Annotated in this window: 98 protein-coding genes, 2 tRNA genes and 1 other RNA gene (1 of these 101 running past the window's edge); 73 read left to right on the plus strand and 28 right to left on the minus strand. The window is 72.9% G+C overall.

Features of this window, described 5'->3' with window-relative positions; translation table 11 throughout:
- The first annotated feature begins 154 nt into the window (after positions 1-154).
- Positions 155-871 (plus strand): transposase, encoded by a 717-nt coding sequence (locus ACFZB9_RS25780; RefSeq protein WP_391450876.1) that lies wholly within the window; start codon positions 155-157, stop codon positions 869-871.
- Between the two features lie 32 nt (positions 872-903).
- Here the strand turns inward: ACFZB9_RS25780 and ACFZB9_RS25785 are convergent, their stop codons facing one another.
- Genes ACFZB9_RS25785 through ACFZB9_RS25805 form a run of 5 tightly spaced genes read right to left on the minus strand, consistent with a single transcriptional unit; the run spans position 904 to position 6,405 of the window.
- Positions 904-2,214 (minus strand): DUF58 domain-containing protein, encoded by a 1,311-nt coding sequence (locus ACFZB9_RS25785; RefSeq protein ID WP_391450878.1) that lies wholly within the window; start codon positions 2,212-2,214, stop codon positions 904-906.
- A 43-nt stretch (positions 2,215-2,257) separates the two neighbouring features.
- Positions 2,258-3,244 carry an AAA family ATPase gene (locus ACFZB9_RS25790; protein WP_391450880.1) on the minus strand — a complete coding sequence of 329 codons (987 nt, stop codon included), beginning with the start codon at positions 3,242-3,244 and terminating at the stop codon, positions 2,258-2,260.
- Complete coding sequence (locus tag ACFZB9_RS25795) at positions 3,241-4,473, minus strand: DUF4350 domain-containing protein (RefSeq protein WP_391450882.1); 1,233 nt, start codon at positions 4,471-4,473, stop codon at positions 3,241-3,243. Before ACFZB9_RS25795 ends, ACFZB9_RS25790 begins: the two co-directional genes overlap by 4 nt.
- A complete protein-coding gene (locus ACFZB9_RS25800; protein ID WP_391450884.1) occupies positions 4,470-5,138 on the minus strand; it encodes a DUF4129 domain-containing protein in 669 nt (222 codons plus the stop codon). Before ACFZB9_RS25800 ends, ACFZB9_RS25795 begins: the two co-directional genes overlap by 4 nt.
- A gap of 4 nt (positions 5,139-5,142) precedes the next feature.
- Positions 5,143-6,405 (minus strand): hypothetical protein, encoded by a 1,263-nt coding sequence (locus tag ACFZB9_RS25805; protein WP_391450886.1) that lies wholly within the window; start codon positions 6,403-6,405, stop codon positions 5,143-5,145.
- Positions 6,406-6,645: 240 nt separating this feature from the next.
- On the opposite strand from ACFZB9_RS25805, the gene mtrA reads away from it, so the two are divergent.
- Genes mtrA through ACFZB9_RS25820 form a run of 3 tightly spaced genes read left to right on the plus strand, consistent with a single transcriptional unit; the run spans position 6,646 to position 11,321 of the window.
- Positions 6,646-7,323: an MtrAB system response regulator MtrA gene (gene mtrA, locus ACFZB9_RS25810; RefSeq protein ID WP_035848644.1), complete on the plus strand. Its 678-nt coding sequence runs from the start codon at positions 6,646-6,648 to the stop codon at positions 7,321-7,323.
- Between the two features lies 1 nt (position 7,324).
- On the plus strand, positions 7,325-9,454 hold the full coding sequence (gene mtrB, locus ACFZB9_RS25815) for an MtrAB system histidine kinase MtrB (RefSeq protein ID WP_391450889.1): 2,130 nt from the start codon (positions 7,325-7,327) through the stop codon (positions 9,452-9,454).
- Between the two features lie 22 nt (positions 9,455-9,476).
- The gene (locus tag ACFZB9_RS25820) at positions 9,477-11,321 is read left to right on the plus strand and encodes an LpqB family beta-propeller domain-containing protein (protein ID WP_391450891.1); all 1,845 of its coding nucleotides are present in this window, start codon (positions 9,477-9,479) and stop codon (positions 11,319-11,321) included.
- Here the strand turns inward: ACFZB9_RS25820 and ACFZB9_RS25825 are convergent.
- Positions 11,299-12,033: a ComF family protein gene (locus tag ACFZB9_RS25825; protein WP_391450893.1), complete on the minus strand. Its 735-nt coding sequence runs from the start codon at positions 12,031-12,033 to the stop codon at positions 11,299-11,301. The two genes, ACFZB9_RS25820 and ACFZB9_RS25825, sit on opposite strands and share 23 nt — an antisense overlap.
- Before the next feature lie 356 nt (positions 12,034-12,389).
- On the opposite strand from ACFZB9_RS25825, the gene hpf reads away from it, so the two are divergent.
- On the plus strand, positions 12,390-13,082 hold the full coding sequence (gene hpf / locus ACFZB9_RS25830; protein WP_391450895.1) for a ribosome hibernation-promoting factor, HPF/YfiA family: 693 nt from the start codon (positions 12,390-12,392) through the stop codon (positions 13,080-13,082).
- 182 nt (positions 13,083-13,264) lie between these two features.
- Positions 13,265-13,993 (plus strand): response regulator, encoded by a 729-nt coding sequence (locus ACFZB9_RS25835; RefSeq protein ID WP_391450897.1) that lies wholly within the window; start codon positions 13,265-13,267, stop codon positions 13,991-13,993.
- A gap of 50 nt (positions 13,994-14,043) precedes the next feature.
- On the opposite strand, the gene ACFZB9_RS25840 is transcribed toward ACFZB9_RS25835, so the two are convergent.
- Positions 14,044-15,246: a winged helix-turn-helix domain-containing protein gene (locus ACFZB9_RS25840; RefSeq protein ID WP_391450899.1), complete on the minus strand. Its 1,203-nt coding sequence runs from the start codon at positions 15,244-15,246 to the stop codon at positions 14,044-14,046.
- A complete protein-coding gene (locus ACFZB9_RS25845) occupies positions 15,243-15,410 on the minus strand; it encodes a hypothetical protein (RefSeq protein WP_391450901.1) in 168 nt (55 codons plus the stop codon). Before ACFZB9_RS25845 ends, ACFZB9_RS25840 begins: the two co-directional genes overlap by 4 nt.
- Before the next feature lie 234 nt (positions 15,411-15,644).
- On the opposite strand from ACFZB9_RS25845, the gene secA reads away from it, so the two are divergent.
- A complete protein-coding gene (gene secA, locus ACFZB9_RS25850; RefSeq protein ID WP_391450903.1) occupies positions 15,645-18,404 on the plus strand; it encodes a preprotein translocase subunit SecA in 2,760 nt (919 codons plus the stop codon).
- Between the two features lie 91 nt (positions 18,405-18,495).
- Here secA and ACFZB9_RS25855 read toward each other — a convergent pair whose 3' ends face one another.
- Positions 18,496-19,008, minus strand: coding sequence for an Rv3235 family protein (locus ACFZB9_RS25855; protein WP_391450906.1), 513 nt, complete (start codon positions 19,006-19,008; stop codon positions 18,496-18,498).
- A 304-nt stretch (positions 19,009-19,312) separates the two neighbouring features.
- On the opposite strand from ACFZB9_RS25855, the gene ACFZB9_RS25860 reads away from it, so the two are divergent.
- From ACFZB9_RS25860 to ACFZB9_RS25875, 4 genes are all read left to right on the plus strand, one after another.
- A complete protein-coding gene (locus tag ACFZB9_RS25860; RefSeq protein WP_391450908.1) occupies positions 19,313-19,822 on the plus strand; it encodes a DUF6912 family protein in 510 nt (169 codons plus the stop codon).
- Positions 19,823-19,890: 68 nt separating this feature from the next.
- On the plus strand, positions 19,891-20,547 hold the full coding sequence (locus ACFZB9_RS25865) for an HAD family hydrolase (RefSeq protein WP_391450910.1): 657 nt from the start codon (positions 19,891-19,893) through the stop codon (positions 20,545-20,547).
- Between the two features lie 104 nt (positions 20,548-20,651).
- On the plus strand, positions 20,652-22,277 hold the full coding sequence (pruA, locus tag ACFZB9_RS25870) for an L-glutamate gamma-semialdehyde dehydrogenase (protein ID WP_391451197.1): 1,626 nt from the start codon (positions 20,652-20,654) through the stop codon (positions 22,275-22,277).
- 285 nt (positions 22,278-22,562) lie between these two features.
- On the plus strand, positions 22,563-27,509 hold the full coding sequence (locus ACFZB9_RS25875) for an NAD-glutamate dehydrogenase (protein WP_391450912.1): 4,947 nt from the start codon (positions 22,563-22,565) through the stop codon (positions 27,507-27,509).
- Positions 27,510-27,627: 118 nt separating this feature from the next.
- On the opposite strand, the gene ACFZB9_RS25880 is transcribed toward ACFZB9_RS25875, so the two are convergent.
- Positions 27,628-30,384 (minus strand): FtsK/SpoIIIE domain-containing protein, encoded by a 2,757-nt coding sequence (locus ACFZB9_RS25880; protein ID WP_391450915.1) that lies wholly within the window; start codon positions 30,382-30,384, stop codon positions 27,628-27,630.
- Between the two features lie 331 nt (positions 30,385-30,715).
- Here ACFZB9_RS25880 and ACFZB9_RS25885 point away from each other — a divergent pair, with 331 nt between their 5' ends.
- The 3 genes from ACFZB9_RS25885 (at position 30,716) to prfB (ending at position 35,207) form a co-directional block, all read left to right on the plus strand.
- The gene (locus tag ACFZB9_RS25885; protein ID WP_391450917.1) at positions 30,716-32,611 is read left to right on the plus strand and encodes a protein kinase; all 1,896 of its coding nucleotides are present in this window, start codon (positions 30,716-30,718) and stop codon (positions 32,609-32,611) included.
- 168 nt (positions 32,612-32,779) lie between these two features.
- The gene (locus tag ACFZB9_RS25890; protein WP_391450919.1) at positions 32,780-34,081 is read left to right on the plus strand and encodes a serine/threonine-protein kinase; all 1,302 of its coding nucleotides are present in this window, start codon (positions 32,780-32,782) and stop codon (positions 34,079-34,081) included.
- 16 nt (positions 34,082-34,097) lie between these two features.
- Positions 34,098-35,207: a peptide chain release factor 2 gene (gene prfB / locus ACFZB9_RS25895; RefSeq protein ID WP_391450921.1), complete on the plus strand. Its 1,110-nt coding sequence runs from the start codon at positions 34,098-34,100 to the stop codon at positions 35,205-35,207.
- Between the two features lie 109 nt (positions 35,208-35,316).
- Here prfB and ACFZB9_RS25900 read toward each other — a convergent pair whose 3' ends face one another.
- The gene (locus ACFZB9_RS25900; protein ID WP_391450923.1) at positions 35,317-35,511 is read right to left on the minus strand and encodes a hypothetical protein; all 195 of its coding nucleotides are present in this window, start codon (positions 35,509-35,511) and stop codon (positions 35,317-35,319) included.
- Positions 35,512-36,012: 501 nt separating this feature from the next.
- On the opposite strand from ACFZB9_RS25900, the gene ftsE reads away from it, so the two are divergent.
- The 12 genes from ftsE (at position 36,013) to ACFZB9_RS25960 (ending at position 48,939) form a co-directional block, all read left to right on the plus strand.
- Complete coding sequence (gene ftsE / locus ACFZB9_RS25905; RefSeq protein WP_145905956.1) at positions 36,013-36,702, plus strand: cell division ATP-binding protein FtsE; 690 nt, start codon at positions 36,013-36,015, stop codon at positions 36,700-36,702.
- 56 nt (positions 36,703-36,758) lie between these two features.
- Entirely contained in the window at positions 36,759-37,670 is a 912-nt protein-coding gene (gene ftsX, locus ACFZB9_RS25910) for a permease-like cell division protein FtsX (RefSeq protein ID WP_391450926.1), read from the plus strand.
- A 24-nt stretch (positions 37,671-37,694) separates the two neighbouring features.
- Positions 37,695-38,858 carry a S41 family peptidase gene (locus ACFZB9_RS25915; RefSeq protein ID WP_391450928.1) on the plus strand — a complete coding sequence of 388 codons (1,164 nt, stop codon included), beginning with the start codon at positions 37,695-37,697 and terminating at the stop codon, positions 38,856-38,858.
- Positions 38,859-38,919: 61 nt separating this feature from the next.
- A complete protein-coding gene (smpB, locus tag ACFZB9_RS25920) occupies positions 38,920-39,396 on the plus strand; it encodes an SsrA-binding protein SmpB (RefSeq protein ID WP_327067167.1) in 477 nt (158 codons plus the stop codon).
- A 91-nt stretch (positions 39,397-39,487) separates the two neighbouring features.
- Complete coding sequence (locus tag ACFZB9_RS25925; protein WP_391450931.1) at positions 39,488-40,822, plus strand: alpha/beta hydrolase; 1,335 nt, start codon at positions 39,488-39,490, stop codon at positions 40,820-40,822.
- A gap of 108 nt (positions 40,823-40,930) precedes the next feature.
- Positions 40,931-41,302, plus strand: a transfer-messenger RNA (tmRNA) gene (gene ssrA, locus ACFZB9_RS25930).
- A gap of 10 nt (positions 41,303-41,312) precedes the next feature.
- Positions 41,313-43,850 (plus strand): HelD family protein, encoded by a 2,538-nt coding sequence (locus ACFZB9_RS25935; protein WP_391450933.1) that lies wholly within the window; start codon positions 41,313-41,315, stop codon positions 43,848-43,850.
- Between the two features lie 401 nt (positions 43,851-44,251).
- Positions 44,252-45,727, plus strand: coding sequence for an NAD-dependent malic enzyme (locus ACFZB9_RS25940; protein WP_391450935.1), 1,476 nt, complete (start codon positions 44,252-44,254; stop codon positions 45,725-45,727).
- A 503-nt stretch (positions 45,728-46,230) separates the two neighbouring features.
- Positions 46,231-46,512 (plus strand): HU family DNA-binding protein, encoded by a 282-nt coding sequence (locus ACFZB9_RS25945; protein ID WP_035848732.1) that lies wholly within the window; start codon positions 46,231-46,233, stop codon positions 46,510-46,512.
- 83 nt (positions 46,513-46,595) lie between these two features.
- On the plus strand, positions 46,596-47,279 hold the full coding sequence (locus ACFZB9_RS25950) for a winged helix-turn-helix domain-containing protein (protein ID WP_391450938.1): 684 nt from the start codon (positions 46,596-46,598) through the stop codon (positions 47,277-47,279).
- Positions 47,276-48,553 carry a sensor histidine kinase gene (locus tag ACFZB9_RS25955; RefSeq protein ID WP_391450940.1) on the plus strand — a complete coding sequence of 426 codons (1,278 nt, stop codon included), beginning with the start codon at positions 47,276-47,278 and terminating at the stop codon, positions 48,551-48,553. The genes ACFZB9_RS25950 and ACFZB9_RS25955 overlap by 4 nt, the downstream gene beginning before the upstream one ends.
- A 98-nt stretch (positions 48,554-48,651) precedes the next feature.
- On the plus strand, positions 48,652-48,939 hold the full coding sequence (locus ACFZB9_RS25960) for a hypothetical protein (RefSeq protein WP_391450942.1): 288 nt from the start codon (positions 48,652-48,654) through the stop codon (positions 48,937-48,939).
- Between the two features lie 146 nt (positions 48,940-49,085).
- Here ACFZB9_RS25960 and murA read toward each other — a convergent pair whose 3' ends face one another.
- Positions 49,086-50,432 carry a UDP-N-acetylglucosamine 1-carboxyvinyltransferase gene (gene murA / locus ACFZB9_RS25965; RefSeq protein WP_391450944.1) on the minus strand — a complete coding sequence of 449 codons (1,347 nt, stop codon included), beginning with the start codon at positions 50,430-50,432 and terminating at the stop codon, positions 49,086-49,088.
- A 254-nt stretch (positions 50,433-50,686) separates the two neighbouring features.
- On the opposite strand from murA, the gene ACFZB9_RS25970 reads away from it, so the two are divergent.
- The 6 genes from ACFZB9_RS25970 to ACFZB9_RS25995 all read left to right on the plus strand — a co-directional run bounded on the left by ACFZB9_RS25970 (position 50,687) and on the right by ACFZB9_RS25995 (position 58,178).
- The gene (locus tag ACFZB9_RS25970) at positions 50,687-51,256 is read left to right on the plus strand and encodes a YqgE/AlgH family protein (protein ID WP_391450947.1); all 570 of its coding nucleotides are present in this window, start codon (positions 50,687-50,689) and stop codon (positions 51,254-51,256) included.
- Positions 51,257-51,383: 127 nt separating this feature from the next.
- Complete coding sequence (locus ACFZB9_RS25975) at positions 51,384-51,662, plus strand: DUF3039 domain-containing protein (RefSeq protein WP_327067158.1); 279 nt, start codon at positions 51,384-51,386, stop codon at positions 51,660-51,662.
- An 83-nt stretch (positions 51,663-51,745) separates the two neighbouring features.
- Positions 51,746-53,362, plus strand: a complete 1,617-nt coding sequence (locus tag ACFZB9_RS25980; protein WP_391450949.1) for a beta-N-acetylhexosaminidase — start codon at positions 51,746-51,748, stop codon at positions 53,360-53,362.
- Between the two features lie 267 nt (positions 53,363-53,629).
- A complete protein-coding gene (locus ACFZB9_RS25985) occupies positions 53,630-54,511 on the plus strand; it encodes an FAD binding domain-containing protein (RefSeq protein ID WP_391451199.1) in 882 nt (293 codons plus the stop codon).
- Positions 54,508-55,818, plus strand: a complete 1,311-nt coding sequence (locus tag ACFZB9_RS25990) for a 2Fe-2S iron-sulfur cluster-binding protein (protein WP_391450951.1) — start codon at positions 54,508-54,510, stop codon at positions 55,816-55,818. Before ACFZB9_RS25985 ends, ACFZB9_RS25990 begins: the two co-directional genes overlap by 4 nt.
- Complete coding sequence (locus ACFZB9_RS25995) at positions 55,815-58,178, plus strand: xanthine dehydrogenase family protein molybdopterin-binding subunit (RefSeq protein WP_391450953.1); 2,364 nt, start codon at positions 55,815-55,817, stop codon at positions 58,176-58,178. Before ACFZB9_RS25990 ends, ACFZB9_RS25995 begins: the two co-directional genes overlap by 4 nt.
- Positions 58,179-58,329: 151 nt before the next feature.
- Here the strand turns inward: ACFZB9_RS25995 and ACFZB9_RS26000 are convergent.
- Positions 58,330-58,402: transfer RNA gene (locus ACFZB9_RS26000), tRNA-Cys, on the minus strand.
- A 270-nt stretch (positions 58,403-58,672) separates the two neighbouring features.
- Between ACFZB9_RS26000 and ACFZB9_RS26005 the strand changes: the two genes are divergently transcribed.
- The gene (locus tag ACFZB9_RS26005; protein ID WP_391450955.1) at positions 58,673-60,109 is read left to right on the plus strand and encodes an MFS transporter; all 1,437 of its coding nucleotides are present in this window, start codon (positions 58,673-58,675) and stop codon (positions 60,107-60,109) included.
- Between the two features lie 17 nt (positions 60,110-60,126).
- Here ACFZB9_RS26005 and ACFZB9_RS26010 read toward each other — a convergent pair whose 3' ends face one another.
- A complete protein-coding gene (locus ACFZB9_RS26010; protein ID WP_391450957.1) occupies positions 60,127-60,771 on the minus strand; it encodes a hypothetical protein in 645 nt (214 codons plus the stop codon).
- Between the two features lie 184 nt (positions 60,772-60,955).
- On the minus strand, positions 60,956-62,215 hold the full coding sequence (locus ACFZB9_RS26015) for a hypothetical protein (RefSeq protein WP_391450960.1): 1,260 nt from the start codon (positions 62,213-62,215) through the stop codon (positions 60,956-60,958).
- 259 nt (positions 62,216-62,474) lie between these two features.
- Between ACFZB9_RS26015 and ACFZB9_RS26020 the strand changes: the two genes are divergently transcribed.
- From ACFZB9_RS26020 to ACFZB9_RS26035, 4 genes are read left to right on the plus strand one after another with little or no spacing between them, the layout of a single operon-like run.
- Positions 62,475-65,096 (plus strand): phosphatidylglycerol lysyltransferase domain-containing protein, encoded by a 2,622-nt coding sequence (locus tag ACFZB9_RS26020; RefSeq protein ID WP_391450962.1) that lies wholly within the window; start codon positions 62,475-62,477, stop codon positions 65,094-65,096.
- A 26-nt stretch (positions 65,097-65,122) separates the two neighbouring features.
- Entirely contained in the window at positions 65,123-65,761 is a 639-nt protein-coding gene (locus ACFZB9_RS26025) for a class F sortase (protein WP_391450964.1), read from the plus strand.
- Complete coding sequence (locus tag ACFZB9_RS26030) at positions 65,758-67,080, plus strand: alpha/beta hydrolase (RefSeq protein ID WP_391450966.1); 1,323 nt, start codon at positions 65,758-65,760, stop codon at positions 67,078-67,080. Before ACFZB9_RS26025 ends, ACFZB9_RS26030 begins: the two co-directional genes overlap by 4 nt.
- Entirely contained in the window at positions 67,077-69,632 is a 2,556-nt protein-coding gene (locus ACFZB9_RS26035; protein WP_391450969.1) for a bifunctional lysylphosphatidylglycerol flippase/synthetase MprF, read from the plus strand. Before ACFZB9_RS26030 ends, ACFZB9_RS26035 begins: the two co-directional genes overlap by 4 nt.
- Positions 69,633-69,692: 60 nt before the next feature.
- Here the strand turns inward: ACFZB9_RS26035 and ACFZB9_RS26040 are convergent, their stop codons facing one another.
- On the minus strand, positions 69,693-70,124 hold the full coding sequence (locus ACFZB9_RS26040) for an SsgA family sporulation/cell division regulator (RefSeq protein ID WP_391450971.1): 432 nt from the start codon (positions 70,122-70,124) through the stop codon (positions 69,693-69,695).
- Positions 70,125-70,372: 248 nt separating this feature from the next.
- On the opposite strand from ACFZB9_RS26040, the gene ACFZB9_RS26045 reads away from it, so the two are divergent.
- The 3 genes from ACFZB9_RS26045 (at position 70,373) to ACFZB9_RS26055 (ending at position 74,126) form a co-directional block, all read left to right on the plus strand.
- A complete protein-coding gene (locus tag ACFZB9_RS26045) occupies positions 70,373-72,202 on the plus strand; it encodes a DEAD/DEAH box helicase (protein ID WP_391451201.1) in 1,830 nt (609 codons plus the stop codon).
- 388 nt (positions 72,203-72,590) lie between these two features.
- Complete coding sequence (locus tag ACFZB9_RS26050; protein WP_391450973.1) at positions 72,591-73,241, plus strand: IclR family transcriptional regulator; 651 nt, start codon at positions 72,591-72,593, stop codon at positions 73,239-73,241.
- A 72-nt stretch (positions 73,242-73,313) separates the two neighbouring features.
- Positions 73,314-74,126 carry a S16 family serine protease gene (locus tag ACFZB9_RS26055; RefSeq protein ID WP_391450975.1) on the plus strand — a complete coding sequence of 271 codons (813 nt, stop codon included), beginning with the start codon at positions 73,314-73,316 and terminating at the stop codon, positions 74,124-74,126.
- A 34-nt stretch (positions 74,127-74,160) separates the two neighbouring features.
- On the opposite strand, the gene ACFZB9_RS26060 is transcribed toward ACFZB9_RS26055, so the two are convergent.
- On the minus strand, positions 74,161-74,664 hold the full coding sequence (locus ACFZB9_RS26060) for an Lrp/AsnC family transcriptional regulator (RefSeq protein WP_391450977.1): 504 nt from the start codon (positions 74,662-74,664) through the stop codon (positions 74,161-74,163).
- 221 nt (positions 74,665-74,885) lie between these two features.
- Here ACFZB9_RS26060 and hppD point away from each other — a divergent pair, with 221 nt between their 5' ends.
- Positions 74,886-76,034, plus strand: coding sequence for a 4-hydroxyphenylpyruvate dioxygenase (gene hppD / locus ACFZB9_RS26065; protein WP_391450979.1), 1,149 nt, complete (start codon positions 74,886-74,888; stop codon positions 76,032-76,034).
- A gap of 148 nt (positions 76,035-76,182) precedes the next feature.
- Here hppD and ACFZB9_RS26070 read toward each other — a convergent pair whose 3' ends face one another.
- Entirely contained in the window at positions 76,183-77,004 is an 822-nt protein-coding gene (locus ACFZB9_RS26070) for a hypothetical protein (protein ID WP_391450981.1), read from the minus strand.
- Positions 77,005-77,098: 94 nt separating this feature from the next.
- Between ACFZB9_RS26070 and ACFZB9_RS26075 the strand changes: the two genes are divergently transcribed.
- The 3 genes from ACFZB9_RS26075 to ACFZB9_RS26085 all read left to right on the plus strand — a co-directional run bounded on the left by ACFZB9_RS26075 (position 77,099) and on the right by ACFZB9_RS26085 (position 80,954).
- Complete coding sequence (locus ACFZB9_RS26075; RefSeq protein ID WP_391450983.1) at positions 77,099-77,812, plus strand: response regulator transcription factor; 714 nt, start codon at positions 77,099-77,101, stop codon at positions 77,810-77,812.
- A gap of 86 nt (positions 77,813-77,898) precedes the next feature.
- Entirely contained in the window at positions 77,899-79,317 is a 1,419-nt protein-coding gene (locus ACFZB9_RS26080) for a histidine kinase dimerization/phospho-acceptor domain-containing protein (protein ID WP_391451203.1), read from the plus strand.
- Between the two features lie 194 nt (positions 79,318-79,511).
- Positions 79,512-80,954, plus strand: coding sequence for a glycosyltransferase 87 family protein (locus tag ACFZB9_RS26085; protein ID WP_391450985.1), 1,443 nt, complete (start codon positions 79,512-79,514; stop codon positions 80,952-80,954).
- Between the two features lie 47 nt (positions 80,955-81,001).
- Here ACFZB9_RS26085 and ACFZB9_RS26090 read toward each other — a convergent pair whose 3' ends face one another.
- Positions 81,002-81,445, minus strand: coding sequence for an SsgA family sporulation/cell division regulator (locus ACFZB9_RS26090; protein WP_391450987.1), 444 nt, complete (start codon positions 81,443-81,445; stop codon positions 81,002-81,004).
- Positions 81,446-81,795: 350 nt separating this feature from the next.
- Between ACFZB9_RS26090 and ACFZB9_RS26095 the strand changes: the two genes are divergently transcribed.
- From ACFZB9_RS26095 to ACFZB9_RS26130, 8 genes are all read left to right on the plus strand, one after another.
- On the plus strand, positions 81,796-83,091 hold the full coding sequence (locus ACFZB9_RS26095) for an RDD family protein (protein ID WP_391450989.1): 1,296 nt from the start codon (positions 81,796-81,798) through the stop codon (positions 83,089-83,091).
- A gap of 117 nt (positions 83,092-83,208) precedes the next feature.
- Positions 83,209-83,892, plus strand: coding sequence for an RDD family protein (locus tag ACFZB9_RS26100; RefSeq protein WP_391450991.1), 684 nt, complete (start codon positions 83,209-83,211; stop codon positions 83,890-83,892).
- A 145-nt stretch (positions 83,893-84,037) separates the two neighbouring features.
- Positions 84,038-84,727, plus strand: a complete 690-nt coding sequence (locus tag ACFZB9_RS26105; protein ID WP_391451205.1) for an endonuclease V — start codon at positions 84,038-84,040, stop codon at positions 84,725-84,727.
- Positions 84,728-84,849: 122 nt separating this feature from the next.
- A complete protein-coding gene (locus ACFZB9_RS26110; RefSeq protein WP_391450993.1) occupies positions 84,850-85,566 on the plus strand; it encodes a hypothetical protein in 717 nt (238 codons plus the stop codon).
- Between the two features lie 46 nt (positions 85,567-85,612).
- On the plus strand, positions 85,613-87,154 hold the full coding sequence (locus ACFZB9_RS26115; protein ID WP_391450995.1) for a hypothetical protein: 1,542 nt from the start codon (positions 85,613-85,615) through the stop codon (positions 87,152-87,154).
- A 71-nt stretch (positions 87,155-87,225) separates the two neighbouring features.
- On the plus strand, positions 87,226-88,497 hold the full coding sequence (locus tag ACFZB9_RS26120) for a S8 family serine peptidase (RefSeq protein WP_391450997.1): 1,272 nt from the start codon (positions 87,226-87,228) through the stop codon (positions 88,495-88,497).
- Positions 88,498-88,502: 5 nt separating this feature from the next.
- Entirely contained in the window at positions 88,503-88,982 is a 480-nt protein-coding gene (locus tag ACFZB9_RS26125; protein ID WP_391450999.1) for an HIT family protein, read from the plus strand.
- Positions 88,983-88,997: 15 nt separating this feature from the next.
- Positions 88,998-89,381: a glyoxalase gene (locus tag ACFZB9_RS26130; RefSeq protein ID WP_391451001.1), complete on the plus strand. Its 384-nt coding sequence runs from the start codon at positions 88,998-89,000 to the stop codon at positions 89,379-89,381.
- A 197-nt stretch (positions 89,382-89,578) separates the two neighbouring features.
- Here ACFZB9_RS26130 and ACFZB9_RS26135 read toward each other — a convergent pair whose 3' ends face one another.
- Both ACFZB9_RS26135 and ACFZB9_RS26140 read right to left on the minus strand, forming a co-directional pair.
- On the minus strand, positions 89,579-89,881 hold the full coding sequence (locus ACFZB9_RS26135; RefSeq protein WP_184937733.1) for a hypothetical protein: 303 nt from the start codon (positions 89,879-89,881) through the stop codon (positions 89,579-89,581).
- A 115-nt stretch (positions 89,882-89,996) separates the two neighbouring features.
- Complete coding sequence (locus tag ACFZB9_RS26140) at positions 89,997-90,482, minus strand: hypothetical protein (RefSeq protein ID WP_391451004.1); 486 nt, start codon at positions 90,480-90,482, stop codon at positions 89,997-89,999.
- A 310-nt stretch (positions 90,483-90,792) separates the two neighbouring features.
- Between ACFZB9_RS26140 and ACFZB9_RS26145 the strand changes: the two genes are divergently transcribed.
- On the plus strand, positions 90,793-91,926 hold the full coding sequence (locus tag ACFZB9_RS26145) for a hypothetical protein (protein WP_391451006.1): 1,134 nt from the start codon (positions 90,793-90,795) through the stop codon (positions 91,924-91,926).
- A gap of 22 nt (positions 91,927-91,948) precedes the next feature.
- Here ACFZB9_RS26145 and ACFZB9_RS26150 read toward each other — a convergent pair whose 3' ends face one another.
- Positions 91,949-92,536, minus strand: coding sequence for an isochorismatase family protein (locus ACFZB9_RS26150; protein WP_391451008.1), 588 nt, complete (start codon positions 92,534-92,536; stop codon positions 91,949-91,951).
- A 149-nt stretch (positions 92,537-92,685) separates the two neighbouring features.
- Entirely contained in the window at positions 92,686-94,041 is a 1,356-nt protein-coding gene (locus ACFZB9_RS26155; protein WP_391451011.1) for a nicotinate phosphoribosyltransferase, read from the minus strand.
- A 192-nt stretch (positions 94,042-94,233) separates the two neighbouring features.
- Between ACFZB9_RS26155 and clpS the strand changes: the two genes are divergently transcribed.
- The 6 genes from clpS to ACFZB9_RS26185 all read left to right on the plus strand — a co-directional run bounded on the left by clpS (position 94,234) and on the right by ACFZB9_RS26185 (position 97,266).
- Complete coding sequence (clpS, locus tag ACFZB9_RS26160; protein WP_327067128.1) at positions 94,234-94,527, plus strand: ATP-dependent Clp protease adapter ClpS; 294 nt, start codon at positions 94,234-94,236, stop codon at positions 94,525-94,527.
- A gap of 68 nt (positions 94,528-94,595) precedes the next feature.
- Entirely contained in the window at positions 94,596-95,180 is a 585-nt protein-coding gene (locus ACFZB9_RS26165; RefSeq protein ID WP_391451014.1) for a DUF2017 domain-containing protein, read from the plus strand.
- A 61-nt stretch (positions 95,181-95,241) separates the two neighbouring features.
- The gene (locus ACFZB9_RS26170; RefSeq protein WP_391451016.1) at positions 95,242-95,673 is read left to right on the plus strand and encodes a Mov34/MPN/PAD-1 family protein; all 432 of its coding nucleotides are present in this window, start codon (positions 95,242-95,244) and stop codon (positions 95,671-95,673) included.
- 122 nt (positions 95,674-95,795) lie between these two features.
- Complete coding sequence (locus tag ACFZB9_RS26175; protein WP_312897357.1) at positions 95,796-95,900, plus strand: putative leader peptide; 105 nt, start codon at positions 95,796-95,798, stop codon at positions 95,898-95,900.
- 119 nt (positions 95,901-96,019) lie between these two features.
- Positions 96,020-96,298 carry a MoaD/ThiS family protein gene (locus tag ACFZB9_RS26180; RefSeq protein ID WP_391451019.1) on the plus strand — a complete coding sequence of 93 codons (279 nt, stop codon included), beginning with the start codon at positions 96,020-96,022 and terminating at the stop codon, positions 96,296-96,298.
- A complete protein-coding gene (locus ACFZB9_RS26185) occupies positions 96,298-97,266 on the plus strand; it encodes a PLP-dependent cysteine synthase family protein (RefSeq protein WP_391451021.1) in 969 nt (322 codons plus the stop codon). The genes ACFZB9_RS26180 and ACFZB9_RS26185 overlap by 1 nt, the downstream gene beginning before the upstream one ends.
- Before the next feature lie 104 nt (positions 97,267-97,370).
- On the opposite strand, the gene ACFZB9_RS26190 is transcribed toward ACFZB9_RS26185, so the two are convergent.
- Complete coding sequence (locus ACFZB9_RS26190; RefSeq protein ID WP_391451023.1) at positions 97,371-97,928, minus strand: type II toxin-antitoxin system PemK/MazF family toxin; 558 nt, start codon at positions 97,926-97,928, stop codon at positions 97,371-97,373.
- 187 nt (positions 97,929-98,115) lie between these two features.
- Here ACFZB9_RS26190 and ACFZB9_RS26195 point away from each other — a divergent pair, with 187 nt between their 5' ends.
- The gene (locus tag ACFZB9_RS26195; RefSeq protein WP_391451025.1) at positions 98,116-98,316 is read left to right on the plus strand and encodes a MerR family transcriptional regulator; all 201 of its coding nucleotides are present in this window, start codon (positions 98,116-98,118) and stop codon (positions 98,314-98,316) included.
- 210 nt (positions 98,317-98,526) lie between these two features.
- Complete coding sequence (locus ACFZB9_RS26200; protein WP_391451027.1) at positions 98,527-99,273, plus strand: MBL fold metallo-hydrolase; 747 nt, start codon at positions 98,527-98,529, stop codon at positions 99,271-99,273.
- 77 nt (positions 99,274-99,350) lie between these two features.
- On the opposite strand, the gene ACFZB9_RS26205 is transcribed toward ACFZB9_RS26200, so the two are convergent.
- Together ACFZB9_RS26205 and ACFZB9_RS26210 are read right to left on the minus strand one after the other, a co-directional pair.
- Positions 99,351-100,619 (minus strand): PTS transporter subunit EIIC, encoded by a 1,269-nt coding sequence (locus ACFZB9_RS26205; protein WP_391451029.1) that lies wholly within the window; start codon positions 100,617-100,619, stop codon positions 99,351-99,353.
- A 254-nt stretch (positions 100,620-100,873) separates the two neighbouring features.
- A complete protein-coding gene (locus ACFZB9_RS26210) occupies positions 100,874-102,118 on the minus strand; it encodes a PTS transporter subunit EIIC (RefSeq protein WP_391451031.1) in 1,245 nt (414 codons plus the stop codon).
- Positions 102,119-102,491: 373 nt separating this feature from the next.
- On the opposite strand from ACFZB9_RS26210, the gene ACFZB9_RS26215 reads away from it, so the two are divergent.
- The 4 genes from ACFZB9_RS26215 to rdgB all read left to right on the plus strand — a co-directional run bounded on the left by ACFZB9_RS26215 (position 102,492) and on the right by rdgB (position 104,759).
- Positions 102,492-102,725 carry a glucose PTS transporter subunit EIIB gene (locus ACFZB9_RS26215; RefSeq protein WP_391451033.1) on the plus strand — a complete coding sequence of 78 codons (234 nt, stop codon included), beginning with the start codon at positions 102,492-102,494 and terminating at the stop codon, positions 102,723-102,725.
- A 103-nt stretch (positions 102,726-102,828) separates the two neighbouring features.
- Positions 102,829-103,554: a ribonuclease PH gene (gene rph, locus ACFZB9_RS26220; protein ID WP_391451035.1), complete on the plus strand. Its 726-nt coding sequence runs from the start codon at positions 102,829-102,831 to the stop codon at positions 103,552-103,554.
- A gap of 102 nt (positions 103,555-103,656) precedes the next feature.
- On the plus strand, positions 103,657-104,046 hold the full coding sequence (locus ACFZB9_RS26225; protein WP_391451037.1) for a hypothetical protein: 390 nt from the start codon (positions 103,657-103,659) through the stop codon (positions 104,044-104,046).
- A 101-nt stretch (positions 104,047-104,147) separates the two neighbouring features.
- Entirely contained in the window at positions 104,148-104,759 is a 612-nt protein-coding gene (gene rdgB, locus ACFZB9_RS26230; RefSeq protein ID WP_391451039.1) for an RdgB/HAM1 family non-canonical purine NTP pyrophosphatase, read from the plus strand.
- Between the two features lie 67 nt (positions 104,760-104,826).
- Here the strand turns inward: rdgB and ACFZB9_RS26235 are convergent.
- A tRNA-Leu gene (locus ACFZB9_RS26235) sits at positions 104,827-104,908 on the minus strand.
- Between the two features lie 471 nt (positions 104,909-105,379).
- Here ACFZB9_RS26235 and ACFZB9_RS26240 point away from each other — a divergent pair.
- A complete protein-coding gene (locus tag ACFZB9_RS26240) occupies positions 105,380-107,728 on the plus strand; it encodes a chitinase C-terminal domain-containing protein (RefSeq protein ID WP_391451207.1) in 2,349 nt (782 codons plus the stop codon).
- A gap of 123 nt (positions 107,729-107,851) precedes the next feature.
- Here the strand turns inward: ACFZB9_RS26240 and bcp are convergent, their stop codons facing one another.
- Complete coding sequence (gene bcp / locus ACFZB9_RS26245; protein ID WP_391451041.1) at positions 107,852-108,325, minus strand: thioredoxin-dependent thiol peroxidase; 474 nt, start codon at positions 108,323-108,325, stop codon at positions 107,852-107,854.
- Between the two features lie 123 nt (positions 108,326-108,448).
- Between bcp and ACFZB9_RS26250 the strand changes: the two genes are divergently transcribed.
- The 7 genes from ACFZB9_RS26250 to ACFZB9_RS26280 all read left to right on the plus strand — a co-directional run.
- Positions 108,449-108,820, plus strand: coding sequence for a DUF3618 domain-containing protein (locus ACFZB9_RS26250; RefSeq protein ID WP_391451043.1), 372 nt, complete (start codon positions 108,449-108,451; stop codon positions 108,818-108,820).
- Between the two features lie 181 nt (positions 108,821-109,001).
- The gene (locus ACFZB9_RS26255) at positions 109,002-109,304 is read left to right on the plus strand and encodes a co-chaperone GroES (RefSeq protein ID WP_327071563.1); all 303 of its coding nucleotides are present in this window, start codon (positions 109,002-109,004) and stop codon (positions 109,302-109,304) included.
- Positions 109,305-109,474: 170 nt separating this feature from the next.
- Positions 109,475-109,948, plus strand: coding sequence for a hypothetical protein (locus ACFZB9_RS26260; protein WP_391451045.1), 474 nt, complete (start codon positions 109,475-109,477; stop codon positions 109,946-109,948).
- A 275-nt stretch (positions 109,949-110,223) separates the two neighbouring features.
- Positions 110,224-111,048, plus strand: a complete 825-nt coding sequence (locus tag ACFZB9_RS26265) for an ABC transporter permease (protein WP_391451047.1) — start codon at positions 110,224-110,226, stop codon at positions 111,046-111,048.
- Entirely contained in the window at positions 111,041-111,868 is an 828-nt protein-coding gene (locus tag ACFZB9_RS26270) for an ABC transporter permease (RefSeq protein ID WP_391451049.1), read from the plus strand. Before ACFZB9_RS26265 ends, ACFZB9_RS26270 begins: the two co-directional genes overlap by 8 nt.
- Positions 111,869-111,906: 38 nt before the next feature.
- On the plus strand, positions 111,907-112,863 hold the full coding sequence (locus tag ACFZB9_RS26275) for an ATP-binding cassette domain-containing protein (protein ID WP_391451051.1): 957 nt from the start codon (positions 111,907-111,909) through the stop codon (positions 112,861-112,863).
- A 55-nt stretch (positions 112,864-112,918) separates the two neighbouring features.
- Positions 112,919-113,312 carry the 5' end (the start) of a hypothetical protein gene (locus tag ACFZB9_RS26280; protein WP_391451053.1) on the plus strand. Its footprint extends 941 nt past the window's final position, so 394 of the gene's 1,335 nt are visible here — the first part of the coding sequence; its start codon is at positions 112,919-112,921; its stop codon lies beyond the right edge, outside the window.

The raw sequence follows: 113,312 nt of genomic DNA on the forward strand, positions 1-113,312 counted from the left end.
GGAAGCTAAGCCTCATAGCGCCGATGGTACTGCAGGGGGGACCCTGTGGGAGAGTAGGACGCCGCCGAACAATTCTTCTAGAGAAGCCCCCTTCCTTCGGGAAGGGGGCTTCTCTGCGTTCGGGGCCGGTGATGCAGGCCATTACGATCGACGTATGGCACGTCCCGGCCCCAAGGCCCACCCCGAACCCACGCCGCGTCCCGAACCCTTCGGCCTGTCCACCGACCCCTTTGCGATGGAGACCTCGCACGAGGTGGCCGCAATGTATCTGGCGCCGCCCGAGCGGGTGCTGGTGCTGCGCGTCGACGCCGACACGATGCTCCGGCCCAAGCTCCGTGAGGAGTTGCGGGAGCGTCAGGACGACGCGCTGCCGGCGACCGTGCGGACCCTGCTCGACAGTCTCGACAGCACGACGGAGAAGGTGCTCGGCACGCTGCACCGGCGCCGGCGCGGTGTGGAGTTCCGCCGCTTCCTGTCGCAGCTGGAACGGGAGTTGCCGGAGAGCGGCGAGCTCCATCTGATCTGCGACAACTACTTCACCCACAAGTCGCCCACGGTGGTGAACTGGCTGCGGGCCCACCCGCGGGTGACGATGCACTTCGCCCCGAGCGAGGCGGCCTGGCTCGCGCATGTGGAGCGCTGGTTCGCCTACCAGGCGGCCCGGGAGGCGTTCCACGGTGACAAGTCGTCCGCGGCGGCCCTGTCGGAGGGGATCACGGCCTGGATGCCGGCGATCGGGAAGAACGAGATCAGCGAGAGCGCTGCTGGCGACGCCGACGACGCCGCCGCTGATGCGGACCCCGGTCTCCAGGAGGCCGAGGAGAGCGGGTCCGGCACCGCGCACGTGTGGATCAAGCCGCAGTACGGCTGAGCGGGACAGCGGGCAGCCGCCGCGGACGGTGGCTACAGGCGCCCGGCGGCCTTGAGTGCGAGGTAGGTGTCGGCGAGGGCCGGCGGCAGCGTGGCCGGCGGGTGGTCCAGGACAGTGGCGCCGTGCCGGGTGAGGCGGTCGGCGATGGCGCGGCGGTCGGCCCGGGTCTGCTCGGCCGCGGCCGCGCCGTAGACGGCGGAGAGCGTGCCCCGGCCCGCCGCCAGCTCGGCCAGCTGCGGATCGGCGACCGCGGCCACCACCACCTCGTGGCGCTTGGTGAGCTGGGGCAGCAGCGGCAGCAGGCCGTCCTCGGCGGGGCCCGCGTCCAGGCCGGTCAGCAGGACGATCAATGAGCGGCGGCCGGCGATGCGCAGCGCGGCCGCTGTCAGCGCCCGCAGATCCGTCTCGACCAGCGCGGGTTCCAGCAGGGCCATCGCGTGGGTGACCGCGGGCAGCACCTCGGTGGCCGAGCGGCCGAGGACCGAGCCGCGCGGGCGCAGGTCGTGCGCCAGCAGGTCGACCCGGTCGCCGGCCTTGGTGGCGAGCGCGGTGAGCAGCAGCGCGGCGTCCAGGGCGGCGTCCAGCCGGGGCGCGTCGCCGACCCGGCCGGCCGAGGTGCGTCCGGTGTCGAGCACGATCAGGATGTGCCGGTCGCGTTCGGGGCGCCAGGTTCGGACGGCGACGGTGTTGCGTCGCGCGCTGGCCCGCCAGTCGATCGAGCGCACGTCGTCGCCGGGCAGGTACTCGCGCAGGCTGTCGAACTCGGTGCCCTGGCCGCGGGTCAGCAGCGAGGTGCGGCCGTCGAGTTCACGCAGCCGGGCCAGCCGCGAGGGCAGGTGCTTGCGGCTGGTGAAGGGCGGCAGCGCGCGCAGCGTCCAGGGGACCTGGTGCGAGCCCTGCCGCCCGGCCAGGCCGAGCGGGCCGAGCGAACGGATCGTCACCCGGTGCGCGCGGTGGTCACCGCGCCGGGTGGGCTGCAGTGCGGTGCTGACCCGGCGCCGCTCGCCGGGCGGTACCAGCAGGGTGTGCCGGGAGGCGGTCAGCTCGGTGCCGGGCCGGAAGACGGAGGGTGCCCAGGCGTCGCGCAGCCGGCCCCGCAGCGGGCGGCGGGACGCATTGGCGACGGTCAGCGAGACCGTGGCCGGCTCGCCGAGCCGCACCGAGGCGTCGCCCTCGCGAGTCAGCCGCAGGGCGCGGACGGGAGCCGCGAGCAGCAGGTCGGCCAGTACACCGAGCAGCAGGACCCCGCCGACCGTCCCGATGCCCGTCCAGGAGGGCAGCAGGAGTCCCACGACCAGGCTGCCCAGGGCGGCGAGCAGGGCGGTACGGCCGGTGAGGGCCACAGTCGACTCCTAGGGGCAGCGGGGGATCAGCAGACGGCGGGGATCAGCGGGGCGCGGGCGTCTGGGCGAGTACGGCCTGGATCACCGAGTCGGCGGTGACGCCCTCCATCTCGGCCTCGGCGCGCAGCTGGACGCGGTGCCGAAGGGTGGGCAGGGCCAGTGCCTTCACGTCGTCGGGGGTGACGTAGTCGCGCCCGGCCAGCCAGGCCCAGGCCCGGGAGGCGGCGAGCAGCGCGGTGGCGCCGCGCGGGGAGACGCCGAGCGAGAGCGAGGGCGAGGTCCGGGTGGCTCGGCAGAGGTCGACGATGTAGGCGAGGACCTCGGGCGAGACGGTGAGCTTCGCGATCTCGGCTCGGGCGGCGGCCAGTTCGGCGGGGCCGGCCACCGGGCGCACGCCGGCGGCGTGCAGGTCGCGCGGGTTGAAGCCGGCAGCGTGCCGGCTCAGCACCTGGAACTCCTGGTCGCGGTCGGGCAGCGGCAGGATCAGCTTGAGCAGGAAGCGGTCCAGCTGGGCCTCGGGCAGCGGATAGGTGCCCTCGTACTCCAGCGGGTTCTGGGTCGCGGCGACCAGGAAGGGCACCGGCAGCGGGCGCGGCTGGCCGTCCACCGTGACCTGGTGCTCCTCCATCGCCTCCAGCAGCGAGGCCTGGGTCTTGGGCGGGGTGCGGTTGATCTCGTCGGCGAGCAGCAGGTTGGTGAAGACCGGGCCGGGCTGGAAGGAGAACTCCGCGGTGCGCGCGTCGTAGACCAGCGAGCCGGTGACGTCGCCGGGCATCAGGTCCGGGGTGAACTGGATCCGCTTGGTCTCCAGGTTGAGCGCGGTGGACAGGGCGCGGATCAGCAGCGTCTTGGCGACGCCCGGGACGCCTTCGAGCAGCACGTGGCCGCCGCAGAGCAGCGCGACCACCAGGCCCGTGACGGCGGGGTCCTGGCCGACCACGGCCTTGCCGATCTCGGCGCGCAGGGCGCCGAGCGCCTGCCGGGGGTCGGTCGCGGCGTCGGCCCGCTCGGGGGCGGTCTGGTCGGTCACGGGTGTCGTACCTGCCTTTCCAGGGCATCGAGGTCGTCCGCGAGCCGCAGCAGTGCGGCGTCGTCGGTGGGCGGCGGGCCGTAGAGCAGGCCGTGCAGCCCGCCCGGCTCGCGCGGGTCGCCCAACCGGTCGGCGAGTGCGGTGAGCAGTGCGGTGGGCGCGGGCTCCCCGGCCGCCAGTGGCACGCCCAGCACCGGGGCCAGCCGGTGCCGAGCGGCCCGGCGCAGCGCCTCGGCGGCCCGGCCGCGGGCCTTGGCGCGGTGGTAGAGCCGGGCCCGGCCCTCGGTGGTCTCGGCCGCCCTGACCACCACGGGCAGTTCCTCGCCGACCACCGGGCCGAGCCGGCGGGCCCGCCAGAGCGCGGCCAGCACGGTGGCGAGGGCCAGCTGCACACCGGCCCAGCGCCAGCCGTCCGGGATCAGGTCGGTGAGGCTCTTCTGCTGCTCGGCGGGCGGCAGCGCCTGGTAGTCGGGCAGGAACCAGGTGAGGTGCGGCTGGGCGCCGAGCAGGCCGAGCGCGAGCGCGGCATTGCCCTGGCGGGACAGGTGCTGGTTGGTCAGGAAGAGGCCGGAACCGAGCACGATCACCTCGGTGCCGCTGGCCGTGGTGGTGCGGGCCAGCGCCGGGTAGCCGTTGCGCGGGTAGCAGCCGGTGGCGGCGCCGTCGGTCCGGTAGAGCAGGCCGCCGAGTTCGGCGCTGCCGGCCTGGGCGGCCTCGGGCAGGGTGCACTGCTGGGCGGCGTTCGCGGAGCTGACGGAGAGCGGCAGCCCGGCGGTCTCGGCGACCCGCACGCCGGGGGCGAGCAGGCCGAGTGCGGTGCTGTCGGGGGAGATCAGCACCAGGCGGCGGTGGCCGGCGGCGGCCAGGGCGGTCAGCTGATCGTCCGTCAGCAGGTCGGGCAGCGGCAGCAGGACGGTGTCGTCCCGGGCGGGGGCAGCGAGTTGGCCGGGATCCGCGGTGGTGTCGACGGTGATGCCCTGGGCGCGCAGGAGTTGGGCGGTGGCCTTGGCGCCGTCGGGGTCGGCCGAGCGCGGGTCGAGCGAGGGGTAGGCGGTGCTGTCGCCCAGACCGCCGAGCAGCAGCCCGGCCAGCAGCACGATGGCGGCCACGGCCAGGAACCAGCGGCCGCGGCGCCAGAGTTGACGTGCCGTCGGGGTGAGTGTGGTGGCGGACGCGGCGCTCACCGGTTCGGGGGACACCGTCGGCGGGGACACGGAGTGCGTGGTCACGGGGCGCCCACCGGGGCCGGGGAGGTGGGCCGGGTGCGGCGCAGCACCTGGTCGAGGTCGGCGAGCTGCTGGTAGCCGTGCCGGTCGGCGGTGCGCTCGCCGAAGGCGATGTCGTCGAAGAGGCGCGCGGCCTCGCGCAGCGCCGTGGCGTGCGCGGGCAGGTGGCGGCCGGCCTCCGCGGCGGCCTCGTCCGCGGTGCGCCCGGGGCGCGGATCGAGCAGCGTGCGCTCCTCCAGTGAGCGGACCAGCGCGCGCATCTGCTCGCGGACGGCGGCCGCGAAGTCGCCCTCGGCGGCGTGCCGCTGGGCGGCCGCGCGGTGCTGGTCGGCGGTGCGCGGGCCCTCGGCACTGAACAGCGCGCCGGTGCTGGTGGCGGCCCGCCCCGGGCGGCCCAGCCGCCACCAGAGGGCGGCGCCGACCAGCACGGCGATCACCAGGAAGAGGATCAGCCCGGTGCCGCCGTTGCTCGCGGCACTGCCGAGCTGCCCGAGCAGCTTGTCCAGCTGGTCCCAGAGCCAGGTGCTGATCCGCTGGAGCAGGGTCGGGTCGTGCCGGTGGTATTCGGGCTTCAGCAGCTCCTCGCGCGCGGCCTCGCGGGCCGCGTCGCGCGGCACGGTCACCGGAGCGTCGGCGGCGACCCGTACCCAGTCCCCCCAGGTCGGCATCGGGTCAGGCCGCCCCGCCGCCCTGGCCGGCCCAGCCGGCGCCGCCGTACTCGGGCAGTCCGGCCGCCCGGGCCAGCTCCAGGTCGAGGGCTTCGCGCCGGATCCGCTGGTCGACGTAGAGCAGGACGTTGATCGCGGCCTGGACCGGGATGGTGATCATCGAGCCGATCACCCCGCCGACCGCGATGATCACCAGGGCACTGACCGGCTGCGGGTGGTCCACGCTCCCGCCCAGCGCGCTGGTCAGCGAGCCGCCCGCCATGGCGGCGACCACCCGGAACGGGATCGCGACCACCGAGGCGAGCAGGGCGGTCAGCAGCGAACCGAGCAGGCTGATCCCGAAGATCCGCCACCAGGAGCCGCGCACCAGCTTGCGGGAGCGGGCGAGCGCGGCCTTGATGCCCTGCTTCTCCAGCATCAGGGCGGGTGTGGCCAGGCTGAGCCGGAAGTACGTCCAGAACGCGACCAGGCCCGCGCCGAGCAGGATCAGGAAGCCGATCCCCATCGGCGCTGGTCCGGTGTCGCCGAGCACGGCGAGCACGATGAGGGGGACGGCGCCGGCGACCAGGATGCCCAGCACGATCAGCACCATCAGCAGGGTCAGGCCCACCAGCCGCCACAGCTGCGGCCGGGCGGAGTGCCAGGCGGCGCCGGCCGAGACCGGCTCACCGAGGATGGCCCGGCTGACCACCACGGTCAGCAGCGCGCTCATCACCAGCCCGGCCACCGCGTCCACCAGCAGGCCGGCGCCGGCCACGACCAGGCCCGTGGTGTCCTGGGAGTTGTGCTGGCTCCACCAGTCGACGAAGGTCAGCGTGGTCTGGGTCAGGATCGCGACGACCAGGGAGAGCCCGAGCACGGTCTGCCAGTGCTTGCGGACGGTGGCGATCGAGCCGTCGAGGATCTCGCCGATGCCCAGCGGGCGCAGCGGGATCACACCGGGCTTGGGGCTGGGCGGCGGGACGGCCCAGCTCTGTTGCGCGCCCCAGCCGGGCTGCGCGCCCCAACCGGGTCCGCCGCCCCACCCCGGCTGCGGGCCCCGGCCCTGGGCGGGCTGGGGGGCGGTGGGAGCGGCCGGGGGCCGGCCGTAGGCGCCGGGGTACGGCGGGGCGACCGGCGGCGTGGCGTCCGAGGGCGGGGGCGCAGTGGTCGACCCACCGTCCGGCCCGCTGGGGGCCCCGGCCGGAGGGCGGACACCCTCGGCGCCGGTCCCGGAGGAGTCGGTCCCGGACGAGCCGGGGGAGGCCCAGCCCGAAGTGTCGGTCATCACTGCTCCTCGGCCTGGGACGGGTGCCCCAGGATGGTGGTGTGGCGCAAATCGTGCGGCCCATCGTGCCATGGTGGCGGCAGGCACCCCAGGGGTGCCCGGTTGTTGATCGACAACGGGGTCGACGGCGATGAGGAACATGAGAGTTTGGGTGGATATGGGCGCTATCGCCTGCGGGACGGGTCGGTCATGGGCACGGGTGTGCGGCAGGTCACAATCCGGTAATGAGAGGATGGGCTCATGAAAGGTCGCGTCCTCGTCGTAGATGACGACACCGCACTCGCCGAGATGCTCGGCATTGTGCTGCGTGGTGAGGGTTTTGAGCCGTATTTCGTCGCGGACGGGGACAAGGCGCTGGCCGCGTTCCGCGAGACCAAGCCGGATCTGGTGCTGCTCGACCTGATGCTGCCCGGACGGGACGGGATCGACGTCTGCCGGCAGATCAGGTCGGAGTCCGGGGTGCCGATCGTCATGCTCACCGCGAAGACCGACACGGTCGACATCGTGGTGGGCCTGGAGTCGGGCGCCGACGACTACGTGGTCAAGCCGTTCAAGCCCAAGGAGTTGGTGGCCCGGGTCCGGGCCCGGCTGCGCAGGGCCGAGGAGCCCACTCCCGAGCAGCTGACCATCGGCGACCTGGTGATCGACGTGGCGGGCCACTCGGTCAAGCGGGACGGGCGGGGCATCCCGCTCACCCCGCTGGAGTTCGACCTGCTGGTCGCGCTGGCCCGCAAGCCCTGGCAGGTGTTCACCCGCGAGGTGCTGCTGGAGCAGGTCTGGGGCTACCGGCACGCGGCCGACACCCGGCTGGTGAACGTGCACGTGCAGCGCCTGCGTTCGAAGATCGAGAAGGACCCGGAGCGCCCGGAGATCGTGGTCACCGTGCGCGGGGTCGGATACAAGGCCGGACCCAGCTGACGTGACGTATCAGGCACACCCCTCCCCGTCGGGCCCTGGGGCCGACGGGGAGGCGCTTCTCGGGGGATCGGGCACCGGGCGCCGGCTGGTGCCGCCGCTCGGGTTGCTGAGCCGGCGGGCGGGCAGCCCGCTGCGGCAGGCCTCGGCGCTCTACCGCCGCTCGATCCAGTTGCGGGTGGTCACGGCCACCATGCTGCTCGCGGTCGCGCTGGTGGTGGTGCTCGGGATCGTGGTGATGGCCCAGGTCCGCACCGGGCTGCTGGACACCAAGAGGCACGCCGCCGAGAACCAGGCCAGTGGTGGCTTCACCACCGCGCAGATGCAGAGCGACGCGCTGGCCGCCCAGCGGGCCAAGACCGGCAGCACCGCCGACCCCAGCCCCAGCGAGACCGGCACCTGGCTGGCCGACCAGGTGGCCAGCCTGGCCAGCGGCGGCCAGGGCGTCTACTCGGTGATCGGCCTGGTGCCCTCCACCGACCAGAACGCCGACGCCGGGCTGCTCAGCGCCCGGGCCTCGGGCGACGTCAACCGCAACAGCATCTCGCAGGCCCTGCAGGAGCAGGTGGCCCAGGACCCGAACCGGGCGCACGAGCAGACCACGATCATCCACCGCGACATCGCGGGGCAGCCGGGGCAGTACCGCTCCGAGCCGGGGCTGGTGATCGGCAGGCAGCTGCACGGACCCGACCGCGAGAACTACCAGCTCTACTTCGCCTTCTCCTTCGCCCAGGAGGACAACGCGCTGAGCCTGGTCACCGGCACGGTGGCCACCGCCGGCGTCTTCATCGTGATCCTGGTCAGCTGCACCGCCTGGCTGGTGGTGCGCCAGGTGGTCACCCCGGTCCGGATGGCCGCCGGGATCGCCGAACGCCTGGCGGACGGCCACCTGGAAGAGCGGATGAAGGTCACCGGCACCGACGACATCGCCCGCCTCGGCGGGTCCTTCAACCGGATGGCTGACGCACTGCAGGCCCAGATCCGGCAGCTGGAGGAACTCTCCCGGGTGCAGCGCCGGTTCGTCTCGGACGTCTCGCACGAGCTGCGCACCCCGCTGACCACGGTGCGGATGGCCGCCGACCTGATCTACGACAGCCGCGAGGACCTGGACCCGATGGCGGCCCGCTCGGCCGAGCTGCTGCAGGGCCAGCTGGACCGGTTCGAGTCGCTGCTCGCCGACCTGCTGGAGATCAGCCGGTTCGACGCCGGGGCCGCGGTGCTGGACGCCGAGCCGGTGGACCTGCGTGACGTCGTGCAGCGGGTGGTCGAGGCGGCCGACCCGCTGGCCCGGCTCAAGGGCAGCAAGGTGCTGCTGGCCGGCGCCGACGAGCCGGTGGTGGCCGAGGTCGACCCGCGCCGGATCGAGCGGATCCTGCGCAACCTGGTGGTCAACGCGCTGGAGCACGGCGAGGGCCGGGACGTGGTGGTGCGGCTGGGCTCGGCCGACGGCGCGGTCGCGGTCGGTGTGCGCGACTACGGCATCGGGCTCAAGCCCGGCGAGGCGTCGAGGGTCTTCCACCGGTTCTGGCGGGCCGACCCGTCCCGGGTGCGGACCACCGGCGGCACCGGCCTCGGCCTGTCCATCGCGGTCGAGGACGCACACCTGCACGGCGGCTGGCTGCAGGCCTGGGGCGAACCGGGCGGCGGCTCGCACTTCAGGCTCACCCTGCCGCGCACCCGCGGCGGGGAGATCGGCCGGGCACCGTTCCGGCTGGAGCCCGAGGACTCCCGCTACAACCGCGGCCTGCGGGCCCAGGGCACCCCGTACCGGCGGGCGCTGCCGAGCGGGGCGACGGCGCTGACCGCCGGCGGTGTGCCGACCGTGATCCCGGAGACCCCGGGTGGTGCCGGCGCCGGGCTCGGGCCCGGGCTCGGCGGGGTGCTGAGCATCGGCGGTGCGGGGCTCGGGCCCCGGAGGCTGCCCACCGTCCCGGTGGTGGCCGACCCGTCCGACGTGCGTGCGGCAAGCGGCGGGTACGGTGCCACCGGCGCCCAGATCGTGGTGGATCCCGGGCGGGCGAAGGCGCCGGACGGCGAGTCGGGGCAGAGCCGGCACGGGTCGGCGAGCGGTGCGGCGGACGACGCCGAGGACACGAGCGCTAAGGGGGCGCGGGGTGGGGAGCAGCAGGACTGACCGGCGGCGCCGGGGGGCGGGCGTGCCGTGGGTCGCGCTGACGGTGCTGCTCGCGGCAGGCTGCGCCACCATGCCGGACAGCGGCGAGCCGCAGGCGGTGAGCCCACCGCCGAGCTCCGACCAGGGTGTCCAGGTCCGGGTGATCCCGGTGCCGCCGCGCGACGGCCAGTCGCCGCGCGAGGTGCTGCAGAACTTCCTGGACGCCTCGATCTCGGACGAGCACGACTACCAGACCGCCCGGCAGTACCTGACGCCCGAGGCGGTCAAGACCTGGCAGCCGGACAGCGGCGCGGTGGTGCTCAACGACACCACCCCGCACCAGTCGTCGGGTGACGGCGACCTCGACCACGCCACGGTCACCCTGCACTCGCAGGAGGTCGCCACGCTGGACGCCAAACACACCTACCAGCCCAAGAGCGACCAGTTCGGCGCCACCTTCACGCTGATCAACGTGGCCAAGGACGCCGACAAGGACGGCAAGGACGCGACGACCAAGGCGCAGTGGCGGATCACCGACCTGCCGAGCACGCTGATCCTCAACCAGACCAACTTCCACAACGCCTACCAGCAGGTGGACCGGTACTTCTTCACGCTGCCCGACCCCTCCGGCAGCGGGGGCGACCAGCCGGTGCTGGTGCCGGACCCGATCTTCATCAGGCGCCGGATAGACCCGGCCTCCGCCGCGGCCGCCGCGCTCGCCCAGGGGCCCTCCGACTGGCTGCGCCCGGCCGTCCGCTCGGCCTTCGACGGCACCGAGCCGGCCGCCACCGTCGACACCGACGACCCGACCAGGCCCAAGCTCCAGATCAACGGCGTCGACTTCGTGATCAGCGAGCGGCAGTGCCAGCAGATGGTGGCGCAGCTCTACTTCACCCTGGCCAGCCTGAACGGTTCGGGCCCGCTCGACCGGGTGACGCTGACCTCCAGCCGGCACGGGAGCTGTGAGCTCACCCCGACGGCGGCCAAGGCCCTGCCGTGGGCGCCGGGGGCGCTGGCCGACAGTGCGGGGGTGGAAGGCCAGCCGTACGCCCGCAAGGCGGACACCGGTCAGCTGGAGCGGCTGGACACCGCCGCCACGGTGCCCGGCGTTCTCGGGGCCGTCACCAGGCCCGGCCCGCTGGCACCGGTCGGCGGCCGGGTGCAGGGGCCGTTCGCGGTGCGCCGGGACGGCAAGGCCGCCGCCGTGATCAGCGAGGACGGCAAGTCGCTGTACGTGGCCAACCTGGACGACTCGGTCAAGCAGCTCGGCGCCCCGCTGCTCACCAGCCACGCCGCGCAGGGGCTGGCCTCGCCCAGCTGGGACGGGCTCGGCGGCCTGTGGGTGGTGGACCGCGATCCGGCCGGCCCGCAGGTCTGGCTGCTGCGAGGGCAGAACCGCACCGCCGTACCGGTGGGGGTGCCGGCCGGCAGCACGGTCGACACCATCAAGCTCTCCTCCGACGGCACCCGGGCCGCGCTGCTGCTGCGGGACGCCACCAGCGGTGCACACAGCCTGGCGATCGGCCTGGTGCAGCGCGGTGGCGGTTCGCCGTCGGCCGTCTCGATCGTGGGAGTGCGGCTGATCGCGCCGCAGCTGTCGGACGTGACCTCGGTGTCCTGGGCCGATCCGGACCAGCTGCTGGTGCTCGGCAAGGAGGTCGAGAGCGTGCCGCAGCTGCACTACGTGCCCACCGACGGCTCGCCCGGGGTGGACAACCCGCTGCAGTCGGTGGACGGGATGACGGTGGTGGCGGCCCCCGAGGACCGGACCGACGCGGTGCTGGCGGACTCCAAGGACCAGGACCACACCGTCTACTCGCTCAGCGGCTCGGGCCAGCCGCAGTGGAAGGTCTACGGCAAGGGAGTCATGCCGACCTACCCGGGGTAGCGCGCGGCGGCCCGTGCGGCGGTTCCTGGCGTGCCGTGGCGGCCACCGTCGCGGCGGCCAGTGGCGGGGCGCCGGCCGCGCGCAGCGCCCGGGCGGCCTCGGCGAGGCTGGCGCCGGTGGTCACCAGGTCGTCCACCAGGACCAGGCGGCGGCCGCCCAGCGCGGTGTGGAAGCGGGGCGGGACGGTCAGCGCGCGGTGCAGGTTGGCCCGGCGCTGCTCGGCGCCGAGGCCGGCCTGGTCGGCGACGCCCCGGTGCTGGCGCAGCACCGGGGCCAGGCGGCAGGGCAGCCCGGTGCGGCTGAGCCGCCGGGCGGCGCTCTGGGCCAGCCGCCGGGTGGCGTCCTGGCCGCGGGCCCGCACGGCGTGCCGCGCGGAGGGGACGGGGACCAGCAGGACCGGGCCCGGGTGCGACCCGGGCGCCGCCGCCTCGGCGAGCGCGGCCCGCACCGCCTCGGCGAGCACCGCGCCCAGCGGGCCGGCCAGCCGCAGTGCGCCGCGCTCCTTGTGGGCGATCAGCAGGCGACGCAGCGGGTCCCGGTAGACCGCGCAGGAGTGCAGCGGTGGCAGACCGGGGGGCGATGCGTGAGCACCGGTGGGCCGGGCGCGCAGCCCGGCGAGCAGCGCGCGGCAGGCGGGGCAGAGCTGGCTGCCGGGTTCGCCGCAGCCGGCGCAGCTGGCGGGGAGCAGGAGATCGAGCAGGGCGCCGGACATGACACCTCCGATTGGGCGGTCACGCTGCGTAGTGGCGCCATGATGGGCCGTCTGGGCGGAGTTGTCCAGATATTTACCCTCACTTCACTCGATGGAGGGTAGACAGGGGTGAACAGCTGTCCGGCCGCAACCCGCGCCCCTAGGGTCCCGCTGAGGAGGCGAAAAGACTGCCCCGGGTGTCTGATGAGGCTCCTAGGGGGTTTCAAGCTCCCCCGGTGGGGAGTAAGTGGGTGAGGGCCCGGCCCGTCAGGTCCGTGGACCAGACGGTGAACCGGCGGCAGAGTGGCTGGTCAGGCTGGGTCTCAGCCCGATCCGGTAGTCCGGATCGGCGTCAGCACGAGGGATCGGAGTTCTGCGTGGACATCGTCGTCAAGGGCCGCAAGACCGAGGTGCCCCAGAGGTTCCGCGAGCACGTGGCCGAAAAGCTGGAGAAGGTCCAGAGGTTCGACGGCAAGGTGATCAGCCTTGACGTCGAGGTGTCCAAGGAACACAACCCGCGCCAGGCCGACCGGTCCGACCGGGTGGAGATCACCGTCCGCACTCGTGGCCCGGTGATCCGGGCCGAGGCCGCTGCCGCGGATCCCTACGCGGCGCTGGACCTGGCCTCGGCGAAGCTCGACGCCCAGCTGCGCAAGTCCGCCGACCGGCGCCGGGTGCACCACGGCGCCCGCACCACGCCGCTGAGCGTGGCCGAGGCCACCGCGCGGATCGCGGCGCTGCCCGGCACGGCGACCGTGGAGGAGCTGGAAGAGGCGCCGGTGCGCAAGACGGTGGCGCCCTCCCTGGAGGTGGAGGGCGAAGGACCGCTGGTGGTCCGCGAGAAGACCCACAGTGCCTCGCCGATGACGCTGGCTCAGGCACTGCATGCGATGGAGCTGGTCGCCCATGACTTCTACCTCTTCGTGGAGAAGGACAGCGGGCTGCCGAGCGTGGTCTACCGCCGCCGCGGCTACGACTACGGCGTCATTCACCTGAAGGCCGACGGTCTGGAGCCGGACGGCGACATCGGCGGTGCCGGCGGCGCGATCAACACGGCGGCCGACCGCTGACCGCACTCTCCCCGTAGGACAGCTCCGGCGGCCGGCCGAGGACCGGCCGCCGGTTCGTCGTTCGTGGGCACAGTCCTCACGGGTCGCACCCGTCCGGGCGACCCCGCCGATCGACGGTTGAGTTCGGCCGCCGAGGGCGTGGAATGATGAGGCCCACAGCGTTCGGCAACGGGGAGGGGCGGATGGCGGACCGGTTCGAGAGTGGCGGCGGCGAGAGCGTGGAGCCCGCGTACGCGCCACGGGGCGGCGAGCCGATCCGCGTCCTGGTGGTGGATGATCACGCACTCTTCCGGCGGGGGCTGGAGATCGTGCTCGCCGAGGAGAGCGACATCCGGGTGGTCGGCGAGGCGGGGGACGGTGCCGAGGCGGTGCTCAAGGCGGCCGACCTGCTGCCCGACATCATCCTGATGGATGTCCGGATGCCGCGCCGCAGCGGTATCGAGGCCTGCACCTCGATCAAGGAGGTGGCCCCCAGCACCAAGATCATCATGCTGACGATAAGCGATGAGGAGGCCGACCTCTACGAGGCGATCAAGGCGGGGGCGACCGGCTACCTGCTCAAGGAGATCTCCACCGACGAGGTGGCCACCGCGATTCGCGCGGTGGCGGACGGGCAGTCGCAGATCAGCCCGTCGATGGCGGCCAAGCTGCTGACCGAGTTCAAGTCGATGATCCAGCGCCGTTCCGACGACCGGGAGTTGGTGCCCGCGCCGCGGCTGACCGACCGCGAGCTCGAGGTGCTCAAGCTGGTGGCGACCGGGATGAACAACCGGGAGATCGCCAAGGAGCTCTTCATCAGCGAGAACACGGTGAAGAACCACGTCCGCAACATCCTGGAGAAGCTGCAACTGCACTCCCGGATGGAGGCCGTGGTCTACGCGATGCGGGAGAAGATCCTCGAAATAGGGTGAGCCGCCCGGGGCGCGGTCGGCGGTGCGGTCGGCCGGACGGGCCCCAGGCCCTAGCCGAGCAGCCGGTCGAGCTCGGGCCGCAGCGACCCGGCGCTCGCTCCCTCGGCCGTCAGTGCCTCGACGCGCACCTCGGTGCAGCCCACCCAGTCGGCCGCCTCGCGCAGCGCCTGGGCCAGTGCGGGCAGTTGGCGCGGCGAGTCGAGGGAGACCTGGCGGGCCACCAGGGTGGTGCCCGCGCGGGCCGGGTCGACCCGGCCGACCAGTCGGCCGCCGGCCAGCAGCGGCATCGCGAAGTACCCGTGCACCCGCTTGTACTTGGGGGTGTAGGCCTCCAGCCGGTGCGACATGCCGAAGATCCGCTCGGTCCTGGCGCGGTCCCAGACCAGCGAGTCGAACGGGGAGAGCAGGGTGGTGCGGTGCCGGCCGCGCGGTTCGCCGGCCAGCGCCGCGGGGTCGGCCCAGGCGGGGGCGGTGGCCGTGCCGCCACCCTGGCCCCAACCTGCCACCGCGACCGGGACCAGCCCGGACTCGGCCAGCACGGCGTCCAGTTGGGCGGACTTCAGGCGGTGATAGTCCATCAGGTCGGCCCGGGTCGCCACCCCGAGGGCCTGGCCCGCCTGCCGGACCAGCTGCGCCAGGCACTCCTGGTCGCTCGGCTCGCGCTGGTACAGCTCGCCGGGCACCGCCTGCTCGGCGAGCGCGTACACCCGCTTCCAGCTCCGGCGTTCGGTGCAGACCACGTCGCCGAAGGCGAGCGCGCGCTCCACCGCGATCTTGGCGTCGGACCAGTCCCACCACTCGGCCGTCCTCTTGGCCCCGCCCAACTCGGTGCTGGTCAGCGGCCCCTCGGTGCGCAGCCGGTCCAGCACGCCCCGGTAGGCCTGGGTGCTCACCTGGTGGCCCCAGAGGTGGCCGCGCTCGCGGTAGTCGCGGCGGCGGAAGGCGAAGAGCGGCCACTCCTCGATGGGCAGCACGCAGGCCGCGTGCGACCAGTACTCGAAGCTGGTCCGCGCGCCCCACAGGGCGTGCTCGACGGCGGGGCGGCCGACCGCGCCGAGCCGGGCGTAGGGCACCAGTTCGTGCGAGCGGGCCAGCACCGAGATGGTGTCCAGCTGGACGGCTCCGAGGTGGCGCAGCACGCCGCGCACCCCGGCCCGGCGGTCCGGAGCGCCGAGCAGGCCCTGGGCGCGCAGGGCGATCCGGCGGGCCTGGTCGGCGCTGAGGGTCAGGGCGGGCGGCGGCGCTGCGGTCATGCGGGCAGCGTAGGTGCCGCCACCGACAGCGCGCGGCGACGCCGGGCCGCGGTCGGCGAGGGCTCGTTGCCGGTGTAGGCGACCCACTCCAGCCGGCGCAGCCCGCGCCCGGTCTCCAGGGCGGCGGTCTGCGGGGCCGGGGGAACCGGGGTCGCAGTTCTCATGAACGGAGTATGGTCGGGCGTCCAGCGGGCCGAAAGTGACGTTCCCGCGCCCGATTTGTACCCCTATCGATACCTATCGCGGGATCCGCCCCCAAGGGTGACACCGGAATGGCGTGCTGACGCACCTCCCGGCGTGTTGGCCTCCTCGCATACGATGGCCCGTACGGTGGGGTGGATCCCGCCGTACAAGTCGTTGCTCAGTCCAGTGCCAATCCAGGCGAGGAGCCCGCTCAAGTGTCCGTCTTCGACAAGATCCTGCGCGCCGGCGAGGGCAAGATCCTTCGCAAGCTGCAGCGGATTGCTGCCCAGGTCAACTCCATCGAAGAGGACTTCGTCAACCTCACGGACGACGAGCTGCGTGCGCTGACCGACGAGTACAAGACGCGGCTCGCCGACGGCGAGACCCTGGACGACATCCTCCCCGAGGCCTTCGCCACCGTCCGCGAGGCTGCCAAGCGCGTGCTGGGCCAGCGCCACTACGACGTGCAGCTCATGGGCGGCGCCGCCCTGCACCTGGGTTACGTCGCCGAGATGCGCACCGGCGAGGGCAAGACCCTGGTCGGCACGCTGCCCGCCTACCTCAACGCGCTCACCGGCAAGGGCGTGCACCTGATCACCGTCAACGACTACCTCGCCGAGCGCGACTCGGAGTGGATGGGCCGGGTGCACCGCTTCCTCGGCCTCGAAGTCGGCGTGATCCTGGGCAACATGCCGCCTGCCGAGCGCAAGCGCCAGTACGGGATGGACATCACGTACGGCACCAACAACGAGTTCGGCTTCGACTACCTGCGCGACAACATGGCGTGGTCGCAGGAGGAACTTGTCCAGCGCGGCCACAACTTCGCGATCGTCGACGAGGTCGACTCGATCCTGATCGACGAGGCCCGGACCCCGCTGATCATCTCCGGCCCGGCCGACCAGGCGACCAAGTGGTACGCCGACTTCGCCAAGCTGGTGCTGCGCCTCAAGCGCGACCGCGACTACGAGGTCGACGAGAAGAAGCGCACGGTGGGTGTGCTGGAGGAGGGCGTCACCCGGGTCGAGGACTACCTGGGCATCGACAACCTCTACGAGTCGGTGAACACCCCCCTCGTCGGGTTCCTGAACAACGCCATCAAGGCCAAGGAGCTCTACAAGAACGACAAGGACTACGTCGTGATGAACGGCGAGGTCATGATCGTTGACGAGCACACCGGGCGTATCCTCGGCGGCCGCCGCTACAACGAGGGCATGCACCAGGCGATCGAGGCCAAGGAGGGGGTGGAGGTCCAGAACGAGAACCAGACGCTGGCCACCATCACCCTGCAGAACTTCTTCCGCCTGTACGACAAGCTCTCCGGTATGACCGGTACCGCCACCACCGAGGCGGCCGAGTTCCACCAGATCTACAAGCTCGGCGTGGTCCCGATCCCGACCAACAAGAACCCGCTGCGGATCGACCAGCCCGACCTCATCTACAAGTCCGAGCCGGCCAAGTTCGCCGCCGTGGTCGAGGACATCGCCGAGAAGCACGAGAAGGGCCAGCCGGTCCTGGTCGGCACCGTCTCGGTGGAGAAGTCCGAGTACCTCTCCCAGGAGCTGCGCAAGCGCGGCATCCCGCACGAGGTGCTGAACGCCAAGCACCACGAGCGCGAGGCGCAGATCGTCGCGCAGGCCGGGCGCAAGGGCGCGGTGACCGTGGCCACCAACATGGCCGGCCGTGGCACCGACATCATGCTCGGCGGCAACCCCGACCACCTGGCCACCGCGGAGCTGGCCCAGCGCGGCCTGAACCCGGTGGACACCCCGGAGGAGTACGAGGAGGCGTTCCCGGCCGCGCTGGAGAAGGCCAAGGCGGCGGTCAAGTCGGAGCAGACCGAGGTGCAGGAGATCGGCGGCCTGTACGTGCTCGGCACCGAGCGGCACGAGTCGCGCCGGATCGACAACCAGCTGCGCGGCCGCTCCGGCCGTCAGGGCGACCCGGGCGAGTCCCGCTTCTACCTCTCGCTGGGCGACGACCTGATGCGCCTGTTCAAGGCCGGCATGGTCGAGCGCGTGCTGTCGATGGCCAACGTGCCGGAGGACGTGCCGATCGAGTCCAAGATGGTCACCCGCGCGATCGCCTCCGCGCAGACCCAGGTCGAGCAGCAGAACTTCGAGATCCGCAAGAACGTCCTGAAGTACGACGAGGTGCTCAACCGCCAGCGCGAGGTCATCTACGGCGAGCGCCGCCGGGTGCTGGAGGGCGAGGACCTGCAGGAGCAGATCGGCCACTTCATGGACGACACCGTGGAGGCGTACGTCGCCGCCGCCACCGGTGAGGGCTTCGAGGACGACTGGGACCTCGAGAAGCTCTGGACCGCGCTCAAGCAGCTCTACCCGGTCACCCTGGAGCTGGACGCCCTGGAGGAGGAGGCCGGCGGCAGCTCCGGGCTGACCACGGACTTCCTCACCAAGGTGGTCCAGGAGGACATCCAGGCCCAGTACGGCGCCCGCGAGGACCAGCTCGGCGAGCAGGTCATGCGGGAGCTGGAGCGCCGGGTGGTGCTCTCGGTGCTGGACCGCCGCTGGCGCGAGCACCTCTACGAGATGGACTACCTGCAGGAGGGCATCGGCCTGCGGGCCATGGCCCAGCGCGACCCGCTGATCGAGTACCAGCGCGAGGGCTTCGACATGTTCGGCGCCATGATGGAGGGCATCAAGGAGGAGTCCGTCGGCTACCTGTTCAACCTGGAGGTCCAGGTCGAGCAGCAGGTCGAGGAGGTCCCCCTGGCGGACGCCGAGGAGACCGAGGTCTCGCTGGAGAAGACCGCCCGTCCCGAGATCAAGGCGAAGGGCCTGGAGGCCCCGAAGCCGCAGCGCCTGCACTACACCGCCCCGATGGTGGACGGCGACGACACCGTGATCGAGGGCGACTTCGAGGACGACGTGCAGGACGAGGCGGAGGGCGACGGGCTGACCCGCGCCGAGCGCCGCAAGGCCGCGAAGTCGGCCAAGGGCCGCCGCCGCAAGTGAGGCGGGCCGGTGTGACCGGCTGAATCGCCGACGGGCCGGTACCAGCTGATCAGGGCGCCGTCCGGGGAGACCCGGGCGGCGCCCTGTCGTGTCACCGGGCCTCCACGGCGGCGCACTGCCACTGCGCGGTGCGCCAGTGCCGCTCCAGCCGGAAGGCCACCATGCGGTGCCGGACACCGGCCTCCACCCGCACGCAGACCTCCAGCGCGCCGGGCCCCGGGGCGCTGGTGTGCACCCGGCCGAGCCTGGGGCGCGGCAGCGACGCGGCCCGGCGCAGCGGGCCGTCCTGCGCCAGCCGGGCCAGCTGGCGGTAGCCGTCGTGGGTGGTGTGGCGGGCCAGCTGGCCCGCCGGGCGGGCCCCGGCGAGCACCTCGACCAGGCGCAGCGCGAAGCGGGCGGCCAGGCCGCCGTCCGCCTCGGCCGGCCCGTCTGCGCAGGCGGCGCGCGGGTGACGGGGGCCGCGTTGCGCCGCCGGGCGGTGCCCGGCCACGCGGTGCGGGGCCGTGGGGCGCGGGGCCGTTCGGTGTCCGGCTGCGGCGGGTCGACGTGCCAGCCGGTGGATCGCCGGTGCGGTGGCTGCGGGGTGGAGCGCGGTCTCGGCCATGGGTTGAGTTCCCCCGGGTCGGGTGCGGGACGGTCTGACCCTGTTATCGGCGTCCGCCGCCGCGCCCGCAGCACACCCGGGAGGCCCGCGCACCGTCCCCCGGATGGCGGCTTGACGAGCCCGGGAGCCCTGTCGCCCCTGGCACCTGACGACGGCCGGGCGGCCGAGGGCGCCGCCGTGCGATCCGCTCGAAGGGGGACACCGCGGTGATCGCCCGGGCCGTATTCTGTGGACGTCCCCCGGGAGCAACCCGCCCGGGGTCCGGAAGCCACGAAACACCCCACGAATGCGGAGCGTGCCCCCGATGCGTGTCTACGTGCCCACCACCCTGGCCGCCCTGGCCCAGGCGCACCCGGACGGCGCGCTGGAGCAGTCCGCTGCCTACGCGGTCACCCCCGCGCTGCGCGAGTGGTACGTCAGCGACGACCTGGAGGAGCTGGAGTACGCCGCGCTGGTCCGCGCCGCGCAGTCCTCGCTGCGGCTGCTGGCCGCCGACCCCGCCGCGCCGCGTCGCCGCGTGGTGGTGGCGCTGGACGTGGCGGACGGCGCCGTCCAGCCGTTCCCCGGTGACGAGTACCAGGACCAGGCCTCGCTCGGCCGGGTGGTGCTGGCCGGCACGGTCAGGCTGGCCAAGGCCGCCGCGGTGCACGCGGACGCGAGTGACCGGGAGGTGCTGGCGGACGTCGAGGCGGCTGTCGACGCGATCACCGCCGCCGACGCCGGGGACGAGGACGCGCAGTTCAGCGTGGACGGCGCCGAGGACCACGAGCTGCTCTGGTTCGCCACCCAGGAGATCCCCGGCCTGCTGGCCTGAGCCGTCGCGCAACCTTCCCGCCCACCGCAGGACGGACAGCTGTCAGTGACAGCCGCTACCGTGCCCGGGTGCGAACTCATATCGTCTGGGACTGGAACGGCACGCTGCTGCACGACATGGCGGCGGTGCTCGGGGCGAGCAATGCCGCCTTCGCGTTGGTCGGCGGTGCACCGCTGACGCTCGAGCAGTACCGCGAGCTGTACGAGATCCCGATCCCGCGCTTCTACCAGCGGGTGCTGGGGTTCCAGCCGAGCGGGGCCGAGTGGGAGCGGCTGGACGCCGCCTTCCAGCAGCGCTACGCCGAGCTGAGTTCCGGCTGTGTGCTGACCGAGGGTGCCCCCGAGCTGCTGGCCGCCTGGGCGGCCGAGGGCGGCACCCAGTCGCTGCTGTCGATGTACGAGCACCGCCGCCTGCTGCCCGCCGTCGAGGCCTTCGGCATCCAACGGCACTTCCTGCGGGTGGACGGCCGCACCGGCCCCTCGCACGGGCAGAAGGCCGCTTCGCTGGTGCGTCATCTGGCCGCGCTCGGCTCCGCGGTGGACCCGGCCCGCACCGTGGTGATCGGCGACGCGGCCGACGACGCGCTGGCGGCCCGTCAGGCCGGCGCGCACGCCGTGCTCTACACCGGCGGTTCGCACATCCGGGCGAACCTGGAGCCGGTCGGGGTGCCGGTGGTGGACAGCCTGGCCGAGGCGGTCGAGCTGGCCCGCGCAATCACCGGCTGACCCGCGCCGCGGGGCGGCCGCCGGTGTGTCGCCGCCCGGCCCGGGGCCGGGCCGTGGTCAATCTTGGTTGACCACAGTCCCACGGAGCGGAGCCAGCCATGCCGATCGACGCCGTGACCAAGGTGCCCGTCCCGGTGAACGAGCCGGTGCACGGCTACGCCCCGGGCAGCCCGGAGCGCGCGCGGCTGATGAAGCGGCTGGACGCGCTCGCGGCCGAGCCGATCGCGCTGCCGATGACCATCGGCGGCGAGCAGCGGTTCGGCTCCGGCGAGCGGGTCGACGTGGTCCAGCCGCACCACCACGCGGCCCGGCTCGGCGTGCTCGGCAACGCCACCACCCAGGACGCCGCGCTCGCGGTGGAGGCGGCCCTGGCGGCCGGTCCCGACTGGCGCCGGCTCTCCTTCGACGACCGGGCGGCGGTCTTCCTGCGCGCCGCCGAGCTGCTGGCCGGGCCCTGGCGCGAGACGCTGGCGGCGGCCACCATGCTCGGCCAGTCCAAGACCGTCCAGCAGGCCGAGATCGACGCGCCCTGCGAGCTGGTCGACTTCTGGCGCTTCAACGTGCACTTCGCCCGGCAGATCCTGGCCGAGCAGCCCGAGTCCTCGCCCGGCGTGTGGAACCGCACCGACCACCGCCCGCTGGAGGGCTTCGTCTACGCGGTGACCCCGTTCAACTTCACCGCCATCGCCGGCAACCTGCCCACCGCCCCGGCGCTGCTGGGCAACACCGTGGTCTGGAAGCCCGCGCCCACCCAGACCTTCGCGGCCCACCACCTGATGCGCCTGCTGGAGGCGGCCGGACTGCCGCCCGGGGTGATCAACCTGGTCACCGGGGACGGCCAGGCGCTCTCCCAGGTGGCGCTGGCCAGCCCCGACCTGGCGGGCCTGCACTTCACCGGTTCGAGCGCCACCTTCCGCACGCTCTGGCAGACCATCGGGGCCAACCTGGCGGGCTACCGCGGCTTTCCGCGGATCGTGGGGGAGACCGGCGGCAAGGACTTCCTGATCGCGCACCCCTCGGCCGACCCCGGCACGCTCACCACCGCGCTGATCCGGGGCGCCTTCGAGTACCAGGGCCAGAAGTGCTCCGCGCTCTCCCGCGCGTACCTGCCGCGCAGCCTCTGGGCGCGGATCAAGGACGATCTGCTGGCCCAGGTGGACGCCCTGACGGTGGGCGATGTCGGCGACCTGTCCAACTTCATGGGCGCGCTGATCGACGCCAGGGCCTTCGCCAAGAACCGCGACGCGATCGAGCGCGCCAAGCAGGACCCGGACGTCGAGCTGGTGGCCGGCGGCCAGTACGACGATGCGATCGGCTACTTCGTGCGTCCCACCGTGCTGGTCGGCGGCACGGGCCGCAACGAGATCTTCAGCACCGAGTACTTCGGCCCGATCCTGGCGGTGCAGCTCTACGAGGACGCCCGCTGGAGCGAGGCGCTGGCCGCGGTGGACGGCGACGCCCCCTACGGCCTGACCGGCGCGGTCTTCGCCACCGACCGGCACGCCATCGCCCAGGCGATGGAGGTGCTGCGGTTCGCGGCCGGCAACTTCTACGTCAACGACAAGCCCACCGGGGCGGTGGTCGGCCAGCAGCCCTTCGGCGGCGGCCGGGCCTCGGGGACGAACGACAAGGCCGGTGCCGCGCAGAACCTGCTGCGCTGGACCTCGGCCCGGTCGATCAAGGAGACCTTCGTCCCGGCGACCCTGGTCGGCTACCCCCACCTGGGCTGATCAGCGCACCTCGCCAACTGGACAACCTGTCCAGGAAGAGTGGATCTCCCTTCGACTTTGCGCCTCCCTGTCCCCTGACACCCTGGTTTTCGCCCGTTAGGCTGGCTGGGTCGTCGGGGCACTTCCACAGGCCGAAAGACCTGTTGTACCCAGGCGGGAGGTTCTTTAAGCGTGCCTTGAGCGCCTCCGGCCAGGATGGTGCGGGAGGATTGCGGACAGGCCCGGCGGTGCACATCCTGACCACCACCGAGTCACGCAACGGCGCGCGACAGGAGCCAAACAGCCATGCAGACCAAGCTGGACGCGGCGAAGGCCGAACTGCTCGTCAAGGCGGCCGCCGCCGCCGAGCACAGCCAGGTGGGGGGAGCGGCGCCCGGAGAGGGTCTCAGCAACGGCGCTCTGACCGCGTACCTGCACCACTACTACCTTCACACCGCCCCCGAGGACCTGGTCGACCGCGACCCGGTCGACGTCTACGGGGCGGCCGCCTCGCACTACCGGCTGGGGCTCAAGCGTCCCCAGGGCACCGCGGAGGTCCGGGTCTTCACCCCGACCGTCGACGAGAACGGCTGGTCCAGCGGCCACACGGTGGTCGAGGTGATCACCGACGACATGCCGTTCCTGGTCGACTCGGTCACCAACGAGCTGTCCCGCCAGAACCGGGCGATCCACCTGGTCATCCACCCGCAGCTGATCGTGCGCCGTGACATCACCGGCAAGCTGCTGGAGATCCTCGACATCGACGCCTGCTCGCGCAGCCAGGCCGCCGGCACCGAGTGGCCCGCGGACGCCACCGTCGAGTCCTGGATGCACATCGAGATCGACCGCGAGAGCGACCGCGAGGACCTGCGCCAGATCGAGGCCGACCTGCGCCGGGTGCTGGGCGATGTGCGCGAGGTGGTCGAGGACTGGGCGAAGATGCGCACCTCCGCGCTGCGCCTGGCCGACGAGCTCGCCGAGCAGCCCCCGGCCCACCTGCCCGAGCAGGAGGTCGGCGAGGCCTGGGAGCTGATGCGCTGGCTGGCCGACGAGAAGTTCACCTTCCTCGGCTACCGCGAGTACGACCTGGTCGAGCACGAGGGCGAGGAGGTGCTGCGGGCGATCCCCGGCACCGGCCTCGGCATCCTGCGCTCCGACCCGCTGAGCGTGGACACCGACCACCACCCGGTCAGCGAGTCCTTCGGCCGCCTGTCCGCCCCGGTGCGGGCCAAGGCGCACGAGAAGAAGCTGCTGGTCCTGACCAAGGCCAACTCGCGCTCGACCGTGCACCGCCCGGCCTACCTGGACTATGTCGGCGTGAAGAAGTTCGACGCCGCCGGCAACGTGGTGGGCGAGCGCCGCTTCCTGGGCCTGTTCTCCTCGGCCGCCTACACCGAGTCGGTCACCCGGATCCCGGTGGTGCGCCGCAAGGTGCAGGAGGTCGTCGACGCCTCCGGCTTCACCGCCGAGAGCCACGACGGCCGCGACCTGCTCCAGATCCTGGAGACCTTCCCGCGCGACGAGATCTTCCAGACCCCCGCCGAGGAGCTCCAGCAGATCGCCACCAGCGTCCTGTACCTCCAGGAGCGCCGCAAGCTGCGGCTCTACCTGCGCCAGGACGAGTACGGCCGCTACTTCTCCGCGCTGGTCTACCTGCCGCGCGACCGCTACACCACCCGCATCCGGCTGCGCCTGATGGACATCCTGATGCAGGAGCTGAACGGCGCGGCGATCGACTACACGGTCTGGTCCACCGAGTCGGTGCTGACCCGGCTGCACTTCGTGGTCCGGGTCGCCCCGGGCAGCGAGCTGCCGGAGCTGACCGAGGCCGAGGTCGAGCGGATCGAGGCCAAGCTGGCCGAGGCCGCCCGGTTCTGGATGGACGGCTTCAACGACCAGCTGCTGCTGGAGCTGGGCGAGGAGCGGGCCGCCGAGCTGGCGCACAAGTACGCCAACGCCTTCCCCGACGGCTACCGCGCGGACTTCACCGCCCGTACCGCGGTGGCCGACCTCAAGCAGATCGAGTCGCTGGGCGCGGAGGGCGACTTCCGGCTCAACCTCTACCAGCCGGTCGGCGCGGGCGACGACGAGCGCCGTTTCAAGGTCTACCGGGTCGGCGGCCCGATCTCGCTGACCGAGGTGCTGCCGGTGCTCCAGCGCCTGGGCGTCGAGGTGCTCGACGAGCACCCCTACGCGCTGCGCCGCTCGGACCACACCACGGCCTGGGTCTACGACTTCGGCCTGCGGCTGCGGGAGAGCACCGAGCTGACCGACGAGGCCCGCGAGCGCTTCCAGGAGGCCTTCGCCGCCACCTGGACCGGCCGCGCGGAGAACGACGGCTTCAACGGCCTGATCCTCACCGCGGGCCTGAACTGGCGCCAGGCGGTCGTGCTGCGCGCGTATGCCAAGTACCTGCGCCAGGCCGGCAGCACCTTCTCGCAGGACTACGTCGAGGACGCGCTGCGCAACAACGCGCACACCACCCGCCTGCTGGTCAACCTCTTCGAGGCCCGGCTCAGCCCCAGCCACCAGCTGGGCGCCGACGAGCTGACCGAGGGGATCCTGGAGGAGCTGTCCGGCGCGCTGGACGAGGTCGTCTCGCTGGACGAGGACCGCATCCTGCGCTCCTTCCTGCACCTGATCAAGGCCACCCTGCGGACCAACTTCTTCCAGCGCGCCGCGGACGGCCAGTGGCACCCGTACGTGTCGATGAAGCTCGACCCGCACGCGATCCCCGACCTGCCGGCCCCCCGCCCGGCCTTCGAGATCTGGGTCTACTCGCCCCAGGTCGAGGGTGTGCACCTGCGCTTCGGCAAGGTCGCGCGCGGTGGTCTGCGCTGGTCCGACCGGCGCGAGGACTTCCGTACCGAGATCCTCGGCCTGGTCAAGGCCCAGATGGTCAAGAACACCGTGATCGTGCCGGTCGGCGCCAAGGGCGGCTTCGTCGCCAAGCAGCTGCCGGACCCGGCGGTGGACCGCGATGCCTGGCTGGCCGAGGGCATCTCGTCCTACAAGACCTTCATCTCGGCGCTGCTGGACATCACCGACAACCTGAAGGGCGGCCAGGTCGTCCACCCCGCCGACGTGGTCCGCCACGACGAGGACGACACCTACCTCGTGGTCGCCGCCGACAAGGGCACCGCGACCTTCTCGGACATCGCCAACGGCGTGGCCGAGGAGTACGGCTTCTGGCTGGGCGACGCGTTCGCCTCCGGCGGCTCGGCCGGCTACGACCACAAGGGCATGGGCATCACGGCGCGCGGCGCCTGGGAGTCCGTCAAGCGCAACTTCCGCGAGCTGGGCGTCGACACCCAGGCCGAGGACTTCACCGTGGTCGGCATCGGCGACATGTCCGGTGACGTGTTCGGCAACGGCATGCTGCTCAGCGAGCACATCCGCCTGGTGGCCGCCTTCGACCACCGGCACATCTTCCTCGACCCGAACCCGGAGGCGGCCACCTCCTACGCCGAGCGGCGCCGGCTCTTCGACCTGCCGCGCAGCTCCTGGGACGACTACGACAAGTCGCTGATCTCGGCCGGCGGCGGGGTCTTCCCGCGCAGCGCCAAGTCGATCCAGCTCAGCCCCCAGGTCCGCGCGGCGCTCGGCATCGAGGTCGCCAAGCTCACCCCGGCCGAGCTGATGAAGGCGATCCTGCAGTCCTCGGTGGACCTGTTCTGGAACGGCGGCATCGGCACCTACGTCAAGGCCGAGCGGGAGACCAACGCGGACGTCGGCGACAAGGCCAACGACGCGATCCGGGTCAACGGCAACCAGATCCGGGCCCGGGTGATCGGCGAGGGCGGCAACCTCGGCTGCACCCAGCTGGGCCGCATCGAGTACGCCCAGAGCGGCGGCCCGGCCGGCGTGGGCGGCTGGATCAACACCGACGCCATCGACAACTCGGCCGGCGTGGACACCTCGGACCACGAGGTGAACATCAAGATCCTGCTCAACCAGGTGGTCGCCGAGGGCGACATGACGGTCAAGCAGCGCAACGTCCTGCTGGCCGAGATGACCGAGGACGTCGGCCGGCTCGTGCTGCGCAACAACTACGCGCAGAACGTGGTGCTGGCCAACGCGGTGGCCCAGGCGCACAGCATGGTCAACGTGCACTCGCGGATGATCAACCGGCTGGAGGCCGACGGCCAGCTCGACCGCGGGCTGGAGTTCCTGCCCAGCGAGAAGCAGCTGAAGGACCGTCAGGCCAACGGCTTCGGGCTCACCCAGCCCGAGCTGTCGGTGCTGCTGGCCTACACCAAGATCACGCTGGCCGACGGGCTGCTCGCCACCGGGCTGCCGGACGACCCGTACTTCCGCGACACCCTGCACCTGTACTTCCCGAACGCGCTGCGCCAGCGCTTCGCCGAGGCGGTGGACAACCACGCGCTGCGCCGGGAGATCGTCACCACCCTGATCGTCAACGACACGATCAACCGCGGTGGCTGCACCTTCGCCTTCCGCCTGCGCGAGGAGACCGGGGCGACCTACGAGGAGATCGCCCGCACTCACACCGCGGCCCGCGCGGTCTTCGGCCTGGAAAAGATCTGGGACGAGGTCGAGGGCCTGGACAACCGGATCCCGGCCGAGATCGCCACCCGGATGCGCCTGCACTCGCGTCGCCTGGTCGAGCGGGCCACCCGGTGGATGCTCAACAACCGCCGCCAGCCGCTGGACATCGCCTCGACCATCGCCTTCTTCCAGCAGCGGGTGGACCAGGTGTGGACCAGCCTGCCCAAGCCGCTGCGCGGCGAGAACCTGGCCTGGTTCGACAAGATCCACAGCGAGCTGACCGAGGCGGGCGTCCCCGACGCGCTGGCCACCCGGGTCGCCGGGCTCTCCTCGGTGTTCCCGACCCTGGACATCACCGAGGTCGCGGACCGCTCGGGCAAGGACGTGGCCGAGGTCGCCGACCTCTACTACGACCTCGGTGACCGCCTGGGCATCACGCACCTGCTGGACCGGATCATCGAGCTGCCGCGCACCGACCGGTGGTCCTCGATGGCGCGCACCTCGATCCGCGAGGACCTCTTCGCGGCGCACGCCCAGCTCACCGCTGACGTGCTGGCCTGCGGCGGCGAGACCGCGAACAGCGAGGAGCGCTACGGCGCCTGGGCCGAGCTCAACAGCACGCTGCTGAGCCGGGCGCAGACCACGCTGGACGACATAAGGGGATCGGACACCTACGCGCTGTCCAGCCTCTCGGTGGCCATGCGGGTGATCCGCACGCTGCTGCGCACCGGTTCGATGCGCTGACGTCGCGTGGACAACGGCGGGGCCGCACCTTCGGGTGCGGCCCCGCCGCTTTGCTCGCCCTGCCGCGTCCGCTCCCGCCCGACCCGCGTCCGCTCTCGCTCTGCCGCGGGTCGGGCGGCTATCCCTGGGCCGCCCGCTGCAGCGCGCTGGCCAGCAGCGCCAGGTCGGTGGGGCCGTTGCCCAGCTCGCGCACCGGGCGGCGGGTCGGCGGGGCGCCCAGCTGCGCCGGGTCGACGGCGACCACGGTGGGGCGCAGCGTGGCGGTGCGCGGGATCCGGCCGCTGACCCGGGCGGTCTGGAAGGCCAGCACCGCGCCGTCGGGGCGGCGCAGATAGCCGCGCCCCGGGGTCTGCTCGGGCAGCGCGGCCGCGTCGTCGACGTGGACCAGCAGCTCGGAGTCGCCGGGGTGGTCGGTGCGCAGCGCGATCCGCCACTGCGCGGCCTCGGCCAGCTCGCTGCCCGCGCTCAGCTCCGGGCGGCTGGTGGCCGCCACCAGGTGCACGCCCAGCCGGGCGCCGCGCTGGGCGACGGCGGCCAGCGCGCGGGCCAGCGGCCGGCCGGCCGGCGAGGTGGGGGAGAGCAGCGCGTCGTAGTCGTCGACCACCACGATCAGGCGCACGGGGGGCGCGTCGGCCACCACGGTGCCGGCGGCAGGGGCCGCACCGGCGGTGGTGGACGGGCCGGCGACGGCGGCCACCGGGGCCCGGGCGGGCGCCGCCCCGGCGCTGCGCGGCTGCCCGATCACGGCCGGCCGGGCGGTCAGCGCCTGCTCGGCGAACCAGACCGGGAAGGAGCGCCCGGCGAACAGCACCTCGCGCCGGGCCAGCTCCTCCTGCAGGGCCTCGGCGGTCAGCAGCGCCCGGCGCGGGTCGTCGGCGGCGTCCAACTGGCCGGTGACGTGCGGCAGCTCGGCGCAGGCGGCCAGGCCCGCGTCGCGCCCGCCGATCAGCTGGACGTGCAGCCGGTCCGGGCGCTCGCCGACAGCCAGCGAGGCGACCAGGGTGCGCAGCAGCTCGCTCTTGCCGGCGCCGCGGGCGCCGCCGACCAGCAGGTGCCCGGGGCCGGTCAGCTCGGAGCCGGCCAGGTCGACCGTGCACAGGTCGTCCCTGGTGGTGCCGAGCAGCGCGGCGGCGGTGCCGGCGGTGCTGGGCAGGTCGTCCCAGCGGGCCGAGAGCTTGGCGGGCGTGACGGTGTCCAGCCGCAGCAGGTCGAGCAGGCGCAGCGCCTCCGGCAGCGGGCCGCGGGAGACCGGTGCGGCCTCCCGCAGTGGGGCCAGTGCCCTGGCCAGCCGCTCGGCCCAGGCGGGCGAGACGGCGTCCAGCGCGACCTCCTCGGTGCGCTGCTCGCCGCAGACGACGGTCAGCCGGGTGGCCACCTCGCCGGTGACCGTGGCGGTGGCACCGAGGCCGGGCGGCAGCTGCTCGGGGCGCTCGGCCAGACAGAGCGGGAAGACGCCGGCGGCCGGGCCGTGGCGCAGCAGCCGCTCCAGCGCCTGGCGGGCCCGGGGCGAGCCCGGATCGCCGTCCACCAGCAGCACGGTGGCCGGCTGTGCGGTCTCCTCGGGCGCGCGCTCGGCCAGCTCGGCCAGGCGCTGCTCGGCCTGCGCGGGGTCCAGGCCGAAGAGCAGGCGGCAGTCCTGGCCGTGGCCCGGGCGCAGGTGCGGCAGCCAGAGCGACCAGGCCCAGTCGGCGGTACGCCGCTCGGCCTGCTGCCGCTCGTCGGCGCTGACCACCACCAGGCTCAGCCCGCTCGGCGGGTGCAGCGTGGCGAGCTGGGCGAGCAGTGCCCGGGCCAGCCCGAGCAGCCGCGGACGCGGCCCGGCCACCCCGAGGCTGCCGGCCCGGCGCAGGTCGACGGTGACCGGGACGGCGGGCAGCACCGTGCCGGGGGTGGTGCCGGGGCCGCCGGCCAGATCGGCGGTGCCCAGGCGCAGGGTGAGCGCGTCCGGGTGGGCGGGCACCCGCTCCCACAGGCGCGGGCCCGGGCCGAGCGCGCTGAGCAGCAGGGTGGCGGGGTCGGGCGAGCGCTCGCGCAGCGCGGTGGCTTGGCGCTCACGGGCCTGGGCGTGCTGCTGGGCGGCGTCACGGGCAGCGGCGGGCGCGCCCGGGGCGGGCGCGGGGGAGCGGCCGAGCCGACGGGCGAGCAGCGAGCGGGTGCGGCCGGCTCCGCTGGGCGCGGGCGGTTCGGGCTGCTCGGCGACCGGGGTGCTGGGCCGGGCCGGGGGCGGTGGGCTGACCTGGAGGTGGCCCAGGCCGTCCGGCACGGTGGCGCGGGCCTGCTCGGCGCGGGGGGCGCAGGCCAGCGTCACGGTGGACTCGCCCAGGCGCAGCAGCGCTCCCTCGGTCAGCGCACGCGGCTCCTCGCCCAGCCCCCGGCCGTCCAGCGCGGTGCCGTTGGTCGAGCCGAGGTCGTGCACCGTCACGGTGCCGTCGCCGGCCAGCTGGAGGGCGAGGTGCAGCCGGGAGACGTCGGGGTCGTCGAGCGGCACGTCGGCCTCGCTGGAGCGGCCCACCCGCACCTGGCGGCCGTGCAGGCGGTGGACGCCGCCGGCGTCCGGGCCGCCGACCACCCGTAGCTCGGCGGCGGGCCCGGCGGGCGGCTCGTCGGCGTCCGGATCGGGCTCGCCGAGCGCGAGCACCGCGCCGTCGAGCAGCGGGGGGTGGCCGAGGGAGGTGCGTTCGTCGATCCGCTGGGACCCGGCGTACAGGTGCACATGGGTGGCGCTGCGTGCACCGCGCACGCCCACGGCGCCGGCCAGCGCCACCGCGAGCGAGCCGAGGGTCGTGCCGACCGGGGCGGTGACCAGGACATCGGTGGCGGGTGCGGGCACGCCCGCGCCCGCGCGGGGTCGGAGGACCGTCAGCCGGATCTGCATCTCGCCCGGGGTTCCCCTCTGCTCGTGATGAGTGTTGGACCGCAGGAGTGCCAGGGCCTTCAGGCCCTAGGCGTCATCCTGCCACCCGGGACTGACAGTCCGCGCACCGTACCGGATTTGACGATCTTGTGATCATCGCCATGGTGGAGCCGACGAGGACTCAGGTCAAGGCGGTGCCGGACCACCCGATCCGGCCGCGGCGGGCCACCGCGGCCCACCCGCGGTGGCCAGTCGTCGGGCTGGGGTTTGGTGGGCACCGTTAGAGTTGCCGCACACACGGACTATCGCCCAGTGGCGACGGTAGGCCTCGGTAGGGCAAGGAGTGCACCAGGTGCGGCCGGTAGGCAGCAAGTATCTGCTCGAGGAGACCATCGGGCGTGGTGCCATGGGCACCGTCTGGCGTGGGCGGGTACGCGAGGACGCCGGACTGGCGGACCTGCAGCCGGGCCAGCAGGTCGCGGTCAAGGTGCTCAAGGAGGAGCTGGCCGCCGACCAGGACATCGTGCTGCGCTTCCTGCGCGAGCGCTCGGTGCTGCTGCGGCTGAGCCACCCCAACATCGTCCGGCTGCGCGACCTGGTGGTCGAGGGCGAGCTGCTGGCCCTGGTCATGGACCTGGTGGACGGTCCCGACCTCTACCGCTACCTGCGCAGCAACGGCCCGCTCAGCCCGATCGCCGCGGCGCTGCTGATGGCCCAGATCGCCGACGCGCTGGCGGTCAGCCACGCGGACGGCGTGGTGCACCGCGACCTCAAGCCGGCCAACGTGCTGCTGGCCAGCAGCTACCCGGACGGTCAGGGCGAGCAGCTGCACCCGATGCTCACCGACTTCGGCATCGCCCGGCTGGCCGACTCCCCGGGAATCACCCGCACCAGCGAGTTCGTCGGCACCCCCGCCTATGTCGCCCCCGAGTCGGCGAGCGGTCGCCCGCAGACCTCGGCGGTGGACATCTACGGCGCCGGGATCATGCTCTACGAGCTGGTCACCGGGCGGGCGCCGTTCCAGGGCGACGGCGCGCTCCAGGTGCTCCAGGCCCACCTGACCCAGGAGCCGCCGCGCCCGCCCGGCATGCCCGAGCCGTTGTGGACGGTGGTCGAGCGCTGCCTGCGCAAGGACCCGGCCCAGCGCCCGAGCGCCACCTCGCTGGCGCACGCGCTGCGGGTGGTGGCCGCCGGGATCGGTGTGCACGCCTCGCCGGCCGCGGTGGACGCCGCACTCGCCGTGGGCGCGCTGCTGGTGCCCGAGGCGCAGCCGGCCGAGGTGCCGGGGACCGGCCCCGGCAGCACCCTGCCGGGCAGCGCCCAGGTCGGCGCCCCGGCCCAGCCGGACCCGGCCACCCAGCTGCTGACCGCGCAGTACGACCCGGGTGCGGCCACCCAGGTGATGCCGCACGGCGCCCCCGGGGCCCCGGTCGGCCCGCCCCTGCCGGGCGCCGACCCGACCCGGCTGATGCCGAGCACCTCCGGCGGCCCGATGGCCGCGGGCCCGGGTGCGGCGGGCCCGGCCGCGCAGCCGGAGGCCCCGCACCCCTGGCAGACCCAGCTGCGCGCGGCCCGCGACCGCAACCAGCAGACCCAGGTCTTCGCCGCCGAGGAGTTCGAGCCGCAGCAGGCTCCGCAGGCCTACCAGGGCGGCGGCTACGGCTACCCGCCGCAGGGTCAGCCGCGGCCGGGCGGCTACCCGCCGCCGGCCGGCCGGGGCGAGCCCTACCGGGGCGAGCAGGGCCACGGCGGCTACGGCGGCACCGAACAGGGGCGCGGCGGCTACGGCCGTGCCGAGCGCCCGCCGGTGGCCCCGCCGCCGTACCAGGCCCGGCGCCCGCAGCAGCCGCCCGGCGGCCGGCGGGACCCGTACGCCGGGCAGGGGTACACCGAGCCCGACCCGCGCTACAGCGGCGAGCAGGCCTACCGCGAGCCGGCCCAGCGCCAGGCCCCGCCCTCGCTCCCGCCGCGCCGCCCCGAGCCGCCGCTGCCCCGGGAGCGCGAGCCGGAGCCGGAGCGCGAGGCCAGGCCGCGCCGCGAGCCGCGCCCGCGCAGCCGCAACCGGATGTACATCCCGGGCCTGGGCTGCCTCAAGGGCTGCTTGATGGTGCTGCTGATCCTGGCGGTGGCCGCGATCGCGCTGTGGAACTTCACGCCGCTGCCGCGCTACTGGACCGACGTGCACACCACGATCTCCTCCACCACCAGCTGGATCAGCAGCACCTGGCACTCCGTCACCGGGAACTGACGGACCGCCACGGAGCGGTCGGCATTGACTCTTTGTCGACATATGACGGCATCGAGGTCCCGCGGAGGGGTCCGGGGCGCGTAGGTTGGTCGGTGACGCACCGACCTCACGAGCGTTCCCGGACCCCCGCGACGTCCCGGGAACGCTCCCGCCGCCCACGGAGCAGCATTGGCACGCAAGATCGGCAGCCGGTACACCGTGCACCAGGTGATCGGCCGGGGGTCCGCCGGCACCGTGTGGCTGGGCGAGGGACCCGACGGACCGGTGGCCGTCAAGCTGCTGCGCGAGGACCTGGCCACCGATCAGGTGCTCGTCGGCCGCTTCGTCCAGGAGCGGGCCGCGCTCACCAGCCTGGACCACCCCCGGGTGGTCGGGGTGCGCGACATGGTGGTGGACGGCGACGACCTGGCCCTGGTGATGGAGCTGGTGCACGGCACCGACCTGCGCTCCCGGCTGGAGCGCGAGGGCGTGCTGGCCCCGCAGGCCGCGGTCTCGGTGATCGCGGACGTGGCCGACGGCCTGGCCGCGGCCCATGCGGCCGGCATCGTGCACCGGGACGTCAAGCCGGAGAACGTGATGCTCGACCTCGCGGCCCCGGCCGGCCCCGGCGGTGCGCCGCGGGCCAAGCTCACCGACTTCGGCATCGCCCGGCTGGTCGACGCCCCGCGCCGGACCAGGGCGACCCGGATCATCGGCACCCCCGACTACCTGGCCCCCGAGATCATCGAGGGGCTGGAGCCGAGGGCGGCCGTCGACATCTACGCGCTGGCCACCGTGCTGTACGAGCTGCTGGCGGGCTTCACCCCGTTCGGCGGCGGGCACACCGGGGCGGTGCTGCGCCGCCACGTCACCGAGAGCGTGCCGCCGGTCCCCGGGCTGCCGGACGGCCTGTGGCGAATCATCGCGGAGTGCCTGGCCAAGGCCCCGGCCTCCCGGCTGCGCGCCGCCGAGCTGGCCGAGCGGCTGCGCGAGCAGCTGCCCGCCCTGGCCGGCCTGCCGCCGCTGGCGCTGCCCGCCCAGGACCGTGCGCCCGCCGAGGAGGCGCTGACCCCCGCCGAGGCCGTCTACGCCGAGGCGGACACCGGCCCCGGCACCCACCGCCGCCGGCGCGGGCCGGCCGTGCCGCTGGTCCCCACCCCGGCCCCCGACTCCACCCGGGACACCCACACCAGCCTGCGCCGCCCCTCCGCCCAGGAGCTGGCCGGCTACGCCGCCGAGTCGCGCGCCCAGCGCTCCGCCCCGGCCGCCGGCCACCGCGGGGCCGGGCGCCGCGCGCTGGTCCGCCGCCGGCGCCAGCTCGCGGTACTGCTGGCCGTGGTGCTGCTGCTGGCCGGCGCGATCGCCGCTTTCACCGCCTTCGGGGGTGGCGGGCACCACCACTCGGGCGGCCCCCTCACCCGCGGCGCGGCGGCGGTGGCGGGCCCCGCCGCGAGCACGGGGCTACCGGCCGGTCCCAGTGCCCCGCGCTAACCATTAGGCTGGTGGCGTGGCAGCCGTCGATCCTTCCGAAGAGCTCAAGAACCTCGAAACGACCATGGGGTCGATCGAGGCCGTCCTCGACCTGGACAAGATCCGGGCCGACATCGAACGTCTGGAGGAGGAGGCAGCAGCCCCCGCCCTCTGGGACGACGTCGCGAACGCGCAGAAGGTCACCAGCCGGCTCTCCTTTCTGCAGGGCGAGCTGCGCCGGGTGGAGAACCTGCGCAGCCGGATCGCGGACGTGGGGATCCTGTTCGAGCTGGCCGAGGACGAGGGCGACGCCGACACCCGCACCGAGGCCGAGAACGAGCTGTCCTCGGTGAAGAAGGCGGTCGAGGAGCTGGAGGTGCGCACCCTGCTCTCCGGCGAGTACGACGCCCGTGAGGCCCTGGTCAACATCCGGGCCGAGGCGGGTGGCGTGGACGCCGCCGACTTCGCCGAGCAGCTGATGCGGATGTACCTGCGCTGGGCCGAGCGGCACGGCTACTCGACCGAGGTCTACGACACCTCCTACGCCGAAGAGGCCGGCATCAAGTCCGCCACCTTCAGCGTGAAGACCCCCTACGCCTACGGCACGCTCTCGGTCGAGCAGGGCACCCACCGCCTGGTGCGCATCTCGCCCTTCGACAACCAGGGCCGCCGCCAGACCTCCTTCGCCGGCGTCGAGGTGCTCCCGGTCGTCGAGCAGAGCGACCACGTCGACATCGACGAGGGCGAGCTGCGGATCGACGTGTACCGCGCCTCCGGCCCCGGCGGCCAGGGCGTCAACACCACCGACTCGGCGGTGCGGATCACCCACCTGCCGACCGGCATCGTGGTCTCCTGCCAGAACGAGCGCTCGCAGATCCAGAACAAGGCCTCGGCGATGAACGTCCTGCAGGCCAAGCTCCTGGAGCGGCGCCGCCAGGAGGAGAAGGCCCGGATGGACTCGCTCAAGGACAGCGGCAGCTCCTGGGGCAACCAGATGCGCTCCTACGTGCTGCACCCGTACCAGATGGTCAAGGACCTGCGCACCGAGTACGAGGTCGGCAACCCGCAGGCGGTGCTGGACGGCGACATCGACGGCTTCATCGAGGCCGGCATCCGCTGGCGCAAGCAGAGCGAGGCCGCTCAGTAGGACGACCGGCCGCCGAGCGGACAGCTGGGCAAAGAGTCGGCAAAGACAGTGGAAGGGCCCGGACGCCAGCGTCCGGGCCCTTCCACTGTCTTGCTTGGGTGCTCGGTGCCTACGCCAGCGCCTGCCGGCAGATCATCGCCACGGCCAGCAGTGCGACCAGCAGGGCCAGCAGGGTGGCGGGGGAGAGTGCGGCGAAGGGACTCTGCTGCTCCTGCAGCCGGGCGCGCTGGGCACGGCAGACCGGGCAGCGGCCCTCGCTCACGCGGCCGGCGCAGTTGGCGCACACCAGATGGTCGCACGTCATGCGATCTCCTCCTTGCTGCTACTGCCAACGCACCGGGGGGCCCGATGGTTCCCGTGCCTGACCCGGGTGGCGGAGTGGCGCGGGCCGCGGCATCGCGGTTTGCCTCTACTCTGCCAGGTTCCGGGGCATCCGGCGCCCGGGCCGGGGAACCCGGGCAGGGACTTCTCCCTCAATCATCACATTGGTGACAAGGTGACCGCGAAACCCCGAACCCACTGTGAAATGGCTCGCAATTTTCCCGGCATTTCTCCGCAAGAGCGGACAATCCGCCAGCTTCCTTCGCCGGAGCTCCCTGCGCGGCGCGGGTCGGGTCGCGTATGGTCCCGAGCCAAGGGAGTGGCCTCGGCCGCTTCCGCCGCCCGCCCCGGGCGACTCGCGGGGGCGGGACCGACCCAGGAACGGTGCGACCAGCGGGCCCCCTTGGACTGAAGTAACGATCGGGTTACGGAAGTTGTCCGCCTCCTCAGCCGTTCCGCCTAGGATGGCCTCCGTGATGCAGCCGTGATCAGATTCGACAACGTTTCCAAGACCTATCCCAAGCAGAACCGCCCCGCCTTGTCGGAGGTCTCGCTGGAGATCGAGAAGGGCGAGTTCGTCTTCCTGGTCGGCTCCTCCGGCTCGGGTAAGTCCACCTTCCTGCGGCTGTGCCTGCGCGAGGAGCGCCCCAGCACCGGCGAGGTGCACGTGCTCGGCAAGGACCTGGGCAAGCTGTCCAACTGGAAGGTGCCGCACATGCGGCGCCAACTGGGCACCGTCTTCCAGGACTTCCGCCTGCTGCCGAACAAGACCGTGGCGCAGAACGTGGCGTTCGCGCTGGAGGTCATCGGCAAGCCGAAGAGCGCCATCAACAAGGTGGTGCCCGAGGTGCTCGACCTGGTCGGCCTCGGCGGCAAGGAGGACCGGATGCCCGGTGAGCTCTCCGGTGGTGAGCAGCAGCGCGTGGCGATCGCCCGAGCCTTCGTCAACCGCCCCATGCTGCTGATCGCTGACGAGCCGACCGGAAACCTGGACCCGCAGAACTCGGTCGGCATCATGAAGCTGCTGGACCGGATCAACCGCACCGGGACCACGGTGCTGATGGCCACCCACGACCAGGCCATCGTCGACCAGATGCGCAAGCGCGTGATCGAACTGGACAAGGGGCTGCTGGTCCGCGACCAGGCCCGCGGCGTCTACGGATACCAGCACTAGCCGGCTCCCGCCCCGCCGTCGGTCCACCAGCCTTCACCTTGGAGTAGAAGAAGCTCATGCGCGCCCAGTTCATCCTGTCGGAGATCGGTGTGGGTCTCCGCCGCAACCTGACCATGACCATCGCGGTCGTGGTCAGCGTCGCGCTCTCGCTCGCGCTCGCCGGGGCCAGTCTGCTGGTCCGGGACCAGGTCAACTCGATGAAGGGGTACTGGTACGACAAGGTCGAGGTCAGCATCTACTTCTGCACCAAGGCGGACGCGAAGAACGCCCCGCAGTGTGCGAACGGTGCGGCCACCGACCAGCAGATCGCCGACGTCGCGGCAGGCCTGGACAAGCTGCAGCCGTTGGTCGAGTCCAAGACGTTCGAGACCCAGGCGGAGGCGTACAAGCACTGGAAGGACATGAACCCGGACAACAGCCTGGTCTCCGTCCTCGGTGCCGACGCCATCCCGTCCTCCTGGCGGGTCAAGCTGAGCGACCCGACCCGCTACGACGTGATCCAGAGCGCCTTCGCCGGCCATCCGGGCGTGCGCTCGGTGGAGGACGAGCGGCAGATCCTGGACAACCTCTTCGGGCTGCTCAACGGCTTGCAGACGGCGGCCTTCGTGATCATGGTGCTGATGCTCTCGGTGGCACTGCTGCTGATCGTCAACACGGTCCGGGTCTCGGCGTTCAGCCGAAGGCGCGAGACCGGGATCATGCGCCTGGTCGGTGCCTCCAACTTCTACGTGCAGATGCCGTTCATCGCGGAGGCGGCGTTCGCCGCCTTGTTGGGCGCGGTGCTGGCCTCCGGTCTGCTGCTGCTGGGCAACTACGGCGTGCAGAACTGGCTGGCCAAGAGGGTCCAGTTCATCCACTTCATCGGGCTCTCCTCGGTGCTGCAGGTGATCCCGCTGCTGATCGTGGCGGGTATGGCGATGGCGGCGGTGGCGGCCTTCCTGACCCTGCGCAAGTACCTGAAGGTCTAGGGAAGGGCGCCTACACTCCGGTCCATGAGCGCGACTTGGCGGCGGGCACGCCACGGCGCCACCCTCAGCCTGCTGTTCGGCGCGGTGCTGTTCGGCGGCGCCGCGGTGGGCGCCTGGGGTGGTGTCGGGCCCGCCGCCGCCCCGCGCCGCTGGAGTGCCGCGGACGCGGCGGCGGTCGGCGGGCCCGGCGCCTCGGCGCTCTCCCCGCAGCAGGCCGAGCGCCTGGTGGCCAGTGGCGACGACCGCTGGGCCGCCTACTACAGCCCGCAGGAGTACGCCGCGTTCGCCCAGGGCCTGGACGGCGAGTACCTGGGCACCGGGCTCTTTGTGGACCGGGAGGACGACGGCGCCACGCTGGTCACCGAGTTGACCGCGGGCTCACCGGCCCAGGCCGCCGGGCTGCGGGTCGGTGAGCGGCTGCTCGCGGTGGACGGCGCACCGGTGGACCGGCTGCCGGTGACCGAGGTGGTGGCCCGGCTGCGCGGCCGCCCCGACACCCCCGCGGCGGCCGGACCCGCGGCCGGGCCCGGCTCCGTGGTGCGGCTCACGGTGCAGGTCCCCGGTGCCGCCCCACGCGAGGTGACGGTGCGCCGCACCGTGCTCGCGGCCCAGGACGTCGCGGTGGACCACCCCGCCCCCGGGGTGCTGTGGATCACCGCCCGGGCCTTCACCACCGGCGTCGGCGAGCAGATCGCGGCGGCCCTGCGGCACGCCCCCGCCCGCGGCACGGTGCTCGACCTGCGCGGCAACTCCGGTGGCCTGGTGGCCGAAGCGGTCACCGCCGCCTCGGCCTTCCTGGACGGCGGCCCGGTCGCCTCCTACCTGGTCGGCGGCGAGCGGCGGGAGTTGACCGCCACGTCCGGCGGGGACACCGCCACCCCGCTGGTGGTGCTGGTCGACGGCGGCACGATGAGCGCCGCCGAACTGCTGGCCGGCGCGCTGCAGGACCGCTGCCGGGCGGTGCTGGTCGGCAGCCGGACCTTCGGCAAGGGCACCGTGCAGCAACCCAGCCGGTTGCCCGACGGCTCGGTCCTGGAGCTCACCGTGGGCCGCTACTTCACCCCGGCCGGGCACTCCCCGGAGGGCACCGGCCTGCTCCCCGACGTCCGGGCCGGCGACCCGCTGACCGCCGACACCCTCGCCCTGCGGGTGCTCGACGGCCTCGGCACGGCCGGCGCCCACCGGTAGCGGGGCCCACCGGTAAACCGGCTGCCGAGCGGCTGCCCGGGATGCGAGAATGGCCGGTGCTATGGCAAAGGAAAAGGGACAGAAGCTGATCGCGCAGAACAAGAAGGCGCGACACGAGTACACGATCCTCGACACCTACGAGTGCGGGATGGTGCTCACCGGCACCGAGGTCAAGTCGCTGCGCGAGGGCCGGGCCAACCTGGTGGACGGCTACGCCTACACCCAGGCCGGCGAGGTGTGGATCGACAACGTCTTCATCCCCGAGTACACCCAGGGGACGTGGACCAACCACTCCGCGCGGCGCAAGCGCAAGCTGCTGCTGCACAAGATGGAGATCCGCAAGCTGGAGGCGAAGACCAAGGAGACCGGCCACACCCTGGTGCCGCTCTCGCTGTACTTCAAGGACGGCCGGGTCAAGCTGGAGCTGGCGCTCGCGGTCGGCAAGAAGCTCTACGACAAGCGCCAGACGCTGCGCGAGAAGCAGGACACCCGGGAGACGGCCCGCGCCGTCGCCGCGGTGCGCCGTCGGCAGGGCTGATTGTGCGCGTTCTGTAGCAGCTTGGTCCCAACCGGGTGAGCTGCCCTGGTCAGCGGGTATTTGTCCAAGGACGAATCAGTACGATCGCGGCATGAACGTCTCCCTGTTGGACGGCTGGTTCCCATGGACCGTCCAGCTCGCGGCCGCTGCCGCACTGCTCGTCGCGATCGGTTGGCGGGACCGCCGTTGGCGGCTGCGCCGGGCGCCGCTGGCGGTCGGCGCAGCCGCCGCGCTGACCGCGCTGCTCGGGCTGCTGACCGTCACCGTGGGCGGGGTCACCGACCCGCTGCCGCGCGCGCTCTGGTTCTGGCTGGGCGCGGCCGTGCTGGCGCTGACCGTGCTGGTGGCCGGCTGGCGCTCGGCGCGCTGGTGGCGGCGCGCGGTGGCGCCGCTGGCCGGGCTGCTCGCGGTGGTGGCGGGCGCCAACGCGCTGAACGCGTCCACCGGTTACTTCCCCACCCTGGACGACGCGATCGGTGAGCTCAGCGGTGCCCCGCTGCCCCAGCAGGTGACGCTCGACCAGCTCGGCTCGGTCACCGGCAAGACCGACACCGGCCGGATCGTGCAGGTCGACATACCCGACACCGCCAGCGGCTTCGCCCATCGCCAGGAGCTGGTCTACCTGCCGCCGGCCTGGTTCCGCAGCAAGACCCGCCCCAAGCTGCCGGTCCTGGAGATGATCGGCGGCGAGTACGCGGCCCCCGACAACTGGGTGCGGGCCGGTGACGCGGTGCAGACCGCGGACGCGTACGCGGCGCAGCACGGCGGCTTCGCCCCGGTGCTGGTCTTCGCGGACGCGACCGGCGGATTCAAGGTCGACACGGAATGCGTGGACGGGCCCAGCGGGATGGCCGAGGAACACCTGGTGAAGGACATTCCGCCCTATGTGGAGAAGACCTTCGACACCGCGACCGATCCGCGCAAGTGGGGAGTGGTCGGCTGGTCGATGGGCGGTACCTGTGCGATCGACCTGGCGGTCGAGCACCCCGGGGTCTTCACCCGTTTCGAGGACATCTCCGGTGACCTCGGTCCCAACGCCGGGGACAAGCAGCAGACCATCGACAAGCTGTACGGCGGCGACGCGGCGGCCTGGGCGGCGCACGACCCGATGACCGTGCTGGCGCACCACGCCAAGTACCGCGACACCGCCGGCTGGTTCGAGAGCGGGGACCAGGAGAGCCGGCAGACCGCCCAGGGCAAGGAGTTGGCGGCGGCCGCGCGCAAGGACGGGATCAGGTGCGAGCAGACCGTGCAGCCGGGCCGGCACGTCTGGCAGTTCGCCTCCGCCGCGTTCGCCGACGCGCTGCCCTGGCTCTCCCAGCAGTTGGGCACCCCGGGTCCGCACACCGGCAAGCCGGTGCCGGTGCCCGCCCCGAAGGCACCGGCGCCCGCCGCGGGCGCGTCCACGGCGCCCCCGAAGGTGTAATCGGCTGGACCGCGCCAAACCGGGCGCGTACCATGGGCGGAGCACCACCGGGAGATGAAGATCGCCCGGGGTTGTTTCTCAAAAGGCTGTACCTTCTTAAAAAAACATGGGGATGATCGGTTTCGACAGGGGACGTCGAAACAGGAGAAGCGAGCCGAGGAACGCGGCAATGATCTCGTTAACCATCTGTCGCAAAAAAATAATCGCCAATTCTAAGCGCGAGTCCTTCGCGCTCGCTGCCTGAGCAGCGAGTAGCCAAGGTGTCAGACCGGGGAGTTCCCGACCCGGACCCTGGCATAATTTAGGGAACTGAACCGTCCGCCCCGGTTACGGGGGCGGATGGGAAATCAAACAGTAGCTGGGCCCGTTGGCGGCTTGTCCGCGTGACTGCCAGGGCCGAGAAAAGCACAGCGGACTGCGCTCGGAGAAGTCCTGAATCCACTCCACTGGACCCGGGTTCGATTCCCGGCATCTCCACCATCCCATGTGCATGCGGGCCGCCTTCCTCGACGGAAGGCGGCCTTCGTGTTTCTCCGGCCGGGGTCCGGGAGTAGGATCGTCCGTCCGCCGACTTTGGACGGCGGTCTTCTCCCACCAGCAGACGAGACGTACGACAGGGGATTCCTTGGGCGCGCACGGCAGGCAGCACGCGGCCGCAACCACCGAGGCCGGCACGGCACCAGCGGGCACCAGCACCAGTACCACGACCATCACGACGGCCACCGCCGCGAACGCGTCGGCCGAGGGGCTGCGCGAGCGCGAGATCGCCGGCGAGCAGCGGCATCTCGACACGGTGTACCGGCGCCTGGAAGAGAAGCTCGCCGAGGCCGAGTACGTCCTGGAGGACGCCGCCCGGCGGGTCCAGGTCGGCACACCCGGCGCGCTCGCCGAGCGGGACGCCCAGGTCTACCGGGCCGGAACCCACCTCAATCGGCTGAACAACGAGTTCGAGGACTTCCTGTTCGGCCGGATCGACCTCCAGCAGGCGGACGCCCCCGAAGAGCACGGCATCCCCTCCTTCACCCCGCTCGACCCGACCGATGAGAACGTCGCGCAGACGCTGCACATCGGCCGGCTCGGCGTGCTCGACGCGGAGTACGGCCCGCTGGTGATCGACTGGCGGGCGCCGGCCGCCGCGCCGTTCTACCGGGCCACCCCGCTGGAGCCGGGCCGGGTGCTGCGCCGCCGGGTGATCCGCTCCAAGGGCCGCAAGGTGATCGGCGTCGAGGACGACCTGCTGCGCCCCGACCTGGCCCCCACCCTGGGCGGCCAGGAGCTGGCCGTGATCGGCGACGGCGCGCTGATGGCCTCGCTCGGCCGGGCCCGCAGCCACACCATGCGCGACATCGTCTCCTCGATCCAGAAGGAGCAGGACGAGGTGATCAGGGCGCCCGCCGCGGGCGCCACCCTGGTCACCGGCGGCCCCGGCACCGGCAAGACCGCCGTGGCGCTGCACCGCGCGGCCTTCCTGCTCTACCAGGACCGGCGCCGCTACGCCGGCGGGATCCTGGTGGTCAGCCCGACCCCGCTGCTGGTCTCCTATACCGAGGGCGTGCTGCCCTCGCTCGGCGAGGAGGGCCAGGTGGCCATCCGCGCGGTCGGCAGCCTGGTGGACGGCATCGAGGCCGAGCGCTACGACACGCCCGAGGCGGCCCGGGTCAAGGGATCGGCCCGGATGGTCCAGCTGCTGCGCCGGGCCGCGCGGGCCGCCCTCGAAGGGCCGGTCGGCGGCTCGGGGGCGGGCGGTGCGCCCACCGAGCTGAGGGTGGTGGCGCGCGGCGAGGTGGTGCGCCTGGACGCCGGCCGGCTGCGCACGGTGCGCGGCCATGTGATCGGCAGCGGTGGCACCCCGCTCAATCTGCTGCGCCCCCGGGCCCGCCGGTTGCTGCTGGACGCGCTGTGGTCGGAGGCCACCCGGCACCTGCCGGCGCCCACCGACCACTTCTCCCGCGAGCAGCGTCAGGACCAGAAGGAGAGCTTCGACGAGTACGTCTCGGACGAGGCGCCGTTCCTGGACTTCCTGAACGCCTGGTGGCCCGCGCTGACCCCGCGTCAGGTGCTGGCGACCCTGCGGCAGAGCAAGCACATCAACCGGATCGCCCGGCGCGCCGTGACGCCCGACGAGGCCCGGCTGCTGGCCGGCTCCTGGCGGCACCTGGACGAGCGCGGCCGGGGCGCGCTGTCGGCGCACGACGTGGCGCTGATCGACGAGCTGCAGCTGCTGCTCGGTGAGCCGGCCCGGCCCAAGGTGCGCGAGGTGGACGCGGTCGACCTGCTCACCGGTCTGGACGAGGTGACCACCTACGCCGACCGCACCTCCCGCCAGCGGATAGCGGTGCCGGTGGAGCGGACCGAGTACGCGCACGTGATCGTGGACGAGGCGCAGGACCTCACTCCGATGCAGTGGCGGATGATCGGCCGCCGCTCCCGGATGGCGACCTGGACCATCGTCGGCGACCCGGCGCAGAGCTCCTGGCCGTTCCCCGAGGAGGCCAGGAGCGCGCTGGACGAGGTGCTGTCCGGCAAGCCGCGCCGCCGCCACACGCTGACCGTGAACTACCGCAACCCGGCCGAGATCGCCGAGGTGGCGGCCAAGGTGCTGGAACTGGCGGCGCCGGGCACCCCGTCGCCGACCGCGGTGCGCTCCACCGGGATCGAGCCGCGGTTCGCGGCCGTCACCGACGCCGGGCCTGCCGCCTTCGCGGCCGGGGCGCGGGCCGAGCTGGTGCGGCTGCTGGGCGAGGTGGACGGCACGGTGGCGGTGGTGGTCCCGATGGACCGCCGGGCCGAGGCCGGGAAGTGGATCGCGGACCTGGGCGAGCGGGTGGTGGCGCTGGGCAGCCTGGAGGCCAAGGGGCTGGAGTACGACGCGACGGTGGTCGCCGATCCGACCGGCATCGCCGGCGAGTCGGAGGCCGGCCTGCGGGTGCTCTACGTGGCGCTGACCCGCGCCACGCAGCGCCTGACCGTGCTGTCCGGCCCGGACGACCTGCCGGACGCGGCCGGGGTCCCGGCGCTGCTGCGCTGAATCTGACGCCCCGTCAACGACTGTGGCCCCCACCGGAGGTGGGGGCCACAGTCTTACGTTGGTGACACCGACCCGCCATGCTCGCCTCGCGGCAAGTGGTCGCTCGAAGCGACTAAGGTTGGGCCCGGGGGCTTGGATCGAGCCGGTGTCTCGTCCAATGTAACCCATCGGTCCCGACAGGCAATCCCATGCGGCGGATTTTCGGTGCTTGTCCAGGTTCACCGCATCCTCTGTTGTCGGTTCCGTGCAATCAACGGACGATATTTCTGGGAAGCCCCTGGTAGGTGCGACGATCGGGGCCTAGGATGCGCGAGGCGCAGCATCAACAAACTGTTGAAGTAGACGGCGCGTTGAGGACGGCCTGGCCAGCTCTCACCTCAGTGGACGGAAGAAGGACGTCGATGGCGACGGTGCCCAGTGTCTCCAACTCGATCACGGTGCGGCTGGAGGTTCCGGCCAGCGGCAACGCGGTCAGCAACATCACGACTGCCGTGGAGTCCTCCGGTGGTTCGGTGACCGGCCTGGACGTCACGGCCTCGGGCCTGGAAGCGCTGCGGATCGACGTGACCGTGGCGGCCGCGTCGGTGGCGCACGGCGAGGAGATCGTCGAGAAGCTGCGGGCGATCGAGGGCGTCACGATCGGCAAGGTCTCGGACCGTACCTTCCTGATGCACCTCGGCGGCAAGATCGAGATGTCCTCGAAGCTGCCGATCCGCAACCGTGACGACCTGAGCATGATCTACACCCCCGGTGTGGCCCGGGTCTGCATGGCGATCGCCGAGAACCCCGAGGACGCCCGCCGCCTGACCATCAAGCGCAACAGCGTGGCCGTGGTCACCGACGGCTCCGCGGTGCTGGGCCTGGGCAATATCGGCCCGCAGGCCGCGCTGCCGGTGATGGAGGGCAAGGCGGCCCTGTTCAAGCGCTTCGCCGGGATCGACGCCTGGCCGATCTGCCTGGACACCCAGGACGCCGACGAGATCGTGGCCATCGTCAAGGCGATCGCCCCCGGCTTCGCCGGCATCAACCTGGAGGACATCTCCGCGCCGCGCTGCTTCGAGATCGAGGCGCGGCTGCGCGAGGCGCTGGACATCCCGGTCTTCCACGACGACCAGCACGGCACCGCGATCGTGGTGCTCGCCGCGCTGACCAACGCGCTGCGGGTGGTCGGCAAGGAGATCGGCGAGATCCGGGTCGTCATGTCGGGCGCCGGCGCGGCCGGCACCGCGATCCTCAAGCTGCTGCTGGCCGCCGGCGTCGAGCACGCCACGGTGGCCGACGTGCACGGCGTGGTGCACAGCGGCCGCGAGGACCTCAACGACTCGCTGCGCTGGATCGCCGAGCACACCAACCGTTCGGGCCGCACCGGCAGCCTCAAGGAGGCGGTGGCGGGCGCCGACGTCTTCATCGGCGTGTCGGCCCCGAACGTCCTGGACGGCGACGACATCGCCTCGATGGCCGACAACGCCGTCGTCTTCGCGCTGGCCAACCCGGACCCGGAGGTCGACCCGGCGGTGGCCCGGCAGACCGCCGCGGTGGTCGCCACGGGCCGCAGCGACTTCCCGAACCAGATCAACAACGTGTTGGTCTTCCCGGGTGTCTTCCGCGGCCTGCTGGACGCGCAGAGCCGCACGGTGAACACCGAGATGATGATCGCCGCGGCCCGCGCGCTGGCCACCACGGTCACCGCCGACCAGCTCAACGCGAACTACATCATCCCCAGCGTCTTCCACCCGGACGTGGCCAAGACGGTGGCCGCGGCCGTCCGGGAGGCCGCGCTGGCCGCCGGTGGCGCGGGCGAGCAGGCCCCCTCCCGCCCGACTCCGGGCATCGTCGGCACCCTGGACACGGCCGCCTTCCCGGTCTTCCGGCTCTGACCTGGGCAAGCCCGTTGGGCGGTATTCGGTCGCTCGCCTGACCGAATACCGCCCCCGCTCGTGTCGGGCGGCTCCGAAGCCTTGCGACACAAGGGGAAGGGTGTGTTTGGGCTTGTCCCCGTCAGGGCGTACGGTAGCCCTGCACGGGGCAGGCGTGTCCGACAAGTACGGAACGTCCCCCAACCACTCGGCGAGTCGTTCCCGGCCGCCGCCCGCGTCGGTCCGCCGGCGCCGACGAAGCGTCATAGCTGCGTGGGGAGGGCGCCGTTCGGGGTGGATGGCCGAGGCCCGATTGGCTTTCTCAGGGCCGGTAAGGGCAGGATTCGTTCCCAGGCAGGCACGTGGCAGGACTGACACGACGCGCGGCCCGGAGCACGAGCCGAGCACCTACCACCAGCCGCCTGAACGAGCACAGTGTGCGGACCAGCGGCCCAGCCGGGTGCCTCCGGAGGGACGACCGATGGGCCCCCGCACACCGCAACGAACAGACCACAGGAGTACACATGAACCGCAGTGAGCTGGTGGCCGCTCTGGCCGACCGCGCCGAGGTGACCCGCAAGGACGCCGACGCCGTTCTGGCGGCATTCGCCGAGGTCGTGGGCGAGGTTGTGGCCAAGGGTGACGAGAAGGTCACCATCCCCGGTTTCCTGACCTTCGAGCGCACCCACCGCGCCGCCCGCACCGCCCGCAACCCGCAGACCGGTGAGCCGATCCAGATCGCGGCCGGCTACAGCGCCAAGGTGAGCGCCGGTTCCAAGCTGAAGGAAGCCGCCAAGGGCGCCTGATCTCCGCTGGAGCGGGGGCGGTCCGGATCCGGACCGCCCCCGCTCTGCCGTTGCGGCAGCAGCGCGTCGTAAGGTCGGAGACCATGCGCGTACTGGTTCTGGAGGACGACCCCAGGCTCGGCCCGGAGATAGCCGACGGGCTGCGCCGGGCCGGATTCGCCGTCGACCTGGCCGCCGACCTGGCCGAGGCCGACCTCAAGCTCTCGCTCACCGACTACCACTGCCTGGTGGCCGACCGGGCGCTGCCCGACGGTGACGCGCTCGGGCTGGTCGCGGAGCGCCGCGCGGCCGGCTGGCTGCGGCCGGTGCTGCTGCTCACCGCGATGGACTCGGTGGCCGACCGGGTGGCCGGCTTCGAACACGGGGCCGACGACTACCTGGTCAAGCCGTTCGCGGCCGCCGAACTGGCCGCCCGGGTCCGCAACCTGTGCCGCCGTCCCGAGCCGGCCCGGCTGCCGCAGCTGCGGCTGGGCGACCTGGAGCTGGACCTGCCGCGCCGCCGGGTCAGCCGGGCCGGGGTGCTGCTCACCCTGACGGCGAAGGAGTTCTCCGTCCTGGAGCTGCTGATGCTGCAGGCGGGCACGGTGGTCACCCGCACCCGGCTGATCGAGAGCTGCTGGGACGAACTGAACGAGCCGATGTCCAACGTGGTCGACGTGTTGATCCGTCAACTGCGCCGCCGGCTCGGCCCGCCGGACCCGATCCAGACCGTGCGCGGCGTCGGCTACCGGCTCGTCGACCCGGCCGAGCACGGCGGCCGCGGATGACCTCGCCGGCCGCCCGGGGCCTGCGCCGGCTGCGCTGGACCCTGACCCTGCTCTTCGCCGGCACCACGGCCGCCTGCCTGCTGGTGCTGGCCACGCTGGCCGCGCACACCGACGCCCACTCCCGGGGCAAGGAGCTGGACAACGACGCGGCCCGGCGGGCCGGCGGGCTGGCCCGGGCGCTCTGGTTCGACAACGACACGCTGGCCGTGGACCCGCTCGGCGAGGACGAGCTGGCCCGCGGCGCGGACGTGCTCGGCGCGGTCCAGGTCCCGCCGGGTGGCACCGGCCCGCCGAGCGTGGTGCGCTGGGTCCGCCCGGACACCGCCCACCTGCCGGGCAACGAGCTGCTGGCCCGGCTCTGGACCCAGGTGCAGAACGGCCAGGACGGCACGCTGGCCACCGGGCTCGGCGGGACCGGACGGGTGATGCGCTGGGCCGCCGCGCCGGTCTGGAACGGGGACACGATCGCCGCCCTGGTGGTGGTCGGCGCCGACCCGGCGCAGAGCCGGGCCGACCACGAGCGGCTGATCCGCTGGCTGCTGCTGGGCTGCTCGGCACTGGTGCTGGCGGCCGCCGCGATCGGCCACCTGCTCTCCGGGCGGGCGATGCGCCCGGCACTGCGCGGCCTGGAGCGCCAGGAGCAGTTCCTCACCGAGGCCGCCCACGAGCTGCGCACGCCACTGGCCACGCTGCGCCTGGCGGTCGAACGCGGGGCCTCGGCGCCGGAGCGCGCGCCCGCGGCGCTCGCCGAGGCGGCTGCGCTCAGCGACCGGCTGGCCCGGCTGGTCACCGGGCTGCTGGCGAGGGCCCGGATCGAGTCCGGCACCCAGCAGGTGGAGCTGACGCCGCTGCGGCTGGACCAACTGGTCGAGCAGACCGTGGCCGAACTGGTGGAGGGCCTGGAGGCCGCGCCGACCGAGGGCTGGGGGAGGGTGACCCTGCTGCTGGGCGAGCAGCCGCTGATCGTGCGCGGCGACCCGGAGCTGCTCGGCCAGGCGGTGCGCAACCTGGTGGAGAACGCGCTGCGCTACGGCGGCGGGACCCCGGTCACGGTGGCGGTCACGCCCGGGCTGGTCACCGTCACGGACGCCGGGCCCGGCGTGCCCGAGCAGCGCCACGAGGCGGTCTTCCGGCGGGGCGTCACCAGTGGTGCGGGCACCGGGACAGGGCTGGCCATCGTCCGCTGGGTGGCCGAGCTGCACGGCGGCAGCGCGCGGCTGGTGCAGGCGCCGGGCGGTGGCCTGCGCGCCGAACTGCGGCTGCCGGTGAGCTGAGAGGGTCCGCTACTGGCTGACCCGCCAGGACCGAGCTGTTACAGAGTCGGTGAGATTTCCTCATCGTCTTCTCATACAGCGCCTGGGAGGCTTGCTTCATGAGCAAGCGCACCTCGACGAGCGGTCGGCGACTGTGGCAGATCGGCGGCATGGGCCTGGCGGCCGCCTCGGTCGCCGGCGTGCTGTACGCGATGCCGGCCACCGCCGCGGCCGAACTGCCCGCCGCACCCAGCGTGCCCGCGGCGGCCCCCGCGGCCGCGATATCGGGCAGGACGGGCGTCCACCCAGGGCCGGTGCTCCGCTCGGGGCGTGACCTGCTCGGCGCCCTGCTGGAGCGCCGGGTCCGCCGGCACCGCCACCACGAGGGCGGCCGCGGGCACCACTGAGCTACCGGTGCACCGCGTGCCGGTGGACGGGAGGACACACCTGGCGGGGTGCCTCCTGAGCAACGGGGCCGCCCTGGCGGGGGCGGCCCCGATTCTTTGTGCCGAGTCCGTCGAGCCGGTCGGCTGCCGGGTCGCCCCGGGCGGGGTCAGACCGCCGCGAGCAGCTCGTGCTCGCTCGGCAGCTCGACATGGGCGCCGAGCCCGCGCAGCTTCTGCATGAAGTTCTCGTACCCGCGGTTGATCAGCGAGATCCCGTGCACGGTCGAGGTGCCCTCGGCGGCCAGCGCCGCGATCAGGTAGGAGAAGCCGCCGCGCAGGTCCGGGATCACCAGCTCGCCGCCGAGCAGCTTGGACGGCCCGGAGACGACCGCCGAGTGCAGGAAGTTGCGCTGCCCGAAGCGGCAGGGGGTGCCGCCCAGGCACTCGCGGTAGAGCTGGATGTGCGCGCCCATCTGGTTGAGCGCCGAGGTGAAGCCGAGCCGCGACTCGTAGACCGTCTCGTGCACGATCGACAGGCCCGCGGCCTGGGTCAGCGCGACCACCAGCGGCTGCTGCCAGTCGGTCTGGAAGCCCGGGTGCACGTCGGTCTCCAGGGCGATGGCGTTCAGCTCGCCGCCCGGGTGCCAGAAGCGGATGCCCTCGTCGTCCACCGCGAAGGCGCCACCGACCTTGCGGAAGGTGTTGAGGAAGGTCATCATCTCCAGCTGGCGGGCGCCGCGGACGTAGATGTCGCCCTTGGTGGCCAGCGCCGCGCAGGCCCAGGAGGCGGCCTCCAGCCGGTCCGGCAGCGCGCGGTGGTGGTAGCCGCCCAGCTCGTCCACGCCGGTGATCAGGATGGTGCGGTCGGTGCCCATCGAGATGATCGCGCCCATCTTCTGCAGCACGCAGATCAGGTCGACGATCTCCGGCTCGATGGCCGCGTTGCGCAGCTCGGTGTCGCCCTCCGCGAGCACCGCGGTGAGCAGGACCTGCTCGGTCGCGCCGACCGAGGGGTAGGGCAGCTCGATCTTGGTGCCGCGCAGCCGCTGCGGGGCCACCAGGTAGGTGCCCTGCGGGTGCTTCTCGATGGTGGCGCCGAACTGGCGCAGCACCTCGAAGTGGAAGTCGACCGGGCGCCCGCCGATGTCGCAGCCGCCCAGACCCGGGATGAAGGCGTGGCCGAGGCGGTGCAGCAGCGGACCGCAGAACAGGATCGGGATCCGCGAGGAGCCGGCGTGCGCGTCGATGTCCGCCACGTTGGCGCTCTCCACGTGGGAGGGGTCGAGGATCAGCTCGCCCTCCTCCTCGCCGCTGCGCACGGTCACGCCGTGCAGCTGGAGCAGGCCGCGGACCACCTTGACGTCGCGGATGTCCGGAACGTTGCGCAGTCTGCTGGGGCCCTGGCCGAGCAGGGCGGCCACCATCGCCTTGGGCACCAGGTTCTTGGCGCCGCGGACGCGGATCTCGCCTTCCAGCGGGTTTCCGCCGTGCACCAGCAGGACGTCGTCGGTCATCGTTCTCGCAATCCGGGGGTTGCAACCGCGGCCAACGGGGGTACGCCGCGGTTGGGAGAGGTAGGACCGGCGGACGTACGGCTCGGGCCGCACGGGCGCCACCTTCGATAGATGGTAGTAGCCGGTTGAACGGTTCCCTGTTCTTCTGATGGTGATCATGCTCTCTTAGGGTGGAAGCCGGTCATCTTGTCCGCCGATCGGGTGAGGCGCGGCGCTGTGGAGGTTTCACCGCCCGCTGCGGGATCATGTGAGGCATGACCGCGGCCTCCTCGCACACCGGCCGACTGCTCGTGGCCGCCCCCGTGCTCACCGATCCGAACTTCGCCCGGTCGGTGGTCCTGATGCTGGACCACGACGGGCAGGGCGCGCTGGGCGTCGTCCTCAACCGGCCCACACCGGTGGCGGTGAACGACGTCCTGAACGGCTGGGCCCAGTTGGCCGGCGACCCCCAGGTGGTGTTCCAGGGCGGCCCGGTGGGCCTGGACTCGGCGCTGGCCGTGGCCGTGATCCCGGGCGAGCCGGGCCCCGAGGATCCGCTGGGCTGGCGCCGGGTGCACGGGGCGATCGGGCTGGTCGACCTGGAGGCGCCGCCGCAGGTGCTGGCCGGCGAGCTGGGCGGCCTGCGGGTCTTCGCCGGCTACTCGGGCTGGACGCCCGGCCAGCTGGAGGCGGAGATCGCCGAGGGCGCCTGGTACCTGGTCGACGCGGAGCCCGGCGACATCTTCTGCCCGCGCCCGGAGCTGCTCTGGCGGGCGGTGCTGCGCCGCCAGCGCGGGGCGCTGGCGATGCTCGCCACCTATCCGGAGGATCCGACGCTCAACTGAAGACCTGTCCGGCGAGCCCTGTCCGGCGAGCCCTGTCCGGCGAGCCCTGTCCGGGGACCGGCCGCAGTGGCGCGGCGCCGGGGTAGTGGGGTCCGTTTCGCGCGCCGCCCCCATAGACTTGGCGCCTATGAGCACTCTTGAGCCCGAGCGCGGCCTCGGCACCGGCACCCTGGTCGAGCCCGTCCCGCAGGTGTCCAACGGCGACGGCGACCACGAGCGCTTCGCGCACTACGTCCAGAAGGACAAGATCATGGAGAGCGCGCTCTCCGGCTCTCCGGTGGTCGCGCTCTGCGGCAAGGTCTGGGTGCCCGGGCGCGACCCGAAGAAGTACCCGGTCTGCCCGATGTGCAAGGAGATCTTCGAGGGCATCGAGCCGGGCGGCGGCGGGGACGACAAGAAGAAGTAGCGGTCCGCCGGGCCCGAGCGGGCGCGGTATTTTCTCCGCCAGTGGTCTATGCCACTTGGGACGGGCGGGGCAGGATGTGCCCCATGGACCTGATCCCCGCACCGATCGCTGTCCGCAGTACCGCCACCGACCCCGGCCTGCCGCTGGGCCCGGACACCACGCTGGCCGGCGGCCCCGGCACCGAGGACGCCGAGCGCTGGCTGCGCTCGGCGCTCGGTGCGGCCACCGGCCTGGTGCTGCCCCGGGCCGCGGACCCGGTCATCGCGCTCGGCCTGGATCCGGCGCTGGCGCCCGAGGAGTACCGGCTCACCGTCGACCCGGCCGAGGGCAGGGCGCGGATCACCGCGGGCGGCCCGGCCGGCGCGCACTGGGGTGCCCAGACGCTGCGCCAGCTGCTCGGCCCCGAGGCCTACCGCCGCGCCCCGCTGCGCCGCACCGGCTGGACGCTGCCCGCCTGTGAGCTGCGCGACGCGCCCCGGTTCGGCTGGCGCGGGGTGCTGATCGACGTCGCGCGGCACTTCCTGCCGCTCGGCGACCTGCTGCGGTACGTGGACCTGCTGGCCGCGCACAAGCTCAACGTGCTGCACCTGCACCTGACCGACGACCAGGGCTGGCGCTTCGAGGTCAAGCGCTACCCGCGGCTGACCGAGGCGGGCAGCTGGCGGGAGCGGTCGATGGTGGGCTACCGGACCGCGGGCCTGCACGACGACCGCCCGCACGGCGGCTACTACACCCAGGACGACCTGCGCGAGCTGGTCGCCTACGCCGCCGAGCGCGGCATCACGGTGGTCCCCGAGATCGACCTGCCGGGCCACACCCAGGCCGCCATCGCGGCCTACCCCGAGTTGGGCAACACCGACGTGGTGGACACCGCGGCCCTCGGCGTCTGGCCGGACTGGGGGGTCAGCGGCAACGTGCTCAACGTCTCGGACGCCACCCTGGCCTTCTTCGAGGGGGTGCTGGAGGAGCTGCTGGAGGTCTTCCCGTCCGAGTACGTCCACCTGGGCGGCGACGAGTGCCCCAAGGACCAGTGGCGGGCCAGCGCGGCGGCGCAGGCGCGGATCAAGGAGCTGGACCTGGCGGACGAGGACGAGCTGCAGAGCTGGCTGATCCGCCACTTCGACGCCTGGCTGACCGCGCGCGGCCGCCGGCTGATCGGCTGGGACGAGATCCTGGAGGGCGGGCTGGCGCCCGGCGCCGCGGTCGCCTCCTGGCGCGGCTACGCCGGCGGGGTGGCCGCCGCGCGCTCGGGGCACCCGGTGGTGATGTGCCCCGAGCAGTACGTCTACCTCGACCACCGGCAGGCCGACGCGCCCGAGGAGCCGATCCCGGTCGGCTTCGTCCGCACGCTGGCCGACGTCTACCGCTTCGAGCCGGTTCCGCCGTCACTGGATGAGGTGAGCGCACGTCAGGTGATCGGGACTCAGGCGAACCTGTGGAGCGAGTTCGCCGACAGCGCCCGGGACCTCGACTACCGGGCCTTCCCGCGGCTGGCCGCGTTCGCGGAGGTGGCCTGGTCGGCGCTGCCGCGCGACCCCGCCGAGCGGGATCTGGCCGGCTTCGAGCGCCGGATGCGCACCCACTTCGCGCGGCTGGACGCGCTGGGCGTGGCGTACCGGCCGCCGACCGGTCCGCACCCGTGGCAGCAGCGTCCCGGGGTGCTCGGCCGACCGCTGCCGGGACCTCCGCCGCAGGTCTGACAGTGTGTCAGTCACGTCAGGTGATCATCGGGGAACCAAAGCCGGGCTTCGGACGTCAAGAAATGGTGAACATCCGGTCTCATTGATGGGGGATCTGCCCGAAAAGCGACCGGATCGTCCGGGACCCCCAGGGTGATCACGGTGCGCGATGTGCCACAGTGGCCCGACCCGGTGGGCGGCTTCAGTTTGGGTGGCCCGGGCCCGTACTCTACGGGCGGTACCGCAAAGAGACTGGAGCACGGTGGGATCCTGGTGAACCGGACGATCATGCTGCCGACCTCCCTCGACGAGGCCGTCGAGACGCTGGCCACCAGCCCCACCGCCGTGCCCGTCGCCGGCGGGACCGACCTGATGGAAGCCGTCAACGCCGGCCGGCTGCGCCCGGCCGCGCTGCTGGGCCTGGGCCGGATCACCGAACTGCGCGGCTGGCGCTACGAGGACGGCGGCACGGCGGTGCTCGGCGCCGGCCTGACCCTGGCCCGGATGGACCGCCCCGACTTCGCCGCGCTGATCCCCGCGCTGGCCGACGCCGCCCGCACCGCCGGCCCCCCGCAGACCCGCAACGTCGGCACGCTGGGCGGCAACATCGCCTCCGCCGCCGCGACCGGCGACACCCTGCCGGTGCTGGCCGCGCTGGAGGCGGTGGCCACCCTGGCCAGGGCCGGCGGCACCCGCGAGGTGCCGGTCGGCCACCTGCTCACCGGCGTCGACCCGATGCGCCCGGGCGAACTGCTCAGCTGGGTCCGGGTTCCGCTGCTGCACGCCCCCCAGGTCTTCCTCAAGGCCACCGGCCGCAGCGGCCCGTCCCGGGCGATCGCCTCGGTGGCCCTGGTGCTCGATCCGGCCCGGCGAGGGGTGCGCTGTGCGGTGGGCGCCGTCGCGCCGGTGCCGTTGCGCCCGCTGGACGCCGAGGCCTGGGTGGCCGGCTGCATCGACTGGGACGCCCGCGGCGAGGAGGGCGCGCAGCCGATCGACCCGGCCGCGGCCGCCGCCTTCGGCGAGTACGTCGCCACCGCCTGCGTCCCCGACGGCTACGGTGCCGACGGCTCCCTGGCGCTCGCCGTGGAGGGGCCGACAGCGGCGGCCCTGCGGCTACGGCGTACCGTGGCGGTGCTGGCCCGCCGGGCACTGGGAAGGGCACTGAAGTGACGGCCGAGGTGACCGCCGACATGGCGACCGATCCGACCAACCACCCCGTCGCGCTGGGCGACGGACGACCCACCACGTCCTACACGCTGCGGGTCAACGGCTTCGAACGGCCCGTCACCGACGCCTGGATCGGCGAGAGCCTGCTCTACGTGCTGCGCGAGCGGCTCGGCCTGGCCGGCGCCAAGAACGGCTGCGAGCAGGGCGAGTGCGGGGCCTGCTCGGTGCAGGTGGACGGCCAGTTGGTGGCCGGCTGCCTGGTGCCGGCGGCGCTCGCGGCGGACAGCGAGATCAACACCGTGGAGGGCCTGTCGGCCGGCGGTGCGGCCAGCGACGTGCAGCAGGCGCTGGCCGAGTCGGGCGCGGTGCAGTGCGGCTACTGCACGCCGGGCATGGCGATGGCGGTGCACGACCTGCTGCAGCGCAACCACCGGCCCAGCGAGGTGGAGGCGCGGCAGGCGCTGTGCGGCAACCTCTGCCGGTGCACCGGCTACCGCAGCGTGCTGGCCGCCGTGCAGACGGTGGCGGACGCGCGCGGCGCGGCGCTGCTGGAGGCCGAGCAGGCCGCCGAGGAGGCGGCCGGCGCGGCCTCACCCGTGCCCGCGGGGCCCGCCGCCGGCGGACCGGGCCGGCAGGCACCGGCCGCCGAGCCGGCCCCGTTCCTCGTGCCGGACCCGGTGGGCCAGGGCGCCCCGGCGGCACCGGTCGACCAGCTGGACGACCCGCCGGTCTACCAGGACGCCTGGACCGGGACGGCCACCACCGGCGAGGTCCCGCTGTTCGGCACCGACGGCACCGGCTGGATCACCGCCGACCCGCTGACCGGTCAGCAGCCGCCCACCGAGCACCCCGCGGCCACCGCCGCCGGTATCGGCCTCGGCGTGATCCCGACCCAGGGCTACCCCGGCTACGACCCGACCGCCTACGGCCCGGGCACCGTCTACGACGGGGGCAGCAGCTACGAACCCACCCCCGCGCACGGCACCGCCGCCCCCGGCGCGCCCTACGAGGGGACCCCGGCGCACGGCACGCCGTACGAGCCGACGCCCCCGCACGGCGTCCCGTACGACGCCACCCCCGCGGACGGCACCGCGTACCCGGCGGCGCCGCCGTACGCGGCCGGGCCGTACGCCGAGGCGCCCTACCCGGGCGTGGCCTATGACGGCGTCGGCTACCAGGGCACTCCCGCGCACGGGGTCCCGGCCCCGGGCACCCCGTTCGACGGCACCGTCTACGAGACCGCCCCCGGGATGCCCGAGACGGGTACCCCGGCCCACGGCCTCCTCCTTCCCGAGGACGACCACGCATGACCGCGCCCACCGAGAACAGCACCGCCCCCGCCGCCACGGACGAGGACGCCGAGCGCGCGGGCGCGTCGCAGGGCCGGCCCTCGTCGGCCTTCGGGCGGGGCGGCCCGCACGGTCTGGGCAGCTCGCCGCTGCGCACCGACGCGCTGCCCAAGGCGCTCGGCATCTACCCGTACGCCGCCGACCTGTGGGCCGAGGGGATCCTGTGGGGGGCGGTGCTGCGCTCGCCGCACCCGCACGCCCGGATCGTCTCGATCGACACCTCGGCCGCCCTGGCGATCCCGGGTGTGCACGCGGTGCTCACCGCCGCCGACCTGCCCGCGCCGGCCCCGGGTGCGAGCGGCCCGCTGTGGCCCGGCGGGCGGCCGGTGCTGGCCGGCGAGGTGGTCCGCCACCACGGCGAGCCGGTGGCCGCGGTGGCCGCCGACCACCCCGACACCGCGCGCCTGGCGGCGGCCTCGATCGCGGTCGAGTACCAGCTGCTGGAGGCGCTCACCGACCCCGAGCAGGCCTTCAACGGCCCGGCGCTGCACCCCGACGGCAACCTGCTGCGACACCTGCCGCTGCGCACCGGCGACCCCGAGGTGGTCGGCGAGGTGATCGTGGAGGGCCTCTACCAGGTCGGCCGCCAGGACCCCGCCGCGATCGGCGCCGAGGCCGGCCTGGCCGTGCCGCGCCCGGACGGCGGCGTCGAGCTGCACCTGTCCTCCACCGACCCGCACGGTGACCGCGAGCGCACCGCCGCCTGCCTGGGCCTGGAGGTGGACCGGGTGCGACTGGTGGTCACCGGGGTGCCCGGGGCCACCGCCGACCGCGAGGACCCCTCGTTCCAGGCCCTGCTGGCCCTGCTGGCGCTGCGCACCGGTCGCCCGGTGAAGATGACGCTCACCCGCGAGGAGTCCTTCCTGACCCACGCGGCCCGGCACCCGGCGCTGCTGAGGTACCGCCACCACGCCGACGCGCAGGGCAAGCTGGTCAAGGTCGAGGCGCAGATCCTGCTGGACGGCGGCGCCTACGCCGATGTGTCGAGCGAGGTGCTGGCCGCCGCCACCGCCTTCTCGGTCGGCCCCTACCTGTGCCCGAACGTCTTCGTGGACGCCTGGGCGGTGCGCACCAACAACCCGCCCGCCGGGCGGATGCGCGGCGAGGGCGCGCTGCAGTCCTGCTTCGCCCACGAGTCGCAGCTCGACCTGCTCGCCGCCCAGCTGGGCCTCACCCCGCTGGAGGTGCGCCGGCGCAACGTGCTGGCCACCGGCGACGCGCTGCCCACCGGACAGGCCGTCACCTGCCCCGCCCCGGTGGCCGCGCTGCTCGACGCGGTCGCCGAGACCCCGCTGCCCGCGCTGCCGGTCGCCGAGCCCGACACCGAGTGGCTGCTGCCCGGCGGTCCCGGTGGCGCCGGCGAGCCCTCGGCGGTGCGGCGCGGCATCGGCTACGCCGTGGGCATGGTGCACATGCTCGGCGCGGAGGGCGAGGACGAGGTCTCCACGGCCACCGTGCGGGTGAGTGGCGACAGCGCCACGGTGATCTGCGCGGCGGTCGACGCCGGGCAGGGCTTCGCCACGCTGGCCCGGCAGATCGTGCAGTCGGTCCTCGGGGTGAGCGAGGTCTACGTCGCGCCGGTGGACAGCGACCAGTCGATCGCCGGTCCCTCGGCCCGAGGCCGGCACACCTGGGTGTCGGGCGGCGCCGTGGAGAAGGCCGCGCTGATGGTCCGCCACCAGCTGCTGGCGCCGATCGCGGCCGACTTCGGCATGTCGGTGGAGCTGCTCTCGATCGCCGACGGCAAGATCACCTCCTATGACGGCGTGCTCGGCATGCCGGTCGAGGAGGCGCTGGAGGGCAAGGAGCTCTGGGCCACCGCCCAGTGCCGTCCGCACCCCACCGAGCCGCTGGACGAGGCCGGGCAGGGCGACGCCTTCGTCTCGATCGCCTTCTGCGCGATGCGCGCGGTGGTGGACGTGGACATCGAGCTGGGCGCGGTCCGGGTGGTCGACGTGACGGTGGCCCAGGACGTGGGCCGGGCGCTGAACCCGGGGCAGATCGAGGACCGGATCGAGGCGGGCGTGGCCCAGGGCGTGGGCCTGGCCCTGCTGGAGGACCTGCGCACGGTGGGCGGTGTGATCGCCAACCCCTCGCTCACCGGCTACCGGCTGCCCACCGCCCTGGACACCCCCGAGGTGCGGATCGCCGCGTTGCTGGAGGAGCGCGACGTGGTCGCCACCTTCGGTGCCAAGGCGGTCAGTGCCGTCCCCGCCGTGGTCGCCCCCGCCGCGGTGGCCGCGGCCGTCCGGGCCGCCACCAACCTGCCGATCGGCCGGCTGCCGATCCCGCCGGAGGACGCGGTGGTCCTGGCGGTCTGACCACTGCCACGAACCCGCACCTGCACCTGCACCTGCACCTGCGCCGAACCCGCCGGGCCCGCCCGGCGGGTTCGGCGTTTCCGGTGTCCGGGAATGCCGAATTCCCGGCCGACAAAAGGAGCTGTCGACCGGGAATTCGGGAAATGCGGGGAGGCCATGGCGGGAATCGAACCCGCGTAAACCGATTTGCAGTCGGTCCCCTGGAACCACTCGGGCACACGGCCGGGCAAAGGGCGCTGACGGCCCTTCGAGTCAGGAGTGGGCGGGGCGACAACAGGAGAGAGCGGCGGGGCGAGCGGGGTGCGACATCGCGGGCTCCTCTCCGGTGCGGTGGTTGTTTTCTGCGGTGCTTTCGGAATTTATTCTGGCGGCCGATTGACGGGGCGTCAATAGTCGAATGTGACGGGCGCATGAAGTCCTACGACCATGGTCGGAGCACGGTCGGGACTTCAGGTCAGGAGTCAATCGCCTGGTTGGCACTTACCATGGCGGGCATGACCATAGCCACCGAGACCTCGAAGCCCTCGTCGATGCCGGCGGACCACGGTGGCGACGGGGTGCTGAGCGCCCGCTACCGCGCGCTCACGCTGGGGATCGTCTCCGTCGTGCTGCTGCTCGCCTTCGAGGCGACCGCCGTCAACACGGCGATGCCGGTGGCGGCCCGTCAGCTGCACGGGCTCGGCCTGTACGCGTTCGCCTTCTCCGGGTACTTCACCAGCACGCTCTTCGCGATGGTGCTGTCGGGGGAGTGGTGCGACCGGCGCGGCCCGGTGCTGCCGCTGTTCGCCGGGATCGGGATCTTCGCGGCCGGTCTGGTGGTGGCGGGGACGGCGGGCAGCATGTGGCTCTTCGTCGGCGGCCGGGCGATCCAGGGGCTGGGCGGCGGGCTGGTGATCGTCGCGCTCTACGTGGTGGTGGGGCGGGCGTTCCCGGAGCGGCTGCGGCCGGCCGTCTTCGCGGCCTTCTCGGCCGCCTGGGTGCTGCCCTCGATCGTCGGTCCGCTGGTGTCCGGCCTGGTCACCCAGCACCTCGGATGGCGCTGGGTGTTCCTGGCCGTGCCGGTCCTGGTGGTGCTGCCGCTGGCAGTGATGGGGCCGGCGCTGCGCCGCGCCGAGCGGGAGCTGCCGCAGGCCACGACGGGCGGGACGCTCAACCGGGGCCGGATCGGGCTGGCCGCGATGGCCGCGCTGGGTGCGGGGCTGCTCCAGTACGCGGGGCAGCGGCTGGACCTGCTCGGTCTGCTGCCGGCCGCGGCGGGGTGCGCGCTGCTGCTGCCGGCCGTGCTGCGGCTGCTGCCGCACGGCACGCTGCGGGCCGCGCGTGGGCTGCCGACGCTGATCCTGCTGCGCGGGGTGGCGGCGGGTGCCTTCTTCGCCGCCGAGGCGTTCATCCCGCTGATGATGGTCACCCAGCGGCACCTGTCGCCGACGCTGGCCGGGCTCACCCTGACCAGCGGCGGGCTCTCCTGGGCGTTCGGCTCCTGGCTGCAGGGGCGCCCGGGCGCCGAGCGCCACCGCGAGCGGCTGATCAGGATCGGCTTCCTGCTGACGGCGCTGGCGATCGCCGGTGCCGCGCTGGTGCTGCTCCCGGCGGCCCCGACCTGGACCGCCGCGCTCGCCTGGGTGTTCGGCGGGGTGGGCATGGGCCTGGCGATCGCCAGCATCAGCGTGCTGATGATGAAGCTCTCGCCGCCCGAGGCGGCCGGCGCCAACTCGGCCTCGCTGCAGATGTCCGACGCGCTCGGCAACGTGCTCCTGGTGGGGCTGGCCGGGGTGCTCTTCTCCGCGCTCGGCGGCGGCGCGGTGGCGGCCGCGGACGCGAGCGGTGCGGGCGGCGGGGCGCGCGGCGGCTTCGCGCTGATCTTCCTGGTGATGACCGCCGTCGCGCTGCTCGGCGCGGCGCTGGCCGCCCGGGTCAGGGAGCACGCCTGAGGGGCGGCCGGTGCGGCTCAGGAGGAGCGGCGGCGCCGGTACTGGTGGAAGGTGGCCGCGCCGGCGGTGGCCAGCAGGGTCACCCCGGCCAGCGTCTCGGGGGTGTTGGGCCCGGTGCTGCCGCCCAGGCCCGCGTGCGTGGTGCCCTTGGGGCCGGTCTCGCCGCCCTGCCCGTAGTGGCCGGAGCTGGGGGGCTGATCCTCACGGCCCGGGCGATCGGTCGGGGCCGAGGGCCAGGACGCCGACGGTCCCGCACCCGAGGAGCCGGGCGCCGACTGGCCGGGCTTGGCGCTGCTGTCGTGCACGGTGAGGGTGGTGGTGACCTGGCTCCTGGAGACCGTGGTGCACTTGATCGTCACGTCGTAGACGCCGGGCCTGGCGTGCTCGGGCACGGTGGCCATGGCACCCATCAGCCCGCGCAGCGAGCCGAGCTTGACCGCGGGGATGTCCTGGCCGTCGGAGCCGCCCTGCTCGTGCGAGCGGAAGACGGCCTGGCCGCCGGCGCTGTCGCAGTTGCCCCCGTCGAAGACCGCGAACTGGCCGCCGGGGGAGACCGGGTCCGGCTCGATGATGACCGGGTTGGCGGCCGCGGCGGTGCCGGCGCAGCCGAGGCCGGCGGCCAGTGCCAGCAGCCCGGTGGCGGCGAAGTGACGAGCGCGCATGGTGTCTCTCCGGGACGCGGCCACGGGGCGTCCCCGTGGAGGAGTAGGCGAAACCGTGTCCTGGCATCCAGGGGACGGGCTCGGGCGGTGGTGCGCATCCCCGCGCTGGCCGGTCGGAGGGCCGAAAACCGGCGGCTACCTGGGGTGATGGCGGCTCACCCGGGGTAGCGCCAAACGGGGTGGATCAGTGCGCGGCGGCGCTCAGGAAGCTCGACCAGCCGCCGGCCGGGGCCTCGCCGACCGCCAGCGACTGCAGCTTGCGCAGCACCGCCGGATCCTGCACCTCCAGCCACTGCACCAGCTGGCGGAAGGAGACCAGTCGCACCTCGGGCTTGTCCGCGATGGTCCGCAGGACCTCCTCGACGGCGTTCATGTAGATGCCGCCGTTCCACCCCTCGAAGTGGTTGCCGATGTACATCGGCGCGCGGTTGGTGGTGTAGGCGCGATCGAAGCCGGCCAGGTAGGACTCCGTGGCCTGCTTCTGCCAGGCGGCCTGCATCGCCGGGTTGCCCTTGGTGTTGTCGCCGGACTGGTTGAACATGATGTTGTAGTCCATCGAGAGCACCTGGAAGGTGTGCCCGGGGAACGGGATGGACTGCAGCGGCATGTCCCACAGCGCGCCGCCCTGCACCTTCTGCGGCCAGATCTGGAGCCCGCCGGGCCCGCTGGTGTCGTACTTCCAGCCGCGCGCGGCCGCCGTCGGGAGCAGAGCGCGCTGGCCCTCCAGGCAGGGGGCGCGCCCGCCGATCAGCTCCTTGCGGTAGTCGAAGGGCAGTGCGGGCAGGTCGTTGAAGCCGGTGTTGGTCTTCCAGTTCATGACGAAGGACATCGCCTGCTCGATCTCGCTGTCCCAGTCGTCGGGCGACCACTTGCCGCCGCCGGTGGCGCCGCAGAAGTGCCCGTTGAAGTGGGTGCCGATCTCGTGCCCGTCCAGCCAGGCGGCGCTGATCTGGGTCAGCGTGTCGTGGATGTGCTGGTCGCTCAGGTAGCCGATGTCGGAGGCGCCGATGCGGTGCTGCGGCGGGTGGTAGAGCTCCTTCTTGGACTCCGGCAGGGTGTAGATGCCGCTCAGGAAGAAGGTCATCGAGGCGTCGTGGTCCTTGGCCAGCCGGCGGAAGCGGGAGAACAGCCTGTCGTCCAGCTCGCCCGCGCCGTCCCAGGAGAAGACCACGAACTGTGGTGGCCGCTCGCCCAGTTCGAGCGGGACCGGTTGGGGCTGGGCGGGCTGCGGGCCGGTGTCGGAGGTCGAGCCGTCGCCGATCAGGGTGGTCGGCGGCTTGGCGGGGGTGTTCGGCGAGCTCGGGGAGGCGCCCGAGGAGGCGCTCGGCGCGGGCGCGGCCTCGGTGCTCTTGGCGGTGGTGCCGGGGCGGGCGCAGCCGGCGGCCACCGTCGCCGCGGTGGCGGCGCCGGCGGTGAGCAGGGTGCGGCGGGACAGGGCGTCCATCATCACTCCAGTTCGGGTCGGGGCTCGGGGCGGCGCTCAACGGCGGGGCGGTGCCTGACTGGTGGCGATTGGTCCGCTGATAGACCGTTATGGGCGATTTGTCCCACAGCATGGCACGCTCTACCGCGGCGCACCGGGATGGCGATGCCCAAACGCCCGTTAGGCGCAGCCGCACGGCGTGTCGAGTCGCGTGGCGGCCGTAAAGATCATCAGATTGGACGCAGGCTGTGCGGTGCGGGGCGGGAGGAGCCGAGGCGTCATGTGGGAGTCGGTGCAGGACGCGTACCACTCCCGGATCGTCGAACCCGGACGGGAGCCGCTCTTCCTGCTGCTCATCGGCCTGATCGCGGCCTTCCTCCTCATCCGCCTCAGCACCCGGATGATCCGGCGCGGCACCTCCTGGTGGCCCGGCAACGTGACCCCCGGCGGCCTGCACATCCACCACGTGGTCTTCGGGCAGGCGCTGATGGTGGTGGCCGGCGTCGCGAGCTTCGCCTACCACGGCACCCACGGCCTGGCCCGCAACGGGCTGGCGATCGCCTTCGGCGCGGGCTGCGGCCTGGTGCTGGACGAGTTCGCGCTGGTGCTGCACCTGGAGGACGTCTACTGGAGCGAGCAGGGCCGCAAGTCGGTGGACGCGGTGATCCTCGCGATCGCGCTGATCGCGCTGCTGCTGGTCGGCGAGCTGCCGCTGGGCGGGATCAGCGGCAGGCCCTCGATCGGGCAGCTGATCGCGGCCGCGGCGCTGCTGCTCCTGGTGGTGGTCAGCCTGCTCAAGGGCAAGCTGTGGACCGGGCTGATCGGCGTCATGCTGCCGGTGCTCGCCGTGGTCGGGGCGATCCGGCTGGCCCGGCCGGGCAGCCCGTGGGCCCGCTGGCGCTACCGCAGCCGGCCCAAGCGGATGGCCCGCGCCGAGCGGCGCGATGCCCGGGTGCACCGGCGGGTGACGGCGTTCAAGGTGGGCGCGTACAACCTGCTGGCCGGTGCCCCGGACGTGGCGGCGGCCACCGGGGCGCCCGTCACCGGGGCGTCCGTGGCGCCGGCCGGGGCCGCGGGCCCCGCCGCCGTCCCGAGGACCGTGCCCGAGCCGGTGCCCGCGCCCCCGCTGCCGCGCTGGCGGCGGCGCTGCGCCGTGGGCGCCGAGTGGTACGCGCGGATCGCCGCCGCGCTCAACCTGCTGGCCGGGCTGATCGCCCCGTTCCGCGAGCGGGTGGAGCGGGCCAACAGCGGCGAGTTCTTCACCCCGGTGCTGGTCACCGCCGGGTTCACCGCCGCGCTCTTCGCCGCCCTGCTGGCCGTGATGCTGCGCCGGCGCAAGCGGGCCGCCTGGATCGTGGCCACCGCGGTGGCGGCGCTCTACACCGTGCCCTTCGGCCTGGCCCTGGCGGTGCTGCCCGAGGACCGCGCGCACCCCTTCAACTGGGTCTCGTTCGCACTCACCGCGCTGCTGCTGGGCGCGCTGCTGGCCGGCCGGCGCGCCTTCCACGCCCGTGGCGCCCGCGGCAACCTGGTGCTCGGCCTGACCGTGCTGCTGGTCGGCGGGCTGCTGGTCACCGTGCTCGGCGCCGTGCTGGTGCACGCCGGCACCACCCCGCAGGCCGACTGGGGCGACTGCTTCGACTACGCGCTGGTGCGGCTGTTCACCGTCTCCGGCGTCGGCGACGTGACCGCGCAGGTGCCCGTCAACCGCTGGGCGGGACTGACCGTCAACGTGCTCGGCGCCGCGCTCTTCCTGCTGGTGCTGCGGGTCTTCTTCCGCTCCCCGCGCGGACGGCTGCACCTGGAGCCGCAGGACGAGCAGCGGCTGCGCGCCCTGCTGGAGCGGCACGGCGCGCGCGACTCGCTCGGCTACTTCGCGCTGCGCCGCGACAAGTCGGTCTGCTGGTCGCCCTCCGGCAAGGCCGCGGTGCTCTACCGGGTGGTCAACGGTGTCGCGCTGGCCTCCGGTGACCCGATCGGCGACCCGGAGGCCTGGCCGCAGGCCATCGCGTGCTGGCGGGAACTGGCCCGGGCCAACGCCTGGGTGCCCGCCGTCACCGGCGCGGGCGAGCAGGCCGGTACGGTCTACCGGCGGACCGGCCTCAAGGCCCTGGAGTTCGGCGACGAGGCGATCGTCGAGGTGACCGACTTCAGCCTGGAGGGCCGCAGCATGCGCACCCTGCGCCAGGCGCACAACCGGGTCCGCAAGGCCGGCTACCGCGCGGTGATCCGCCGCCACCGGGACATCCCCGAGGCCGAGCTGACCGCGCTGGTGCACCTGGCCGACGCCTGGCGGCACGGCCGCACCGAGCGCGGCTTCTCGATGGCGCTGGGCCGGCTCGGCGACCCGGCCGACGGTGACTGCGTGCTCGCCGAGTGCCGGGACGAGAACGACCGCACCTGCGCGCTGCTGAGCTTCGTGCCCTGGGGCGCGCACGGCCTCTCGCTCGACCTGATGCGCCGTGACCGGGAGTCGGAGAACGGCCTGGTGGAGTTCCTGGTCACCGAACTGCTGCTGTCCGGCGCGGCCGGCACGCTGCCGCTCACCCGGGTCTCGCTGAACTTCGCGATGTTCCGCTACATCTTCGAACAGGGCGGCAAGCTGGGGGCCGGCCCGGTGCTGCGGCTGTGCCGGGCCGTGCTGCGCTTCCTGTCGCGCTGGTGGCAGCTGGAGTCGCTGTACCGGGCCAACGCCAAGTACCAGCCCAGCTGGGAGCCGCGCTTCCTGCTCTACGAGAAGCCCTCCGAGCTGCCCACCATCGCCCTGGCCAACGGGCTGGCCGAGGGGTTCCTGGTCCGGCCCAGGCTGCGAGGCCGCTCGCCGCGCCAGGACCCGGCTCACTCGTCCGGCGGCACAGCCGATGCGGGTGGGCAGGGCTCGGGCTTGGCTGGGCAGCGGTGAGCACCGATCGGCGGACGGGAGCCGGCGTGGGCAGGCAGCGCAGTCCCTGGTCGGCGGCGGTGGTGCTGGGGGCGACCGTGGTGCTGGGGGCCTGGCTGGTGCACGACGGCAGTCACGGTTCGCTGCCGCCCGCGCCGTCCGCCGCCGAGGCGGGGGAGGACGGCGCGATCCGCCCGGCCGCGCTCAGCGGCACCCCGATGCGGGCCTCGGCGCCGGTGCGGGTGAGGATCCCGGCGGTCGGCGTGGACGCCCCGGTGACCGGCGTGGGCCTGGACGGGGAGGGCCACCTGGCCACCCCGCCGGACAATCGGCGCAATCTGGCGGGCTGGTACCGTGACGGGGTGACGCCCGGCCAGCGCGGCACCGCGCTGCTGGTCGGCCATGTGGACACCGCCGCCGGCCCCGCCGTCTTCTACGGTCTGGGTGCGCTGCACCGTGGTGACCGGATCGACGTGGCCCGCCAGGACGGCACCACCGCCTGGTTCGTGGTCGACGCCGTCGACGTCTACGATCGCTCGGCCTTCCCGGACCACCGGGTCTACGGCCAGGCCCCGGACGCGCAACTGCGGCTGATCACCTGCGGCGGCGGGTTCACCAAGGGACAGGGCTACCACGGCAACGTGGTGGTATTCGCACATCTGACAGGCCATCGGGGGGCACAGTGACGGCAGCGCTGGCGTTGGAGGGTCCGCTGGACTGGCCGATCACCACCGGGGTGATCCCGGTGGTGCTGCTGGCCCTCGGCTGGCTCGCACTGGTCGGCCTCGCGGTCTCCAGCAGCACCCACTGGTGGAGCCGGCGCTTCCCGTGCGCCGTGCTGCTGGCCGCGGCCGCCACCGTGCTGGTGCGAGCCGTGGTGAACGACTGGTGGCAGCCGTGGCCCGACGGGCTGACCCGCCAGGTGGTGTTCTGGGTCGGGATCGGCATCCTCGGTGTGCTGCTGGCGCTCTTCCGGCTGCCCGCGCTGCGCTGGCGCGGCCGGTTCGCCGCGCTGGGTGCGGCGCTGCTGGTGCTGCTGATGTCCAGTTCGGAGATCAACCGGCAGTACGACCAGTACCCGACCCTGCGGGTGCTGCTGGCCCCCTGGCTGCAGCACACCCCGACGTTCTCCGCGGGCAAGGCCGCCAGCACCCTGGGCGCGCCCGCGGGCCGCACGCTGGCCGAGGTCTGGCACCGCCCGGCCGGGCTGCCGGCCAAGGGCACCATCACCACCTCGCCGATACCCGGCCTCAAGTCCGGCTTCGACCCCCGCGCCGCCTACGTCTACCTGCCGCCCGCCTACCAGGCCACCGAACCGCGCCCGCTGCTTCCGGTGCTGGTGCTGATGGCCGGCCAGCCCGGGGGACCGGCCGACTGGGTCAACTCCGGCGACCTGGCCGGCACCATGGACTCCTTCGCCGCCGCGCACCAGGGCCTGGCGCCGATCGTGGTGGTGGTCGACCCGACCGGCTCCGACTGGGCCAACACGCTCTGCATGGACTCCAGGATCGCCAAGGCGCAGACCTACCTCGCCCAGGACGTGCCCGACTGGGTCCACGCCCACCTGCAGACCGGCACCGGCCGCGGTGCCTTCGCGATCGGCGGGCTCTCGCTCGGCGGCACCTGCTCGCTCCAGATGGCCGTCAACGCGCCGCAGGTCTACGGCTCCTTCCTGGACATCTCCGGTCAGGACGAGCCCACCCTGGGCAGCCACGACAAGACCGTGCAGGCGGCCTTCGGCGGCGACGAGGCGGCCTTCGACGCGGTCGACCCGCTGCATGTGATGGCCCGCCAGAAGTTCCCCGACACGGCCGGCGCGTTCGTGGTCGGCAAGAGCGACGACGAGTACGGCCCGCAGCAGAAGAAGGTCCACCAGGCCGCCGTCGCGGCGGGCATGAGGACGACCTTCACCGAGGTGCCCGGCGGCCATGACTGGAACACCTTCCGGGCCGGGCTGCGCGGACAGCTGACCTGGCTCTCCCAGCAGCTGGGGCTGATCAGATGAGCCCGGCGGAGCCGCCGGCCACCGGATCCGACAGCCCGCAGGCGGGCCCCGCGCAGCCCGTCACCCCGCACCCCGAGGCAGCGTGGCGGCGTGGGCTGCGGGCCTGGCCGCCGGTGGTCAGGGCGCTGCGCGAGGCGCCGCTGACGGTGGGGCTGACCGTGCTGCTCTGGGTGGTCGGCGCTGCCACCGGCAGCCTGGGCTCGGGCCCCTCGCCGCACCTGCTGTCACAGGTCGGGGTGGGCATCCCGACCCTGGAGGCCGGCCGCTGGTGGACCCCGGTCAGCTCGCTGCTCTGGTGCTCGGGCACCGTCCCCTACCTGCTCACCACCGCAGCGCTGCTGATCATCGGGCCGCTCGCCGAGCGGCGGCTGGGGCGGCGGCGGGCCGGCGCCGTGCTGATCGCCGGCCAGGTGGTCGGCGTGCTGGTGGGCACCGGCCTGGTCCGGCTGGGCATCGCGGTCGGCGAGACCTGGACCCAGGGACTGAACGAGCAGATCGCGGTCGGCCCGGCGCCCGGACTGTTCGCGCTCGCCGGCGCGCTGAGCTTCCGGCTCACCGCGCTGTGGCGGCGCCGGCTGCAGCTGGTGGTGGTGCTGGTGCCGCTGGTGCTGATGCTCTACGTCGGCCACCTGCAGGCCGTCCAACGCCTGGTCGCGACGGTCCTCGGGCTGGTCGCCGGGCTGCTGCTGGCCCGTGAGCGGGTGGCCTGGCGGCCGCGCCGGCCCTCGCACGCCGAGACCCGGGTGCTGGTCGCGCTCTGCGTGGCCGGCTCCGCGCTCGGGCCGCTGGTCGCCTCGCTCTACCGGGACGCCTACGGCCCGTTCAACACCTTCAGCGACCTCTACTTCTCCCGCCCGCCCAGCGCCGAGGACATCGCCTACGCCTGCTCGGTGTCGGCCGACGAGTGCGCGCACCTGAAGTCGGCGCTGCACTTCTTCGACTCGCCGGGGCGGCTGATGGCCGCGCTGGTCCCGGTCCTGCTGCTGGTCCTGGCCGAGGGGCTGCGGCGCGGGCTGCGCCTGGCCTGGTGGTGCATCGCGGTCGTCCAGCTGCTGTGGATCGCGCTGCTCAGCTGGCTGCTGGAGGTGCTGCTCGGCCAGGCCGGCGACCTCGGCGGGCCGAGCGAGGTCTGGCAGCTGGTCGGCGAGGCACTGCTGATGCCGGTGCTGGTGCTGCTCCTGCTGCTGATCACCCGCAAGCGCTTCTCGCTGCGGCTGCCCGCCCGGGACCTGAAGCGGCTGGGCCTGGTGATCGGCGGCACCCTGCTGGCCGCCTGCCTCGCCTACGTCGGTATCGGCTGGCTGGTGCGCGACCAGTACAACCCGGACGCCACCCTGCCCGTGCTGCTGCGGGGCCTGCCCTCGGAGTTCCTGCCGCCCGCCTACAACGACCTGATCCTCACCTCTCCGGTGGCCGTCGGCGGCACCTCGCAGGCCCTGACGATCTATGCCGGGCTGCTGTTCTGGGTGGTCACCCTGCTCTCGCTGCTGCTGGCCTTCCGCCGCCCCAGCGTGCAGGCCGACGCGGCGGACGCGGCCCGGGCGCGGGAGCTGCTGACCCGGCACGGCGGCTCGACGCTCTCCTTCATCGCCACCTGGGACGGCAACCACTACTGGTTCGACGAGGGCTCCGAGGCCGCCGTGCCGTACCGGGTGATCTCCACCGTGGCGCTGACCACCGGTGATCCGTTCGGCGAGCCGACGGCCCGGCGGCGGGCGGTGGCGGGGTTCGCGGCCTACTGCGACGCGCGCGGCTGGACCCCGTGCTTCTACAGCGTCACCCCGCAGACCCTGGACGAGGGCGAGCGGCTCGGCTGGCGCTCGCTGCAGGTCGCCGAGGACACCGTGGTGCCGCTGGCGGACCTGGCCTTCACCGGGAAGAAGTGGCAGGACATCAGGACCTCGCTGAACAAGGCCCGCAAGGAGGGCATCACCGCCGAGTGGTGGAGCTGGCAGCACGCGCCGCTGGCCGTGCGCGACCAGGTCCGCTCGATCTCGGAGGAGTGGGTGGCCGACAAGGGCCTGCCCGAGATGGGGTTCACCCTGGGCGGCCTGGACGAGCTGGCCGACCCTGCGGTGCGGATCCTGATCGCCATCGACCAGGACCGCACGGTGCACGGGCTGACCAGCTGGATGCCGGTCTACCGGGACGGCGAGCCGATCGGCTGGACGCTGGACTTCATGCGCCGCCGGGCCGACGGGTTCCGCGGCGTGATGGAGTTCCTGATCGCCTCCGCGGCGCTCGGCTTCAAGGAGGAGGGCGCCGAGTTCCTGAGCCTGTCCGGGGCACCGCTGGCCCGGGCGGACCGCGGGGTGCCGCAGACCGCGCTGCAGCGGATGCTCGACTGGATGGGCAAGAGCCTGGAGCCGGTCTACGGGTTCCGCTCGCTGCTGGCGTTCAAGGCGAAGTTCCAGCCCGAGTACCGGCCGATGTACATGCTCTACCCCGACCCGGCGGCGCTGCCCAACATCACCCGGGCGATCGGCAAGGCCTATCTGCCGCACCTGACGCCGGGCCAGGGGATGCGGCTGATGCGCCGGCTGTCGGGCTGAGCCGGTCGGCCCGGCGGGACTCGACGGGGCTCGTGACAGGGCAGGGGGCTCGCGGCGGGGTCAGCCGAGCAACTCGGCGAGCGCGCGGTCGGCGTCCAGGTGGCGGCCCTCCTCGCGGGCGGGCACGCACCGGTAGCTGTCCGCCAGGAAGCCCCGCAGGTCCCCCGCCTCGAAGCGGAGCAGGGCGACCCCCTCGGGCGCCCGCAGCTCGATCATCGTGTGCGGACCGCGCGAGGGCCTGATGTGCACGTCGCCCAGTCCGGTGGGCAGGTCGAGCCCGTCCGCCAGCAGCTGCCGGGCGAAGACCCAGACCACCTCGTCCGCCGCGGACGGCGCCGATGGCTCGTCCAGCGAGTACTCCCCGGGGAACACCATGCGCACCGCCAGCGGGTCCGCGGCCCGGTAGCTCAGGGTCACCCGCAGCCGGGTGGAGCAGTGGCTGGACAGGATCAGGGCGGCCTGGACGGACTGCTCGACGGCGTCGCTGCGCATGGGGGGCTCCTCGGGTCGGCTGGTGCGCGTACGACAGGAGAGAGTGCGGGGGAGCCGGTTCATTACCCGGGTTCGCGAGGTGATCCCGGTCACGTGGCGTCCGTCGGTGTCGAGCCCTCGTTCGCGGTGCGGCCCGGTAGGCTAGGCGGGTTGTCCGATCGCCCATCCACCGCACACCTGGGCCGCTCCACCGCCCTGACCTGCGACGATCCCCCTCGGAGACCGTGAGTACTGCCGCCTCGTCCGCCATGTCGCCCCTGTTCTCCGACGCGCAGCCGCCCGCGCCGTCGCAGGCCCGTCCGGCCGCAGCGGCCGGTCAGCACCACCTCTCGCCGGCCTTCCCCGGGAGGGCCCCCTGGGGTACCGCGGGCAAGCTGCGAGCCTGGCAGCAGGGGGCGCTGGACGCGTACATCGAGAAGCAGCCCCGGGACTTCATGGCGGTCGCCACCCCGGGCGCCGGTAAGACCACCTTCGCCCTGACCCTGGCCTCCTACCTGCTGCACAACCACCTGGTGCAGCAGGTGACGGTGGTCGCGCCGACCGAGCACCTGAAGAAGCAGTGGGCCGAGGCGGCCGCGCGGATAGGCATCCGGCTGGACCCGGCCTACTCCTCGGGCCCGCTCTCGAAGGACTACCACGGCATCGTGGTCACCTACGCGGGCGTGGGCGTCAACCCGATGCTGCACCGCAACCGCACCGAGGCGCGCAAGACGCTGGTGATCATGGACGAGATCCATCACGCCGGCGACTCCAAGTCCTGGGGCGAGGCCTGCTTCGAGGCCTTCGAGCCGGCCACCCGCCGGCTGGCGCTGACCGGGACGCCGTTCCGCTCGGACACCAACCCGATCCCGTTCGTCCAGTACGAGGCGGACACCGACGGACTGCGCAAGTCGGTGGCCGACTTCACCTACGGCTACGGGCACGCGCTGGCCGACCACGTCGTGCGTCCGGTGATCTTCCTCTCCTACAGCGGCAACATGCGCTGGCGCACCAAGTCCGGCGACGAGCTGGAGGCCCGGCTCGGCGAGCCGATGACCAAGGACCTGATCGCCCAGGCCTGGCGCACCGCGCTGGCCCCGCAGGGCGAGTGGATCCCCAATGTGCTGCGGGCCGCCGACAAGCGGCTGACCGAGGTGCGCAAGGCGATCCCGGACGCGGGCGGCCTGGTGATCGCCACCGACCAGAACGCGGCCCGCGCCTACGCCAAGATGATCCGCGAGATCACCGGGGCCAAGGCCACCCTGGTGCTCTCCGACGAGAGCGAGGCCTCCCAGCGGATCTCCGACTTCTCGGCGGGCGACGACCGCTGGATGGTCGCGGTCCGGATGGTCTCCGAGGGCGTCGACGTGCCGCGGCTGGCGGTCGGCGTCTACGCCACCTCGATCTCCACCCCGCTCTTCTTCGCCCAGGCGGTCGGCCGCTTCGTGCGTGCCCGCAAGCGCGGCGAGACCGCCTCGGTCTTCCTGCCCTCGGTACCGATGCTGCTCGGCTTCGCCAACGAGATGGAGCTGCAGCGCGACCACGTCATCGACCGGCCGAAGAAGGAGGGCGAGGGCCTCTTCGACGAGGAGGACCGGCTGCTGGCCGAGGCCGAGCGGGCCAACGACGGGCCGGACGGCGCGGGCGGTGAGGAGCTCTCCTACGAGGCGATCGGCTCCGACGCGGTCTTCGACCGGGTGCTCTACAACGCCATGGAATTCGGCATGCAGGCACACCCGGGCAGCGAGGAGGAAGAGGAGTACCTCGGCATTCCCGGCCTGCTGGAACCCGACCAGGTGCACCTGCTGCTGCAGAAGCGCCAGAGCCGGCAGATCCAGCGCTCCCGGAGCAAGCCCGCCGAGGAGGCCGACCTGCTGGAACTCCCGGCCGAGCAGCGGCCGGTGGTGACCCACCAGGAGCTGCGCGACCTGCGCAAGGAGCTGAACGGGCTGGTGGCCGCCTGGCACCACCGCACCAACCAGCCGCACGGGACGATTCACAACGAGCTGCGCCGCCAGTGCGGCGGGCCGCTCACCGCGCAGGCCACCGCCAATCAGCTCAAGGCCCGGATCGCGATGGTCAGGAAGTGGGCGAACTGACGGTTCGCTCCGAAGTGCTCCCGCTAACGATTTGCTGGGAGCCCACTGGGGAGATGCTGTGGAGGTGAGGGTGTCCGAAGTCCGAACCCGCAGCACCCGAACCATCTCCGCACTCCGGTGAAATTGGTGGCATTGCCCCGATAGGTCCGAATCGAAAATATCGATCATGACCGAATTTTGGACAACCACTTCCGCAGCGGCGAATCAGTTATTACCTTTCCCCCACGCTCTCACGCAGGCACGACCGCCGGCCGGAGCGCTCAGGGCCGCGTGTGCCGACGACGACGCAGCCGGCCCGGACCGCGTCCACCACCCCTGCGCGCGACACCACCGTCCCGGCCCGGCTCTCCGCCGAGGCTGCCGACCACCGCGGAAAGGAATGCGTGTCGTGACCGCAGAGACCTCCCAGACCCTCGACCGCGGCGTACGGGTCCTCAAACTGCTGGCCGACTCCGAACGCGGCCTGACCGTGACCGAGCTGGCCGCCCGACTCGCCGTCAACCGCACCGTGGTCTACCGACTCCTGGCCACCCTGGAACAGCACGGCCTGGTCAGACGCGACATCGGCGGCCGGGCCCGGGTGGGCCTGGGGGTGCTGAGACTGGCCCACCGGGTGCACCCGCTGCTGCGCGAGGCCGCGCTGCCGGCGCTGCGCAGCCTGGCCGAGGACCTCGGCGCCACCGCCCACCTGACCCTGGTGGACGGCACCGAGGCGCTCGCCGTGGCCGTGGTGGAGCCCAGCTGGACCGACTTCCACGTGGCCTACCGCACCGGCCTGCGCCACCCGCTGGACGAGAGCGCGGCGGGCCGGGCGATCCTGGAGGCCCGCAAGTTCCCCGGGCAGCGCCGACCCGAGCAGGGCTTCGTGATCACCCGGGCGGAGGAGCAGTCCGGCGCCAGCGGTGCGGCGGCCGCGCTGGTCGGGCTGAGCGGCATCGAGGGCAGCGTCGGTGTGGTGATGCTCAACGGCCTGGTGCCCGAGCGGGTCGGCCCGCGGGTGGTGGAGGCCGCCACCGAGGTGGCCGACGCGCTGCGCTGAGCGGCCCGGCGGGGTCCGGCTGCCGTGTGTTCGACGGGCCGACGGGGAAAAGAGGGGCACCGGTGTGTTTGGATGCCCTACGTGCCTGCGCTCTCCGCTGACCCGAAACCGTCCGGCCGACTGACCACCCGGCTGCGGGCCGTGCTGCTCTGCGCCGTCGTGCTGGCCGCGTTCCTCGCGCTCTCCTTCCTGGCCCCGCTGCCGTTCACCAAGGAGATGCCGGGCGCCACCGCCGACGCGCTGAACAGCTACCAGGGCCAGCAGGTGCTCACCATCGCAGGCGCGCCGGTGCGGCAGACCAGCGGATCGCTGCGGGTCGTCACGATCAGCGCGACCGGGCCGGCCGACTCGCTCACCCTGGGGCAGGCGGTGTCCGGCTGGCTCGACCCGAACGTCGCGGTGGTGCCGCGGCAGGCCGTCTACCCGCCCGGCAACCCGAGCGCGGCCACCCAGCAGATGACCCAGTCCCAGGACAGCGCGACCATGGCCGCGCTCGGCTATCTGCACCTGTCGCCGGACCAGGTCAAGGTCACCGTCAACCTGGGCGACATCGGCGGCCCCAGCGGCGGGCAGATGCTGAGCCTGGCGATCATCGACAAGCTGGCCGGCAACGGCAAGGGCGGCGACCTGACCGGCGGGCACAACATCGCCGGCACCGGCACCATCGCCAACGACGGCACCGTCGGCGCGGTCGGCGGGGTGGCGCTGAAGACCCACGCGGCGGCACGCGACGGCGCGACCGTCTTCCTGGTGCCGCGCGGCGAGTGCTCGGACGCCAAGGTGAACCCGCCGGCCGGGCTGCGGCTGGTGCCGGTGAACACCCTGACCGACTCGCTGAACGCGCTCAACGCGCTGAACAGCGGCGGGCCGCTGCCCAGTTGCTGACACCCGGGGCCGCTCTGCCGACGCCCGGGGCCGGTCAGCCGGACTCGGTGGCCTGCTGGGCACCCTCCGCCGCGGCCTGGGCGACCAGCGGCAGCACCCGGTAGGGCACCGGGTTCTCCAGCGCGATGGCGGTCGAGGCGCGGACGATGCTGTCGAAGCCGACCACCCGGTCGATCACCCGCTGCAGGTCGGCGTTGGAGCGCGCCACGATCCGGCAGAGCATGTCGCCCTGCCCGGTGATGGTGTGCAGTTCGAGCACCTCGGGGACGGCGGCCAGGTGGGCCCGGGCGTCCGCGCCCTGGCCCTGGGAGATCTCCAGGGTGGCGAAGGCCGTCACCGGGTACCCCAGCGCGGCGGGCTCCACCTCGGGGCCGAAGCCGCCGATCACGCCGCGCGCCTGCAGCCGGTCGAGGCGCGCCTGCACCGTGCCGCGCGCCACCTGCAGGCGGCGCGAGCACTCCAGCACGCCGATCCGGGGCTCCTCGGCCAGCAGGGCGATCAGCCGGCCGTCCAGGGCGTCGATGGGAGAGTTCAGCACGATGGCCCTTTCGCTGGGCAACCTGTACAGCCGTCGCACGAATTGTCCCGCCGAACGGCACAGCTTGACCAGAGCAAAATGGAACAGTTGCTTAATGCTGTGATCAGCGCCACGCTCCCTGCACACCCCCGGGGAGAGGCACCCCCACGCCGAACCCGGGGTCACCCCCGCCCCACACCCTCGGGGCGCGTCGAGGTCCAACGCCCTACAGGGAGGCCGTCATGACCGATACCGCCGCTCAGTCCGTCCCCGCGCACGCGGGAGAGGCCGACCCCTTCCCGGTCCGGGGGATGGACGCGGTCGAGTTCGCCGTCGGCAACGCCAAGCAGGCCGCGCACTACTACTCCACCGCCTTCGGGATGCGCTGCGTGGCCTACCGCGGCCCGGAGACCGGCAGCCGGGAGACCGCCAGCTACGTGCTGGAGTCCGGCAGCGCCCGGTTCGTCCTCACCTCCGTGATCAAGGCCACCACCGAGCGCGGCAAGTTCCTGGAGCAGCACGTCGCCGAGCACGGCGACGGCGCGATCGACCTGGCGATCGAGGTGCCGGACGTGCACGCCGCGTTCGCCTACGCCACCGGGCACGGCGCCACCGGCCTGGTCGAGCCGCACGAGCTGACCGACGAGCACGGCACCGTGGTGCTGGCGGCGATCGCCACCTACGGCCAGACCCGGCACACCCTGGTCGACCGCTCCCGCTACTCCGGCCCCTACCTGCCCGGCTTCGTGGCCCGCGGGCCGATCGTCGAGCCGCTCAAGAAGCGCAACTTCCAGGCGATCGACCACTGCGTGGGCAACGTCGAGCTCGGCAAGATGAACGAGTGGGTCGCGTTCTACAACAACGTCATGGGCTTCACCAACATGAAGGAGTTCGTCGGCGACGACATCGCCACCGAGTACTCCGCGCTGATGTCCAAGGTGGTCGCGGACGGCACCCGCAAGGTGAAGTTCCCGCTCAACGAGCCGGCCATCGCCAAGAAGAAGTCGCAGATCGACGAGTACCTGGAGTTCTACGGCGGCCCCGGCATGCAGCACATCGCGCTGGCCACCAACGACATCGTCACCACGGTGCGCCAGATGCGGGCGGCCGGCGTGGAGTTCCTGGACACCCCGGACAGCTACTACGACACGCTCGGCGAGTGGGTCGGCGACACCCGGGTGCCGATCGACGAGCTGCGCGAGCTGAAGATCCTGGCCGACCGCGACGAGGACGGCTACCTGCTGCAGATCTTCACCAAGCCGGTGCAGGACCGGCCGACCGTCTTCTTCGAGATGATCGAGCGGCACGGCTCGATGGGCTTCGGGAAGGGCAACTTCAAGGCGCTCTTCGAGGCGATCGAGCGCGAGCAGGACAAGCGCGGCAACCTCTGAGCCGCTGACCGCAGGTCCTCGTGCGCACCCCGGGTCCCGTCCGACCCGGGGTGCGCGGCGTTCGCCGGGACGGGTGGGCGCGCGGGCGCGCGGCCGGTCAGGGAGGTGTCGGTCGGTCGGGGAGGTGCGGGGGCGGCGGTGCGGCCGGTCAGCGGACCACGGTCTGCACGTCCGGGGCATGGCCGTTCCAGGTGACGAAGACCGAGTTGGCGGCGCCGTCGCGGGAGAAGTCGATGCGCAGCCACTCGTCGCCGTTCCACAGCTGCATCTGCCAGCCCGGGTCGGGGATGGCGGAGACCAGCTCGGCGCTGTCCGGCGCGAGGTCCAGCGCCACCCGGCCGCCCGGCACCAGGTAGCTGTGCACCGAGCCGGTGGTGGCGCCCACGGTGCCTCCGATGCCACCCGTGCCACCCGTGCCACCCGTGCTTCCTGCCCCAGCCCCGGCCCCCGCCGCTGCCGCGCCCAGCGCGGCGGTCAGGGGGTCGTCCGCGTCGCCGTCGGAGCCGCCGTCCGCGCCGTCGTCCGGTGAGTCGGAGGTGCCGTCGGGTGCGGTCGCGTTCCTGGCGGTGCTGCTGCCGGTGGCGCCGGTGATCCCGGTGCTGCTCCTGGCGCCCGTGCTGTTCGGCGCGGGGGCCGGTGCGGTCATGGGCGCGGTCATCGGGGTGGGCGCGCTCCCGGGCGGGCTGACCCAGGGGCGCGGGGCAGGGGCGGGCGTGGTGTGCGGCCGGGTGGCGGGCGGCCCGGCGGGCGGCCGGCTCGTGTCCGCCGGCGGCGTGGTCGGCACCGGCGCGGCGGGGCGCGCGGAGGCCTGGCCGGCCCCGGACGCCTGGGTGGCCACCGGCAGCGGCAGGGCACTCGGCGGCTCGAAGGCGGAGTCGGACAGGACGGCGTTGACGCCCAGCCAGGACAGCACCACCCCCGCCGTGGTGGCCACCGCCCAGGCGCCCGTCTGAACCAGTCCGCTTCGCATCGCCCGCCATCCTGCCGCATCCGCGGGCCGGTACCGGTGGGTGCCCTTGGGTGCGGGCCCCGGTGCCGGGCACGATGCCGTAGCGTGCAGGGCCATGGCAACAGTCCTGGTGGTCGAGGACGACCCGTTCGTCCGCTCGGCCCTGATCCGGCACCTGTCCGAGTGCGGACACGCGGTGCGCAGTGTCGGCACCGCGCTGGAAGCGCTGCGCGAGGTCGCCCAGGTCGGCTGCGACCTGGTCATCCTCGACCTCGGCCTGCCCGACCTGGACGGCAGCGAGGCGCTCAAGATGATCCGCGGGCTGAGCAACGTGCCCGTGATCGTCTCCACGGCCCGCGACGACGAGGCGGAGATCGTCCGGCTGCTCAACGACGGTGCCGACGACTACCTGGTGAAGCCCTTCTCCGGCGAGCATCTGACGGCCCGGATGACGGCCGTACTGCGTCGGCTCGGCGGCGGCATGGCCCCGGTCTCGTCGGTGCTGCGGGTCGGCGGCCTGGCGGTGGACGTGCAGCGGCGCGAGGCGGTGCTGGACGGCCGGGCACTGGACCTGACCCGCCGTGAGTTCGACCTGCTGGCCTTCCTCGCGGCCCGGCCCGGTGTGGTGGTGCCGCGCCGCGAGATCCTGGCCGAGGTCTGGCGGCAGACCTACGGCGGCGACCAGACCATCGACGTGCACCTGTCCTGGCTGCGCCGCAAGCTCGGCGAGACCGCCTCCACGCCGCGCTACCTGCACACCGTGCGCGGTGTCGGGGTGCGGCTGGAGGCCCCGGCGCCGGCCCCGGCGGGCGCGGAGCGACTGCCGTGAGACTGCGGGGCGGCACACCGGCGGGCGGCGCGGGGACGCCGGACGGGGGCACGGCCTGCGAGCAGCCCGCGCCGACCGGCCAGTCACTGCGCTGGGTGCTGGTCAAGGCCGCCGTGGCCGGCACGACGATGGTCGCGCTGGCCTTCCTGATCCCGCTCGGCCTGATGGTCCAGAAGACCGCCAGGGAGCGCGCGTTCACCGCCGCCGACCGCCAGGCCGCCGCACTGGGCCCGGCGTTGGCGATCACCACCGACCAGGCGGCACTGTCCCGCGCGGTGGCCAGCACCGATGCCGGCGCGCGCGGCCGGATCGCCGTCCATCTGCCGGCGCCCGACGCCGGGGCGGACCGCGGCGTCGACACCCGGACCATCGGCACCGGGCGGGCCGGGGCCGCCGAGATCGCCGCCGCGGCCGGCGGCCGGGTGCTCACCGTCGCGGTGCCCGGCGGCTACGCCCGCCTCCAGCCGGTCGCCGTGGACCCGGCACGGGTCGCCGTGGTGGAGGTCTACGTCGCCGACGCCGAGCTGACCCGCGGGGTCCCCACTGCCTGGCTGGTGCTGTCGCTGGTCGCGCTGGGCCTGGTCGCGCTCGCCGTGCTGGTGGCCGACCGGATGGGCGCCCGGCTGGTCGGCGCGGCCCGCCGGCTGGCCGGTGCGGCCCGCGCGCTCGGCACCGGCGACCTCGCCGTGCGGCTCCCGGTGACCGGACCGCAGGCCGAGGGCAGCCCCGCCGAACTGCGCGAGGCGTCGGCCGCGTTCAACGCGATGGCCGACCGGGTGGTCCAACTGCTGGCCGCCGAGCGCGAGCTGGCCGCCGACCTCTCGCACCGGCTGCGCACCCCGCTGACCGTGCTGCGGCTGAACGCCGCCTCGCTCGGCGAGGGGGACGCCGCCGACGCCACCCGGCACGCGGTCGCCCAACTGGAGCGTGAGGTGGACCAGATCATCCGCTCCGCCCGCCGCGCCCCCGGCGAGCCCGCAGCGGTCGCGGTGGGCTGCGACGCGGGCGAGGTGATCCGCGAACGCGTCGGCTTCTGGTCCGCGCTGGCCGAGGACGAGGGCCGGCCCTGGCAGCTGCGCGGCGCCGAGACGCCCGCGCCGGTGCCGGTGGCGCGTGGCGACCTGGCCGCCGCGGTCGACGCGCTGCTCGGCAACGTCTTCCGGCACACCGCCGTCGGTACCGCCTTCGCGGTGGACGTGACGGCCGCCGAGCACAGCGTGATCGTGCTGGTCGGCGACGCCGGAGCGGGGTTCGACGATCCGTGTACCGCGCTGCGGCGCGGCGAGGGCCACGGTGGCGAGGGCTCCACGGGGCTCGGCCTGGACATCGTCCGCAAGCTCGCCGAGGCCAGCGGCGGCCACCTGGCGCTGGGCCGCTCGGCCGCCCTGGGCGGCGCCGAGATCCAGCTGCGGCTGGGCGCGCAGGGGCCCGACCCGGCGACCCTCACGCGCCGGCTGGGACGGGCCCGGCGGGTGGGACGGGGGACGGCGGGGCGCGGGGCCTGAGACAGTGGGCGGGGCCCGCGCGGTCGCCGTGAGCCCGTCCGGGTTTCCGCCGGACGGGGCCCGCGGACCGATCGCCTGCCCGGCCCGCGGGACGATCTTGGCGGCCCCGAGCGGCCCGAACGAACCAGCGGTCGGGTGGTTGTCGTCCGGTATGGTCGATGGCTGGTCGACCGACCGGCGGGATGGAGCGGGCAGTGACAGCGGTGCAGCAGGACCAGGGGACCGCACGGGTCGCCCCCGGCCCCGTCCCCTTGGATGCCCCGGCCTGGCGCCGCTGGGTGGACAGCCCGATACGCGCGGTACGCGAAGCACCGCGGCCGCAGATGCGCAGGGCCGCCCTGATCGCCCTGGGCTCGCTCCTCGCCTACGCCGTCGTCCGGCACTTCATCGGCACCTCGATGGTCGACATGATGGTCTACCGGGCCGAGGGCGCCGCCGTGGCGAACGGCCACGACCTCTACGCGCTGCGGGTCACCAAGTGGAACCTGCCCGCCACCTATCCGCCGTTCGCGGCGATGCTCTTCGTGCCGACCACCTGGCTGCCGGTCCCGCTCCTGCGGGTGGCGGTCACGGCGGGCAACATCGGGCTGCTCGGGCTGGCCGCGCTGCTCTCGTTCCGGCTGGTGGGCTGGCCGCGCCGGGAGCTGCGGCCGGTCGGCGTGGTGCTGGTGGCCGGGCTCGGCGTCTGGCTGGAGCCGGTCTTCACCACGCTGCGCTACGGCCAGATCAACCTGATCCTGCTCTGCCTGGTGCTCTGGGACGTGACCACGCCCGACCACCGGAAGTGGAAGGGCATCGGCATCGGCATCGCGGCCGGCATGAAGCTCACCCCCGGGCTCTTCGCGGTCTACCTGCTGCTCACCGGACGGGTCCGGGCCGCCTTCACGGCCGGCGCGGCCTTCCTGGTCTCGTTCGCGATCGGGGCGGCCGTGCTGCCCGGCGCCACCTGGGGCTTCTGGACCAAGTACCTGTACGACTCGTCCCGGGTCGGCGTGGTCTACATCGTCGACAACCAGTCGCTGCGCGGCGTCACCGCCCGCCTCCTGCACCTGGCCGACCCCGGCATCGCCGCCACCCTGGCCGCCGGGCTGATCGCGGTGGCGGGCCTGGCCGTCGCCACCTGGACCTACCGCAGCGCCCGCTGGCTGCCGCGGGGCGAGGCGTGGGGCGTGTGCTGCGCCGCCGTCACCGCGCTGCTGATCTCGCCGATCAGCTGGACCCACCACTGGATCTGGTGCGTGCCGATCGTGATCCTGCTGGCCGCCGAGGCCGATCACGAGCGCTCCAGGCCGCAGGCGGTCCGCCGCCGGCGCTGGCGGCTGATCTACCGGCTGACGGTGGTCGGGTTCTGTTCCTTCTCGATGTGGCTGGTGCCGCACAAGGGCATCACCAACCTGCAGATGAACCTGTTCAAGCAGGTCCCGGCGGGGATGTACCCCCTGATCGGGCTCTGCTTCCTGGTGGTCGCCGCGGTGCGGGTGCGCTCGCGGCGCCGGGCGGCCGGCCAGCCGCTGCTGCCGCCGCTGGGGCCCGGGCTGGTGCCACGGCAGCGGGTGGGCGGCGCGGAGGCGGGCGCCGAGGCGGCCGGGACCGGTGCGGCCGGTGCGGCCGGTCAGCGCGCCCCCGCGGCGCGCTGAGGTCCCCGGTCGGTCGGTGCCGTACCCGCGGCACCGTCGGCACGCGCTCAGGCCAGCAGCTCGGCGAGCGAGCTGTCCAGGTCCAGCACGTTCAGCTCACCGCCCGGCGGCACCAGCCGGTGCGCTCGCTCCAGCCAGGCGGCCACGGCCGGCAGCGGCGCCTCCAGCAGCGCGTCCCCGCCCGGTGAGGTGAGCGCGAGGCAGAGCACGCTCTGCCGCCCGCTGTGCGGAGCCGCGGCCGAGGGGTGCGGCCGCGTGGGCCAGATCCGCACGTCGCCCTGACCGCACGGACGGAAGGTGCCCTCCACCAGCAGCTCGCGGGAGAACACCCAGGTCACCGGGGTGCCGGTGTCCAGGTGGAAGGTGATGTGCACCGCGTACGGGTCGTGGCTGCCGTACGACAGCCGGGCCGGGACGGGGACGCTGCGCTCGGGGGAGAGCACCAGGTTGAGCTCCAGTTCCAACTCCACCACGCTCGGCCGGCTGTCCATGTCGCTGATCCTCTCGGTCGCGTCCGGGCCCGCGGTGGGCCCGGTACACCTGGAGAGAGCGCGGAGCCGCGCAGCTCTTACACGGGTTTTCGGTCCGATTTCCGCAGTGACTTCGCGCGGCGGGAGTGCGGCCCGGCCGCGGGGCGCGAGGCGGGCGGTGCGCGCGGGCAGCGTGCGAGGGGCGCGCTCGGCCGAGCGGGCAGACCACCGTGCCAGTCAAGCGGGTCGGCTTCCCGGGCGTCGTGCTTATCGGCAACTCTCCGCCGGAGCCGACCCGGAGGTACTACTCTTTGTGACTGCCCGGCGACGTGGCGTACCCCCGCCGGTGGATCACAGGAGAGTAGATCTGCATGTCGGACCAGCCGTTGGTCGCCAGCGCGGACACCGCCGCGGTCCCCGCGCCCGGTTACTACCCGGACCCGTCGGTGCCGGGCTTCGTCCGCTACTGGAACGGCGGCACCTGGGTGCCCGGGACCAGCCGACCCGCCCCCGCCGAGGGCGAGGTCCTGATGGCGCCCGCGTTCGCGGCCCGGCCCGCGGTGCGACCCAACGCGCGGTACATCCCGCCGCCCGCGGTGCCGCAGCGGACGGTGCCGGAGCGGGGGCTGCAGCGGACGGACGGCGGCGGGGGCGAGACCGGGCCGGTCTTCCTGGACCAGACCGGGGCCGGGGCGGTCTTCACCATGGCTCCGTCGGAGCCGGAGCTGGAGCCGGAGGCCGCGGCCGGGGTGCTGGACCGGAGCGCGTGGCAGGCGGACCCGCAGGCGCAGCGCGGGCTGATGGAGACCGGGCGGGCGCCGCGCTGGGTCTCCTGGGGAGCGTTGGCGGACGTGGCGCCCGCCGCCGAGCCGGTGCCGACGCCGGTACCCGTACCGCCTGCCGGGCCGGTGGCGGTGGTCCCCGCGCCCGAGCCGGCCCCTGCGGCGGCGCCGGTGCTGGTGCCGGTGCCCGTGGCCGTGCCGGCGGTGCCTGCGGTGCCCGCCGTGCCCGCCGTGCGCCGGAAGTCGGCGGGGCCGACGTCCAGTGCGGTGGTGCTCCCCGCTCGGACGTCGCGGCAGCCTGCGCGGGTGCCCGCGTCCGCGCCGGTGCCTGCCGCCGCACCTGCTCCCGCGCCGGTGGTGGCCGGCGGGGTCGGGCGGCGGCTGGCGGCCAGGCTGGTCGACGTCCTGATGCTGGGCGGCCTGGGCGCCGCCGTCGCGATCCCGCTGACCACGGCGACCATGGCGGACGTGCAGCTGAAACTCGACCGCGCCCGGACGGCCAGTCACCTGACGGGCCGTGAAGTCCAGGTCTGGCTGATCGACGGCACCTTCCTCGGCCGGGTGGCGCTGCTGCTCGGGGCCCTGCTGCTGGCCGGCTTCCTGTTCGAGGTGCTGCCGACCGCCCGCACCGGTCGCACCTTCGGCAAGCGACTGGTCGGACTACGGGTCGTCAGATCCGAGGCGGGGCCGCAGGGCCGTGGCGGTCGCGGCGCCGCCGACCGGACCGCGCCACGGCCGCCGAGCCTGAGCCGGGCCTTCGTCCGCTGGGTGGTGGGCCAGCTGTCGATACTGACGGTGCTGGGCCCGCTCGTGCTGCTGGCGGACCGTCAGCAGCGGCGCGGCTGGCCCGATCGGGCGGCCCGGACCCGGGTCGTCAAGGCCTGAGGGGCCCGGTCTGCTTGTCAGGGCCAACCGGCCTGGCGCGCCCGGGATGCGTCAGAGCGTCAGCAAAACGGCTCAGATGTCCATAGAAGATACGATTTTCGGTGTTCTACTCTCCCTATGAGCACCTACGACCCTTCGAGCTCTGAGCCGGAAGGGGGCGGCAAGCCCTCCTTCGACAAGCAGCCGCCTTCGTCGAGCACGCCCGGGGAGACCCCGCCCAACGGCTCCCCGTACGACACCAACGCCTACGGCGCCGGCCCCTACACGGGCGCCCCGTTCGGGGGCGATTCGCACGGCGCCGGTCCGTACGACGGCGGCCCGCACGGCGGTGGGCCCGGGGGAGCGCCCTACGGCAGCCCGGGCGGCGGTCAGCCCGCCGGCATGCCGCCGCTCGGCACCTGGCCGCACCGGATCCTGGCCCGGGTGATCGACTACGTACTCATCCAGGTGATCGCGTTCCTGCTGGTCCTGCCCTTCACCGGCTTCGGCAACCGGGACGGCTGGACCGGTGGCGTCTGGGTCTACTACGGCCTCTACCTGATCTACGAGGGCCTGATGCTCTCCCGGGACGGCCAGACGCTCGGCAAGAAGGTGATGAACGTCCGCGTCGCGATGCTGGCCGACGGCAGCAGCCCGGCCGGCTCCGCCGCGTGGACCCGCGCGGCCGTCTACACGCTGCCGGCCGCGGTCTGCTGTGGGATCTGGTGGCTGGTCGACGGTCTGTTCGGGGTCTTCAACAAGCCGTACCGGCAGTGTCTGCACGACAAGGCGGCGAAGACGGTGGTGGTCTCCACACGGTGAGGGCGGGGGCGAGCGGACCGGGCCGGCGGCAGCGCTAGCGTGGTCCGCGATGTCCGTACCGACTTCGGGGGAAAACGTGAGTGTGTCCGACCGACCTGCCGAGGGCAGCAACGCGCCGGGGGCGGGAGCCGGAGCCCCGGCCCGGGTGGAGCCGGCGAGCTGGCCGCGCACGGAGGAGGCGGCGCTCGCCGAACAGCAGCGGCTGCGCCCGCTGGTCGAGCCGCAGGGCCCGGCGCCCGCCCCCGGCGCGCTGGTGGCCGGCGTGGACGTGGCGTACGACGACGAGCGGAACACCGTCGCCGCGGCCGCCGTGCTGCTCGACCTCGGCACCCTGGAGGTGGTCGAGGAGTCCACCGCCGTCGGCCCGATCGCCTTCCCCTACCTGCCAGGGCTGCTGGCCTTCCGTGAGATCCCCGCCGTGATCGACGCCCTGGCCGGGTTGCGGCGCCGGCCCGACCTGGTGGTCTGTGACGGCTACGGCCTGGCCCATCCGCGCCGGCTCGGCCTGGCCAGCCACCTCGGCGTGCTGACCGGCCTGCCGACCCTGGGCGCCGCCAAGACGCCGTTCGGCTTCGATCACCAGGACCCGGCTCCCGAACGCGGCGCCTGGTCCCCGCTGCTCGACCGGGACAGCGGCGAGGAGGTGGGCCGCGCGGTCCGTACCCGCGCGGGGGTGAAACCGGTCTTCGTGTCGGTCGGTCACCGGATCGGGCTGACCGAGGCGGTCTCCGTCGTCCTCGCACTGACGCCGCGCTACCGCCTGCCGGAGACCACCCGGCAGGCCGATTCACTGTGCCGCAGGACCCTGGCGGCGCGCCTCCTGATCGACTCATGACGGGGCGTCGGGTGTTGCACCGTGGGGTTGGAGTTGAGTTGAATACTTGGGAAGCTGGGTCGGTTCGGGTCTGACACGGACACGACCGGGCATGACGGGGTGACATGGGGGAGGTACGGACCGTGGCCGACAAGGGGAGCAGCGGATCGGGTTCGGCGGGTGGTGCCGGTTCGGGCTACCAGGTCGAGGTGGACGGCCTGCGCGCTTTCGCGGGCCAGGTCCGCGGCCTGCTGGCGGAGTTCCAGGCGAACGCCGATGGCCCGACCACGCATGCCAAGACCGGTGTGGGCGGCACTTCCTTCGGCGAATTCGCCGAGGCCAAGGACCTGCACAACCAGTACGAGCTGATGCGCGACGGACTGCGCGACGTGCTCACCGCGCTCCACGAGGCGATCGACGACGCGCAGCGGAAGGCCGACCTGACCGCGACCAACTACGAGGAGCAGGAGCACCAGACGGCGCAGCAGCTGAAGGTCTCCGACGACGGCTGGTCGGTCAGCACCGCGGCCTCGTCGCCGACCACGTACGGCGCTGCCGTCGCCGGCGTGGTGACGGGGGCCGTGGCCGGGCGCTCGGCGGCGAAGTCCGCCAACCGGGCGGTGACCAAGGACGCGGCTGCGGAGACACCGCAGGAGACGCCGGTGGGCGGGGTGCCGGACGCGGGTGAGTCGGTGGCGAGCGGGTCGGGGACGGTGCCGGTGCCCGGGGCGGTGGCGCCGGGCGGCGGGGTGCCGGGTGCGGCGGGGAAGGGCAACTCCACGCGGCCCGGGGTGACGGACGAGAACGGCGGCGGGGACGGCGACGGGAACGGCGGACCGGTGGAGCAGCCGACATGGTGAGGACAACCGTCCACAGGACTGACCGCAGGACCGGAGGCGTGCGATCGTGAGTGCCGATGTCACCGACTTCAACGGCTACAGCCACAGTGCGCTGCGGAAGATGGTCGACGCCTTGAACTCGGGCGATGTGATGGCCGCCAGCGACCCGTGGCGGCGGGCGGCGGACACCCTCAAGAAGATCCGCACCGCCCTGGACACGGCGTCCGGCGACGCCACCTACAGCTGGCAGGGCAACACCAGCGACGCCTTCTACTCGAAGATGACCAAGCTGGCGACGAGCGTCAACAACGCGGCGGCGTACGCGAACGACGCCTCCAACACGCTGCAGATGATGTCCGAGGCGATCGACCAGGCCAAGCACGACATGCCCGAGGAGCCCGGCTTCTGGTCCCAGGTCGGCAACGCGATCTCGGACACCGCGCAGAACGCGGTGGGGATCCAGGACGACAGCACGCAGATCCCGATCAAGGACCAGAAGAAGTCGGAAGCGGTCGCGGTCATGCAGACCTTGGCCAACAAGTACCGGACGGCGACACCGGTGCTGAAGCCGCCGCCGCTCAGCAACATTGACGAAACGGAGGTGCCACCCCCGGACCCGACCCCCTCGGCGGCCCTGAGCGCCTTCGTGATGGGCGCGGGCCTCGGCGCCATCGGCGGCTACACCTCGACTCCGGTGAACACCCAGGTGGTGAGCCGTGCTTCCGAGAGCCCGGCCGCTCCGGCGGCCGCGCCACCGCGTCAGCCGGCCTGCGCACCTGTGGCGCCCACGGACTCCGGGATCAAGGGCGGGGTCGCGAACCCGGCGCCCAAGCCGCCGAAGTCGGTGGCCGTCGGCGCGGATGCGCCCGTTGCCGACCACACGGTCGACTCACCGCCGGCCCGTCCGGCCGCCGGTCCGTCAGCTCCCTTGACACAGACGGTTGTTACGGGCAACGGGACAGGTCTCGACGCCACCGCTGCCGTCGGGCCCAGGCCGCCGTTGGCCATGCCTTCGGGCGGTCCGACCAGTGCGGTCGGAGGCGGCAGTGGGCCGGGCGGCATGCTGCCGATGGGCTTCGGCACCGGTGCAGGACGGATTCCGACGGTGGATCCCCGGCTGTCCGCCGGAGCCTTCAACGGCGAGGCGGAGCCCAGCCGACGTCCGGGCGCAGGCGGGTCGATGTCCGCTGACGAGGGCACAGAGGAGTCTGCCGGCGGTTCTGGGCGCACCAGTGCGACGCGGCAGGGTTTCGGACCGGATGAGGGAGCGTCAGCAGCGGCTCGCAGGAGCGGCTTCGGGCGCGGGGGCTCTGCCCGAAAGAGCGGCGGCGGTTCCGTGATCGGCGAGGGCGAGGAGGCGATCGGCGGCCGAGCCGAGAGCGCACCGCGCAAGGGGTTCACCGAGGGCGGCAGTGGTCTCGGTCTGCGCGGCCGGGCGAGCGAGTCCGAGGCTGCCGCCGCGGAGCGCACCGGGCCCGGTCTGCTGCCGGGCGGGACGCAGGCGGCCCGCCGGAAGAAGCGCAAGGAGGGCAAGCGAGCCGACTACCTGGTCGAGGACGAGGAGACCTGGATGTCGGACGAGGACGTCAACCCGGGCGTGGTGGAATGAGTCACCGTCTGAGGTGACAACTTCGAGGATTGGGGTGACCGACAGTGGCGAGTCGTCGGCCGGTGCGGGGGATGGCCGTCCTCGCCGCGGGGGCGTTGGTGTGGGGGCTGGCGGCCACGCCGGCCCTCGCGGACAGCACCAGGGATCAGCAGTGGCCGCTGCAGGCCTACGAGGCCGCGACCAAGGTGTGGCCGATCAGCCAGGGCGAGGGCGTGACGGTCGCGGTGATCGACACGGGAACTCAGGCGGATCATCAGGATCTGACCGGTCAGGTTCTCCTGGGCACCGATTTCTCGGGTGATCAGACCGACGGCCAGGTGGACAAGGACGGCCACGGCACCGGGATGGCGAGCCTCATCGCGGGTCACGGTCACGGGGATCAGGCCCAGGACGGCGTGATGGGGTTGGCGCCGAAGGCCAAGATCCTGCCGGTGCGGATTGCCCTCGCGAGTGCGGGCGATGTCCAGGCGGGTCCCGACAGCAGGTTTCCGGATGCCCTGCGCTATGCGGTTGATCACGGGGCAAAGGTCGTCAACATGTCGTTCGACGGCCCGATGCGAACCAGCCCGGACGACCGGGCGGCCATCTCCTACGCGGTGGCACACGATGTCGTCCTCGTGGCCGGTACGGGCAACCTCGGCTCGGTGGTCTCCTATCCCGCCGCCTTCCCCGGTGTTGTCGCGGTCGGGGCGATCGACCGGCAGGGCAACGTCTGGGACCACTCGAACCGCGGCCCCGAAGTGACGCTGGTCGCCCCCGGGGTGGGCATCACCAGCGCGGGCAACAAGAGCACCACCGACTACCGCTACGCGAACGGCACCTCCGACGCGACCGCCTACGTCTCCGCCATTGCCGCCCTGGTGCGGGCCAAGTACCCCGCCCTCTCGGCCGGTCAGGTGATCCGGCGCATGATCACCAGTGCCGCCGCGCCGCCCGACCACAGCCAGGTGCCCAACGACCGCTACGGCTATGGGATCGCCTCGCCCTCCAAGGCGCTCGCCCCCGATCCGGCGGTGGACAACGGGCCGAAGGACAACCCGCTGCTGACCCGCGTCGAGTCGCAGGGGGCGCCGGATTCCTCCTCGCCGGCACCGGTGCCCCAGGCGGCCGGTGGGAGTCATGGCGGGAGCAGCGGTGGGACGCCGGTCTGGCTCTACGGGGCCGGCGGTGGGGTGCTCGTGCTGATCGTGCTCGGCGTCACGGTCCTGATCCGTCGGGCCAACCGGCGTCCGGCCGCCGCCGTCCCGGCCCAGGGCGCCTACCCGCCGCCGTATCCGCCCCAGCAGCCCTACCAGCCCCAGCAGCCGCCCTACCCGCCCCAGCACCACGACCCCAGGAGCTGACCCGCTTGTCCGTCGCACCTGCCGTCACCACGGTCGCCGCCTGCTTCTCCTGCGCCAACACCGCCCTGCTGCCCGAACTGCCGCCGCGCGAGCTGGTGGCGCTGGACGAGCACTGGCGGGTGGCGCACGCGGTCGGTGCCGGGCTGCTGGGGTGGCTGGTGCTGGTCCCGCGCCGGCATGTGACCACCATCGCCGAGCTCGCGGACGAGGAGGCGGCGGCGCTCGGTGGGTGGCAGGTGCGGTTGTCGCGGGCGCTGACGGAGGTGACCGGGTGTGCGAAGACGTACCTCGCGCAGTTCTCCGAGGCGCCGGGCTTCAGCCATCTGCACTTCCACCTGGTGCCGCGCCCCGCGGACCTGGATCCGCAGCTGCGCGGTCCGGGCATCTTCGCGCTGCTCGGCAACCCGGCGCACCCCGTGCCCGAGGCCGAGGAGATGGACGGGATCGCCCGGCAGCTGAGCGCCTGTCTCCGTGGTGACCTGTGACTATATGGTCGGCCCATGACCGTATCTGACGACTTCTTCGCCGGCCTGCATCACGTCCAGCTCGCCATTCCGCCGGGCGCCGAGCCGCTCTGCCGGGAGTTCTGGGGCGAGGCGCTCGGGATGACCGAGTTGGTCAAGCCGCCGGTGCTGGCGGCCCGCGGCGGTTGCTGGTTCCGTGGTGGCGGGCTGGAGGTCCACCTCGGTGTGGAGCAGGACTTCGTGGCCGCCCGCAAGGCGCACCCGGGCATCCTGGTGAACGGGCTGCGCGCGCTGGGCGAGCGGCTGGAGGCGCACGGGCACCCGGTGCAGTGGGACGGCGAGTTCCCCGGGTACGACCGGTTCTACGCCTTCGACAAGGTCGGCAACCGGCTGGAGTTCCTGGAGCCGGAGCAGAGCTGACGGCGCTCGGCCACGCGCTGTCCGGGTAGGGCGGGCCACTGGATCGAGTCGGCTGAGCTGGGGTCCCCCGTCACCGCGGCTGCCGGTCGCCTCGTGGGCTCGCGCGGCCTCGGTGCCATTGTCTGTGCTGGGCCGTGCTGGTGGTGCTGTTCGTGCTGCCTACGTGGTGCGTGCTGCTCGTGCTCGTCCTGCGGTGTTCAGGCGACCAGTTCGCGGGCCTCCAGGTAGGTCCGCACCACCGCCATGCCGTACACCGGCTGGATCAGTTGCTGGCCTTTGAAGAACGGCCGGGCGGGTGCGAACCCGGCCGCGACGAGCAGTTCGCGGATCTCTGCTATCTCCGCCTCGCTGCGCGCAGTGAAGCGGACCTCCCAGCCCTTCTTGTACGTCGAGCCCCGCTCGCCGGCCCGGCGGGCGGGGTCGGGCTGCCGGACGTATCCGGGTAGCCGGCCCAGGCGCAGCTGCGCCGCGCTCAGACCTGATGTCTCGTCATATGGCATGCCCTGATGGTAGGCAATGCCTCCAGAGCACTTGTTCCGAGGGAGTGTTCCCGGGGAGTGGTCCGGGTCACACCGGCGCGCGGTACGCGGGTCGCCGGCCGGGTTCAGGCCGGGTTCAGGCCGTGGCCGGGGTCTCCTGCGCGGCCTTGGCGCGGGCGCTCTCCAGGGCGCGCAGCGCGGTCTGCTGGGTGAAGACGAGCAGGCCCACCGTGATGGCGGCCATCAGCACGCCGAAGACCAGGTGGGCGGCGGTGCTGGTGACCGTGACGCCGACCGCGTTGAGGACGAAGTGGCTGCCGAGCCGCAGGGCCAGCAGCCCGATGGCGACCTTGCGGGTCTCCTTGCCGCGCCACAGCGCCTTGGCCAGCCGCAGGCGCTTGCGCATCATGGTCAGCGAGATGACGATGTTGGCGACGACCAGCGCCCCGAGCACCGGCAGCATGACGGGGTAGGCCTTGATCAGGTCGTAGGCGCAGGCGAAGACGGCCTCGAAGCCGAAGAACCAGACCGGGAGCCTGAGCTCCTCGATCGGCTCGGTGATGGCGGCGAGGCCCTTGGGCGCTGCTGCGGCATCGGCCGGCGTGGCGGTCTTCCTGAACATGGTGGGCTCCCCGTGAGTGCGTCCGGCCTCGCGCTCTCCGCCCCGCCGGTGATCATGATTCTGCCGGGCGGCGGTGGTCCTGGGCCAGTGCGGGCGGGTCACCCTTCCGTCATGACGGATGTCACGACCCGGGCGTGCCTTCGGTGTGCTTTCAGATCGTGACTCAATCTGCAAGCACTTTGATCCTAATTACTCCGTTTGAGTGAGGGTATGGCGACTTTAGTGCTGGGCTGTCCCGATTTGACGACGGTTCAGTAACGGTGCGTCAGGTCGTGAATGCGGCGACCGGGTGACAGGGGAGGGTTGTCGCATGAGCTACCAGATCCCTTCCCCGGTCCCCTCGCTCGAAGAGCTGGCCCGCCGCCAGCAGAACGTGATCACGGCGAGTCAGCTGCGCGCCCGCGGTGTTCCGTCCCGGGTGGTCAGTGAGCACTGCCGGCGCGGCGGCCCCTGGCAGCGGCTGCTGCCCCGGGTCTACCTGCTGCAGACCGGCACGCCCACCCCCGAGCAGCGGATGTGGGCCGCGCTGCTCTACGCGGCCCAGAACGGCCGCGAGACGGGCTGTCGGGAGGGTGCGGTGATCACCGGCGCCGCCGCCCTCGCGCTCTACGGGTTCACCGCGGTGCCCCGGCTGCCGGCGGTCACCGGTGTGCAGGTGCTGGTGCCCAGGCAGCGCCGGCTGCGGGACGCCGGTGACGTGCGGATCCAGCGCACCGCACGGGAGTTGGAGGCCCAGGAGGTGCACGGACTGGCCTGCGCACCGGTGGCCAGGGCGGTGGCGGACGCGCTGCGCGAGTGGATCGACGGCGAGGAGGCGGCCCTGGCGGACCACGCCGAGCAGTCCGCCGCCGAGGCCCTGGGCCACTGCACGGGTCAGCCCCCGGCGCAGGCGGCGAGTCAGGCCGCGGGCCCGGCGGTACGGCTGGAGCCGCGGGCGCTGCGCTCGGTGCTGCGCGAGGCGGTGGCCGGCACCGCCGCCGACGGGCAGCCGGGCTGCACGCTCGCCGAGCTGATCGCCGAACTCCGCGAGGCGCACCTGGTGGAGGTCCCGCGGATCCGCGCGGCGGTGGACGAACTGCTCGCCGCCGAACGCGAGTCGGCGGTGCTGGCGGTGGTCGAGCTGGCCGCCGCCGAGCTGCTGCCCGCCCCGATGGTCGGCCCCGAGCTGCGGATGCGCGGCGGCACCTTCGTCGCGGTGCCGGACCTGTACTGGCCGCAGGCGGGGGTGGCGGTGGAGGTCGAATCCGAGGTGCGTTGCGTCAGCGAGGGCGAGCAGGCCTGGGTGCGGGCCGGTCAGCACCGGATGGAGTACCTGGGGGTGCGGGTGGTCTACCTCGGCGCCGAGCGGCTGGCCGGCGAGCCGGCGGCGGTGGCGGAGGAACTGCGGCAGACGTTCCTGGTGGGCGGGGCCGACGTGGTGGAGCTGCTGGTGACGGAAGGCTGAGCCGCACCCGCGGCCCAGCGCCTCACTCCAGGACGGGGGCCCCGGTCAGCTCCACCCCGGCCTCGCGCAGCTGGTCGAGCGCGGCGGCCGTGGTCGCGGGCGCGACCCCCGCGGTCAGGTCGAGCAGCACCCGGGCGGCGAACCCCTCGCGCACGGCGTCCAGCGCCGTGGCCCGCACGCAGTGGTCGGTGGCGATGCCGACCAGATCCACCGCCGTCACGGAACGCTCGCGCAGCCAGTCCGCGAGCGAGCTGCCGTTCTCGTCGACGCCCTCGAACCCGCTGTACGCGGCCGCGTACGCGCCCTTGTCGAAGACCGCCTCGATCGCCCCGGAGGTCACCGAGGGCGCGAAGTTGGGGTGGAAGCCCACCCCCTCGGTCCCGGCCACGCAGTGCGGCGGCCAGCTGTCGACGAAGTCCGGCTCGGTGGAGAAGTGCGCCCCGGGGTCGTGGTGGTGGTCACGGGTGGCCAGGATGTGGCTGTACTCGCTCCGGGCGGTGGCGATCAGCTCGGTGATCGCGGCCGCGACCTCGGCGCCGCCGGCGACGGGAAGACTGCCGCCCTCGCAGAAGTCGTTCTGCACATCGATGACGATCAGGGCCCGTTGCATGACTGGTTCCTCGCTGGCGGTCGGTCGGGGTAGGGGAGTGGAGTGTGGCCACTCTAGGGAGTGGGGGTGGAGGGCGGAAGGGGCGGCACCGCGGGGATGCCGCCCACGCGGGGCGGCCGGGGCGCCCGGGCCGTCCGGGCGCCGGCCGGTCAGCCCAGCAGCAGTTCGGTGGTCAGCACCGGCTCGCCCTTGGAGAGCTGGGTGGCCGACAGCGGCAGGGCGGCCCGGGACCGCAGGTGCCGCTCGCGCGCGGCGGCCAGCGGCTCGCGTCCCACCACCACGCCACCGCGTACCAGCGGGACCTGCAGCGCGTACGGCGCGAGCGACTGCGGCATCGGACCGGTGCCCACCACCTCGGCCTCGGCCACGCCGTCCGCGTCCGGGCGCCGGGCGGCCCACTTGCGCCCGCCCACGCTGGACTTGGCGCCGGCCGAGCGCTTGGCCACCGGCACCAGCGGTGCCCCGGGATCGGCCGAGGCGGCGCGGGCCACCAGCTTGTAGACCATCGCGCAGGTCGGGTGGCCGCTGCCGGTGACCAGGCTGGTGCCGACCCCGTAGCCGTCCACGGGGGCGGCCGCGAGGGCGGCGATGGCGTACTCGTCCAGGTCGGAGGTGACGATGATCCTGGTCTTGCGCGCGCCCAGCTCGTCCAGCTGGCGGCGGACCCGGTGGGCGAGCAGGGTCAGGTCGCCGGAGTCGATCCGTACCGCGCCCAGCTCGGGCCCGGCCACCTCGACGGCGGTGCGCACCGCCTCGGCCAGGTCGTAGGTGTCCACCAGCAGGGTGGTGCCGGTGCCCATCGAGTCGAGCTGCGCGGTGAAGGCGTCCCGTTCGCTGTCGTGCAGCAGGGTGAAGGCGTGGGCGGCGGTGCCGGTGGTCGGGATGCCGTGGGCGAAGCCCGCCGCGAGGTCGGAGGTGGCGGCGAAACCGGCGATGTAGGCCGCTCGGGCGGCGGCCACGGCGGCGGCCTCGTGCGCCCGGCGGGCTCCCATCTCGATGCACGGCCGCTCCCCTGCGGCGGCCGTCATCCGGGAGGCCGCCGCCGCGACCGCCGAGTCGAAGTTGAGGATGGAGAGGATCACCGTCTCCAGGATCACCGCCTCGGCGAAGCTGCCCTCCACGGTGAGCAGCGGCGAGCCGGGAAAGTAGGCCTCGCCCTCCGGGTAGCCGTGGATGTCGCCGCTGAAGCGGTAGTCGGCCAGCCAGCTCAGCGTGGCCTCGTCCACGACTCGCTGGTCGGCCAGCCAGTCCAGCTGGGCGGTGGTGAAGCGGAAGTTCTCCACCGCGTCGAGCACCCGGCCGGTGCCGGCGAACACCCCGTAGCGGCGGCCGTCGGGCAGTCGGCGGGTGAAGACCTCGAAGGCCGAGCGGCGGTGCGCGGCGCCGCTGCGCAGCGCGGCCTGCAGCATGGTCAGCTCGTAGCGGTCGGTGAGCAGCGCGGTCGAGCCGGCTGTCGGCGAGGTGGGCGCGGCGGACTGCGTCGCCGCGAATGCCTGGGCGTCCATGAGGATGATGCTACTACCACTTAGCGTCAGATTGACGATTTCCTGCCGGAGGGCCGGGTCGGAATCGCTCCGAGGTCCCCCGGATGGCAGCATGGGAGGTCAGAGGAGCTGTACCGAGGCATGCCCATATCCAGGTGAGCCCGGCCCCAGGTGGGCCGGGCCCCATCGAGTCACCGATGAGGAGAGCCAGTCGTGAGTGTCGCGCCGGCCGAGATCGAACGCCCCGAGGCCGAGAGTCTCCCGGTGGCGGAGCCGGACACTCCGTGGGTCACGATCGTCCACAACGACCCGGTCAACCTGATGAGCTACGTCCTCTACGTCTTCCAGGCCTACTTCGGCTACCCGAAGGAGAAGGCGCGCAAGCTGATGATGGAGGTCCACACCCGCGGCCGCGCGGTGGTCTCCAGCGGCACCCGCGAGGAGATGGAGCGCGACGTGCAGGCCATGCACGGCTACGGCCTGTGGGCCACCCTGCAGCACGACTGACCTGCTGTCGGTCGGCGAGGTGCCGACTGATCCAACGACACCTACAAGAACCGGACGGTTACCTGACGATGGCTGGGTTGTTCGAGCGGACCCGAGACGGCAGCGCCGCGATCGCCCTGGAGGAGGTGGAGGCCGCCATCCTCCGCTCGCTCGAGGTGCAGATGCTGGAGCTGATCGGTCCAGGCCCCGGCGAAGCGCCCGGCGCGGAGGCCGACCCGTTCGCCGCGCTCTTCGCCGATGGGCCCACCGAGGCGCCGAGCGATCCCGCGCTGGCCCGCCTCTTCCCCGACGCCTACGGCGAGCCCGGCAAGCCGGTGGACGCGCAGACCAAGGCGGCCGCCGGGGAGTTCCGCCGCTACACCGAGCTGGACCTGCGGGCCCGCAAGCGCGAGGACGCGCTGCTGGTGATCCGCTCGCTGGACACCATCGGCAACGGCGGCGGGGTGCTGCGGCCCAGCACCGAGGACTGCCCGCGCTGGCTGAGCGCGCTCAACGACCTGCGGCTGACCCTCGGGGCGCGTCTGGAGATCACCGAGGAGGACGAGCAGGGGCTGTACAACCTGCCCGACAGCGACGAGCGCAAGCCCCTGGTGATGGCCTACCTCTGGCTCGGCGCGATGCAGGAGTCGCTGCTGGAGGCGATGACGGGCTGAGCCCCGGCGGTGGGTGCGGGCGAGCCTCAGGGCCTCGATGGCCGGGCCCTATCCTGGCCGCATGCTGACCATCACCCGAGAGCTGCACGACGCGATCGTCGCCCACGCCCGCGCCGACCACCCGGACGAGGCCTGCGGGGTCGTCGCGGGGCCGGCCGGCAGCGGCCGCCCCGAGCGCTTCATCCCGATGCTGAACGCGGCCCGCTCGCCCACGTTCTACGAGTTCGACTCGGCCGACCTGTTCAAGCTCTACCGCGAGATGGACGACCGGGACGAGGAGCCGGTCGTGGTCTACCACTCGCACACGGCCACCGAGGCCTACCCCTCGCGCACCGATGTCAGCTACGCCTCCGAGCCGAACGCGCACTACGTGCTGGTCTCCACCGCCGAGGGCAACGGCGCGGACGACCCGTTCCAGTTCCGCTCGTTCCGGATCGTCGAGGGCGTGATCACCGAGGAGGAGGTCACGGTCGTCGACGGCCCCGTCGCCTGACCGGGGCCCGGTGGCGGTGCCGACGGGTCGGAGCACGGCAGAATCTCACAGGGTGGTCGAAAAGCATCCAGTCTGCGAGACATGCATGTCGGAACCGGGGCGGGAATCTATACGATGAGCCCATGCGTTCCGTCGATGTGAGCACTCAGGCCCCGGGCACCCGCCTCGTGGCGCGCCTGCACATCGACCTGTGCCGGCACGCCGCGGCCATCTGTCCCGGCGCCTGAACCGCGCTCGCCCCGCCTGTCCGGGGAGCTCGCGCAGCACGTCCCGTCGCACGTCACGAAGACAGTTCGTCCACCGCCGCGCGCCCGCGGCACCCTCTCACCCGCCCAGGAGCGCAGCCATGGCCATCGAGGTCCGCATCCCGACCATCCTCCGTACCTACACCGACGGCGCCAAGGCCGTCGACGGCACCGGCAGCAACCTCGGGGAGCTCATCGCCGACCTCGACGTCCGCCACCCGGGCATCGCCGCCCGCCTGCTGGACAACGGCGACCTGCGCCGGTTCGTGAACGTCTACCTGAACGACGAGGACGTCCGGTTCCTGGAGGGCATCGCCACCGGCGTCAAGGACGGTGACAGCATCACCATCCTGCCCGCCGTCGCCGGCGGCTCCCGCTGATGCGTTACGACAGCCCCCTCGCGGCCGTCGGCAATACCCCCCTGGTCCGACTGCCCCGGCTCTCCGCCGCCGTTCCCGGCAACGCGGAGGGGCGGGTCAGCCTGTGGGCGAAGCTGGAGGACCGCAATCCGACCGGCTCGATCAAGGACCGCCCGGCGCTGTACATGATCGAGCGGGCCGAGGCCGCCGGCCGGCTCACCCCCGGCTGCACCGTGCTGGAGCCCACCAGCGGCAACACCGGTATCTCGCTGGCCATGGCGGCCAAGCTCAAGGGCTACCGGATGATCTGCGTGATGCCGGAGAACACCAGCCAGGAGCGGCGCGAGCTGCTGCGGATGTGGGGCGCGGAGATCATCTCCTCGCCCGCCGCCGGTGGTTCCAACACGGCGGTGCGGGTGGCCAAGGAGCTGGCCGCCGAGCACCCCGACTGGGTGATGCTCTATCAGTACGGCAACCCCGACAACGCCGGGGCGCACTACGCCACCACCGGCCCGGAGATCCTGGCCGACCTGCCCTCGGTCACGCACTTCGTGGCCGGACTCGGCACCACCGGCACCCTGATGGGCGTCGGCCGCTTCCTGCGCGAGAAGGTGCCGGGCGTGCGGATCGTGGCCGCCGAGCCGCGCTACGACGACCTGGTGTACGGGCTGCGCAACCTGGACGAGGGCTTCGTCCCCGAGCTGTACGACGCCGAGGTGCTCACCACCCGGTTCAGCGTCGGCTCGGCCGACTCGGTCCGCCGCACCCGTGAACTCCTCGCCGAGGAAGGCATCTTCGCGGGGGTCTCGACCGGCGCGATCCTGCACGCCGCGCTCGGCGTCGCCCGCCGCGCGGCCGAGGCGGGCGAGCAGGCGGACATCGTCTTCGTGGTGCCCGACGGCGGCTGGAAGTACCTGTCCACCGGCATCTACACCGCCGAGAGCACCGAGGCGGCCGTCGAGATGCTCCAGGGCCAACTCTGGGCGTGACACGCAGCCGTGGCCGGCCCCCGATCCCGGGAGCCGGCCACGCTGTCACCGCCGGGCCGGGTCAGCCCTCCGGCACCGGGAAGACCCCGGTCAGCAGGTGGGGTTCACCCGGATGAGCGAGCGCGTTGGACGCGGGCCCAGAGCTGGCCGTCCACCGGGCCGACGCGGCGGCGGAAGTGGGTGAGCGGGACCTCCCGCTGCTCGTCCAACTCCAGCCAGCTGGCCCGGCCCTGGCGGTCGGCGACGGTGCCCGGGGGGAGTGCGAGGACGCCCGGCAGCTCGGCGTGGTGCTTGCTGGTGATCTTCGCGACGGTGGCGGTGCGGCCGTTCACCCGGAGCACCAGGCACGGGCGGTCCTTGCTGCCGGGGCCGTCCTCGAAGGGGACTTCGGCCCACCAGATCTCGCGCGGCGCGGGCGTCCGCCCGGCCCCGCCGGGGCGCTCGCCGGGCCGCTCGGGTCGGCCGGCCGGCTCGGGACGGCGCGCAGGAGGGGCGGTCCGCGGACGGGTGGGTCGCCGCGGGGCGAGAAGGCGACCCCGGCCGGGCCCCGTTCCGTTGCCCCGACGCCGGCCCGCCAGCACGGCGAGGCCGATCAGCAGGGCCAGGGCGGCCGGCACGATCAGCGCGATCATCGTGGGCGGGACGCCGTGCGAGTGATTCATGTGCTGACCGTACCGGCTGTGACAGTTGAGAATTTATCCGTTTCCCGCTTCCGCTCTGTCACGGAATCACCACCGGGCCCGGCCGGCACCTGTACCCCTGACATCACCGGAAAGGCTGGTCGCGCGCCGGGGACCACCCGGCGAACCGGCACAGCTCAGCTCTCGGAACACCCGGAGGTGGCGCCAGATGAGCAGCCAGCGCAGTAACGGCGACGCGTGGTCCTACGCCGAGATCGCCCGCCACATCGGAGTCCAGCCCGACACCGTGCGCAGCTACCGCCGGCACGGCCTGCTCCCCGACCCCGACTTCGTCGACCAGGCAGGCCACCCGCGCTGGTACGCCGACACCATCCGGGCCTGGGCCATGCGCCGCCCGGGCCACCGCTGAGGGCGGTTCCGCCGCCCGCGCGCGGCCCGAGCGCGCGACCCGTCCCCGCGCCGCCCCGTTCTGGTGATTCCAGCCACAGCGCGGCACGGGGGCGGGGGCAAAGTGCCGCTCCGCCCTTACTCTCGACACGCGACCGCTGCAGCTACCCGCCGGTGTGACCCGGCGGTAACCGGCGTGCTCGGGGACCTGGACAGGGCGGAGGGGCTCAGGATGAAACTGACTGTGGTGGGGTGCTCGGGGACCTTCCCGTCGCCCGACTCGCCCTGCTCCAGCTACCTGGTCGAGGCCGACGGCTACCGCCTGGTGCTCGACCTCGGCAACGGCGCGCTCGGCGCCCTGCAGAACCACGTCGGCCTCTACGCGGTTGACGCCATCGCGCTCAGCCACCTGCACGCCGACCACTGCATCGACCTGTGCGCCTACTGGGTGGCCCGCAACTACCGCCAGGAGGGCTGCCCGGAGCCGCTGCCGGTCTACGGGCCGCTGGACACGCCGGGCCGGCTGGCCCGCGCCTACGACATGCCCGAGCAGCCCGGGATGACCGAGGTCTTCGACTTCCACACGCTGACCCCCGGCACCTTCACGCTCGGGCCGCTGACGGTCACCGCGATCCGGGTCAACCACCCGGTGGAGGCCTACGCCTTCCGGATCGAGCACGGCGGCCGCTCACTGGTCTACTCCGGCGACACCGGGGAGTGCCCGGAGCTGATCGAGCTGGCCCGGGACTGCGACTTCTTCCTCTGCGAGGCCGCCTTCACGGACGGCAAGGAGACCGTCCGGTCGATCCACCTCAACGGCCGTGAGGCCGGCGAGCACGCGGCCGCCGCCGGGGTCCGCCGCCTGGTGCTCACCCACATCCCGCCGTGGACCGACCCGCAGCGCAACCTGCGCGACGCCGAGGCGGCGTTCCGGGGCCCGGTGGAGCTGGCCAAGGCCGGTGCGACGTACGAGATCTGAGCGGTGCGGGCGGACAGGGGAGAGGGGCACCGGCCACGTGGCCGGTGCCCCTCTCCCCTGCGGTCAGCGCGCGGGTGTCACTTGGTGACGTCCTCGATCTCCTCGTCGCTCTCGCGACCGGGGGTCTTGAGGTCGAACTTGGTGATCGCGAAGCGGAACAGGAAGTAGTAGAGCGCCGCGAAGACCAGGCCGATCGGGATGATCAGCAGCGGGTCGGTGGCCTTGCTGTAGCCGAGCAGGTAGTCCAGCAGACCGGCGGAGAAGGTGAAGCCGGCGTGCACGCCCAGCGCCCAGGTGACGGCCATCGAGACGGCGGTGAGCACCGCGTGGATCGCGTACAGGCCGGGGGCGATGAAGACGAAGGCGAACTCGATCGGCTCGGTGACACCGGTGACGAAGGAGGTCAGCGCCAGCGACATCATCATGCCCATCACGGCCTTGCGGCGCTCGGGCTTGGCGCAGTGCGCGATGGCCAGGGCGGCGGCGGGCAGCGCGAACATCATGATCGGGAAGAAGCCGGACATGAACTGCCCGGCCGTCGGGTCGCCGGCGAAGAAGCGGGTCAGGTCGCCGTGCACGACGGTGCCGTCGGCCTTGGTGTAGTCACCGGCCTGGAACCAGGCGTAGGAGTTGACGAACTGGTGCATGCCGACCGGCAGCAGCGCGCGGTTGATCAGGCCGAACGCACCGGCGCCCAGCGCGCCCGCGCCGATCAGGCTGTTGTTCAGGTGGCCGATGGCGTTGCCGACCGGGCCCCAGACCTCGGCGAAGACCACGCCGACCGCGGTACCGACGAAGGCCATGATGATCGGGACCAGGCGGCGGCCGTTGAAGAAGCCGAGCCAGTCGACCAGCTTGGTGCGGTGGAACTTCTGCCAGAGGATCGCGCTGAGCAGGCCGATCACGATACCGCCGAGCACTCCGGGGTTCTGGTACGTCGCGGCGACGTACTTGCCGTCGGCGATGTGACCGTCGGTGATCGGGAACGCGGTGAGCACGTTCTTGTAGACCAGGAAGCCCACCAGGGCGGCGAGCGCGGTGGAACCGTCCGCCTTCTTGGCGAAGCCGATCGCGATGCCGACGGCGAAGAGCAACGGCAGGTTGTCGAAGACGGCGCTGCCCGCGGTACCGAAGACGGCGGCGACCTTGTCCCAGCCGAGGCCGTCCTTGCCGAAGACGTCGTCCTGGCCCAGGCGCAGCAGCAGGCCGGCGGCCGGGAGGACGGCGATCGGGAGCTGGAGGCTGCGGCCGATCTTCTGCAGGCCCTGGAGGAGGTTCTGGCCGTACTTCTTCGCTGGGGAGACGGCGGGGGCTGCGGGCGCCGGTGCCTTCGCAGTCGTACTCATGGGGTGGTTCCTCACGGCAGGGCGTACCGGGTGGGGTGCGGCCGGGGCCGGTACGCGAACTGGTCTACACCACTAGTGGTGTAGACCAGTTTTGTAGCACGGGCCGAGAGGGGCTGGAAGGGCAGAAAGGCCCGCAGGTGGGAAGTGCTATGAAATCGAAACCTTGTTATGGATTAACGATCTTCACTGTCCACCGTAGTCGAACGACGGAGCGCCTCGCGCTGGACCGTGACGTCCCCGGCGGCCGGCCGGGTTCAGTCCTTGGTGGTGTCCTCGACCTCGTCGTCGGGTTCCCGGCCCGGGGTGATGAGGTTGAACTTGGTGATCATGAAGCGGAAGAGCGCGTAGTAGACCACCGCGAAGCAGGCGCCGATCGGGATGATCAGCCAGGGCTTGGTGGCCAGGCTCCAGTTGATCAGGTAGTCGATCAGGCCGGCCGAGAAGCTGAAACCGTCGTGCACCCCGAGCGCCCAGGTGACGCCCATCGACACCCCGGTCAGCAGCGCGTGCGCCACGTAGAGCAGCGGGGCGACATAGAGGAAGGAGTACTCGATCGGCTCGGTCACGCCCGTCACGAAGCTGGTCAGCGCCACCGAGGTCATCAGGCCCAGCACCTCCTTGCGGCGGTGCGGCTTGGCACAGTGCGCGATCGCCAGGGCGGCGGCGGGCAGCGCGAACATCATGATCGGGAAGAAGCCCGAGGTGAACTGCCCGGCCGTCGGGTCGCCCGCCAGGAAGCGGTTGATGTCGCCGTTGACCACGGTGCCGTCCGGCTTGGTGTAGCTGCCGTACTGGAACCACATGAAGGTGTTCAGGAACTGGTGCATGCCGATCACCAGCAGTGCGCGGTTGGCCACGCCGAAGATGCCGGAGCCGACCGAGCCGAGGTCGGAGAGCCACTTGCTGAAGTGGGTCAGCGCGGTCCCGATCGGCGGCCAGACCCACAGGCAGAGGACCGCGAAGACCAGGCCGACGAAGGCCATGATCATCGGGACCAGGCGGCGGCCGTTGAAGAAGCCGAGCCAGTCCACCAGCTTGGTCCGGTGGAACCGCACCCAGAACCAGGAGGCCATCAGGCCCATGATGATGCCGCCGAAGACCCCGGGGTTCTGGTAGCTCGGCGGCGTGGTCGCCGGCTTCACCGGGAACTGGTGCAGGATGTTGTAGTAGACGAGGAACCCGGCCACCGCCGCCAGCGCGGTCGACCCGTCGGCCTTCTTGGCCATGCCGATCGCGACGCCGATGCAGAAGAGCAGCGGCAGGCCGAGCGAGGAGTCCAGCAGCGCGCCGCCGGCCCCCGACAGCACCTTGGCGACGTCCGGCCAGTCGGCGATCCTGCCGTCGGGTCCGAAGATGTCCGGCTGGCCCAGGCGGTTGAGAATGCCGGCCGCGGGGAGGACCGCGACCGGCAGCTGGAGCGAGCGGCCCATCTTCTGCAGACCGCCGTAGAAGGTCTGCCACCACTGTTTCCGGGGGACCGCGGCGCTCGCCGAGCTCATCTTCGTCCTTCCGCAGTGCCGGCCGGCTCGGACCGCGTTCGGGCCGGGCGGTGAGCGGACGCGGGAACACCGGCACCACCCCGCACGTTTTGGGAAGTACACCCGTATTGGTGTAGACCAGTCGTGGCGCAGCCGTACCGACGTGGACCTGAACCCCGCTCACCGTCATCCTGGGACGAAGATCCACGACGGGCGCGCGGTGCTGGGCCGATCGGGTACCAGCGTGGCGCATCACCCGGAACCGGGTGATCCTGGTCGCGCCGGTGTGCGCGGCGGGCTCCTGAGCCCGCGTCATTCCGGCCACCCGCGCAGGGCACACCGCAGGACGGCCTCCGGCAAAGCAGCCGGAGGCCGAGACAGAGGGAGAAAGACAATGGCCACCAAGGCTGAGAAGATCGTCGCCGGTCTCGGCGGTATCGCGAACATCGAAGAGGTCGAGGGCTGCATCACCCGCCTGCGGACCGAGGTCATCGACGCCTCCCTCGTCGACGATGCCGCCCTGAAGGCCGCCGGCGCCCACGGCGTGGTGAAGATGGGTACCGCGATCCAGGTCGTCATCGGCACCGACGCCGACCCGATCGCCGCCGAGATCGAGGACCTCATGTGAGCTGAGGCTCACCCGGCACAGCCGTCCGGGGCCCGTCGCCGCCGTGCGGTGACGGGCCCTCGGGGTATGTCCGGTATGCGTGGAGCGACTAGGCTCAGACGCTATGTCACGCATTGACGGTCGCACGCCCGACCAACTCCGCCCGATCACCATCGAGCGCGGCTGGAGCAAGCACGCCGAAGGCTCGGTCCTGATCTCCTACGGCGACACCAAGGTGCTCTGCACCGCCAGCGTCACCGAAGGCGTCCCGCGCTGGCGCAAGGGCAGCGGCGAGGGCTGGGTCACCGCCGAGTACGCCATGCTGCCGCGCGCCACCAACACCCGCGGCGACCGCGAGTCCGTCCGTGGCAAGATCGGCGGCCGCACCCACGAGATCAGCCGGCTGATCGGCCGTTCGCTGCGCGCCGTGGTCGACCACCGCGCGCTCGCCGAGAACACCATCGTGCTCGACTGCGACGTGCTGCAGGCCGACGGCGGCACCCGCACCGCCGCGATCACCGGCGCCTACGTCGCCCTGGTCGACGCCGTCTCCTGGGCCCGGGAGCGCAAGCTGCTGCGCGCCAAGGGGCAGCCCATCACCGGCGGCGTCAGCGCGGTCAGCGTCGGCATCATCGACGGCGTGCCGATGCTCGACCTGCGCTACGAGGAGGACGTGCGCGCCGAGACCGACATGAACATCGTCTGCACCGCTGACGGCCGTTTCGTCGAGGTCCAGGGCACCGCCGAGGGGGCGCCGTTCGACCGTGACCTGCTCAACCAACTGCTCGACCTCGGCACGCTGGGCTGCGCCGAACTGGACGAGATCCAGCGCAAGGCGATCGAAGCCTGATCGGATCCGAACGGATCGCGTCAGGGTGGGCGGGCGGGGCTGTACAGGGCGCCGTCCGGAACGTACGGTTCCCGGAACAGCACACCGCATCGGAGGACCGCGATGCAGCACAGCATGACCCGTCCCGCCGCCCTGGCCGTGGCCGCGTTGATCCTCGTCCTCCCGCTCAGCGCGGTCAGTTGCTCGGCCACCCAGAAGGCGCTCGACTGCGGCAACACGGCCGTCAAGGTCGGCACCGACCTCAACCAGCTCAACAACGCCTACGGCAACGCGAACAACGACCCGGCCGCGGCCGGGCGCGCGGTGGCGAACCTCAAGGCGGACCTCGACAAGCTCGGCAAGAACGCCGGCAGCACCGACGTCTCCAAGGCCGTCACCGACCTGCAGCAGCAGGCCGACAAGGCGCAGCAGGCGATCGACGCCAAGCAGGCCCCGGACCTCGGGCCGCTCGGTGACGCGGCGGCGAACCTGACGAAGGTCTGCACCGGCTGAGCCGCTGACGGACCGTGATGGGCGGCGGGCGTGGGTGCGGGCGCGTGGTAGCCGTCGTGCGGCTGGGCCGGCGGGGCGGCGGCGGGGGATACTCGGGGGTCATGAGCACCTCCCGACGCCTCGTCCTCGCCACCCGCAATCAGCACAAGGTCATCGAACTGCGCGCGATCCTCGGCGCCGCCGGCCTCGACGTCGACCTGGTGGGCGCCGACGCCTACCCCGAGATCCCCGACGTCCGCGAGACCGGCGTGACGTTCGCCGAGAACGCCCTCCTCAAGGCCCACGCGCTGGCCCGGGCCACCGGCCTGCCCGCCGTCGCCGACGACTCCGGCCTGTGCGTGGACGTCCTCGGGGGCGCGCCCGGCATCTTCTCCGCCCGCTGGGCCGGCAAGCACGGCGACGACCGCGCCAACCTGGAGCTGCTGCTCGCCCAGCTCTCCGACATCGCCGACCCGCACCGCGGCGCCCACTTCGCCTGCGCCGCCGCGCTGGCCCTGCCGGACGGCACCGAGCGCGTGGTGGAGGGCCGCCTGCTCGGCACCCTGCGGACGGCCCCGGCGGGGGCGGGCGGCTTCGGCTACGACCCGATCCTGCAGCCGCTCGGCGAGAGTCGGACCTGCGCGGAGCTGACCGCCGAGGAGAAGAACGCGATCAGCCACCGGGGGCAGGCGTTCCGGGAGTTGGCACCGGTGGTGGGGGAGTTGCTGGGCTGAGCCCAAGACGTGGCGAAGGCCGGACCGAAGCTCTCAGTCCGGCCTTCGCCACGCAGATGAAACCAAGTGCGGCCGAAGGGATTCGAACCCTCAAGCCCTCACGGGCCAGCGGACCTAAACCGCTTGCGTCGCCATTGCGCCACGGCCGCAGGAACTGCTGCGGCCCATGGTACTTGGGTCCGGCGGGTTGGTCACACCGCGTCGGGAGAGCCGGCGACGCCATGCTCCTCCTGTGACGGCAGGAGAGTCACGGGTTGTCAGGAAAGCGGATGAGAGGGTGATGAGAATCACCGATCTCATCTTCCGGTCATTGACAATCGGTTGGTCCAGACCTATTGACCCGTATGGTCCAGACCACATAGGTTCGGCGCCACCCTGCAGCGTGGCAGTCGGTCCCGGAACGACCGGGTGTCACCTGGGGTTTGTCCGAAGACCTCCCCCACGCGCGCGCCGCCCACACGGCGCGCAGCCGGCACTCTCTCCTGGAGGACCGAGTGTTGATCCGCAATGAGGCGGCGCAGCGTCCCGCCGCTGACGGCCGCCGATCCTTGAGTGGCCGGGCCGCCGGTCGACGGGTGGCGTTCGTGGCCGGCTCGGCGGCGGTGCTGGCCGGGCTGCTGATGAGCACGCTCGGGCTGGCGCCCTCGTCGGCCTCGGCGAGTGCGGCTGTCGTCGACAACCAGGCCTGCCGTCCGGACGGGATGTACACCACGCCGGGCGTCGATGTGCCCTACTGCAACGTCTATGACAGCGCGGGCCGCGAGAAGATGGGCGCGGACCACCAGCGTCGCGTCATCGGATACTTCACCGGCTGGCGGACGGGCAAGGACGGGACGGCCCCCTACCTGGTGAACAACATCCCCTGGGACAAGGTGACGCACCTCAACTACGCCTTCGGGCACGTGGGGAGCGACAACAGGATCTCGGTGGGCGCCGACGGTCCGAACAACGCCGCCACCGGGATGACCTTCCCCGGGGTGTCGGGCGCCGAGATGGACCCGACGCTGCCGTACCAGGGCCACTTCAACCTGCTGACCAAGTTCAAGAAGCAGTACCCGAACGTCAAGACCATGATCTCGGTGGGCGGTTGGGCCGAGACCGGCGGCTACTTCGACGACTCGGGCAACCGGGTCGGCTCCGGTGGCTTCTACTCGATGACGGTCAACGCGGACGGCAGCGTCAACCAGGCCGGGATCAACACCTTCGCCGACTCGGCGGTGGGGTTCATCGAGAAGTACGGCTTCAACGGCGTCGACCTCGACTACGAGTACCCGACCTCGATGAACAACGCGGGCAACCCGCTGGACTGGACGACCGCCAACGCCAAGCGCGGCTCGCTGATGCAGGGGTACGCGGCGCTGCTGAAGACCATGCGGCAGAAGCTGGACGCGGCCAGCGCGGCGGACGGCAAGTACTACCTGCTGTCGGTGGCGGCGCCCTCCTCCGGCTACCTGCTGCGTGGCATGGAGACCTTCCAGGTCACCCAGTACCTGGACTACGTCAACATCATGTCCTACGACCTGCACGGCGCCTGGAACCAGTACGTCGGCCCGAACGCCTCGCTCTTCGACGACGGCACCGACGCCGAGCTCAAGTCCGCCAATGTGTACGGCACTTCGCAGTACGGCGGGATCGGCTACCTGAACGGCGACTGGGCCTACCACTACTTCCGCGGCTCGATGCCGGCCGGCCGGATCAACCTCGGACTGCCGTACTACACCCGGGGGTTCAAGAACGTCACCGGTGGGACCAACGGGCTGTGGGGTACCGCCTCGACCACCAACTGCCCGGCCGGGGCGGGGCTGACGACCTGTGGTGACGGCGCCGTCGGCATCGACAACCTCTGGCACGACCTGGACGCCAACGGCAAGGAGGCCCCGGCGGGCTCCAACCCGATGTGGCACGCGATGAACCTGCAGAACGGGATCCTGCCGGACTACCTGTCCAAGTACGGGATCGGCGACACCTCGCTGACCGGGACCTACAGCCGCAACTACAGCTCCTCGCTGGTGGCGCCGTGGCTGTGGAACTCGGCCAAGAACGTCTTCCTGTCCACCGAGGACGAGCAGTCGGTCAACGCCAAGGCGGACTACCTGGTCAACCAGGGCGCGGGCGGCGCGATGATCTGGGAGCTGGCCGGCGACTACGCCTTCGACCCCACCGCGAACGGCGGCAAGGGCGAGTACGTCGCGGGCTCGACCCTGACCACCGACCTGTACAACAAGTTCAAGTCGGCCTCGCCGTACGGCGCGACCCGGGCCACCACCCCGATGCCCGTGCAGACCCTGCCGATCGACGTGTCGTTCACCAACTTCGCGCTGGGCGACAACAATTACCCGATCAATCCGAAGATCCACATCGCGAACAACTCGACGGTGACACTGCCGGGCGGGACCGAGTTCCAGTTCGACTACGCCAACTCGGCGCCGGGCAACGCGCATGACCAGTCGGGCTTCAACGCAGCGGTGATCCGCCAGGACAACCCCGGACCGGGGAACGTCGGCGGGCTGAAGGGGACGTACAACCGGGTCTCGCTGAAGCTGCCGGCCTGGCAGTCGCTGGCCCCGGGGGCCTCGGTGGACGTGGACTTCGTCTACTACCTGCCCACCACGACGCCGTCCAACTGGACGGTGAACGTGGGCGGGACGCTGTACGGGATCACGGGGGACCACGCGCGCGGCACGGTGTCGGGTGGCGGTACGCCGACTCCCACGCCGACGCCGACACCGACTCCCACCCCGACGCCGACTCCCACCCCGACTCCCACTCCGACTCCCGCGCCGACACCGACCCCGACGCCCAGCGCCTGTTCGGCCGCGTCGAGTTGGGATGCCGGTACGACCTACGCGACGACCGGCACGAAGGTGTCCTGGAACGGTCACTACTACGCGAACCAGTGGTGGACCAAGGGCGACAACCCCACGGCCGGTGGCTCCTGGGGCGTCTGGCGCGACCTCGGCCCCTGCTGACCGGTCCGACCGACCAGGCCGACCGACCGATCAGGCCGACCGACCGATCAGGCCGGCCCATGAAACACCGGAGCGGTGGCGCTACCCCCAGCCGGGGTACCGCCACCGCTCCCGTGTCTCGGGTCAGGCCTCGACCTTGAGGTCGCGCAGCAACTTGGCGACGTGGCCGGTGGCCTTGACGTTGTACAGCGCGCGCTCGACCTTGCCCTGCTCGTCGACGATCACGGTGGAGCGGATCACGCCCACCACCGTCTTGCCGTAGAGGGACTTCTCGCCGTACGCCCCGTAGGCCGTGAGGACGGACTTGTCCACGTCGGACAGCAGGGTGACCTTGAGGTCCTCGGTCTCGCGGAACTTGCCGAGCTTCTCGGGCTTGTCCGGCGAGATGCCGATGACGTCGTACCCGGCGCCGGCGAAGACCTCCAGGTTGTCGGTGAAGTCGCAGGCCTGGGTGGTGCAGCCCGGGGTCAGCGCCGCCGGGTAGAAGTAGACGATCACCTTGCGGCCGAGGTGGTCCGCGAGGGACACCTGCTTGCCGTCGGCGTCGGGCAGGGAGAAGGCGGGGGCGATGTCCCCGGCCTGGAGACGCTCAGTCACGGTTGATCTCCTGTGCTGGACTAGGTGGTCGTGCCATCGGCAAACCTACCTCTGATGGTGGGTGGGACTGCGCGCCCCGGCGGGGGAGCTGACAGACTGAGCGGGAGCAGACCGTGACGCGAGGTGAGTGAGGTGGCCCGGGTGGGCAAGGGGAAGACAAAGGACGCGGCGCGGGACGACGCGGGGCGGACCACCGCCGAGATCGAGGCGAACATCGCCCGTACCCGCACGCAGCTGGCGGACACGCTGGACGAGCTGGCCATGCGGGTGCACCCGACCACCGTGGCCGCCCAGGTCCGGGCGAAGGCGCTGGCCGCGGTGGAGCAGCGGGCCGGGCGGCTCTACGTCGGCGCGAGCCGGGGCGTGGAGCAGCTGAAGGCGCAGTTCGTGGACGAGAAGGGGCAGCCGCGCAAGGAGCGGATCGTGCCGGCGGTGCTGGTCGGCGGCGGCGTGCTGCTGCTGGTCGCCTCGGCGCGCAAGCGCAAGCGCGACTGACACGACCGACGCGACCGACCGGGACGGATCGTGGGCCAGCGCCCCGGCGCGGGCCCACGCCAGGTACCGTCTGGGCGTGAGCGCGAACGACGAGCAGAGCAAGCAGGCCGAGCAGCCGGTGTCCACCGGGCTGCCCGAACACGGCCGACACGACCGGCTGGGCGAGAAGCTGCCGATCCGGATGCTGCATGACCGGGTGCTGGTCCGCACCGAAGGCGGGGAGGGCGAGCGCCGCTCGACCGGCGGGATCCTGATCCCCGCCACGGCCGAGCTGAGCAAGAGGTGCACCTGGGCGGAGGCGGTCGCGGTGGGCCAGTCCGTCCGTGCGGTGGAGCCCGGGGACCGGGTGCTGTACGACCCCGAGGACAAGCTGGAGGTCGAGGTGCGCGGCGCGACCTATGTGCTGCTGCGCGAGCGCGATCTGCATGCGGTGGCCGCCGAGCGGCTGAAGGACTCGGAGGGGTCGACGGGGCTGTACCTGTAGGACCGCCGGTGCCGTTGGCACGTCGAGGGCCCCCACCTGGCACCAGGTGGGGGCCCTCCTCGTTCGGGCTAGGCGGGGTGGCTGGGGTGGGTCGGCTGGCTCACCGTGTGGAGTGCGGCGGATGCGTTCCGTCGTGACTCCCCGAGCCCCTGGAACAGGAGAAGTACCTCATGCGTGCCCTTTGGACGGCTGCCGCGCTCACCGCGGCGATGAGCCTCACCTCGGTCGGCGCCGCGGCCGCGGCCGTCCCCGCCCGGGACCCCGATGCGCTGCAGGTGGTGGCGGCGCACCTGGCCTCGCTGCCGATGCCGGCCCTGCCCGAGCGGCCGGCGGACGCGACGCCCGCCGTGCCGATCACCGTGCCGACCAGCCTGCCGTCCCTGCCGTCCCTGCCGACGCTGCCGGCCGTGCCGACCACCCTGCCGGGCCTCGGTGCGGTGACCGCGTTGCTCAGCTCCCTGCTGAGTACGATCACCAACCTGCTGGCCAGCCTCGGGATCCCGATCACCCTGCCCACTGTGCCCGCCTTGTCACCCGCCGACCCGGCCGCCCTCCAGCAGACGGTGAACGGCCTGCAGCGGGCCGCCGACCAGCTGACCGCGGCGACCTCGGCCGCCAAGGCGGGCGGCGCGCACGCACGCTGACGCCGCTCCGCCCCTGATGCCCCCGGTGCCAGGCCACGCCGCGCCGGGGGCATCGGCGCGTCCGGGTGAGTCCGCGGAAAAACACCTGCCGTCGCCGGGGCGGGCCGCTACCGTGGTCTGACACAACCTCAGATCTGCCACCAGCCCCGAACGAGGCCCCGGACCCCCGGGTGTCCATCGATCGGGGCTCTTGGGCGCGGCCCGGCGCCGGGCCGCGCCGCCCTGTTCGCGTGCGGAGTGGCAGCTTCGCCAAAAAGTCGACAAGGAGATATTTGATGGACACGTCGGCCGGGCTCTACCTGGCCATCGCACGCGGCGGGTTCCGCCGGTACTCCACCTACCGGGTGGCGACGCTGGCGGGGGCCTTCACCAACACGGTCTTCGGCTTCATCCTGGCCGCCACCTTCCTGGCGCTGTGGCGGGCCAAGCCGGGCCTGGGCGGCTACGGCACCGGACAGGCCGTCACCTACATCTGGGTCAGCCAGGCCCTGCTGGTGACCGTCGCGGCCTGGGGCGGCGGGTTCCAGGACGACATCCAGGCGCGCTTTCGCACCGGCGACATCGCCGTCGACCTGTACCGCCCGGTGGACTTCCTCGGCTGGTGGCTGGCCGCCGAACTGGGCCGGGCGGCCTTTCAGCTGCTCACCCGCGGGGTCGTCCCGCTGGCCGTCGGGGTGCTGGCCGGGCAGGCCGTGCTGCCGCGCTCGGTGCTGACCTGGCCGGTCTTCCTGCTCTCGGTGCTGCTCGCCGTGCTGGTCAGCTTCGGGCTGCGGTTCCTGGTCTCGGTGGCCGCCTTCTGGCTGCACGACGCGGACGGGCTGCGCGCCCTGATGCTGGTGGTCTCGATGTTCATGTCCGGGATGCTGCTGCCGCTCACCCTCTTCCCCGAGGGCCTGCGCCAGGCGGCCCAGGCGCTGCCCTGGTCGGCCATCATCCAGGTGCCCTGCGACGTCTTCCTGGAGCGCTACGGCGACCGGCCGCTGACCGGGCGGGTGCTCGGCGAGCTGGGGTTCCAGCTGCTCTGGGCCGTGCTGCTGCTCGCGGCCGGGCGCCTCGCGCAGGCGCTGGCCACCCGCAGGGTGGTGGTCCAGGGTGGCTGACTCCCTCGTCGCGCGGGCGCGCTGGGCGGCCACCTCCTGGCGGCTGGCGGCCGCCATGTGGATGCGCGCCGCGCTCTCCTACCGCACCTCCTTCGTGCTGACCTCGCTGGGCAGCCTGGCCATCAGCGGCCTGGACTTCGTGGTGCTGATCCTGATGCTGCGGCACACCGGCCGGCTCGGCGGCTGGACGCTGCCCGAGATCGGCCTGCTCTACGGCACCTCGGGCTTCTCGCTGGGCGTCGCCGACCTGCTGATCGGCTCGGTGGACGGGCTGGGCGAGCGGATCCGTTCCGGCGAGCTGGACGTGCTGCTGATCCGGCCGGCCCCCGCGCTCTCCATGGTCTGCGCCGAGCGCTTCACCCTGCGCCGGCTGGCGCGTCCGCTGCAGGCGCTGGCGGTGCTCGGCTGGTCGCTCGGCGAGCTGCCGCTGCACTGGACCCCGGGGCGGATCCTGCTGCTGCCCGTCCTGCTGATCAGCGGCACGATGATCTTCGCGGCGATCTTCGTGGCCGGCGCGGCCGTGCAGTTCTGGTGGGGCGAGAGCCGGGAGTTCCAGAACGCCTTCACCTACGGCGGTGCCAGTCTGCTCAGCCACCCGCCGGGCATCTACGCCAGGAAGCTGCTCGCCGGGGCGACCTTCGGCATCCCGCTGGCCTTCGTCAACTGGCTGCCGCTGCTCTACCTGCTGGGCCGCCCGGACCCGCTCGGTCTGCCGCCGGTCCTCGGCCTGGCCTCGCCGCTGGCGGCCGCGCTCAGCGTGCTCGCCGCCGCGCTGGCCTGGCGGGCCGGGCTGCGCGCCTACCGCGGCACCGGCAGCTGAATCTCCGTCATCTCCACTTCGCCACCAGGGAGTCAATCATGAGTCTGATCGAACTCGACGACGTGTCAAGGACCTTCAGCATCCGGACCAGGACCGGCCGACTGCGCCGGGAGCGGCGCGAGGTGCGCGCGGTGGACGGGCTGAGTTTCACCGTGGCGGCCGGCGAGTGCGTCGGCTACATCGGGCCGAACGGCGCCGGCAAGTCGACCACCATCAAGATGCTCACCGGGATCCTGGTGCCGACCTCTGGCCGGCTGCGGGTGGCGGGGGTCGACCCGGCCCGCGACCGGGTCGCACTGGCCCGCCGGATCGGGGTGGTCTTCGGCCAGCGCACCACGCTCTGGTGGGACCTGCCGCTGCGCGACTCCTACGAGCTGGCCCGTCGGCTCTACCGGATCCCACCCCCTCGATACCGGGCCAACCTGGCCCGCTGCGTCGAACTGCTCCAGCTGGGCGACCTGTTGGACACCCCGGTGCGCCAGCTCTCGCTCGGCCAGCGGATGCGCGGCGACCTGGCGGCAGCACTGCTGCACGACCCGCAGGTGCTCTACCTGGACGAGCCGACCATCGGCCTGGACGTGGTCAGCAAGGCCCGGGTGCGCGAGTTCCTGCGGGAGATCAACGAGAGCGGCACCACCGTGCTGCTGACCACCCACGACCTGACCGACATCGAGCAGTTGTGCGGGCGGGTGATGGTCATCGACCACGGCCGGGTGGTCTACGACGGCGATCTGCCGGGGCTGCACGCGACCGGCGAGAGCGAGCGGGTCCTGGTGGTCGACCTGGCCAGGGAGGTGGCGCCGATCGAGGTGCCCGGTGCGCGGGTGGTCAAGGTGGAGGGCAGCCGGCAGTGGCTGGCCTTCCCGGCCCAGCGCAGCGCGGCGCCGATCGTGGCGGCGGTCGCCGAGCGCTGTCCGCTGCTCGATCTTTCGGTGCGGGAACCGGCGATCGAGGACGTGATCGCGCGGATGTACGCGGAGGTCGCGATCGGCTGAACGGGCGTGACCCGGGCGGGGCGGCGGCGGTTGAGTCCTGCGGCGAGGTGATGGTGTGACGGGCAGTGCGCGGGCGGGCGGGGGCGACGGCACCCCGGTGCCGGAGGTGACCGTGCTGCTGCCCGTCCACCATGCGCCGCCCGTCCGGGAGGCGGTGCTGGCGGCGCTGCTGGCGCAGTCGATCCGGCGCCGGCGGCCCGGTGCGCTGGAGGTGCTGGCCGTCGTCGAGTCCGCCGACGGCCCGGTCGGCTCGGCCGACTCCGCCGATGCGCGCAGCACCGGCGCCCGGCTGCGCGGCTGGGCCGAGCGGCACCCCGAGCTGGTCCGGCTGGTCGAGCCGGCGGCGGCCGGTCGGCTGCCCGAGCTGGCCCGCGGGCGCTACCTGCTCCTGCTGGGCGCCGAGGAGTGTCCCGGCGCCCAGACCCTGGAGCGCCTGGTGGCGCTGGCCG

This window comes from Kitasatospora sp. NPDC008050, from assembly GCF_042957465.1.
Classification (GTDB): Bacteria; Actinomycetota; Actinomycetes; order Streptomycetales; family Streptomycetaceae; genus Kitasatospora.

Excerpts from the sequence above, each read along its gene's own strand:
- ACFZB9_RS25980 (WP_391450949.1), top strand. The coding sequence starts at position 51,746 with ATGGACCTGATCCCCGCACCGATCGCTGTCCGCAGTACCGCCACCGAC.
- ACFZB9_RS25935 (WP_391450933.1), top strand. The coding sequence starts at position 41,313 with ATGCGGGCCGCCTTCCTCGACGGAAGGCGGCCTTCGTGTTTCTCCGGC.
- ACFZB9_RS25840 (WP_391450899.1), bottom strand. The coding sequence starts at position 15,246 with ATGACCGCAGCGCCGCCGCCCGCCCTGACCCTCAGCGCCGACCAGGCC.
- ACFZB9_RS25970 (WP_391450947.1), top strand. The coding sequence starts at position 50,687 with ATGACCGCGGCCTCCTCGCACACCGGCCGACTGCTCGTGGCCGCCCCC.
- rdgB (WP_391451039.1), top strand. The coding sequence starts at position 104,148 with ATGAGCACCTCCCGACGCCTCGTCCTCGCCACCCGCAATCAGCACAAG.
- ACFZB9_RS26020 (WP_391450962.1), top strand. The coding sequence starts at position 62,475 with ATGTGGGAGTCGGTGCAGGACGCGTACCACTCCCGGATCGTCGAACCC.
- ACFZB9_RS25900 (WP_391450923.1), bottom strand. The coding sequence starts at position 35,511 with ATGACGTGCGACCATCTGGTGTGCGCCAACTGCGCCGGCCGCGTGAGC.
- ACFZB9_RS26100 (WP_391450991.1), top strand. The coding sequence starts at position 83,209 with ATGAGCACCTACGACCCTTCGAGCTCTGAGCCGGAAGGGGGCGGCAAG.
- ACFZB9_RS26140 (WP_391451004.1), bottom strand. The coding sequence starts at position 90,482 with ATGTTCAGGAAGACCGCCACGCCGGCCGATGCCGCAGCAGCGCCCAAG.
- ACFZB9_RS25800 (WP_391450884.1), bottom strand. The coding sequence starts at position 5,138 with ATGCCGACCTGGGGGGACTGGGTACGGGTCGCCGCCGACGCTCCGGTG.
- ACFZB9_RS26225 (WP_391451037.1), top strand. The coding sequence starts at position 103,657 with ATGCAGCACAGCATGACCCGTCCCGCCGCCCTGGCCGTGGCCGCGTTG.
- ACFZB9_RS26040 (WP_391450971.1), bottom strand. The coding sequence starts at position 70,124 with ATGCGCAGCGACGCCGTCGAGCAGTCCGTCCAGGCCGCCCTGATCCTG.
- ACFZB9_RS25780 (WP_391450876.1), top strand. The coding sequence starts at position 155 with ATGGCACGTCCCGGCCCCAAGGCCCACCCCGAACCCACGCCGCGTCCC.
- ACFZB9_RS25955 (WP_391450940.1), top strand. The coding sequence starts at position 47,276 with ATGACCTCGCCGGCCGCCCGGGGCCTGCGCCGGCTGCGCTGGACCCTG.
- ACFZB9_RS26210 (WP_391451031.1), bottom strand. The coding sequence starts at position 102,118 with ATGAGCTCGGCGAGCGCCGCGGTCCCCCGGAAACAGTGGTGGCAGACC.
- ACFZB9_RS26035 (WP_391450969.1), top strand. The coding sequence starts at position 67,077 with ATGAGCCCGGCGGAGCCGCCGGCCACCGGATCCGACAGCCCGCAGGCG.
- ACFZB9_RS25950 (WP_391450938.1), top strand. The coding sequence starts at position 46,596 with ATGCGCGTACTGGTTCTGGAGGACGACCCCAGGCTCGGCCCGGAGATA.
- ACFZB9_RS25860 (WP_391450908.1), top strand. The coding sequence starts at position 19,313 with ATGCGTGTCTACGTGCCCACCACCCTGGCCGCCCTGGCCCAGGCGCAC.
- ACFZB9_RS25880 (WP_391450915.1), bottom strand. The coding sequence starts at position 30,384 with ATGCAGATCCGGCTGACGGTCCTCCGACCCCGCGCGGGCGCGGGCGTG.
- ACFZB9_RS26175 (WP_312897357.1), top strand. The coding sequence starts at position 95,796 with ATGCGTTCCGTCGATGTGAGCACTCAGGCCCCGGGCACCCGCCTCGTG.
- ACFZB9_RS26275 (WP_391451051.1), top strand. The coding sequence starts at position 111,907 with ATGAGTCTGATCGAACTCGACGACGTGTCAAGGACCTTCAGCATCCGG.
- ACFZB9_RS26240 (WP_391451207.1), top strand. The coding sequence starts at position 105,380 with ATGAGCACGCTCGGGCTGGCGCCCTCGTCGGCCTCGGCGAGTGCGGCT.
- rph (WP_391451035.1), top strand. The coding sequence starts at position 102,829 with ATGTCACGCATTGACGGTCGCACGCCCGACCAACTCCGCCCGATCACC.
- ACFZB9_RS25940 (WP_391450935.1), top strand. The coding sequence starts at position 44,252 with ATGGCGACGGTGCCCAGTGTCTCCAACTCGATCACGGTGCGGCTGGAG.
- ACFZB9_RS26015 (WP_391450960.1), bottom strand. The coding sequence starts at position 62,215 with ATGGACGCCCTGTCCCGCCGCACCCTGCTCACCGCCGGCGCCGCCACC.
- murA (WP_391450944.1), bottom strand. The coding sequence starts at position 50,432 with ATGACCGACGACGTCCTGCTGGTGCACGGCGGAAACCCGCTGGAAGGC.
- ACFZB9_RS26150 (WP_391451008.1), bottom strand. The coding sequence starts at position 92,536 with ATGCAACGGGCCCTGATCGTCATCGATGTGCAGAACGACTTCTGCGAG.
- ACFZB9_RS26165 (WP_391451014.1), top strand. The coding sequence starts at position 94,596 with ATGGCTGGGTTGTTCGAGCGGACCCGAGACGGCAGCGCCGCGATCGCC.
- ACFZB9_RS26170 (WP_391451016.1), top strand. The coding sequence starts at position 95,242 with ATGCTGACCATCACCCGAGAGCTGCACGACGCGATCGTCGCCCACGCC.
- ACFZB9_RS25985 (WP_391451199.1), top strand. The coding sequence starts at position 53,630 with ATGCTGCCGACCTCCCTCGACGAGGCCGTCGAGACGCTGGCCACCAGC.
- ACFZB9_RS26205 (WP_391451029.1), bottom strand. The coding sequence starts at position 100,619 with ATGAGTACGACTGCGAAGGCACCGGCGCCCGCAGCCCCCGCCGTCTCC.
- ACFZB9_RS26200 (WP_391451027.1), top strand. The coding sequence starts at position 98,527 with ATGAAACTGACTGTGGTGGGGTGCTCGGGGACCTTCCCGTCGCCCGAC.
- ACFZB9_RS26010 (WP_391450957.1), bottom strand. The coding sequence starts at position 60,771 with ATGCGCGCTCGTCACTTCGCCGCCACCGGGCTGCTGGCACTGGCCGCC.
- ACFZB9_RS25805 (WP_391450886.1), bottom strand. The coding sequence starts at position 6,405 with ATGACCGACACTTCGGGCTGGGCCTCCCCCGGCTCGTCCGGGACCGAC.
- mtrA (WP_035848644.1), top strand. The coding sequence starts at position 6,646 with ATGAAAGGTCGCGTCCTCGTCGTAGATGACGACACCGCACTCGCCGAG.
- ACFZB9_RS25875 (WP_391450912.1), top strand. The coding sequence starts at position 22,563 with ATGCAGACCAAGCTGGACGCGGCGAAGGCCGAACTGCTCGTCAAGGCG.
- ACFZB9_RS26255 (WP_327071563.1), top strand. The coding sequence starts at position 109,002 with ATGCTGCATGACCGGGTGCTGGTCCGCACCGAAGGCGGGGAGGGCGAG.
- ACFZB9_RS26260 (WP_391451045.1), top strand. The coding sequence starts at position 109,475 with ATGCGTGCCCTTTGGACGGCTGCCGCGCTCACCGCGGCGATGAGCCTC.
- ACFZB9_RS25960 (WP_391450942.1), top strand. The coding sequence starts at position 48,652 with ATGAGCAAGCGCACCTCGACGAGCGGTCGGCGACTGTGGCAGATCGGC.
- ACFZB9_RS26120 (WP_391450997.1), top strand. The coding sequence starts at position 87,226 with ATGGCCGTCCTCGCCGCGGGGGCGTTGGTGTGGGGGCTGGCGGCCACG.
- smpB (WP_327067167.1), top strand. The coding sequence starts at position 38,920 with ATGGCAAAGGAAAAGGGACAGAAGCTGATCGCGCAGAACAAGAAGGCG.
- ACFZB9_RS26190 (WP_391451023.1), bottom strand. The coding sequence starts at position 97,928 with ATGAATCACTCGCACGGCGTCCCGCCCACGATGATCGCGCTGATCGTG.
- ACFZB9_RS25845 (WP_391450901.1), bottom strand. The coding sequence starts at position 15,410 with ATGAGAACTGCGACCCCGGTTCCCCCGGCCCCGCAGACCGCCGCCCTG.
- ACFZB9_RS25825 (WP_391450893.1), bottom strand. The coding sequence starts at position 12,033 with ATGTCCGGCGCCCTGCTCGATCTCCTGCTCCCCGCCAGCTGCGCCGGC.
- ACFZB9_RS26090 (WP_391450987.1), bottom strand. The coding sequence starts at position 81,445 with ATGGACAGCCGGCCGAGCGTGGTGGAGTTGGAACTGGAGCTCAACCTG.
- ACFZB9_RS26155 (WP_391451011.1), bottom strand. The coding sequence starts at position 94,041 with ATGGACGCCCAGGCATTCGCGGCGACGCAGTCCGCCGCGCCCACCTCG.
- ACFZB9_RS26265 (WP_391451047.1), top strand. The coding sequence starts at position 110,224 with ATGGACACGTCGGCCGGGCTCTACCTGGCCATCGCACGCGGCGGGTTC.
- ftsX (WP_391450926.1), top strand. The coding sequence starts at position 36,759 with ATGCGCGCCCAGTTCATCCTGTCGGAGATCGGTGTGGGTCTCCGCCGC.
- ACFZB9_RS26135 (WP_184937733.1), bottom strand. The coding sequence starts at position 89,881 with ATGCCATATGACGAGACATCAGGTCTGAGCGCGGCGCAGCTGCGCCTG.
- ACFZB9_RS25925 (WP_391450931.1), top strand. The coding sequence starts at position 39,488 with ATGAACGTCTCCCTGTTGGACGGCTGGTTCCCATGGACCGTCCAGCTC.
- ACFZB9_RS25995 (WP_391450953.1), top strand. The coding sequence starts at position 55,815 with ATGACCGCGCCCACCGAGAACAGCACCGCCCCCGCCGCCACGGACGAG.
- ACFZB9_RS26215 (WP_391451033.1), top strand. The coding sequence starts at position 102,492 with ATGGCCACCAAGGCTGAGAAGATCGTCGCCGGTCTCGGCGGTATCGCG.
- ACFZB9_RS26095 (WP_391450989.1), top strand. The coding sequence starts at position 81,796 with ATGTCGGACCAGCCGTTGGTCGCCAGCGCGGACACCGCCGCGGTCCCC.
- ACFZB9_RS26185 (WP_391451021.1), top strand. The coding sequence starts at position 96,298 with ATGCGTTACGACAGCCCCCTCGCGGCCGTCGGCAATACCCCCCTGGTC.
- ACFZB9_RS26070 (WP_391450981.1), bottom strand. The coding sequence starts at position 77,004 with ATGCGAAGCGGACTGGTTCAGACGGGCGCCTGGGCGGTGGCCACCACG.
- ACFZB9_RS26005 (WP_391450955.1), top strand. The coding sequence starts at position 58,673 with ATGACCATAGCCACCGAGACCTCGAAGCCCTCGTCGATGCCGGCGGAC.
- ACFZB9_RS25915 (WP_391450928.1), top strand. The coding sequence starts at position 37,695 with ATGAGCGCGACTTGGCGGCGGGCACGCCACGGCGCCACCCTCAGCCTG.
- ACFZB9_RS26055 (WP_391450975.1), top strand. The coding sequence starts at position 73,314 with ATGCCCTACGTGCCTGCGCTCTCCGCTGACCCGAAACCGTCCGGCCGA.
- ACFZB9_RS25855 (WP_391450906.1), bottom strand. The coding sequence starts at position 19,008 with ATGGCCGAGACCGCGCTCCACCCCGCAGCCACCGCACCGGCGATCCAC.
- ACFZB9_RS26045 (WP_391451201.1), top strand. The coding sequence starts at position 70,373 with ATGTCGCCCCTGTTCTCCGACGCGCAGCCGCCCGCGCCGTCGCAGGCC.
- ACFZB9_RS25835 (WP_391450897.1), top strand. The coding sequence starts at position 13,265 with ATGGCGGACCGGTTCGAGAGTGGCGGCGGCGAGAGCGTGGAGCCCGCG.
- hppD (WP_391450979.1), top strand. The coding sequence starts at position 74,886 with ATGACCGATACCGCCGCTCAGTCCGTCCCCGCGCACGCGGGAGAGGCC.
- ACFZB9_RS25945 (WP_035848732.1), top strand. The coding sequence starts at position 46,231 with ATGAACCGCAGTGAGCTGGTGGCCGCTCTGGCCGACCGCGCCGAGGTG.
- ACFZB9_RS26130 (WP_391451001.1), top strand. The coding sequence starts at position 88,998 with ATGACCGTATCTGACGACTTCTTCGCCGGCCTGCATCACGTCCAGCTC.
- ACFZB9_RS25975 (WP_327067158.1), top strand. The coding sequence starts at position 51,384 with ATGAGCACTCTTGAGCCCGAGCGCGGCCTCGGCACCGGCACCCTGGTC.
- ACFZB9_RS26180 (WP_391451019.1), top strand. The coding sequence starts at position 96,020 with ATGGCCATCGAGGTCCGCATCCCGACCATCCTCCGTACCTACACCGAC.
- ACFZB9_RS26145 (WP_391451006.1), top strand. The coding sequence starts at position 90,793 with ATGAGCTACCAGATCCCTTCCCCGGTCCCCTCGCTCGAAGAGCTGGCC.
- ACFZB9_RS26075 (WP_391450983.1), top strand. The coding sequence starts at position 77,099 with ATGGCAACAGTCCTGGTGGTCGAGGACGACCCGTTCGTCCGCTCGGCC.
- ACFZB9_RS26195 (WP_391451025.1), top strand. The coding sequence starts at position 98,116 with ATGAGCAGCCAGCGCAGTAACGGCGACGCGTGGTCCTACGCCGAGATC.